The 115,343-nt window shown below is 65.7% G+C and carries 84 protein-coding genes and 1 tRNA gene (1 of these 85 running past the window's edge); 46 read left to right on the top strand and 39 right to left on the bottom strand.

The genetic code is table 11. The features are described 5' to 3' along the window. Positions 1-893: the 3' portion of an LLM class F420-dependent oxidoreductase gene (locus BH683_RS26840; protein ID WP_084839352.1), read on the top strand. Its footprint begins 91 nt before the window's first position; only the last 893 of its 984 coding nucleotides appear in the window; its start codon lies off the left edge, out of view; it ends in the stop codon at positions 891-893. A gap of 93 nt (positions 894-986) precedes the next feature. Here the strand turns inward: BH683_RS26840 and BH683_RS26835 are convergent, their stop codons facing one another. After that, positions 987-2,453, bottom strand: coding sequence for a DUF3068 domain-containing protein (locus BH683_RS26835; RefSeq protein WP_084839351.1), 1,467 nt, complete (start codon positions 2,451-2,453; stop codon positions 987-989). 147 nt (positions 2,454-2,600) lie between these two features. On the opposite strand from BH683_RS26835, the gene BH683_RS26830 reads away from it, so the two are divergent. After that, positions 2,601-3,830: an acyltransferase gene (locus BH683_RS26830; RefSeq protein ID WP_084839350.1), complete on the top strand. Its 1,230-nt coding sequence runs from the start codon at positions 2,601-2,603 to the stop codon at positions 3,828-3,830. Here BH683_RS26830 and BH683_RS26825 read toward each other — a convergent pair. Genes BH683_RS26825 through BH683_RS26815 form a run of 3 tightly spaced genes read right to left on the bottom strand, consistent with a single transcriptional unit; the run spans position 3,735 to position 8,739 of the window. Further along, positions 3,735-7,904, bottom strand: coding sequence for an alpha-(1->3)-arabinofuranosyltransferase (locus BH683_RS26825; RefSeq protein WP_246833618.1), 4,170 nt, complete (start codon positions 7,902-7,904; stop codon positions 3,735-3,737). The genes BH683_RS26830 and BH683_RS26825 overlap by 96 nt on opposite strands. Positions 7,905-7,942: 38 nt before the next feature. Next, positions 7,943-8,143 (bottom strand): DUF2613 domain-containing protein, encoded by a 201-nt coding sequence (locus tag BH683_RS26820; RefSeq protein ID WP_084839348.1) that lies wholly within the window; start codon positions 8,141-8,143, stop codon positions 7,943-7,945. Continuing rightward, positions 8,140-8,739 carry a universal stress protein gene (locus BH683_RS26815; protein ID WP_084839347.1) on the bottom strand — a complete coding sequence of 200 codons (600 nt, stop codon included), beginning with the start codon at positions 8,737-8,739 and terminating at the stop codon, positions 8,140-8,142. Before BH683_RS26815 ends, BH683_RS26820 begins: the two co-directional genes overlap by 4 nt. A gap of 89 nt (positions 8,740-8,828) precedes the next feature. Here BH683_RS26815 and BH683_RS26810 point away from each other — a divergent pair, with 89 nt between their 5' ends. Both BH683_RS26810 and BH683_RS26805 read left to right on the top strand, forming a co-directional pair. Then, complete coding sequence (locus tag BH683_RS26810) at positions 8,829-10,046, top strand: glycoside hydrolase family 3 N-terminal domain-containing protein (protein WP_084839346.1); 1,218 nt, start codon at positions 8,829-8,831, stop codon at positions 10,044-10,046. Between the two features lie 133 nt (positions 10,047-10,179). Next, positions 10,180-10,776, top strand: a complete 597-nt coding sequence (locus BH683_RS26805) for a TetR/AcrR family transcriptional regulator (RefSeq protein WP_084839608.1) — start codon at positions 10,180-10,182, stop codon at positions 10,774-10,776. 70 nt (positions 10,777-10,846) lie between these two features. Here BH683_RS26805 and BH683_RS26800 read toward each other — a convergent pair whose 3' ends face one another. Together BH683_RS26800 and BH683_RS26795 are read right to left on the bottom strand one after the other, a co-directional pair. Beyond that, positions 10,847-11,734 (bottom strand): MaoC/PaaZ C-terminal domain-containing protein, encoded by an 888-nt coding sequence (locus tag BH683_RS26800; RefSeq protein ID WP_084839345.1) that lies wholly within the window; start codon positions 11,732-11,734, stop codon positions 10,847-10,849. 1 nt (position 11,735) lies between these two features. Beyond that, on the bottom strand, positions 11,736-13,106 hold the full coding sequence (locus BH683_RS26795) for a 3-oxoacyl-ACP reductase (protein WP_084839344.1): 1,371 nt from the start codon (positions 13,104-13,106) through the stop codon (positions 11,736-11,738). Between the two features lie 139 nt (positions 13,107-13,245). Between BH683_RS26795 and BH683_RS26790 the strand changes: the two genes are divergently transcribed. Continuing rightward, positions 13,246-14,595, top strand: coding sequence for an acetyl-CoA C-acetyltransferase (locus tag BH683_RS26790; RefSeq protein WP_084839343.1), 1,350 nt, complete (start codon positions 13,246-13,248; stop codon positions 14,593-14,595). Between the two features lie 205 nt (positions 14,596-14,800). Here the strand turns inward: BH683_RS26790 and BH683_RS26785 are convergent, their stop codons facing one another. Beyond that, on the bottom strand, positions 14,801-16,234 hold the full coding sequence (locus BH683_RS26785; RefSeq protein WP_084839342.1) for a sugar porter family MFS transporter: 1,434 nt from the start codon (positions 16,232-16,234) through the stop codon (positions 14,801-14,803). 129 nt (positions 16,235-16,363) lie between these two features. Here BH683_RS26785 and BH683_RS26780 point away from each other — a divergent pair, with 129 nt between their 5' ends. The 13 genes from BH683_RS26780 to BH683_RS26720 all read left to right on the top strand — a co-directional run bounded on the left by BH683_RS26780 (position 16,364) and on the right by BH683_RS26720 (position 49,574). After that, the gene (locus tag BH683_RS26780; RefSeq protein ID WP_084839341.1) at positions 16,364-17,242 is read left to right on the top strand and encodes a siderophore-interacting protein; all 879 of its coding nucleotides are present in this window, start codon (positions 16,364-16,366) and stop codon (positions 17,240-17,242) included. Positions 17,243-17,295: 53 nt separating this feature from the next. Further along, positions 17,296-18,153, top strand: coding sequence for an SDR family NAD(P)-dependent oxidoreductase (locus tag BH683_RS26775; RefSeq protein ID WP_084839340.1), 858 nt, complete (start codon positions 17,296-17,298; stop codon positions 18,151-18,153). Positions 18,154-18,180: 27 nt separating this feature from the next. Continuing rightward, positions 18,181-18,648 carry a MerR family transcriptional regulator gene (locus BH683_RS26770; RefSeq protein ID WP_084839339.1) on the top strand — a complete coding sequence of 156 codons (468 nt, stop codon included), beginning with the start codon at positions 18,181-18,183 and terminating at the stop codon, positions 18,646-18,648. Between the two features lie 66 nt (positions 18,649-18,714). Further along, positions 18,715-20,559 carry an ABC transporter ATP-binding protein gene (locus tag BH683_RS26765; protein WP_246833617.1) on the top strand — a complete coding sequence of 615 codons (1,845 nt, stop codon included), beginning with the start codon at positions 18,715-18,717 and terminating at the stop codon, positions 20,557-20,559. After that, positions 20,556-22,358: an ABC transporter ATP-binding protein gene (locus BH683_RS26760; RefSeq protein WP_084839338.1), complete on the top strand. Its 1,803-nt coding sequence runs from the start codon at positions 20,556-20,558 to the stop codon at positions 22,356-22,358. Before BH683_RS26765 ends, BH683_RS26760 begins: the two co-directional genes overlap by 4 nt. Before the next feature lie 156 nt (positions 22,359-22,514). Then, the gene (locus BH683_RS26755) at positions 22,515-22,793 is read left to right on the top strand and encodes a phosphopantetheine-binding protein (protein ID WP_246833616.1); all 279 of its coding nucleotides are present in this window, start codon (positions 22,515-22,517) and stop codon (positions 22,791-22,793) included. After that, entirely contained in the window at positions 22,790-23,644 is an 855-nt protein-coding gene (locus tag BH683_RS26750) for a sugar phosphate isomerase/epimerase family protein (protein ID WP_084839337.1), read from the top strand. The genes BH683_RS26755 and BH683_RS26750 overlap by 4 nt, the downstream gene beginning before the upstream one ends. Beyond that, positions 23,641-25,287 carry an AMP-binding protein gene (locus BH683_RS26745; RefSeq protein WP_084839605.1) on the top strand — a complete coding sequence of 549 codons (1,647 nt, stop codon included), beginning with the start codon at positions 23,641-23,643 and terminating at the stop codon, positions 25,285-25,287. The genes BH683_RS26750 and BH683_RS26745 overlap by 4 nt, the downstream gene beginning before the upstream one ends. Positions 25,288-25,405: 118 nt before the next feature. Then, the gene (locus BH683_RS26740; protein ID WP_084839336.1) at positions 25,406-26,749 is read left to right on the top strand and encodes a SidA/IucD/PvdA family monooxygenase; all 1,344 of its coding nucleotides are present in this window, start codon (positions 25,406-25,408) and stop codon (positions 26,747-26,749) included. After that, positions 26,730-26,984, top strand: a complete 255-nt coding sequence (locus BH683_RS26735) for an MbtH family protein (protein ID WP_084839335.1) — start codon at positions 26,730-26,732, stop codon at positions 26,982-26,984. The genes BH683_RS26740 and BH683_RS26735 overlap by 20 nt, the downstream gene beginning before the upstream one ends. Before the next feature lie 44 nt (positions 26,985-27,028). Next, a complete protein-coding gene (panD, locus tag BH683_RS26730) occupies positions 27,029-27,436 on the top strand; it encodes an aspartate 1-decarboxylase (protein ID WP_084839334.1) in 408 nt (135 codons plus the stop codon). A 74-nt stretch (positions 27,437-27,510) separates the two neighbouring features. Next, on the top strand, positions 27,511-48,543 hold the full coding sequence (locus BH683_RS26725; RefSeq protein WP_084839333.1) for a non-ribosomal peptide synthetase: 21,033 nt from the start codon (positions 27,511-27,513) through the stop codon (positions 48,541-48,543). A 62-nt stretch (positions 48,544-48,605) separates the two neighbouring features. After that, positions 48,606-49,574 carry an ABC transporter substrate-binding protein gene (locus BH683_RS26720; RefSeq protein ID WP_084839332.1) on the top strand — a complete coding sequence of 323 codons (969 nt, stop codon included), beginning with the start codon at positions 48,606-48,608 and terminating at the stop codon, positions 49,572-49,574. Between the two features lie 59 nt (positions 49,575-49,633). On the opposite strand, the gene BH683_RS26715 is transcribed toward BH683_RS26720, so the two are convergent. Beyond that, on the bottom strand, positions 49,634-50,323 hold the full coding sequence (locus tag BH683_RS26715; RefSeq protein ID WP_168187139.1) for a formyltransferase family protein: 690 nt from the start codon (positions 50,321-50,323) through the stop codon (positions 49,634-49,636). 81 nt (positions 50,324-50,404) lie between these two features. Here BH683_RS26715 and BH683_RS26710 point away from each other — a divergent pair, with 81 nt between their 5' ends. From BH683_RS26710 to BH683_RS26700, 3 genes are all read left to right on the top strand, one after another. Next, positions 50,405-56,641, top strand: coding sequence for a non-ribosomal peptide synthetase (locus BH683_RS26710; RefSeq protein WP_084839330.1), 6,237 nt, complete (start codon positions 50,405-50,407; stop codon positions 56,639-56,641). A 14-nt stretch (positions 56,642-56,655) separates the two neighbouring features. Further along, the gene (locus BH683_RS26705; protein WP_084839329.1) at positions 56,656-58,488 is read left to right on the top strand and encodes a siderophore-interacting protein; all 1,833 of its coding nucleotides are present in this window, start codon (positions 56,656-56,658) and stop codon (positions 58,486-58,488) included. A 197-nt stretch (positions 58,489-58,685) separates the two neighbouring features. Further along, positions 58,686-59,609 (top strand): AMP-binding protein, encoded by a 924-nt coding sequence (locus BH683_RS26700; RefSeq protein WP_084839328.1) that lies wholly within the window; start codon positions 58,686-58,688, stop codon positions 59,607-59,609. Here the strand turns inward: BH683_RS26700 and BH683_RS26695 are convergent. Both BH683_RS26695 and BH683_RS26690 read right to left on the bottom strand, forming a co-directional pair. After that, positions 59,602-61,536, bottom strand: coding sequence for a sigma factor-like helix-turn-helix DNA-binding protein (locus BH683_RS26695; RefSeq protein WP_084839327.1), 1,935 nt, complete (start codon positions 61,534-61,536; stop codon positions 59,602-59,604). The two genes, BH683_RS26700 and BH683_RS26695, sit on opposite strands and share 8 nt — an antisense overlap. A gap of 72 nt (positions 61,537-61,608) precedes the next feature. Next, positions 61,609-62,655 (bottom strand): isochorismate synthase, encoded by a 1,047-nt coding sequence (locus BH683_RS26690; RefSeq protein WP_246833615.1) that lies wholly within the window; start codon positions 62,653-62,655, stop codon positions 61,609-61,611. A 170-nt stretch (positions 62,656-62,825) separates the two neighbouring features. Between BH683_RS26690 and BH683_RS26685 the strand changes: the two genes are divergently transcribed. Genes BH683_RS26685 through BH683_RS26665 form a run of 5 tightly spaced genes read left to right on the top strand, consistent with a single transcriptional unit; the run spans position 62,826 to position 67,629 of the window. After that, complete coding sequence (locus tag BH683_RS26685) at positions 62,826-63,992, top strand: iron chelate uptake ABC transporter family permease subunit (protein WP_084839325.1); 1,167 nt, start codon at positions 62,826-62,828, stop codon at positions 63,990-63,992. Beyond that, complete coding sequence (locus BH683_RS26680; protein ID WP_084839324.1) at positions 63,989-65,059, top strand: iron chelate uptake ABC transporter family permease subunit; 1,071 nt, start codon at positions 63,989-63,991, stop codon at positions 65,057-65,059. The genes BH683_RS26685 and BH683_RS26680 overlap by 4 nt, the downstream gene beginning before the upstream one ends. Positions 65,060-65,118: 59 nt before the next feature. Continuing rightward, complete coding sequence (locus BH683_RS26675) at positions 65,119-65,955, top strand: ABC transporter ATP-binding protein (protein WP_094647809.1); 837 nt, start codon at positions 65,119-65,121, stop codon at positions 65,953-65,955. Between the two features lie 12 nt (positions 65,956-65,967). Beyond that, complete coding sequence (locus BH683_RS26670) at positions 65,968-66,981, top strand: ABC transporter substrate-binding protein (RefSeq protein WP_084839322.1); 1,014 nt, start codon at positions 65,968-65,970, stop codon at positions 66,979-66,981. Then, positions 66,982-67,629 carry an MSMEG_1061 family FMN-dependent PPOX-type flavoprotein gene (locus BH683_RS26665; RefSeq protein WP_084839321.1) on the top strand — a complete coding sequence of 216 codons (648 nt, stop codon included), beginning with the start codon at positions 66,982-66,984 and terminating at the stop codon, positions 67,627-67,629. A 7-nt stretch (positions 67,630-67,636) separates the two neighbouring features. Here the strand turns inward: BH683_RS26665 and BH683_RS26660 are convergent, their stop codons facing one another. Continuing rightward, on the bottom strand, positions 67,637-68,617 hold the full coding sequence (locus BH683_RS26660) for an iron-siderophore ABC transporter substrate-binding protein (RefSeq protein ID WP_084839320.1): 981 nt from the start codon (positions 68,615-68,617) through the stop codon (positions 67,637-67,639). A 146-nt stretch (positions 68,618-68,763) separates the two neighbouring features. On the opposite strand from BH683_RS26660, the gene BH683_RS26655 reads away from it, so the two are divergent. After that, on the top strand, positions 68,764-69,540 hold the full coding sequence (locus BH683_RS26655; RefSeq protein ID WP_084839604.1) for an SDR family oxidoreductase: 777 nt from the start codon (positions 68,764-68,766) through the stop codon (positions 69,538-69,540). An 87-nt stretch (positions 69,541-69,627) separates the two neighbouring features. Here the strand turns inward: BH683_RS26655 and BH683_RS26650 are convergent, their stop codons facing one another. From BH683_RS26650 to BH683_RS26640, 3 genes are all read right to left on the bottom strand, one after another. Further along, positions 69,628-70,473 carry a CoA ester lyase gene (locus tag BH683_RS26650; RefSeq protein WP_084839319.1) on the bottom strand — a complete coding sequence of 282 codons (846 nt, stop codon included), beginning with the start codon at positions 70,471-70,473 and terminating at the stop codon, positions 69,628-69,630. Between the two features lie 115 nt (positions 70,474-70,588). Continuing rightward, on the bottom strand, positions 70,589-72,421 hold the full coding sequence (locus BH683_RS26645) for an acyl-CoA dehydrogenase (protein ID WP_084839318.1): 1,833 nt from the start codon (positions 72,419-72,421) through the stop codon (positions 70,589-70,591). Positions 72,422-72,610: 189 nt separating this feature from the next. After that, entirely contained in the window at positions 72,611-73,870 is a 1,260-nt protein-coding gene (locus tag BH683_RS26640; RefSeq protein ID WP_210405280.1) for an APC family permease, read from the bottom strand. A 99-nt stretch (positions 73,871-73,969) separates the two neighbouring features. Between BH683_RS26640 and BH683_RS26635 the strand changes: the two genes are divergently transcribed. After that, positions 73,970-74,701, top strand: coding sequence for a GTP pyrophosphokinase family protein (locus BH683_RS26635; protein ID WP_246833614.1), 732 nt, complete (start codon positions 73,970-73,972; stop codon positions 74,699-74,701). Between the two features lies 1 nt (position 74,702). Here the strand turns inward: BH683_RS26635 and BH683_RS26630 are convergent, their stop codons facing one another. After that, positions 74,703-75,476 carry a deoxyribonuclease IV gene (locus BH683_RS26630; protein WP_084839316.1) on the bottom strand — a complete coding sequence of 258 codons (774 nt, stop codon included), beginning with the start codon at positions 75,474-75,476 and terminating at the stop codon, positions 74,703-74,705. A gap of 154 nt (positions 75,477-75,630) precedes the next feature. Between BH683_RS26630 and BH683_RS26625 the strand changes: the two genes are divergently transcribed. Next, a complete protein-coding gene (locus tag BH683_RS26625; protein WP_084839315.1) occupies positions 75,631-77,031 on the top strand; it encodes a wax ester/triacylglycerol synthase family O-acyltransferase in 1,401 nt (466 codons plus the stop codon). Here BH683_RS26625 and BH683_RS26620 read toward each other — a convergent pair. Then, a complete protein-coding gene (locus BH683_RS26620; RefSeq protein ID WP_084839314.1) occupies positions 76,976-77,815 on the bottom strand; it encodes an alpha/beta hydrolase in 840 nt (279 codons plus the stop codon). The genes BH683_RS26625 and BH683_RS26620 overlap by 56 nt on opposite strands. A 198-nt stretch (positions 77,816-78,013) precedes the next feature. Here BH683_RS26620 and BH683_RS26615 point away from each other — a divergent pair, with 198 nt between their 5' ends. Next, on the top strand, positions 78,014-78,298 hold the full coding sequence (locus tag BH683_RS26615; protein ID WP_084839313.1) for a hypothetical protein: 285 nt from the start codon (positions 78,014-78,016) through the stop codon (positions 78,296-78,298). Here the strand turns inward: BH683_RS26615 and BH683_RS26610 are convergent. The 4 genes from BH683_RS26610 to BH683_RS26595 all read right to left on the bottom strand — a co-directional run bounded on the left by BH683_RS26610 (position 78,295) and on the right by BH683_RS26595 (position 81,421). Next, entirely contained in the window at positions 78,295-78,711 is a 417-nt protein-coding gene (locus BH683_RS26610; protein WP_084839312.1) for a PaaI family thioesterase, read from the bottom strand. The genes BH683_RS26615 and BH683_RS26610 overlap by 4 nt on opposite strands. A 56-nt stretch (positions 78,712-78,767) precedes the next feature. Beyond that, a complete protein-coding gene (locus tag BH683_RS26605; RefSeq protein ID WP_084839311.1) occupies positions 78,768-80,024 on the bottom strand; it encodes an oxygenase MpaB family protein in 1,257 nt (418 codons plus the stop codon). Further along, complete coding sequence (locus BH683_RS26600; protein WP_084839310.1) at positions 80,021-81,139, bottom strand: DNA adenine methylase; 1,119 nt, start codon at positions 81,137-81,139, stop codon at positions 80,021-80,023. Before BH683_RS26600 ends, BH683_RS26605 begins: the two co-directional genes overlap by 4 nt. A 66-nt stretch (positions 81,140-81,205) precedes the next feature. Then, positions 81,206-81,421 carry a hypothetical protein gene (locus BH683_RS26595; protein ID WP_023960130.1) on the bottom strand — a complete coding sequence of 72 codons (216 nt, stop codon included), beginning with the start codon at positions 81,419-81,421 and terminating at the stop codon, positions 81,206-81,208. A 169-nt stretch (positions 81,422-81,590) separates the two neighbouring features. Here BH683_RS26595 and BH683_RS26590 point away from each other — a divergent pair, with 169 nt between their 5' ends. Next, positions 81,591-82,688 (top strand): phosphatase PAP2 family protein, encoded by a 1,098-nt coding sequence (locus BH683_RS26590; protein ID WP_084839602.1) that lies wholly within the window; start codon positions 81,591-81,593, stop codon positions 82,686-82,688. Between the two features lie 24 nt (positions 82,689-82,712). Here the strand turns inward: BH683_RS26590 and BH683_RS26585 are convergent, their stop codons facing one another. Continuing rightward, positions 82,713-83,738, bottom strand: a complete 1,026-nt coding sequence (locus tag BH683_RS26585; protein WP_084839309.1) for a hypothetical protein — start codon at positions 83,736-83,738, stop codon at positions 82,713-82,715. A gap of 117 nt (positions 83,739-83,855) precedes the next feature. Between BH683_RS26585 and BH683_RS26580 the strand changes: the two genes are divergently transcribed. Continuing rightward, entirely contained in the window at positions 83,856-85,022 is a 1,167-nt protein-coding gene (locus tag BH683_RS26580) for an ATP-grasp domain-containing protein (protein ID WP_084839308.1), read from the top strand. A gap of 150 nt (positions 85,023-85,172) precedes the next feature. Here the strand turns inward: BH683_RS26580 and BH683_RS26575 are convergent, their stop codons facing one another. The 5 genes from BH683_RS26575 to BH683_RS26555 all read right to left on the bottom strand — a co-directional run bounded on the left by BH683_RS26575 (position 85,173) and on the right by BH683_RS26555 (position 89,353). Next, the gene (locus BH683_RS26575; protein WP_084839307.1) at positions 85,173-86,009 is read right to left on the bottom strand and encodes an alpha/beta fold hydrolase; all 837 of its coding nucleotides are present in this window, start codon (positions 86,007-86,009) and stop codon (positions 85,173-85,175) included. Between the two features lie 14 nt (positions 86,010-86,023). Further along, on the bottom strand, positions 86,024-86,842 hold the full coding sequence (locus BH683_RS26570) for an acyl-CoA thioesterase domain-containing protein (RefSeq protein WP_246833613.1): 819 nt from the start codon (positions 86,840-86,842) through the stop codon (positions 86,024-86,026). Between the two features lie 12 nt (positions 86,843-86,854). Continuing rightward, positions 86,855-88,162 (bottom strand): MFS transporter, encoded by a 1,308-nt coding sequence (locus BH683_RS26565; RefSeq protein WP_084839306.1) that lies wholly within the window; start codon positions 88,160-88,162, stop codon positions 86,855-86,857. Continuing rightward, on the bottom strand, positions 88,159-88,794 hold the full coding sequence (locus BH683_RS26560; protein ID WP_084839600.1) for a GntR family transcriptional regulator: 636 nt from the start codon (positions 88,792-88,794) through the stop codon (positions 88,159-88,161). The genes BH683_RS26565 and BH683_RS26560 overlap by 4 nt, the downstream gene beginning before the upstream one ends. Before the next feature lie 121 nt (positions 88,795-88,915). Continuing rightward, entirely contained in the window at positions 88,916-89,353 is a 438-nt protein-coding gene (locus BH683_RS26555) for a hypothetical protein (RefSeq protein WP_084839305.1), read from the bottom strand. A gap of 67 nt (positions 89,354-89,420) precedes the next feature. Between BH683_RS26555 and BH683_RS26550 the strand changes: the two genes are divergently transcribed. Further along, positions 89,421-90,857 carry a YibE/F family protein gene (locus BH683_RS26550; RefSeq protein ID WP_246833612.1) on the top strand — a complete coding sequence of 479 codons (1,437 nt, stop codon included), beginning with the start codon at positions 89,421-89,423 and terminating at the stop codon, positions 90,855-90,857. A gap of 7 nt (positions 90,858-90,864) precedes the next feature. Here BH683_RS26550 and BH683_RS26545 read toward each other — a convergent pair whose 3' ends face one another. The 3 genes from BH683_RS26545 to BH683_RS26535 form a co-directional block, all read right to left on the bottom strand. Then, a complete protein-coding gene (locus tag BH683_RS26545) occupies positions 90,865-91,857 on the bottom strand; it encodes a fumarylacetoacetate hydrolase family protein (RefSeq protein ID WP_084839304.1) in 993 nt (330 codons plus the stop codon). Then, entirely contained in the window at positions 91,854-92,798 is a 945-nt protein-coding gene (locus tag BH683_RS26540) for an MBL fold metallo-hydrolase (RefSeq protein ID WP_246833611.1), read from the bottom strand. Before BH683_RS26540 ends, BH683_RS26545 begins: the two co-directional genes overlap by 4 nt. A gap of 127 nt (positions 92,799-92,925) precedes the next feature. After that, positions 92,926-94,098 (bottom strand): DUF418 domain-containing protein, encoded by a 1,173-nt coding sequence (locus tag BH683_RS26535; protein ID WP_168187138.1) that lies wholly within the window; start codon positions 94,096-94,098, stop codon positions 92,926-92,928. Positions 94,099-94,171: 73 nt separating this feature from the next. Here BH683_RS26535 and BH683_RS26530 point away from each other — a divergent pair, with 73 nt between their 5' ends. After that, positions 94,172-94,435 carry a hypothetical protein gene (locus BH683_RS26530; RefSeq protein WP_143696142.1) on the top strand — a complete coding sequence of 88 codons (264 nt, stop codon included), beginning with the start codon at positions 94,172-94,174 and terminating at the stop codon, positions 94,433-94,435. On the opposite strand, the gene BH683_RS26525 is transcribed toward BH683_RS26530, so the two are convergent. Then, positions 94,436-95,416, bottom strand: a complete 981-nt coding sequence (locus BH683_RS26525; RefSeq protein ID WP_084839300.1) for a hypothetical protein — start codon at positions 95,414-95,416, stop codon at positions 94,436-94,438. Positions 95,417-95,529: 113 nt separating this feature from the next. Between BH683_RS26525 and BH683_RS26520 the strand changes: the two genes are divergently transcribed. Continuing rightward, positions 95,530-96,102, top strand: coding sequence for a TetR/AcrR family transcriptional regulator (locus tag BH683_RS26520; protein WP_168187137.1), 573 nt, complete (start codon positions 95,530-95,532; stop codon positions 96,100-96,102). 42 nt (positions 96,103-96,144) lie between these two features. Next, positions 96,145-96,711 (top strand): DUF308 domain-containing protein, encoded by a 567-nt coding sequence (locus BH683_RS26515; protein ID WP_084839298.1) that lies wholly within the window; start codon positions 96,145-96,147, stop codon positions 96,709-96,711. On the opposite strand, the gene BH683_RS26510 is transcribed toward BH683_RS26515, so the two are convergent. Next, a complete protein-coding gene (locus tag BH683_RS26510; protein WP_084839297.1) occupies positions 96,705-97,490 on the bottom strand; it encodes a lytic murein transglycosylase in 786 nt (261 codons plus the stop codon). The genes BH683_RS26515 and BH683_RS26510 overlap by 7 nt on opposite strands. A 209-nt stretch (positions 97,491-97,699) precedes the next feature. Here BH683_RS26510 and BH683_RS26505 point away from each other — a divergent pair, with 209 nt between their 5' ends. From BH683_RS26505 to BH683_RS26495, 3 genes are read left to right on the top strand one after another with little or no spacing between them, the layout of a single operon-like run. Then, complete coding sequence (locus BH683_RS26505) at positions 97,700-98,515, top strand: GNAT family N-acetyltransferase (protein WP_281492335.1); 816 nt, start codon at positions 97,700-97,702, stop codon at positions 98,513-98,515. Further along, positions 98,512-99,618 carry an o-succinylbenzoate synthase gene (gene menC / locus BH683_RS26500; RefSeq protein ID WP_084839295.1) on the top strand — a complete coding sequence of 369 codons (1,107 nt, stop codon included), beginning with the start codon at positions 98,512-98,514 and terminating at the stop codon, positions 99,616-99,618. The genes BH683_RS26505 and menC overlap by 4 nt, the downstream gene beginning before the upstream one ends. Before the next feature lie 49 nt (positions 99,619-99,667). Next, positions 99,668-100,582 (top strand): SMP-30/gluconolactonase/LRE family protein, encoded by a 915-nt coding sequence (locus tag BH683_RS26495; RefSeq protein ID WP_084839294.1) that lies wholly within the window; start codon positions 99,668-99,670, stop codon positions 100,580-100,582. Between the two features lies 1 nt (position 100,583). Here BH683_RS26495 and BH683_RS26490 read toward each other — a convergent pair whose 3' ends face one another. Then, positions 100,584-101,183, bottom strand: a complete 600-nt coding sequence (locus tag BH683_RS26490; RefSeq protein WP_246833610.1) for a TetR family transcriptional regulator — start codon at positions 101,181-101,183, stop codon at positions 100,584-100,586. A gap of 151 nt (positions 101,184-101,334) precedes the next feature. Here BH683_RS26490 and BH683_RS26485 point away from each other — a divergent pair, with 151 nt between their 5' ends. From BH683_RS26485 to BH683_RS26475, 3 genes are all read left to right on the top strand, one after another. Continuing rightward, on the top strand, positions 101,335-102,162 hold the full coding sequence (locus BH683_RS26485; protein WP_084839598.1) for a mycofactocin-coupled SDR family oxidoreductase: 828 nt from the start codon (positions 101,335-101,337) through the stop codon (positions 102,160-102,162). A gap of 3 nt (positions 102,163-102,165) precedes the next feature. Then, complete coding sequence (locus BH683_RS26480) at positions 102,166-103,119, top strand: MoxR family ATPase (RefSeq protein WP_246833609.1); 954 nt, start codon at positions 102,166-102,168, stop codon at positions 103,117-103,119. 69 nt (positions 103,120-103,188) lie between these two features. Further along, the gene (locus tag BH683_RS26475; RefSeq protein WP_084839292.1) at positions 103,189-104,112 is read left to right on the top strand and encodes a VWA domain-containing protein; all 924 of its coding nucleotides are present in this window, start codon (positions 103,189-103,191) and stop codon (positions 104,110-104,112) included. A 25-nt stretch (positions 104,113-104,137) separates the two neighbouring features. On the opposite strand, the gene BH683_RS26470 is transcribed toward BH683_RS26475, so the two are convergent. Then, entirely contained in the window at positions 104,138-104,995 is an 858-nt protein-coding gene (locus BH683_RS26470) for a hypothetical protein (RefSeq protein ID WP_084839291.1), read from the bottom strand. Between the two features lie 149 nt (positions 104,996-105,144). On the opposite strand from BH683_RS26470, the gene BH683_RS26465 reads away from it, so the two are divergent. After that, complete coding sequence (locus BH683_RS26465) at positions 105,145-105,711, top strand: DUF4334 domain-containing protein (protein ID WP_084839290.1); 567 nt, start codon at positions 105,145-105,147, stop codon at positions 105,709-105,711. On the opposite strand, the gene BH683_RS26460 is transcribed toward BH683_RS26465, so the two are convergent. Then, positions 105,708-106,979, bottom strand: coding sequence for a DUF4185 domain-containing protein (locus BH683_RS26460; RefSeq protein WP_084839289.1), 1,272 nt, complete (start codon positions 106,977-106,979; stop codon positions 105,708-105,710). The genes BH683_RS26465 and BH683_RS26460 overlap by 4 nt on opposite strands. 120 nt (positions 106,980-107,099) lie before the next feature. Beyond that, positions 107,100-107,957 carry a pentapeptide repeat-containing protein gene (locus BH683_RS26455; protein WP_143696141.1) on the bottom strand — a complete coding sequence of 286 codons (858 nt, stop codon included), beginning with the start codon at positions 107,955-107,957 and terminating at the stop codon, positions 107,100-107,102. 167 nt (positions 107,958-108,124) lie between these two features. Between BH683_RS26455 and BH683_RS26450 the strand changes: the two genes are divergently transcribed. Then, positions 108,125-108,769: a nucleoside/nucleotide kinase family protein gene (locus BH683_RS26450; RefSeq protein ID WP_084839287.1), complete on the top strand. Its 645-nt coding sequence runs from the start codon at positions 108,125-108,127 to the stop codon at positions 108,767-108,769. On the opposite strand, the gene BH683_RS26445 is transcribed toward BH683_RS26450, so the two are convergent. Both BH683_RS26445 and BH683_RS26440 read right to left on the bottom strand, forming a co-directional pair. Next, positions 108,770-109,387, bottom strand: a complete 618-nt coding sequence (locus BH683_RS26445; protein WP_168187136.1) for a TetR/AcrR family transcriptional regulator — start codon at positions 109,385-109,387, stop codon at positions 108,770-108,772. Further along, on the bottom strand, positions 109,368-110,846 hold the full coding sequence (locus BH683_RS26440; protein WP_084839286.1) for an NAD(P)/FAD-dependent oxidoreductase: 1,479 nt from the start codon (positions 110,844-110,846) through the stop codon (positions 109,368-109,370). The genes BH683_RS26445 and BH683_RS26440 overlap by 20 nt, the downstream gene beginning before the upstream one ends. A 140-nt stretch (positions 110,847-110,986) precedes the next feature. On the opposite strand from BH683_RS26440, the gene BH683_RS26435 reads away from it, so the two are divergent. Continuing rightward, entirely contained in the window at positions 110,987-112,858 is a 1,872-nt protein-coding gene (locus BH683_RS26435) for a prolyl oligopeptidase family serine peptidase (protein WP_084839285.1), read from the top strand. Between the two features lie 15 nt (positions 112,859-112,873). Here BH683_RS26435 and BH683_RS26430 read toward each other — a convergent pair whose 3' ends face one another. Both BH683_RS26430 and BH683_RS26425 read right to left on the bottom strand, forming a co-directional pair. Continuing rightward, positions 112,874-113,380, bottom strand: a complete 507-nt coding sequence (locus BH683_RS26430; RefSeq protein ID WP_084839284.1) for a hypothetical protein — start codon at positions 113,378-113,380, stop codon at positions 112,874-112,876. 404 nt (positions 113,381-113,784) lie between these two features. After that, a tRNA-Gly gene (locus tag BH683_RS26425) sits at positions 113,785-113,858 on the bottom strand. A gap of 123 nt (positions 113,859-113,981) precedes the next feature. Here BH683_RS26425 and BH683_RS28535 point away from each other — a divergent pair. Beyond that, the coding region (locus BH683_RS28535) for an HNH endonuclease signature motif containing protein (RefSeq protein WP_168187135.1) at positions 113,982-115,343 on the top strand (1,362 nt) is incomplete at its 3' end.

Genomic DNA, 115,343 nt, shown 5'->3' with positions numbered 1-115,343 from the left:
AAGAAGCCGAAAGTGCCGGGTTCGACACGGTTCTGGTGATGGACCATTTTTACCAATTGCCCGGTATCGGGTCCCCGGACGAGCCGATGCTCGAGGCGTACACGGCGCTCGGAGCGCTCGCGACCGCGACCGCGACCATCAACCTCTCGACCCTGGTCACCGGCAACACCTATCGCAACCCCGCGATGCTGGCCAAGACCATCACCACACTCGACGTGGTCAGTGGTGGCCGCGCGATCCTCGGCCTCGGCGCCGGCTGGTTCGAGCTCGAGCACGACGAGATGGGCTACGAGTTCGGCACCTTCACCGAGCGTTTCGAACGACTCGAAGAGGCCCTGCAGATCATCGAGCCGATGCTGCGCGGCAAGAAACCCGAACTCGCCGGCAAGTGGTACCAGGCGCACGGAACCCGCAACAATCCGCAGTTTCGGACCGACCTTCCGATCATGCTCGGTGGTGGCGGCGAGAAGAAGACCTTCGGTATGGCTGCGCGTTACGCCCAGCACCTCAACGTGATCGCGGCCCCCAGCGAACTGCCGCGCAAACTCGAGGCCCTCGCCAAGCGCTGCGAGGAGGCTGGCCGGGACCGGTCGACGATCAAGACCAGCTTCCTGGCGACGGTGTTCCTCGACGCCGACGGTGACAAGGCCCGCGCCGAGGTGGTCAGGCGGATGCGCGCGAACGGCGTCGATCGCGACGCGGTCAGTGCCGGCGACTGGGCAAAGGCCACCGAACGGTTCTTCGTCGGTTCGCCCGACGAGGTCGCCGCCGACATCAAGGCGCGTGTTCTGGACGTCGGTATCGACGGTCTCACCATCAACATGCTGCACAACGGGCACGAACCGGGAAACATCACGCTCGCGGGTAAAGCGTTGGCCCCGTTGGTGAACTAGCTCTTCAACGCACAAACCCACCCGTTCTGGTCACACCCAAGGGTCGGAGACCCCTGGATTTGACCGGAATGGGTGGGTTTGCGTGAGAGCTGGTCAGGGACGGCGCCAGGGCTCTTCGTTCGGGCCGTCGCGAGGCGGATCCTGTTCTGGCACAGTCCAACCCGGATCGCGGACCGGCGGCTGGTCCTGCTGTCCGATGCTCTGCTGATCGAGGTAGGGATACTGGTCGCCTACCTCGGCGAAGCCGTCGCCGCGGTTGTCTCGCACGGCCGGGATCTGACGCGTCTGATCCGGATCGTAGGGCGGCGCGGGAGGAGGGCTGTTGCCCTGGTCCCCACCCCGGTACTGCTTGATCAGATCGGTCCGCTGCTGCTCGTCAGGATCGGCCGGGGCGTAGGGCGAACCCGACGCCGGGGCAGGTGTGCCCGGGCCGCGGAGCAACAGCCACACGCCTGCGGCGAGCAGGACCACTCCGAGGATGCCGACCCCGATCGGGATCCAGCGACCCCACAGCTTGATCGGGCTGCCGAGATCCTTCGCGTCCGTGGCCAGTTGTTCCTGCGTGCTCTGGGTGTAGGAGAAGACGACGTCCAGGGCGGTCAGCCGGTAGTCGAGCATGGCCTGCGGCGAGTCCTCGCTGACGTTGAGCTTGAACTCCTGCTTGATGTGTTCGCGATCGTTGATGATGGTGCCGCTGACCGGATCGACGTAGAGGTCGCGGGTCGTGGTCTGGATCAGCGAGGCCGGCAACCGCTCGTTGTTGCGGTATCCCTCGAATCCGCCGTACCAGCCTGCGGGCTGATCGATCGAGGTGCCGGCGAGTTGTTGGTCGTTGGCGTCGGTCAGAGTGCTCAGGTCGGTCTCCGGGACCTCCTGGGTGAAGTGATAGGTGTTGATGCCGTTGATCTCGGTCTCGTCGACGAACTGCAACGGATTCGTGGTGCGGCTCGGCAGGTCGAAGTAGGTGTAGGTCTTGCCCTTGTCGACACCGAACGGGAAGCGGTACTGCAGTCCCTGGCGGTCGGGGAGGCTGACGCTGTTCTCGCCCGCGTCGACCTGGACCTCGGACTGTCCGCCGCCGCTGATCTGCGGCTCGGCGGTGGTGCGGTTGGTGGTGATCCGGTCGCGGGTCGCGGTGAGAAGTGCTGTCATGCAATCATTTGCGCCACCCTGCGCCGGTGGGGTCACGGTCTCGTCACCGTCGGTGTACGAGTCGATCCGGATGGAGTTACCCGCCTGGAAGGTGACCTTGTTGGCGTCGGCGGGGTCGACGACCAGTACCCGCTGCTGTTCGGTCAATTTCGCATCCGACACCTGCGGCCGCGGCTCGTCCAGCGAGCAGCGGTTGAAGATCTTCGCGGGCAGCGCATCACTGGCGGACACGCCCTGCTGACCTTGGCTGTCGGCGACGCTGGTGATGTCGAGATCCATGGGCGTCTTCTTCAGCGTCCCCACGTAATAGAGGGGAAGCGCGATGGCCACCACGATGAGCAGAACGCCGAAGAAGATGGCGACCGGTCCCGCGAGGTCCCTGGCAGACATCCGAGGCCCTGTTGCCATACGTCGGGTACTCCTTCAGATCTTGAGTCGGTGCAGCGGGCAGTTAAAGCGAGACTAACAGCCGAGGTCGTCGCAGCCGGGCACTCAGCTCTGCCCCCGGCACCGAGGTCCGACCGACGGCCATCGTGGCCGGTACATTGGCTGACCATGCGTCCCCAGCGGCAGGTCGGTGCCCCGGCTGCCTTCGTGCCCGCGCTCGAAGGCATGCGTGCGTTGGCGGCTGTCGGTGTCATGACCACCCATGTCGCCTTCCAGACGGGCGCGGTGGACGGCAGTGTCCTCGGGGCGATCTGGGGTCGCTTCGACATGGCGGTGGCACTCTTCTTCGCGCTGTCGGGGTTCCTGCTGTGGCGTCCGCATGCGGTCGCCGCGCACGATGTCGCGCACAAGCCCCCTGGAGTGGCCCGTTACCTGCGCCATCGCGTCGTTCGTATCTGGCCCGCGTACGTCGTGGTCGTGGTCGTCGTCCTGATGTTGCTGCCCGACGCCCGGCCCGCCGGCGCCACCGTGTGGCTGGCGAACCTGACCCTCACCCAAGTTTTCGTGCCGCTGTCGTTGACGGCAGGGCTGACCCAGATGTGGAGCCTGTCGGTCGAGGTCAGCTTCTACCTGGCGCTGCCGCTGTTCGCCTGGCTGCTCGTGCGGTTACGCGGGCGACAGGCGCGGTGGCGGATACCGGTGTTGTCCGCTGCGGCTGTGCTCAGCCTGGGGTGGGCCTGGGTCGCCGACGCACTGCCGCTGGCTGCAGGCGTCGAGGCCAAGAACTGGCTACCGGGTCATCTGCCGTGGTTCGTCAGCGGTCTGATCCTGGCCGAGCTGGTGGTGTCGAGGTCCGGGGGTGTCGTCGCGCGGACGGGGTCGCGACCCTGGTTGATGGCGGGCGTCGCAGCGGTGGCGTTCGCGTTGTCCTGCACCGAACTCGCCGGGCCCACCGGGCTGGCCCCGCTGGCGCCCTGGCAGTTCGCCGTCAAGATGGTGCTGGGTGCGATTCTCGGGTTCGCGTTGCTCGGACCACTGGTTCTGGGACCACCCCGGGCTCACCGGATATTGGACTCGGCGCCGATGCAGGCCCTGGGCCGGTGGTCGTATGCCATCTTCATCTGGCATCTCGCGGTCCTGGCCGCGGTTTTCCCGCTGGCCGGGGTCATCCCGTTCTCCGGTTCGATGATGGTGGTCTGGTGCCTGACGCTGTTGCTCACGATCGGGGTCTCGGCGGCGAGCTACTCGTGGATCGAGGATCCGGCGCGGCGGTGGCTGCGTCGCTCCGAACAACGCGCTGCGTCAGCGTCGGCGACGGCGCAGGTTCGCCCGGATCAACCATCGCGGCAGTCTGATCGCGTGCCAAGCGACGAGCACTACCGCCAACAGAGCCGGTAGCTGCACCCACCAGTCCCAGCCGTTGTATCCGAGCGATGACCGCCACGGCCCGGCCGCGAGACCGAATCCGGCAGCGGTCATCAACAACGCCACGAGCGCAGGAGTCCACTGCCTGCCGCGCAGTGATCGAAAGACAAGAGGTGCGGCGGTGACGGCGATGGCGACGACCGTTGCCACGGCCAGCGCGATCGGACCGGTGAGCAGGTAGACCACTGCGGCGAGCAGCACGGGCATCACTGCGCGGCCGTCGACCGGGCGGGCCACCGGCAGCGACACCGGCGCTCGACGGGCCGGGACGAACGTGCAGACCAGCAGGAGGGCCAGCAGGACGAGTCCGCCCCCGATGGCCCACCGGTAGGGCTGGTCGAGCGGGAAGGTCAGATCGATGGCACCGGCATAACCTGCGGGCACGATCCAGCCCTGCTGCCAGCCATTGACGACGATGGGCTGCAGTTCGTCGTCCCCCGCATGCGCTTTCCATCCGGGATTGGTGCTCTCCGGCACGATCAGGACGCGTTCGTCGCTTTCGTCGGCGACCGTGATGCTGCGATCGGTGGCATTCCATCTGTTCACCGTCACCGGTGCAGGTGGGGCACCCGCTACGGCGCTTGCGTTTCCGAGGTCTGTTGCCGTGAGCTCGACCCCGGCGACGGTGAAGGCCGGACCGGGATTGACCGCGAGTTCCTGCTCGCCGGCGGGAAGGTCGACGGGCCGTTGATCGCAGGCCTGTGCACGGACCGGTGCTCCCGAGGACAAGACTGCTGCTGTGGTCTGCAGTGAAAAGCGCTGCACGCTACCGGCGATGGTCAGACCCGGTCCGTCGAAACAGGAGACCTCGATCGGTCGGTCGGGGTCCGGCGGGGTCGCCGCGCCGCCCAGGACGGTGATCTCGGAGATCCCCGACGGCGCGATGGCAGCGAACCCGAGGCTGTTGACGTCGAGGACCTCCTCCTTCTCGAGGACGGTGATCGAGATCGTCGAGGTGAGATGGGGATCGAGTGTGATTCGGCCATCGGCGGGGATCTCCCGTACCTGACGTCCGTTGCCGAGATCGATCCCCACCACCACCGGTCGGGCCGGGAACTGTCCACTGGGAAGGGCGAACTGGAGTCCGTCGACCTCCCGTGGACTCGGCAGCGTGAGTTCGATCGTCGGCCGCTCTGCGCCGTCGCCGTTGTCGCGCGCGACCCAGGTGGTGCCGGGGTCACCGTCGACGGCCGCGCCCGCGTTGCCGCGAGGGTCGGTGCTCGCCGACGGCGCGGTTGCGACGATCTGATCAGGTCCGGTCAGTAGTCGATTGAGTTCCTCGGAAGGGTTGGCGGTCAGCGTGATCGAGGGCGTCACCGCCACCGGGCTCGGTACCGACAACACCCGGCCGAAGATCCCGGGTTCTTCGGGGGCGAGTCCCAGTGCGCCCGAACATCGGGTGACATCGCGGTCGGGAACACACGCGTCGCGGCCCGGTAGCTCGGGGGCCAGGGTCCACCCGGCGATTTGTTGACCGGCCACCAACTCCGGTAGTACGACCCGGTGGCGGATGGGCAGCGTGCGTGCCCGGGCGGCATCGCGGAGCTCGATCTCCGAGATCGCGAACTGGTTTCCGGCCGTACCGTTGTCGGTGCCGATGGCCCTGATCTGCACCCACCGGGTCGGACCGCTGGGTGGCACCACGGACGTGGGTTCACCCGCGGTCACACGGGTGGCCACGGTGCTCCCTGCCTCGGTGGTGATCAGCAGGGTGCTGACGCCGGCGCCGAGCGCCTTGCCGACGGTGACGTCGAGGGCCAGCCGCTCCCGTGGTCTGGTGAAGTCGAGCTGTAACCACTGTCCCACGGCGGAGTCGAGTCCGCGGCTGACCCACGCGGTGTTCGGGTTGCCGTCGAATGCAGCCGCCGGTGAGCTGCCGGGTGCGCTCTGACCCAATTGTGTTGCGTCTGAGGCCGACCCGGATGCGCTGACAGACAATTGGCCGGGCTCGCCGTCGAGCAGCCAGTCGCCCTGCACCAGAGGCTGGCCGTCGACCGGGTAGTCGGTCGCGGCGTTCTGGGTCAGTCGTGGATCGCCGGGCGCTCGGATTGCAGAACTGTGATCGTCGACCCGCCCGAAGTCGACTTCACGATCGGTGGGGGAGTCGGTGACGATCATCGGCACATCGGCAAGTCCGGCACGCCGGGCATCGGTCTGCAGCAGGACGGGCCCCATTGGTGGCTCGCCGCTCAGTGCCGCCGCATTCTGAAGAGATGCCAGGGATTCAGGTCCACCGGACACCCTGGGCATTTGGTTCAGGGCCACTGTGGAGGGTCGGGTGCCGGGGAACGCGACGTCCGATTCGACCTGAAAGATCTGTATCGCAGGCATTGTCGGGCGCAGCCCGTCGTCGGAGACGACGTCGTCGATCCGGGGTGGGCCGACCTCGGGTCCGAACTGCGCAACCGGAGTCATACCCGGCGAGCCAGCGATCGCATTGTGGGCCAGGATCGGTCGCGCGGATCTCGAGGTGGACGGATCGAGGTCGGCGCGTACGACCACGTACGAAATGCCTTGCTGAGCAAGCGTGGCGGCGAGGCCGGGGAGCGGTCGTCCGGCGGCGATCGCACGCTGCACCGAATCCAGGGCCCTGATGGCGCCGGGGGGCGTCAGCGGGATCGCGTCCCGTACCGCCCACGGTTCGTCGGCGAGGACCTGCAGCGGTTCGTCCCGGGTCAGACCCCAGGTCTGGTTGGCAAACGGCGAACCCGGAACCGCCAGCGCTCGTCGATTCTGGTCGGCACCGTTGTCCTTCAGCCACTGGGCCGTCTGGTTCCAATATGACGGAATCGAGCTGTAGGAGCCCGGCGCCGACAATGACGCCGTCCAGACCATCGAACCGGTTGCGAGCGCGGCCACGAGGACCACGATCGCGGCCGCCACCGGCCGCGAACGCTCCGGGTGGGCGAACGCGCGGCCGGTGGTGCGCCAGCCCGCGACGTCCGGTGTGGGGACGCGGGCCAGCAGGTGAGCGATGCCCAGTGCCAGCGGGATCCGGATCAGTGGGTCCCACTTGTGGACGTTGCGCAACGGTGCGCCCGCGTCGTCGAGGAATACGCGCACCGACTCCGAGAGAGGCGACCCGAGCTGGCCGGGATAGCCGAGGCAGATCATCAGCAGGCCGACGATCAGGATGGTGATCAGGCGGCCGCGTCCGGGCATCGCCCGCATGGCGAGCCCGGTCAGTCCCGCCGCCGCGAGCAACCCGGTGGCGAGCACCGCGACCGGCTGGGTGACCAGGCTCGCTCCCGCAACCCGCTCCGGGGAGACGAACGGCGTCCAGGCACTCGTGCCGCGCAGCACCTCGGTCAGCGACACCCATTCCGTTGTCACTCGAGAGGATTCGATGTAATCCAGGAACGGCGGGCTGACCCGGGACAGGATGAGCAGCGGGACGACCCACCACAGGCAGGCCGCCGCGGCCCCGAGCGCCCACCAGCCACCGAATCGCAGCCAGCGTGCGGCCGGTCCCTTGATCGGGGTGTGCAGCAGCCACCACAGCCCGGCGACCGACGCCGCGGCAAGTGTGGCGACCGCGTTCACCGCGCCCATCAGCGCCAGTGCGCAGGCGGATTGGAAAGCCAGCTGCCGCAGATTCTTTCGCGGATCCGTGTGGTTGAGGGCGACGACGACGGGAGCCAGCACCCACGGGGCCAGCATCACCGGCAGTGTCTCGGAGGAGATCGATCCGATGGTCGTCAGTACCCGTGGGCTCGCGACGAAGACCACCGCGGCGAAGATCCGCGACCACCGTGAGCCGACACCCACCGCGTCGGCGAGACGGACGAATCCCACGAAGCCGACCCACAGCAACAGAGCCCACCACAGGCGCTGCGTCACCCAGGGCGGGAGGGAGAGCAGATCACCGGCGGCGAAGAAGGCCCCATGCGGGAAGAAGTATCCGTAGGCCTGATTCTGCACCTGGCCGAGGGGAGCGACAGACGACCACAGATGCGCGGCGCGACCGAGAAAGCCGAGTGGGTCGGCGGTGAGGTCGAGTTTGGTGTCGGCGGCGATCAGGCCGGGCGATTGGGCGAATGACGCCAACAGCGCCCACAGAGCTGCACAAAGCAGTCCCCGTTTGGTCAGTTTGTGACTCCGGCGTTGTCCCTTGTTCCGTAGTCGACCGAGCCCTGAACGAATCCGCTGTCGGCGTTGAAGCTGTTCACATCGGTTGCTGGCTTGTCCTCAGAGGTCAAGACGCCACCGAGGAACACCGCTCCAATGGCCACGACCACGCCGAGGAGGCCGGCGACGGCGCCGGCGATCAGGCGGTTGTTCATCATGGCTGCGAAGTTACCACCCGGGCCTTGCTCTTCCGGTCAGCCGCCTTCTGGCCGGCGACCGCGCCCTCGCCGCGGCGGGCACACCCGGCGGGGACTACGAGCACCGGGCGGTGGCAGTGCTTCAGTACGTGCTCGGCGACACTGCTGTGCAGGAGCGCTCGCAAACCTGACGAACCGCGGGTTCCGGTGACGAGGATGTCGACGTCGAGAGAGTCCGCGGCGTCCACCAACGCACCCCACACCGTCGAATCGACCTCGGCGAGGCGGCCCTCGGCGGCCAGTCCCGCCGCTCGGGCCCGCGCGACGCCCCGGGAATTGCGGGTACGGGCGTCGACATGCAGTGCATCGTCGATGTCCTGGTCGACGACCGAATGGAGCACCGGCTGCATCCCGCCTGACAGGGCCGACAGCCGAGCACTCTGGTGGACCCCCGACTCCCACGCCGTCACGACGTAGGCGCGATGGGAGGCCAGAAAACGTCCCGCGTAGTCGATCGCACGATCGGCGTTCTCGCTGCCGTCGTAGGCGATCATGATCGTGTCTTGCTTGGTGTCCCTGATCGTGTCTTGCTTGGTGTCACCGTTCGGACCGGACATGGCTTTTCCTCCCGCAGGGGCCTAGGACTTCGAGAATACCCGGCAAATGTAACGTCCGTCACATCAGTGGCCCGTGCAAGACTCGACGCATGTTTTCCCCCGAGCAGTCCTCCCGTCGTCGGCCGTACTCCGGTCGTCGGCGGTCCAGAAGCCTGGTGGCGTTGACAGCAGCGGTGGCATCGGTCCTGGCAGCCTGCAGTAACGGTGACGGCGGTCCGGAGATCCCGCCGACCTCGGCCTACTCGAGCAGGACGGCCTCGAGTGCCCCGGTGTCCTCATCGCCTGCGGTGTCGCCGGTGTCGTGTGGTGACGACGAGCTCGAGTCGATGACACTGCGGCAGAAGCTGGCCCAGCTGCTGGTCGTCGGTGTCACCGGGACCGCTGATGCGCTCGACGTCGTGCAGACCGAACAGATCGGCGGCGTGTTCATCGGCAGCTGGACCGATCTGTCGATTCTGTCCGACGGCGGCATCGAGACGGTGCAGGATGCGGCGAAGACCCCGGTGATGGTCACCGTCGACCAGGAGGGCGGCAGGGTGTCCCGGCTGTCGTCGTTGGGGATCGACAGCCCGTCGGCCCGGGAACTCGCGCAGACCGATACGCCGGCGCAGGTTCGTGCGCTGGCAAAAGCCCAGGGTCAGAAGATGAAGGAGCTCGGCGTCACCGTCGACTACGCGCCGGTCGCCGACGTCAGCGACGAATCCGACGACGAGGTCATCGGCGACCGTTCGTTCAGCGACGACCCCGAGGTCGTGACCCAGTACGCGAATGCCTACGCTCACGGCCTCCAGGATGCAGGCATCATGCCGGTGTTCAAACACTTCCCGGGTCACGGTCACGGATCCGGCGATTCGCATACCGGCACTGTCGCGACCCCGCCGCTCGACGAGCTGCAAGACGACGATCTCGTCCCCTATCGCACGCTGATCCAGCCCGGGGTCGGGGTGATGGTGGGGCATCTCATCGTCCCGGGTCTGACCGGTCCGGACACCCCGGCGAGCATCAGTGAGCCGGCGATGTCGTTGCTCCGCGACGGCACCGGCTACGGCGGCAAGCCCTTCGACGGTCCGATCTTCACCGACGATCTGTCGGGCATGGCGGCGATCAGCGCCAAGTACGGCATCGAGAAGGCTGCGACCCTCGCGTTGTCCGCAGGCGCCGACATCGCGCTCTGGCTGTCCACCGACAAGGTGCCCGCGGTGCTCGATACGCTGACCACGGCCGTGAAGGCCGGAGAGTTGTCTGCCACGCAGGTGGACGAGTCGGTGGTGCGGGTGCTCCGCGCGAAGGGTGTGCTCGACTGCTGAGAATGCTCGACCGCCGACCTGCCCGACGGGCAGATGCGACGACGATTCCCCACTTCGGGAACCCGAAACTTACCGGCTGGTAAGGTAGTCCGGACGTCCGTGTGTCCAGAAACTGGCAGAAAGAGTGGTTGTTGTGGCCGGAGGAACGAAGCGCCTGCCGCGCGCCGTCCGCGAGCAGCAGATGCTCGATGCGGCCGTACAGGTGTTCGCCGCCAACGGCTTTCGAGAGACCTCGATGGATGCCATTGCGGCACAGGCCAGCATCAGCAAGCCGATGCTGTATCTCTACTACGGATCCAAGGACGAACTGTTCGGGGCCTGTATCAACCGCGAGGGTGGCCGTTTCATCGAAGCGATGAGCGCCGGCTTCGACCCTAATCTCCGCCAGCACGATCAGGCCCGCACCGTCATCTACGACTTCCTGCGGTACGTCCACGACAACAAGGAGTCGTGGCGGGTGCTCTATCGTCTCGCCACCGGCCAGGCCAACTTCGCAGGTCTCGTCGCCGCGAGTCGTGCGCGACTGATCGAGATGGTCGCCGACCTGCTGCGCCGCGGGACCACGGTTCCGCATCCGAGTGACACCGATTTCGAACTGATGGCCGTCGCGCTGGTCGGTGCCGGTGAGGCAGTGGCCGACCGTATCTCCGAAGGGGACATCGATCTCGACACCGCTGCCGACCTCATGGTGTCCATGGGCTGGCGCGGCCTCGCGGGCGACCGCCCCTAGAGCCCGAAAATGGGGCCTTTTGGCGAACAAAAGCCCAGGTGGGCGTCGCCAAAAGGCCCCATCATCGGGATTACCGGAGGGTTGCGGTGAGGTGCGGGTAACCCTTCTTCGGGTTGAGCACCGAGATGTCGAACGCGCCGGCCCCCGCGCCCTCGACCTGTGTGGTGTACACGTTCACCGTCGCGGGCAGGATGACCGGCTTGCCGAACCGCACGTTGTAGGTGACCGTGTCGTCCAGCCGCCCCTCGACGTTCGCGACCACGCGTGCGGCGGTCCACATACCGTGGGCGATGGCCCGTGGGAAGCCGAACGCCTTGGCGCCCAGATCGCTCATGTGGATCGGGTTGCGGTCACCGCTGGCTGCCGCGTACTGCCGGATCAGCCCCAGATCCGCCTTCAGTTTCGCATCCGGCGGCGGCGGGCGATGATCCTTCGGGGCCTCGGGTCGCGGCCCACCGGACAGGCTGGTGCGCTGCTGACTCAGGAACGTCGCGGTCTGCCTGGCGACCGGCTCGTGGCCGACGGCGAACTCTGAGATCGCGTCGACCAGCATGCCCTTGCGGTGTTCGCGCAGGTTCTCGGCGTGCGTGGTGATCGTCAGCGGCTCGGTGACCCCGATCGGCCGGAACCGCTCGATGGTGTTCTCGATGTGGACCGAGCCGATGGCCGTCAACGGGAAGTCGCCTGCGACAAGCAGTTTCATGACCAGCGGGAACTGGAGGACGAACGGGAACGTCAGCGGGAGCGTGTCGCCGAACCGCTGACCCGTCGCGGCGCAGTACTTGGCGAGCTGATCGAGGTCGACCTTCACGCCGGACAGCGTCAGCTCGGTGTCGGGGAGGGTGGCGTCGGGGGATACCTTCCCCGACTTGCCGACCACCGGCAGCATCCCGATGATGGCCCGCCGGTAGATATCGGCGGTCCCCGGGAACTCCTTCAGTGCAATGGTTTTGGCCATATCAGGCACCCAGCATGCTCTGGCCGCAGACCCGGACGACGTTGCCGGTGACCGCACTCGACGCCGGATTGGCGAAGTATGCGACGGTCTCTGCGACGTCGACGGTCTGACCGCCCTGCTGCAGCGAGCTGATGCGACGGCCCACCTCGCGGGTGGCCAGCGGAATCGCGGCGGTCATGGCGGTTTCGATGAAGCCCGGGGCGACCGCGTTGATGGTGATCTTCTTCTCGGCCAGGATCGGCGCGTAGGCGTCGACGAGGCCGATCACCCCGGCCTTCGAGGTGCCGTAGTTGGTCTGCCCGCGGTTGCCCGCGATACCCGCGATGGACGACACGTCGATGACCGAGCCACCCTCACGCAGTGCGCCCGCCTCGACCAGGTCGTCGACGAGCTGCTGCGGCGCAATGAGATTCACGCCGATGACCGAACTCCAGCGAGCGTCGTCCATGTTGGCGAGCAGCTTGTCGCGGGTGATGCCCGCGTTGTTCACGATGATGTCCACGCCGCCGTGACGTTCGAGGACGTGCTCGGCGAGCTTCTTGCCTGCGTCGGCGGCTGTGACGTCGAGGGGCAGCGCGGTGCCGCCGACCTTGTTCGCGGTCGCCGACAGGGCATCGCCCGCAGCGGGGATGTCCGCGGCGATGACGTGGGCGCCGTCACGGGCGAGCACCTCGGCGATGGTGGCGCCGATACCGCGGGCGGCTCCGGTGACCACGGCGACCTTGCCCTGCAGCGGCTTGTCCCAGCTGGCCGGCGCGACGGCATCTTTTTCGTCGACGCGGATGACCTGGGCGTCGACGAAGGCCGACTTGGCCGAGAGGATGAACCGCAGTGTCGACTCAAGGCCGGACAGGCCGGTCTTGGCGTCGGGGGAGACGTATACGAGCTGTGCCGTGGCACCCTTGCGCAGCTCCTTGCCGAGGGAGCGGGTGAAGCCTTCGAGGGCGCGCTGGGCGATGTGCTCGTTCGGGTTCTTGATCAGTTCGGGGGTGGTGCCGATGACCACGAAGCGCGCCGAGTTGCCGGTGGAACGCAGGGTCGGGGTGAAGAACTCGAAGAGCAGCGAGAGCTCCGAGGACTGGGTGATCCCGGTCGCGTCGAGCACGACGGCGCCGAGCTTGTCCGCACCCCGGCCCCCGGTGTTGTTCGTGATCAGTTCATATCCGCTGTCGGGATCGCCGAGGATCTCGCGCAGCGGTTCGATCAGCCGGCCGTTGCCGCCGAGCAGGACGGGCCCGGACAGAGCCGGTTCGCCTGCCTTGTAACGGCGCAGGACCGGCGGCTGGGGCAGGCCGACCTTGCCGGCGATGAACGATCCGGGTCCGGAGCTGACGAACGTCGAATACAGGTCGGTGGTTCCAGTGGCTGACACGAAGCACTCCTAGGTCGCTGACGGCATCTGAAGTTGTTTTCCGCCGCCCATCAGGGGTAGTCCCGGGCGGAGTCGACAACTAACTTACTCGCGAGTAAGAATACGCTATACGAGTCATCCACTACATGGGAGAGCCACAGTGTCGACGAGCAATGAGCCCACAAACAACGGGCCGACAGAAACCAGTGGGGCTGCGACCACATCGCGCAAGACCCGCAGCGTGCGGCCGGTCGCGATCGTCGGTGGCAACCGGATTCCGTTCGCGCGCCAGGATGGTGCGTACGCCCGCGCGAGCAATCAGGACATGTTCACTGCCACCCTCGACGGCCTGATCAGCCGGTTCAGCCTGCAGGGTGAACGCCTCGGCATGGTCGCCGGCGGCGCGGTGCTCAAGCACTCGCGCGACTTCAACCTGATCCGGGAATCGGTGCTGGGTTCGGCGCTGTCGCCGTACACGCCTGCCTTCGATCTGCAGCAGGCCTGCGGCACCGGCCTGCAGGCGATCTCCGCGGTCGCCGACGGCATCGCCACCGGCAAGTTCGAGGCCGGTATCGGCGGCGGCGTCGACACCACGTCGGACGCGCCCATCGGGGTTTCCGAGGACATGCGCCAGGTGATGTTGCAGGTGAACCGGGCGCGCAGCCTGGCTGACCGGCTCAAGGCCGTCGCCAAGCTCCCGACCTCGCTGGGCATCGAGATCCCCCGCAACGGCGAACCACGCACCGGGATGTCGATGGGCGACCACGCGGCCATCACCGCCAAGGAGTTCGGCATCAAGCGCGAGGACCAGGACGAGCTCGCCGCGGCCAGCCACCAGAAGATGGCGGCAGCGTACGACCGCGGGTTCTTCGACGATCTGATCACCCCGTTCCAGGGTCTGACCCGCGACCAGAACCTGCGTCCGGGCAGCAAGGTCGAGAAGCTGGCGACCCTCAAGCCGGTCTTCGGCGTCTCGCTCGGCGACGCGACCATGACCGCGGGCAACTCGACCCCGTTGACCGACGGTGCATCGGCGGTGTTGCTGTCGACCGACGAGTGGGCTGCGGAGAAGAAGCTGCCGGTGCTCGCGTACCTGGTGGACGTCGAGACCGCTGCAGTCGACTACGTCAACGGGCCCGACGGCCTGTTGATGGCCCCGACCTACGCCATCCCGCGGCTGCTCGAGCGCAATGGCCTGACCCTGCAGGACTTCGACTTCTACGAAATCCATGAGGCCTTCGCGTCGGTGGTGCTCTGCACCCTCGCGGCGTTTGAATCCGAGGATTACTGCAAAGAACGCCTCGGCCTCGACAAGGCACTCGGCTCGATCGATCGCGCCAAGCTCAACGTCAACGGCTCGTCGTTGGCTGCGGGACACCCGTTCGCCGCGACCGGTGGCCGGATCGTCGCCCAGGCAGCGAAGCAGATCAAGGAGAACGGTGGCGGCCGCGCGCTGATCTCGATCTGTGCCGCCGGCGGACAGGGCGTCACCGCCATCATCGAAGGCTGACCCTCCCGAAGATGGGGCCTTTTGGCGAATAAAACCCCTGGTGGGGTCCGCCAAAAGGCCCCATTTCGGGGAGGCGGGAAAAAAGTTTTGTCGAGTGTGTAACGCCCTGGCAGAACTCTGCGATGAACCAAGTAACTCCGGCTGAGCTGCACGACCCCCGACCCTGTAGCTCAGTCGGAGTTACCTAAATTCTGGCCCCGGTGAGCTAGGTCTGGAGATAACTCCGCGGCTTGCCGGTGCTCTCGTCGTCGCCGTACTTCTCGGTGAACTCGGTCTCGAGCGATTCCAGTGTCCGGCCCTTGGTCTCGGGCAGATACAACTTCACGAAGGTGAACGCGCAGCAGCCCAGGACGAAGAAGATGAAGAACGTCGTGGAGATGCTGAACCAGTCGACGAGTTGCAAGAAGAAGAAGCCGACCCCGAAGTTCACCATCCAGAGGACGAAGCCGGTGACGCCGAACGCGAAGCCGCGGATCTCGAGCGGGAAGATCTCGGAGAGCATCAGCCAGGTGACAGGCGACGTCGCCCCCTGCTGGAAGGCCAAGAACGTCACCGTCAGGGTCAGTACGACGAACGCGCGGCCCGTCCCAGACGGCAGGACCAGCGAAAAGATCCCGATCAGCAGCAGCGCCGTGGCAGTACCGGCGACGCCGACCATCAACATGGGCCGGCGACCCACCTTGCCCAGCAACCAGATCCCGACGAACGTGGCCGCCACCGAGATGACACCGTTCGCGATGTTGGCCGTGAGGGCGGCGTCCTTGTCGAAACCGGAGTCCTCCAGGATCTGCGTCCCGTAGTACATGATCGAGTTCACCCCGCTGATCTGCTGGACGACCGCGATGCCGCAGCCGATCACCAGCACCCGCCGGATCCACGGGACGTCGCGCAGGACGGTCCACTGCAACGTGACCGTCGACTTTTCTTCCTCGGCCATCCGGGTGATCTCGTCGGCCTCGGTCCGGGCCTGTTGCTCCTCGCGCACCTGATAGAGGACGCGCAGCATGTCGCCGGTCCGACCTTGCCTGCCGAGCCAGCGCGGACTCTCGGGCATCATCAGCATGCCGAACCACAGCACCAGGGCCGGCAGCGTGGCGATGACCAGCATGTAGCGCCAGACGTGGTTGTCCTCGGTGAGGTTCGCGAGAATCGCGTTGAACGTGAAGGCGAGAAGTTGCCCGCTGACGATCATCAGCTCGTTCTGGGTGACCATCCGCCCGCGTTTCTCGGCCGGTGACATCTCGGCGAGATAGGTGGGTACGGTGACCGACGCGCCGCCGACCGCGAGGCCGAGCACGAACCGGAAGGCGACCATCACCTCCATCGAGGGGGCGAAGACACAGCCGAGGGTCGCGAAGAAGAAGATGACCGCCAGGCCGATGATGTTGCGCCGACGTCCATACCGGTCGGCGAGACGGCCGCCCGCGATCGCGCCGACCGCGGCCCCGAAGATGAGCGAACTGGCCACCAAGGACTCGGTGAACGACGTCAGATTCAGCTGGTCCTTTTCGGCCATGTACGGCAGGGCGCCGTTGATGACGCCGGTGTCGTAGCCGAACAGCAGGCCGCCGAAAGTCGAGATGATCGTGGCAAGACGCAGGAATTTCGCTGGTGAACGGGTGGCGCCGCGCCGGCTCATACGCCTGCCTTCCGGTGTGATCTGGCTCGCTCTCGGCCAGCTGTGAAGTTAGCACTGGTCGGGGCGTGGAGAGGGCTGGAGCCGCAACTACGTGACCGCGCCGAAGGGGGTTAGGGTAGCCTTCACTGCATGGGATTTTCGTTTGGACGCGTTGTCGAGAAGACAGCGCTGAACCCCCGGCTGATCCGAATCGTCTTCGCAGTCGACGATCTCGTCCAGCTGCAGGTGCCGGATGTGGCCGACGCGGCCGTCGGGATCTATTTTCCTGAGCCCGGCGAGCGCAAGGCGCCTGCGATGGAGAACCGTGACGGTGTCTGGAGCTACTACGACATCGATCCGATGCCCGAAGGGCGGAACTACTCCGTCCGCCACCTGAACCGGTCGACGGGCGTGATGACCATCGACTTCGTGGTGCACGATCACGGCACTGCCACCCTGTGGGCTCAGCGCGCGGAGATCGGCGAGGAGGTCGCGATGTCCTACGCCCGGTCCTGGTATCGGCCGGAGCCCACCACCGAATGGCAGTTGCTGGTGGCCGATCTCGCCGGACTGCCCGCGCTCGCCCGCATCATCGAGGAGCTTCCCGCGAATCCCCGGGTGACGGCCATCGTCGAGGTGTGCGACGACGCGGATCTCGCGTACCTGCCGAAGCGTGCCGACGTCGAGGTGATCGCAAAAGTGGGCAGTGGCAACGGATTCGGCGAGAGCAGGCTCGGTGACGCCGTCGAGGAGTTCGTGCACACGGACGGCCGCGGCTACTGCTGGTTCGCTGCCGAGGCCAAGGCGTCGCGGACGGCTCGCAAGCACCTACGCAAGCAGTACGGATGGAAGGCCGATCAGTGCGACATCATCGGCTACTGGCGCTTCGACGGCGAGGCCTGGGCCCGCAAGTTCGAAGAGGTTGGTGCCGAACTGTTCTCGGTGTACTCGACGGCGATTGCCGAGGGCAAGAGTGAGAAGATCGCCAGCGAGGAGTTCGACGACGCCCTCGAGAGGGCAGGCCTGTAACCAGCCGCACCGGACTTGCGTTCGAGCGCGCTCGAAGCCATAGCTTCACTCCCATGACAAAGAACTGGCTCATCACCGGAGCATCATCGGGATTCGGACGTGCACTCACCGAGGCCTCACTCGCCGCAGGCGACACCGTTGTCGCCGCGATGCGGAGACCCGAGCGCCTGGACGACCTCGTCGCGCAGTACCCGGATTCGCTGTTGCCGATCGCTTTCGACGTCCGCGACACGACGTCCGCGGCGGGGCTCGTCGACCAGGCCATTGCCCGCTTCGGCCGAGTCGACGTGCTGGTCAACAACGCGGGTGTGGGTCAGATCGGCGCCGCGGAAGAGGTCGATGATGCCCGGCTGCGGGACATGATCGATCAGCACCTCCTGGGCCCTGCTGCGCTGACCAGGGCGGTGCTGCCAGGGATGCGGGAGAAGTCGGCCGGCGTCATCGTGCAGATCAGCAGTCAGGGTGGGCGGGTCTCGTTCCCCGGCGCCGGTTCCTATTCGGCCGGGAAGTTCGCCCTCGAAGGCTGGTCGCAGGCGTTGGCCGGGGAGGTCGCGCCGTTCGGTATCCGGGTCCTCATCGTGGAGCCGAGCCGTTTTCGTACCGGATTCAACGCTGCTGACGTCCTCGAGTTCGCACCGTCGTCGTCGACGTACGGTGACCTGCTCGGCGCCATCCGGGCCGACATGCTCGCGGTGGACGGCAAGCAGGAGGGTGATCCTGCTCGCGCTGCCGAGATCATCCGCACGCTGGTCGACGCGGAGACCGCTCCGCTGCGCATCGCACTGGGCCGCGAGGCCGTGCGCCGGATCGGTGATTCGTACCGCAGCGGGCTGGCTGAATTGGAGGCGTACGCCGAGGTCTCGGCGGGTGCCGACTTCCCGGGTGTGCCGGAATCGGTACGGCCGGTCTGATCGGGCGGCCGGGACTACCGTGATCAGATGGCAACCGACGATCTGATGAGCCGGGCGCTCGCCGCCCTCGGCGATGTCGATGATCCTAAGACCATCGAGGTGGTACACGACCTCATCGACGCGAGCACGGTGACCGAACCGCTGCCGATCGCCGACGTCGCAGACATGCTCGGGATCACCGCCCACACGCTGCGCTACTACGAACGCGCCGAATTGATCACCGTGGACCGAGACGCCAACGGGCACCGGCGGTATGACGCGGCCGCAGTGCGCAGGCTCGTCTTCCTCACCCGGATGCGACTGTCGGGTATGCCGATGCGCGATCTGCAGCACTACGTCGAACTCGTCGATCGCGGCGACGACACAGTTCCCGAACGGCTCGACATCCTGCTGGAGCACCGCGACACGATCCGCAGGCAGATCCGGGAACTGCAGTTCTCACTCGTCGCCACCGAGTACAAGATCGCGACGTACGGCGGTACGACGGGATCGTGAACCGGATCGGGTCCGGCGCGAGGCTCGGGAGACCCCAGCAAGTAAGGAGACCCTTAGCGTTCTAGGGTGGTGGTCACGCTCACAAACAACGGCTGGGGGAATGTAGTGGACACCGACGCGATGTTGCGTCAGGAGGAATCCGACTCATACAGATCCGGCACCCGATGGCCGGTCTGGTTCGTTCCGCCGGCTGATCCTGTCCGCGGCAAAGAGATCAGGGTCGACGCGGAGACCACACCGCGACAACTGGCCGTGCGGACCGTTTTCGGTGCCGGCAAGTACACCCTGCCCGCGATGGTCCTGATGATCGGCCACTTTGTCGGTGAGGCACTCGTCCCGGTGATCATGGGCATCGCCATCGACCGTGCGGTCGCGACCGGCGACGTCGGGTCCCTGGTGATCTGGGTGATCGCGCTCGCCGCGAACTTCGTGCTGCTGTCCCACACCTGGCGTTTCGGTGAACGGTTGGCGGTCTACGGCCAGACCATGGTCGAGCATCACTTCCGGATGCGCGTGACCGACCGCATTCTCGACCCGATGGGCATGGCCGGGCCGGCGCGACTGCCGGGGGTGTCGCTGAACATTGCGACCTCGGACGTCAATCGCCTCTCGTATGCGGTGTTCCTGGCCGTGTTCCCGGTCGGTGAGATGGCGGCGGTGCTGGTGGCAGGTGGTGTGCTGCTGTTCATCTCGTGGCCGCTGGGGCTCGCAATCCTGCTCGGCGCTCCGACGCTGCTGTGGATTCTGGACCTCAGCGGTGGCCCACTCCGCGCGCGCACCGAGCACGAGCAGGAGGCGGCCGGTGAGGCCGCCGGGACTGCCGCTGACCTGGTCGCGGGCTTCAGGATCGTGAAGGGCCTCGGCGCCGAAGGCGAAGCAGGCCGGCGCTATCGGGTTGCGAGCCGCCGAGCGAGGGACGGCGCCGTCCGGGCCGGACGATCCCAGGGGGCGTACATCGGTGTCATGCAGATGGTCTCGGCGCTCTTCGTGGTCGCAGTCGGCATCGCCGCCGGTCTGATGGCGCTGAACGGGGCGATGAGCCTGGGTGCGCTGATCACGGTGGTGGGCCTGACGCAGTTCATCATGGGACCGCTGAACAACCTGGGCACCAACTTCGGTGCGGTCTGGAACACCGCTGTGCCCTGTGCCAAGCGGGTGCTGTCGGTGCTGCAGGCCGAGCCGTCGGCGCAGACCGGCCGCGTGCGAGATGCGCGCGGCGCGGTCGCCTTCCGGAACTTCACACTCGGGCCCGTCCACGATCTCGATCTGGAGTTGCCGCCGTCGGGTCTGATCACCGTCATCTGCGAACCCGAGACCACCGACGCCCTGACGTCGGTGCTCGCCCGCAAAGTCGTTCCCGAGGCAGGACGGGTCACGGTGGGTGACGTCGACCTGTTCGACCTGGACAACGACATCTCGCAGCAGCTGGTTCGCGCCGTGCCGCACGCGCCCGATCTCTTCGAGGGAACAGTGCTCGACAACATCGGAGCCGGAGCGGGAGACCTGCCGGACCGTGACTCCCGGGTCACCAGGGCGATTTTCGCGGCCGCGTGTGATGACGTCGCCGAGGTGCTGCCGCTCGGTCTCGACACGCCGGTCGGGGAGGCAGGACGCATGCTCTCCGGTGGTCAGAGGCAGCGGGTGAGTCTTGCCAGGGCGCTTGCGGCCGACTCCGCGGTGCTCGTACTCGACGACCCGACCACCGCGGTCGATTCGGTCACCGAGGCCACCGTCGCGCAGCGACTCTCGCAGGCGCGGCAGGGGCGGACCACCGTCGTCTTCAGCAATTCACCTGCCTTGCTGGAGGCTTCCGATCAGGTGATCGTCTTCGACGGCGCGGTCCTGGTCTATCAGGGCGATCTCGCCGGCGCACAGGCGGCGTATGCGAACTCGAACGGAGGCTCGCGATGAGCGCCACTACAGTGCCGGCGGCACCCACGGGCAACAAACTCGCGATCGCCGACTTCAAGGTGACGATGGGTTACCTGGGGCGGGAAATGCGCAGGCACACCTGGCAACTGGTGCTGCTCGCCGTGATCATGACCGTCGCGGCGGCCCTGGGCCTGGTCACCCCACGCTCCCTCGGCACCATCATCGATATCGCGAATGACGACGGCGAGGCCTCGGAAATCTGGCGCCTGTCCGGGATCATGGCCGCCTCGGCGATCGGTGCCGCTGCGTTCGCCGGTCTCGGGGTGATGCTGTCCGCGAAGATCTTCGAATCGATTCTTGCCAATCTACGAGAAGCGATGATCGATGCTTCACTGCGACTGCAACTCAATCGCGTCGAGACGGCGGGCAGTGGCGACCTGGTGTCGCGCGCGACGGCCGACGTGAGCACCGTCAGCGAGGCCATCGGCTCGGCGGTCCCGACGTTGCTGACCGCGGCCTTCACCGTGGGCGTCACGTTCCTCGGTCTCGCCACGCTCGACTGGCGGTTCTTGATCGTGCTGGTCGTGATCCTGCCGGTGTACATCAACGGGATCCGCATGTATCTGCGGCGCGCGCCGGGGCTGTATGCCGCGGTCCGGGCTTCGACGGCCGATCGCGCCCACCACGTGCTCGGCGCGATCCGTGGGCTCGAATCGGTGCACGCCTTCCGGCTTTCGGAGTCGTTGAACCGACGGATCGACTCACATTCGTGGGAGGTCGTCCGGTGGGAGATGCGGGCGAGCGTTCTGCAGAGCCGCCTCGGGGCCAGGGTCAACCTCGGCGAATTCATCGGGATGACAACCATTCTGATCGTCGGATTCACCCTTGTGGATGCCGATGCCCTCACCATCGGTGCCGTCACCGCGGCCATGCTGTTCTTCTTGCTGCTGTTCGACCCCATCGGGCAACTGCTCTTCGTCGTCGACGACCTGCAGTCCGGCGCCGTCGCTCTCGGCCGCATCGTCGGGGTGATCGAGGAGTCCAAGACCATCGTCGCCCCCACCTCGGACGGGTCCACCAACGCTTCGGCGCCGCTGCTGGAATTGCAGGAGATCACCCACGGCTACTCGGCCGACCACACGGTGCTGCACGACATCTCGTTGACCTTGGCTGCAGGCGAGCACGTGGCGGTCGTGGGATCGTCGGGTGCGGGCAAGACCACGCTCGCGGCCATCGTGGCGGGTATCCATCAACCGTCCCGCGGGCGGACGCTCCTCGAAGGCGTCGACATCGCCACGGTCGATCCGACCCAATTGTCCCGGTCGATCGCGCTGGTCACCCAGGAAGTGCATGTGTTCGCGGGCACGCTCGGTGACGATCTACGGATGGCCGCGCCCGACGCCACCGACGACGAGCTGTGGTCGGCACTCGACGTGGTCGGTGCCGCGAAGTGGGTACGCCAGCTCTCGGACGGCGTGAAAACGACTGTTGGGCAAGAAGGCCACCAGCTCACCCCGATGCAGTCGCAACAGCTCGCCCTGGCGCGGCTGGTCTTGCTCGACCCGAAGGTGGCCATCCTCGACGAGGCGACGGCCGACGCGGGCAGTGTCGGGGCAGGGGTGCTCGAGGAGTCGGCGCAGGCAGCGCTACGCGGTCGCTCTGCCCTGATCATCGCGCATCGACTGAGTCAAGCCGCGCGCGCGGACCGAATCGCCTTCATGGAACGAGGCCGCATCGTCGAGGTGGGTACGCACGAAGAACTGGTGGCCCTCGGCGGACGCTATGGGGCGCTCTGGAAGGCATGGTCGCGCGGTCGCGGCGATGTCGGTGGGAGTTGAAGGTCGAGGTCGGTAACTAGCCTTTCGTTCACCGGTGTGAGGATGACGTCAGCACACTTCCCAATTACCCAGTATTTGTCTAGGCTATCCTTGTGAACGTCAGCGTGGTCCGGTGGTGCTCCGACCACCCACGAGGCGTAGACAAGGAGCTGAGAATTGAGTCAGCAGAATGTGTCGACAACTCTGTCGCAGCAGCAGGTCGTCGCCGACATAGCGGACGCACTCGGTGTTTCGCCGGCGAACCTGTCGATGGATGAGGACCTGTTCGATGCCGGTCTCGACTCCATCCGACTGATGTCTTTGATCGAGAAGTGGCGCACCGCAGGCTCTGCAGGCGCAGACTTTCCGACGCTCGCCGCCGAACCTGCGCTCGGTCCCTGGATCAAGGTCATCCTGGGTGCCGATGCGCCTGCGGCCCGCGCGGAGCAGGCATGAGGACCTGTATGGCGACGGTGTCGTTGGGTGGGAGCCTCGAAGAGAAGATCGATGCGATCGCGGCGGCAGGTTTCGACGGCATCGAACTGCTCGACGACGACTTGCGAAAGTCCGCGCTGTCGACGAGCGAATGTGCCCGCCGGTGCGCCGATCTCGGACTGAGCATCGATCTGTACCAACCTTTTCGGCGGGCCGAAGGTGTCTCCGGACGCGAGTTCAGGGACGTCCTCTCGCGCTTCGAACGCGAACTCGAGGTGATGCACGAGGTCGGCTGTGATTCGATCCTGGTGGTGTCCAACACCGATGACGACGCGGATGGCAGTAGGGACCGGTCGGTGGAACAGCTGGCGGCTCTGGGCGACAACGCGGTTGAGCACGGTATGACCGTGATGTTCGAGGCGCTGGCCTGGGGAACCCACATCAGCACCGTCGTCGATGCCTGGGAGGTGCTGCGCGAGGCAGACCATCCAGGACTGGAGCTGGTGGTGGACACCTTCCATCTGGTCTCTCGCGGGGAGGGTGCAGACACCGTCGACGCGCTTCCGCATGGGTCGGTGGGGTTCTTCCAACTGGCCGATGCGCCGTGGAAGTCCATGGAGCTCAAGCAATGGAGCCGAGGACATCGCTGCTTTCCCGGTGAAGGTGAGATGAACCTGCTCGCTCCCATCGCCTCGGTCCTCGCCGGGGGATACCGAGGACCGTTGTCGCTCGAGATCTTCAACCCGGGCTATCGCGAACGTCCGGCGCACGAGGTGGCCCGGGCCGGTGCCGAGGCACTGCACAGGATCGTCGCAGCCCTCGAAGATACGGCGACGCCCGCCGGCGATGTGTCCGCGTGGGTGTCACGATGAGCGCCGGCATCTCTGATCGTCCTGAACTCGCCCCACTTGTACTCGACGGCGTCGTCCCCTATCCCGAGGAGATCGCGGCCCGGTATCGCAGGGAAGGTATTTGGGCCGATCAGACCCTCGGTGAGATGTTGTTCGAGGTCGTCGATCGCGCTCCCGACCACATCGCGATCATCGCGGGTGAGCGCCGGATCACCTACGCGGAGTTGGGGCAACGAGTTCTCGGCTACGCCGCCGGATTCTCCCGGCTGGGCATCGGTCGTGGCGATCGGGTCGTGTTGCATCTGCCGAACGTCTCTGACTACGTGCCGATCTTGTTCGGGCTCTTCGAAGTCGGGGCGATTCCGGTGTTGGCGCTCGCCGCGCTGCGACGTCACGAGATCGAGTACTTCGTGGAGTTCACCGAGGCCCGGGCGTACATAACCATCGAATCGCACGCAGGCAACGACTTCGCGGCGTTGGCCCGGGACCTCGCGGCGTCGTCGCCCACGTTGGAGCACACTGTCGTGCTGTCCGCGGACGGCGGAGGCCGCGATGTGGAGGAACTGCTCTCCCATGGCATCGCGACCCGCCGGCGGCGGTCGTTGCCGTCAGACGTCGCCTTCCTGCAATTGTCCGGCGGCACAACGGGACAGCCGAAAGTGATACCGCACACCCACGAGGACTACCTGGCGTCGGTGCGGGCCAGCGTCGAGCTGTGCGCGATCACCGGGGACACGGTCCAGCTGGTAGTTCTGCCGCTCTGTCACAGCTTCGCCATGCGGTCGCCCGGATTCCTCGGTGTCCTGAGTGCGGGCGGCACGATCGTGCCGGTCCTCAGCGGTAGTCCCGATGTCGCCTTCCCGCTCATCGCCGAGCACGCCGTGACCGACGTATCGGTGGTTCCTCCTCTCGCCATGGTCTGGCTCAACTCCTCGCTGAAGGACGACTACGACCTGACGAGCCTTCGCGTTCTGCGGGTCGGGGGAGCGAGATTCAGCGCCGAAGCCGCGCGTCGGGTTCGCTCCGAACTGGGGGCGGTTCTCCAACAGAGTTTCGGTATGGCCGAGGGGCTCACGACATTCACCGGACTCGACGAAGACGAGGACACGATCACGACGCGGCAGGGCCGACCGACCCTGGCCGCCGACGAGGTGCGCGTCGTCGACGATGACGGGCACGAGGTCGCTCGGGGTGACGCGGGGCATCTGCTGACCCGGGGCCCCTCGACCATCCGCGGCTACTACCGAGCGCCCGAGCACAACGCGCAGAGTTTCACGGCGGACGGGTTCTATCGGACCGGGGACATCGTTCGCGAGGACGAACGCGGATACCTGACGGTTGTCGGCCGCTCGAAGGATCAGATCAACAGGGGCGGAGAGAAGGTCGCCCCTGAAGAAGTGGAGAACCTGATCCTCGCGTTCGACGCCGTGCACGACGTCTCCGTCGTGGGCATTCCTGACGAGATGCTCGGTGAGCGCACCAAAGCGTTTGTGATGCCGCGCAAGGGCGGTGACACGTCGACATTGACGTTGGCCGGAATCAGAAAGTTTCTGCGGGACAAAGGTCTTGCTGCGTACAAGCTGCCGGATGTGGTCGAACTGGTCGATGAGTTCGAGCGGACGCCCGTGGGCAAGGTCAGCAAACGCGGTCAGCGAGCGCGCTGAGCCGTAGGAGTTCTGGCCAATATAGCTTATACTTTCTTGAGAATAGGCTGATTGAGATAGGTCCGACAATGATCAATCGAGCGGGCTCAGGCGTGAGCCCGGCAGGAGGAGTCGATTCGTGAGCTTCGACAGCAGTGCTCCGGTCGACGTGGTGGGCGTGGGCTTCGGCCCATCGAACCTTGCGTTGGCGATCGCTATTTCCGAACACAATGAGCAGGCGGATCCTGCAGATCGGATCACGGCCAGCTTTGTGGAAAAGCAACTGCGATTCGGCTGGCATCGAGGAATGTTGTTGCCCGGCACGACGATGCAGATCTCGTTCCTGAAAGACCTCGCCACGCAACGGGACGTGTGTAGCGAGTTCTCGTTCCTGAAATACCTTTCTGATCGTGGCAGGTTGACCGACTTCATCAATCAGCAGAGCTTCTTCCCGACCCGGCTGGAGTTCCACGACTACCTGGAGTGGGCCGCGGGGAAGGTCGATCTGCCGGTCACCTATGGCGCGGAGGTGAACTCGGTGACGTGGTCGGGGGACACCTTCGAGGTCAAGGTCTCCGATTCCCGTTCCGTCAAGGGGCGCAACGTGGTGTTGGCCGGTGGTCTGCGCGCGAAGGTTCCTGACGGTGTGCGACTGGGACAACGCGTATTCCACAATCATCGGCTGCTGCAGCACCTGCAGGAGCTCCCGCCCTTGCAGCACCAGAGGCTCGTGGTCGTCGGAGCCGGCCAGAGTGCGGCGGAGGTGGCAGCGTACCTGCACGAGTCCTATCCTGACGCGGAGATCCACGCGGTGTTCGGGAAATACGGGTACACACCTGCCGACGACAGCCCGTACGCCAATCGAATCTTCGATCCGGACGGCGTCGTCGACTTCCACCAATCCTCCGAAGAGCTTCGCGCGCAATTGCTCAGCTACCACCGCGGCACCAACTACTCGGCTGTTGACCCTCCACTGATCGAGGAGCTGTACCGGCGTGAGTACGGCGAACGGGTTTCGGGTCGGCGCCGCTTGTTCGTACGCGGCGCGTCAGAGATGAGCAGCGTGCGCGAAACCGACACCGGTGTGGCGGTTCGGGTCACGCATCGACCCTCGCAGGGTGTCGACGATCTCGACTGCGACGCAGTCGTCTTCGCGACCGGGTTCGAGCCGACCGGTCTGGGTGACCTGCTCGGTCCGCTGGCAGACGCCTGCGACGTGGACGACAAGGGCCGACCCGTCGTCGACCGCGACTATCGGGTGGCGACCAGCGGGAAGATCGCCGGCGGCATCTACCTGCAGGGCAACACCGAGCACACCCACGGGCTGACCTCGACCCTGCTGTCCAATCTGGCCGTCCGCTCCGGTGAATTGGTCGAATCATTCGTCGCGACCAAGAGGTCGCAGGCGACGGCGGAGCGTGCCGTCCACACCGGCGACGCGCGCACAGAAGGAGAAAAGAATCTTGTCTACCAATCCCTTTGACGACGAGGACGGAAAGTTCTACGTCCTGATCAACGGCGAGGAACAGTATTCGTTGTGGCCGACGTTCGCGGCCGTGCCGGAGGGTTGGCACATCGTGCACGGCCAAGGCGGGCAGACGAGTCGTCAGTCATGCCTCGATTTCGTCGAGGAACACTGGACTGACCTGCGACCCAAGAGCCTGCGAGATGCCATGGAAAGCGATGCGGCCGAACCGGTTGCGCGTCAGGTCACCTGAGAACTCACCGTCACAGTTCACCCCCCAACCTCGAGGAAAGAACCATGCTCCGCACTCTGGTCAACGGCAAGATCCACCGTGCCACCGTCACCCAGGCCGACCTGCACTACGTCGGATCGATCACCATCGACGAGACGCTCATGAGGGCGGCAGATCTGGTGGAAGGCGAGAAGGTCCAGGTTGTCGACGTCACCAACGGTGCACGGTTGGAGACCTACGCGATCACCGGAGCGGCCGATTCGGGAGTCATCTGCATCAACGGCGCTGCGGCACACCTGGTCAATCCCGGAGACCTCGTGATCATCATGTCGTTTCTGCAACTCGAGCAGGCCGAGGTGATCGTCCACGAACCGAAGGTCGTCCACGTCGACGCCGACAACTCGATCGTCGCTCTCGGAAACGATCCGGCACAGCCGGTCCCCGGGTCCACCGACCAATTACCGAGTCGGTAGTCCACGATTCGCGGCACGTCACGGGTTCGGCGGATCGGCTCGTGGATTTCTCAGCGCAAAGGGTGTGATCGGCAATGGAACGTCGTCTGAGGTTGTCTCACGCCCAGTGGGGAATCTGGTTTGCTCAAGAGCTTGCGCCGCAGTCACCGGTGTTCTCCATCGGGCAGATCGCCTGGTTGCCCGAGGGGGCCGACGCCGACTTGCTCGCGCGTGCGGTCGGGGTGGCGGTGCACGACGCCGAGGTGTTGTGGACCGTGTTCGAGGTCGACGACAGCGGCCCGCGTCAGCTCGCCCAGCCACCGGAGAATCCACCCGCCATCGCCGTGTCGATGTTCGACGGCACCGCCGATGCCCTTCGCGCTCAGGCGAGAGTTCGGGTGTCAGAGCCGATCCCACTCGATGGTGATCAGCTCTTCGACACGAGCGTGTGGCGGTTGACCGACGGCCGGCTCGCGTGGGAGTTCAGGACGCACCACATACTTCTCGACGCCTACGCGATCTCGTTGCTGACCCGTCGAGTGGCGCAGGTGTACACCGCCTTGGCGAGGGGTGAGTCGGTGCCGGAGTCCACGTTCGGCACGGTCGCGGAGATGATCGCAGCCGAAGACGACTACGAAAGCAGTGACGTTGCCGAGCGTGACCGCACGTACTGGCGTGACCTCGTCGAATCGCGAGGTCACGAGGGACGAGTGCAGGTCCCGGCGGCGCCGGAACCGGAGATGCCGATCAGCGTCTCGGTGAAATTGGACCGCGACATCATCGATCGTGTCGACAGACTCGCCAAACCTCTGGGAGCGACCTGGGGCGACGCCATGATCGCCCTGTGGGGCTGGTACAACGCGGTGAGAAACGGCGATACCGCGACGACCATCGGTATCCCCGTGATGGCGCGTCGCGGAGCGGGACTGCTGACGCCGATGATGCAGGTGAACATCCTGCCGCTCGAACTCGAGTTCAACCCTCGCGACCGGGTCGCAGACGTGCTCACGCGGGCGACGGCCGGGCTGAAGGACATCCGTCGGCACCAGCGGTTCCGTGGTGAGCGGCTCGTCGAGGTGACCGACGGTGTCAAACCGGCACTGTCGCAGATCAATTTGCATGTCTTCGACTACAACGCGAACTTCGACGGCGTGCCGGCCGTCACCGAGGCCCTGGCCACCGGACCCGCCGAAGACCTGAATCTGTTCGTCTACAACGACCCGGTCAACGGGTTCGTGCTCGAGTTGAAGGCAGGCCCGTCGAGATACGACGAGGCGGCGATGCGAGTACACCTGCGCCGTGTCGTCAGTGCAGTCCGCGAGTTGTCGTCGCTGACAGGTGATGATCCGCTGCGGGCACTCTCACCCGCTGATCACACCGACCTCGCATCGCTCACCGAGTGGGCGTCGCAGCCGGCTGCGATCCCGCAGGCTCCGGTGCTCGGCGGGATCTCCCGGCCCGCCGCGACGATCGACGCTCGCCTGCAGTCGGCCGCGCACCACCACCCGACGCGTGTGGCCGTCATCGCCGGCGCCGATACCCGACTGACCTACACCGAGTTCGATGAGTTGGTGAATCAGGTTGCACGATATCTGATCTCGATCGGAACGCGCACCGGAGATCGTGTTGCGGTGATGGCAGGCCGCGACGAATGGTTGCCCGTCATGTTGGCAGCGGTCATGCGAGCCGGCGCCGTGTATGTTCCGATCGACCCGGACAATCCGGCCGATCGGATCCGGTTTCTACTCGGTGATGCCGCGCCGCGGGTCGTCGTCACGAACACCGGAAGAGCCCCGGAGATCGATGCGGTTCTCGCCGACGAAGGTATCCCGGTCGTCGATCTGGCCGATTCCGGAACGCGCCGCGCGGTCTCCGAGCTGTCGCCTGCGCCGGTCCTGGACGTCGACCGCTCCCGGCGCCTGGTGGCAGAAGACGCTGCATATCTGATCTACACCTCGGGCACCACCGGGGTCCCGAAGGGCGTTGTGGTCAGCCATGCCAACGTCATCGCTCTCTTCGACGCCACGCAGCACTTCGACTTCTCCGCCGACGATGTGTGGATCCTTTTGCATTCCTACGCATTCGACTTCTCCGTGTGGGAACAGTGGGCGCCCCTGACAACCGGTGCGACCCTGGTCGTCGTCGACCAGGAGGTCGTGCGCGACCCGATCCTGATCGGTGACGCGATCCGCCGGCACCAGGTGACCGTCCTGAATCAGACGCCGTCGGCGTTCTACGCGTTGTCCGACGTCGAGGACGCCCGCCCGGACACGGCGGAACTCGCCTTGCGGACGGTGGTATTCGGCGGTGAAGCACTGGATGTGACGAGGCTGTCGTCATGGCTGCAGCGACATCGTGGTGGGCCGACCCTCATCAACATGTATGGCATCACCGAGACCACCGTGCACGTGACCGAAGCGGTGGTGACCGGCGACCGGGCGGCCGGCGGCGGGTCGATGATCGGCACACCGCTGCCCGGTCTGCGCGCCGACGTACTCACCCCGCATCTGCAGTGCGCACCCGTGGGGGTGGTGGGTGAGCTCTACGTCGCGGGACCCCAGGTGACCCGCGGCTACCGCGGGCGTGCCGCGTTGACGGCAACCCGTTTCATCGCGAACCCGAATGGGTCGGGCGACCGGATGTACCGAACCGGCGACCTGGCGAGGTGGACTGAGAACGGCGAGCTCGAATACCTCGGCCGGATCGACGATCAGGTCGAGATACGCGGTTTCCGAATCGAACCCGGCGAGGTCACCGCTGCCGTTCAGTCACATCCGGCCGTGACGGCCGCGGCCGTCGTCCCGATCGAACAACCCGATTCAGGAAATCTGCTCGCTGCGTACTACTGCACGCGGGCCGGGACCGACGCCCATGGCGTGCCCCTCGAGGAAGCGTTGCACGAGTGGGTGGCGGCAGCCCTACCCGCCTATATGGTGCCGTCGGTGTTCGTCAGGGTCGAGGCGTTGCCGATGACGAAGAACGGCAAGCTGGACCGACGCGCTCTGCCGGCCATCGACCTCGCCGAGCACGCCGGACGCGGTCGAGAGCTGCTGAGTGAGGACGAGTTTGCGATCGCGTCGGTGTTCCGGGACGTACTCGGGCTCGGCCCGGACGCACCGATATCCGCCGACGATGACTTCTTCAAGCTGGGCGGCGACAGCATCGTCTCGATCCAGGCGGTGTCTCACGCCAGACGCGTCGGGTTGGTGACCACCGCAAAGCAGATGTTCGAACAGCGCACGGTTGCTCGGATCGCGGCTTCGGCCGTGCCCGTCGCCCAAGAACCAGAGGTGTTCGGACGAGACGCGGCCGAGGAGCACGGGTTCGGGGCAAGCGCCCCGCTCATGCCGATAGCGCACCGACTCTCCGCAGCAGCGGGTTTTGATTCGTTCGCTCAGACCTTCGTCTTCGCAGGCCCGGCCACGGTGACGGCGACGCAACTCCGCGGTGCGTTCGAGAGATTGATCGACAGGCACCCCGCGCTGCGAGCGCGGGTCGGTGAGCGTGGCGGCGAACTTCAGCTCGAGATCGGCTCGGCCGCGCACTCGGTCGCAGAGCAAATCGATCATCATGAGCTCGAAGACGCCGCCACGTCCCACTGGGGCTCGCAGCGATGGCAACATCAGCTCACCGAGATCACAGCGACGCTGGCACATTCACTGGATCCGGCCGACGGCACGATGTGGCGCGCGAGGTGGGCCACTGTCGAAGGCGAGGCGACGGGCCGCCTGATCGTGGTGATCCACCATCTGGTCGTCGACGGGGTGTCATGGCGCATCCTGGGTGACGATCTCGCTGCGGCGGTGTCACTCGAGGGAGGCGACGATGCTGCGGCTCTCTCGACGCCGGGCACAGGTCTGCTTGCCTGGTCGCACGCCCTGACAGCAGCTGCCTGTACTCCCGCGCTCGAAGAGCAACGGGCGCTGTGGCTGTCGATGGCGAATCCTTCGGAGCGACCACTGGGTGCCCGGCACCTCGATCCGCGCCGCGACAGCTACGAGCAGGTGCGGCATGTGACGGTGAACGCCTCCGGTGAGACGTCCGCGGCATTGTTGGCCGACATACCCCGGATCGTCTCGGGCACCGTCAACGACGCCCTGCTGGGTGCCTTGTCGGCGGCCTTCGGGATCTGGTCCAGCAGGCGCGACGCACCGACCGATCACGGGATCTTGCTCGGTCTCGAGGGGCACGGCCGCGAGGAGAGTGTGGTCTCCGGCAGCGACCTGTCGACGACGGTGGGATGGTTCACCTCGTGGTACCCGGTGCGTCTACCGGTATCGGCCGACGACCCGACGATGCCGTCCCCGCAGCGACTGGTGGCCGCAGTGCTCGCGGTGAAGGAGACCCTGGCGGCGATCCCCGACAAGGGAATCGGGTTCGGAGTGCTCCGTCACCTCTCGCCGGCCCCCGATGACGTATTGCGGTCGCTCGACCACCCGCAGGTGTCGTTCAACTATCTCGGGCAGTTCTCGATCGTCGATGACGACGTCGCGTCGTGGCGACCCGCACCAGAAGCCGGCGGGATCGCGCTTCACGTCGCCGATGAGGCCCCGGCGCCGGCGATCGTGGACATCACCGCGCGATCGATCGTCTCGGACAACGGGGTTCGGCTGGTCGCAGATGTCGCCTACGTGCACACCGTCATCGACGAGCATGCGGTACAGGAGCTCGCCGAGTTGTGGGTCGAGGCGCTGTCCGCACTCGCCGAGCATGCCACGGGCCCCGGGGCCGTCCTCTCGCACTCGCCGAGCGACTTTCCGCTCGTGAACATCTCGTCGGCCGCCATCCGGGAGTGGGAAGATGAGCTCGGAGAACTGGCTGACGTCCACCCCTTGACCCCGGCGCAGCGCGGGGTGCTGTTCCATTCGCAACTGGGTGTGGGTCACGGTGGTGTGGACCTGTATGTCGCGCAACACATCAGGGACGTGATCGGCCCGCTTTCTCAGGAGCGGTTGCAGGACGCGTGGCTGGCCGTGTCGGCAAAGCACCCGCAGTTGCGGGTGACCGTGCGGGCCGGCAACGACGGGACACCGGTTGCGGTGGTGCCCACGGCCATGCACCAACCGGTGACCGTTGTCGATCTGCGTGCCAGTGACGACCCGGATCGCGACCTGGAGCGATTCGCCGATGGGGACCGCGCCCGGGGATTCGATCTCGAACCCGGTGCGGGCGAGGGTGGTGGCCGCGAGACCGCCGCGCTGGTCCGGCTGGCCGTGGCACTGGTGGATGACACGACCAGCGTCCTCGTCCTCACCTCGCACCACGCGGTGCTGGACGGCTGGTCCACCCCATTGCTCGTGCACGAGTTGCTCCGCGCCTACCAGGACCCGGAATCGGTGGCCTCGCGTGACGACGACACGTTCCACCGCTTCGCGCGCCGGCTGGCCGCCGCGAATGACGAACAGGCAGCACAGACCTGGCGTGCGGCACTCGCCGCTGTCGACGAACCGACTCTCATCGCCGGCGGGTGGCAACCGGATGATCGAGGCTTTCCCGACACCACCGTCGCGGCCCTCACCACAGAAGAGACGGCGGCGCTGACGGCCCTCGCGGGGCGTCGGGGCGTCACCCTGAACACGGTGATCCAGGCTGCGTGGGCGGTCACCTTGCACGCCCACACAGGTTCGAGCACAGCAGTCTTCGGTTCTGTGGTGTCGGGCCGTTCGGAGGACGTGGACGATATCGAGACGGCGATCGGAATGTTCGTCAACACCATCCCCACGGTGGTGTCGTTGACGCCGGACATGACGATCGGGTCCGTGATCGAGTCGACGCACCGGTTCAACGTGTCGGTCTTGGATTACCATCACACCTCGCTCACCGAGATGCACCGGCTGAGCGGGCAATCGGTCCTGTTCGACACTCTTGTGGTGATGGAGAACTACGTCTCCGACGATGCCGTGCTCGCCGGACTCGAACGAGCAAGCGGACTTTCTGTCGGACTCAGGCAATGGCGTGACTCGACGAACTATCCTCTCACGCTGCGGATTCTACCCGCCGCGGAACTGTCGCTGGAATTGTCGTACTACCCGGACGGTGTCAGCGCTGCAGCGGCAGAGCGGGTTCTCGACACCGTGGTTCGCACGCTCCGCGCATTCGGCTCGGGTGTCGACGAGGCGGTGTCGCGACTCGACCTGGCCGGTGCCACAGAAGCTGCACTGCTGCAGCGGATCTCGCGAGGGCCGGCGATGCAGTTCCCGGACGTCACCGTCGACGCTCTGTTGTCGGCTGCGGCGCAGGAGCACGATGACCGGCCCGCCGTGACCTTCCGGGACGTCGAATTGACATACGCCCAGTTCGACAGCACGGTGAATCGCCTGGCACGGCTGCTGATCGCGACCGGCGTACGCGTCGGCGATCGGGTCGTGTCCATCGCGGGCCGCGACGAATGGCTGCCGATCTCGACGGCGGCCATCATCAGGGCCGGTGGGGTCTACGTCCCGGTAGATCCCGAGCTGCCCGCCCGGCGGCGCGATCAGATGATCGTCGATTGCACGCCCGCGGTGATCGTGATCAACTCCGACGGGCACACCCTTCGGGATCTGCCGGACGTCCACGGTGAGGTGAGCCTCGTCGACCTGCGAGCGCCGTCGACCCACGATGAGATGGCCGCTGTTTCGGATGCGCCCGTCACCGACTCCGAACGGAGCAGGCGACTGTATCCGGAGGACTCGGTCTACCTGATGTACACCTCGGGTACGACGGGGGCGCCCAAGGGTGTCGAGGTGAACCATCGCGCCCTGGTGAACCGCTTGTCCTGGGCAGCAGCACAATCGGGCGGTTCGCAATACCCTGTCGGGGTAGCCAAGTCGGGGGTCGGGTTCATCGATGCTCTGACCGAGATCCTGCAGGTGGTCACCGTCGGCGGCCGGTTGGTCGTGGCCGATGACGATGCGGCGAAGGACCCTGCCCTGCTGGCGCAGCTGTGCGACGCGTTCGGGGTGACCGACGCGGTGATGGTGCCGTCGCTGGCCCGCAGCCTCGCGTCGGCCGGTGCGACCCTCGACAGCCTGCGCCGATTGACCTTGTCGGGCGAGCAACTCGACTCCGCGGTGCGCGATCAGCTCGGGTCGGCGTTCCCGCACGCCGCGGTCTCGAACTACTACGGGTCCACAGAGGTCACCGGTGACGTGACCACTCATGCCGCCACCTCGGCGGACGCGGGACCCATCCCGATCGGGACCCCTGTCCCCAACAGCGGCGTGGCGATCCTGGACTCGTGGTTGCGCCCTTCGCCACGGGGTGTCGTGGGTGAGTTGTACGCATCGGGGGCGCAATTGGCACTTGGCTATCACGCCGGGTTCGCGCTGACCGCGTCCCGGTTCGTCGCAGACCCGGCAGGTTTCGGCAACCGCCTCTACCGCACGGGAGATCTCGCGCGGTGGAACGCGGAAGGCGTCGTGGAGTACGTGGGCCGCGCGGACGATCAGGTCAAGATCCGTGGCCGGCGAGTGGAACCAGGGGAGATCGCCGCCATCCTCGGAACCCACCCAGAGGTGGGGGAGGCCACGGTGGTCGCTGCGGCGGCGCCGGATTCGTCGATCATGTTGGTGGCGTACTACTCGGTGGCCCGCGACGCGCAGCCGTCGGTCGGGGATGGAGATGACCGGAGCGACGCAGGACTCGACCATCGGCTGCGTACCTGGGCCGGTGCCCGGTGTGCGCCGCACATGGTGCCGACGGTGTTCGTCAGACTCGACGCGCTGCCGTTGACCGTCAACGGCAAACTCGATCGAACAGCGCTGCCCGCGGTCGATCTGGGCGCGCTCAGCGGCAAGGGCCGGGCGTTGGCGGCCGGCACCGAGCGCGTCGTCGGCGACCTCGTCGTCGAGGTGCTCGGACTCGGCGACACCGAATTGTCGGCAGACGACGACTTCTTCGCGCTGGGCGGGCATTCCCTGGTGGCGACACGATTGGTGGCATTGCTCAACGAGCGGTGCGCGTGTGCGCTGACGTTGCGGTCGGTCTTCGATCATCGAACGGTCGCCGCGCTGGCCGCTGCAGTCCGGACAGCGGCCGACAACTCGGGGCCACAACACCTTCCACGGCCCGGCGACGTCGCACGACCCGAGCAGATCCCGGCCTCGTCCGGTCAGCAAGCACTCTGGGCGATCGAGGCGCTCTCCGATTCGGACGCCCGGTACGTGGTGCCGGTGAAGTGGCAGGTGACCGGCCGGTTCGACCCGCCGGCATGGGAACGGGCGATCGAGCTGGTGGTCCGCCGCCACGAGGCCCTGCGGACGAGACTGGTGGAGGCCGGCGCAGACGGTCTCGTGCAAGTCGTGGAGCCGGCCGATTCGGTCGGACGGTGGCTCACCACCGAGCGCCTCGACCTCGACGGCAGCAGCACCAGCGGCGGGAACACCCACAGCGTCTGGGACACCCACAGCTTCTGGGACGTCATCGAGGACTGGGCGCAGAGCCCGATCTCGCTCCGATCCGACATGCCGATCCGTTCGCTGATAGCGACCGCTCCCGACCGGACCCACATCATCGCGGTGGCGATACACCATGCGTTCGTCGACGAATGGTCCATGTCGACCATCGCGGGTGAACTCTGGATCGCCTACGACGCCTATGCCGAGGGACGGCAACCGTCGCTTCCGGAGATCACGGTGCAGTACGCGGATTTCGCGCTGTGGCAACACGAGCTGTCCAGGATCGGTGCGCTGGACAGCGATGTCGAGTACTGGACCGAGACGCTTGCCGATGCCCCGGAGCTCTCCACCCTGCCCCCGGATCGCCCGCGCCCGGTCACACCGACCTACGAGGGCGCCCATCGCGAATTTGTTGTCGACGACTCGACGACCGCTGCACTGCAGGAGATCTCCGCCGCCACCGATGCCTCGTTGTTCGTGATCGTGCATGCTGCCGTGGCGCTGACCCTGCACAGGATGGGCGCGGGCTCGGATCTGCTGATCAGTTCGCCCGCAGCGGGCCGAGAGAGTGCCGCAGTGATGTCGACCGTCGGCTATTTCATCAACACGGTCGTGTTCCGCCATCGCCTCGACCCGACCCTGACACCAGGTGCGTTCGTGCAGGCAACGCGGGAGATGGTGCTGCAGGCACTGGATCACCAGGCGGTCCCCTTCGATGAGGTCGTCGCGGCGTCGAGGGTCGGTCGCGTGGCCGGAGCGAATCCGCTCACCCAGGTGTTGCTCAATTTCATCACCGAAGACGAGCAGATCCGCGATGTGATCCCGACGCCCGCCGGGCTGTCGCAGCTCGAGAGGATCGGCGGCATCCTGAGGACGGTGAAGGCCGACCTGGAGATCGAGTTCCGGGTCGTCGATGGTCGTCTCACCGGTGGTGTGTCCTATGCGACCGAGTTGTACGAGGCCGCGACCATCGACCGGCTCGTCGACGTGTTCACCGCCGCCCTCGAGGTGATCGCGCACGATCGGGGTCGGACGCTGGGTGCGACGGAGTTCGGTGGACACGACGAGCACATCATGATCGAAGCCCGAATCCCAGACGGATCAATCCTCTCCGAGCTGACGGTGGACGGCATGGTCCGGTCGGCCCTGCGTGAGCGTCCGGCCGGCCCGGCATTGGTCTTCGGTGAACGCACCTACTCGGCCGGCGAGTTCGACGCGCAGGTCAATGCACTGGCACGCCATCTGATCTTCACCGGTGTACAGGTCGGTGATCGGGTCGCGGTGCTCATGCGCCGGCGACCCGAGCTGCCGCTGGCCATGGCCGCGGTGGTACGGGCAGGTGCGGCGTTTGTCCTGATCGATCCGGTTCATCCGCATGAGCGGATCCGCTACCTCATCGAAGACAGTGCGCCCGCAGCAATTGTCACCGCGGGTCCCGCGGGAGACGTTCCGGCGCAGGGCGGCGAAGTCGTGATCGACCTCACGGATCCCGGTGTTACCGCGCAACTGAAGGCGACGGACACGGACACCGTCGACGACAGCGAACGCTCCCGCATCCTCCACCCTGACGACTCGGCGTACGTCGTGTACACGTCCGGGACCACGGGGCGTCCCAAGGGCGTGGACATATCCCACCGTGCTTTCGGCGAGTTGCTCCGCCGCCGACAGGAGCTCTGCGAGCTCACTCCAGGCGATCGCGTCATGGCCAGGACTGCGATCGGGTTCGACCCCGCCGCGGCGGAGTTGTTCTGGCCTTTGATCTTCGGGGGCGTGGCGCACTACCTCGACGACGACGAGTTCGCGGATCCGGTCAGGATAGTGGATCTGTTGAACCGCAACGAGTTCGTCTGGATCGACTTCACCCCCTCGCTCATGGAGGAGTTGTTGCGCCAGGAGTCTCTGAGCCGGCTCTCGCCCCGGGTGCTGTCCCTGGGTGGGGAAACGGTTCCGTTGACGCTGGTTCGAGAGCTGTACGAGCGGTTCGGCATTCGTGCCTGGAACATCTATGGGCCGGCCGAGGCGACGATCGAGATCGTGGCCGGCCAGTTCGATCCCACGGCCGAGTATCGCCGGGGCCGGCTGCCGATCGGTCGTCCACTGGCCAACACCGATGCAGTGGTCCTCGATTCGTGGTTGCGGAGGGTGCCGGCTGGGACGATCGGCGAGTTGTACGTGTCGGGCGCGCAATTGGCACGTGGCTATCACCGCCGTCCGGGCCACAGCGCCGCGAGCTTTGTGGCCGATCCGTGGGGCAACGGACGCCGGCTGTACCGGACCGGTGATCTGGCCCGCTGGAATGCCGAAGGGTCATTGGAGTATTTGGGCCGCGACGACGATCAGGTGAAGATCCGTGGCCAGCGTGTCGAACCGGGCGAGGTCGCTGCAGTCGTCGCCGGCCACGAGTGGGTGGGCTCGGCGGCCGTCGTGGCGGTCGATCACCCGGTGTCGGGAAAGACACTGGTGGGGTACGTGACGGCGCGCGGTGAGGGTGCGCGGCTGTCGGACGTGCTCTTCGCGGAGCGGATGCGGGACTGGGTCGGGGAGAGGATCCCAGCGCACATGGTGCCCTCGGCATTCGCGCGACTCGATGTGTTGCCCGTGACGGCGAACGGCAAGGTCGACCGCAACGCTCTGCCCGCGGTTGAGGTGGGTGTGCCCACCGGACGAGGCACAGAATTGACGACCGACACCGAACGTGTTGTCGCCGAAGTCGTCGCCACCGTGCTCGGGGTGCGTGACGGGAGCGAGATGACGGCGGGCAGCGACTTCTTCGCGCTCGGAGGTCATTCGCTGCTGGCAACGAGAGTGATCGCCGAGCTCAACGAGCGGTGTGGTTCCGCATTGACGATGCGCGCGGTGTTCGAGCATCCGACGGTCGCAGGGCTGGGCGCCGCCCTGGAGGCGGCACTCACGGACACAGCGTCGTCGCCGGAGGGCCGGCAACTCGGTGTCGCGGATCGGCCGGATCGCATCCCTGCGTCCTACGGGCAGCAGGCGCTGTGGGCGATCGGTCAGGCAACAGGACCCAGCAGTCAGTACGTCATCGGTGACGCCCTTCGGGTCGACGACGACATCGACGCGAGCACACTGCGCGCGGCGGTCGTGTCCGTGGTACGGCGTCACGAAGCCCTTCGCACGCATTTCGCTTGGCAGGCAGACGACTTGCTGCAGATCATCCGTGATCCCGATCAGGCAGAGGCAATTCCGTACGAGGTACTCGAGGTCGCGGACGACGAGGTGGCTACGGTGGCAGGGCAGCAGCTCAGCCGACCACGGGACGGTTCGGAGGCGTGGCCGGTCGGCTTCGTGCATCTGCGCAGTGCCGGCGGCCAGTGGCTACTCGTGGCGGGTCATCACATCGTGTTCGACGAGACCTCGTTCGATGTCTTCCTGTCCGACCTCGATCTCGCACTGCGTGCCGAACGCGGTGACCGTGATGCCCGCGGCCGTCTCTCCGCCGGTGAGGGCGCACTTCGGCAGTTCGCCGATTGGGCGTTACGGGAACGGGCTGTACTCGACACCGCGCGGGGCGGACGAGAGGCGCTGCTGGACAGGGTCACCACGCGACTTGCGGACTATGTGGTCTATCCCTACCTGCCGTACGACCACCACGGGTCGGGGCGTCCGCCGGCGTCGGAATCGGCCGAAGCGGAATGCGTCCTTCCTCGATCGTTGGTCGAGCAGTTGCAGGAGTTCACTGCGCACAGCCGCACCACGCCCCTGATGCTCCTGAACGCGGCGTTGTCTGCCGCGCTGAGTTCAGCCGGGGCACCGGTGCGGTCGATCTACGGCACGCCGGCGACGTTGCGGGAAGGTCCAGACGAGCAACAGTCGATCGGGTACCACCTCAACACCGTGCCGGTTCCGGTGTCGACCGAACCCGCGTCGAGTTTTGGCGAGAACGTGTCGCAGGCGCGAAGACTGATGCTCGAGTCGCTCGACACCCGGGACATGCCTTTCGAGTTCGTGGCCTCGTCCCCGAGCTTGCGGGTGAGCGCCGACAGTTCCTCGCCGGTCTTCCAGGTTCTCACTGCATTCCGCGCCGCGGCGCCGGAAGAGACCCATCACCATCTGACCCGGGCCGTCGACGTCCTGGACGCCGGCCGCACGGCGTCGGTTGCCAAGTTCGACCTCACGGTCGCCATCATCGCCGAGGGTGGGGCCTGGCGGCTGTGGTTCAGTTACGCCTCGGCGTTGTTCGACGCCGCGACCATCGACCGCATGATGGAGGCCACCGCCTACCTCCTGGTGGCGGGAAGCCAGTCGCCGGAAAGCTCGGTGCGGCAACTGTATGACGAGTACCTGACCTCGGCGAGGTTCCGGGACAGCGGGTCCCGGGGCGCCGGCCGCAAGGCTACGAGTCACACCGTGGGATCGATCCACAGCGGGCAGGTAGGCCTGCCCGCAGATCGATTCAGCATCAGCCGAGTCCGCGCGGCGGCGCTGGCTGTCCTCGGTTGGAGCATTGTCGGGTCCGCCGAACTCGACCTGCCCTTCGAGGTGCTCCGCACCGGGGATGCGCAGATCGCGCGACCGTCGGCGACCGGGCCCTGGATCACCTGCCGTACCACCGACGGCATCCATGCCGACGACGTGCAGATCCAGGTCCCCGATGACGGCCGATACGATCTCGAATCCCTCGACGTCATCACCGGACTCGTGCTTGCGGTCCTCGACACACCGGACCCGGCCATGCTGCAGATCGACCTCCCGTCCCCCGGTCTCGTTGCCGAGCAGCGCGACGTCGCGGGCAGAAATGTCGACGACCTCACCGATCTCTGGCTGGATTACGCGGATACCGCGGACAGCGTCGATCCGGCAGTTCCGCTGGTCGGCACCGATGTCCGGTGGCGGGTGGGTCGGAGTGTTGCACATGCTGATTCCGCAGGGCACCCGGCTCGCGTCGCAGCCGTGACGGCGACGGTCGGTGCGCTGGCATCGGCGGGTGTTCTCGCGCCGGACGCTCTCATTACCGAGGGCGCCATCGTCGATGTCGAGGAACCTTCGCGTGAAGGCATGCGTCGCTTCGTCGTCGGGCGTGCGCGGCGCACTTTCCCGGTGCTGATCACGTGGCGCTCGGACGCAGGCGAACTCGACGACGTCAGCCGCACCGCCCTGTCGATGTCCGGCGACGAGGCCGAAGGTTTCCTGATCTTGCGAGACCACAGCCCGTCGACCATCGGGGTCTTCGACGAACTTCCCGATGCGCAGGTCGCGGTGCGTATTCACCACTCCGACAGCCACACCGCGCCCACCTGCGATTCGGACGACGACCACTGCGTGATCGTGGACGTCATCGTGACCAGGACGCAGGAGCGGGCTGTCCCCGTGACGGTCCGGGTGACGACCACCCTGGCCGTCGAGGTACAGGACCTGGCCGAACGGATTGCCCTCGACATCGCCGCGACGGGAATCTCCGCGGGTGACCCGGCCGTGCTCGATCCCCGGGCAGCAGGTGTCGTGTCGCAGCAGCGGGCTGGTACCGAGCTGGTTGCGGTGGACGCTCAGGTGACGGCGGAGTTGTCGGCGACGTTCGGAGCGATTGCGGAGATCCTCCCGGTCAGCCCGCTGCAGGAGGGTCTGCTCTTTCACCTCTTGTCCGCGTCTGCCGAAGAATCGACAGACGTCTATTCGTCGCAGTTCGTCATCGATTTCACCGGACCCGTCGACCCCGCCCGGTTCCATGCTGCGACAACCGCGCTGCTGTACCGGTACCCCAACCTGCGGGCCGGCTTCCATCTCGACGGTGACTCGACGTACCAGGTCATCGCGGGCCGGGTCGTGGCGCCGTGGACGTTCTATCGCGAGGAGGAGACGACGAGGGTCGGCCGCACCGCGATCCTGCACGATGAACGTCGCCGGCCCTTCGCTGCGGACGCGCCGCCGCTGATCCGATTCGCGCTGCTGCAGCACGATTCCGAGCACTGGACCCTGTCCGTGGTATTCGAACACCTGTTGATGGACGGCTGGTCCAGCGGACTGATGTTGCAGGCACTGTTCGCGCTGTACGACGACATCGACGTCGCGGCCGATGCCGTCCCCGAGCACACGGTCGCCGCCGAACCGGCGTTCCGGGATTACCTGCAATGGCTGGCATCCCGCGACATCGCGCAGGGATATTCGTTGTGGACACGCGAACTGGCGGGCATCGAGTCACCCACCCTCATTCGTCCGGGGGCGACCGAACCGGCCCGGGCCGTCCACGCCCGCGACCACGACATCGACATCGACGACTCGCTCGCGGCCGCGCTGCGGACGCTCGCCGCCGAAGCCGGTGTCACGCTGGCCTCGGTGCTCTACACGGCCTGGGGTGTTCTCCTCAGCAAACTGGTGGGCTCCGACGACGTGGTGTTCGGCACGGTGGCCTCCGGTCGAAGCGCAGACCTCGAGGACTCCGACCAGATCATCGGACTGCTGTTCAACACGGTGCCCGTCCGCACCACGGTGCAGCCGGGAGTCTCGATTCGCGAGCACCTGCGCGCACAGCAGCGCAGCCAACTCGAGACCATCGATCACCCCTATGTGCAGCTGTCGCAGTTGCACAGCGCGCTCGGGGTGGATCAGCTGTTCGATACGCTCTTCGTGCTGCAGAACCATCAGTGGACCGACACGGACTCGTCGCGAATCGGCCCCCATGGATCGATCACGATCGATGATGTCGCACTGGTGGATTCGACGCACTATCCGGTGTCGATCGCATGCCATCCCGGAGACACCATCCACCTTCGCTGCGCCTACCGGAGCGATCTCATCTCACCCGACGAGGTCGTCGCGCTGATGGCGAGATTCGTATCCGTGCTGCAGGGGTTCGTCGCCGACCCCGGTGCCCCGATGGCCCGGATATCCGTCTTGTCCGACGCCGAGGCAGCGGCCGGGGTGACGGCGGAACTGGTCGCGAGGCCGATTCCTCAGGAGACGATCGCGTCGTTGCTGGCCAGGCAGGTCGCAACTCATCCTCAGCGGATCGCACTGGTATCCGGCGACGTACGTCTCACGTTCAGCGAGATGTCGACGCAGGTCCGTGCGATGGCCGCCGAACTGATCCGATGTGGCATCGGTCCGGAGGATCGGGTCGCCCTGTTCCTGCGCCGCGATCACCGGATGGCGATCGCGATGTTTGCCGTCTTCGAGATCGGTGCGGCATATGTGCCCATCGACACCGAATTGCCCTCGGCACGAGTCGAGTACATCCTGGAAGACTCAGAGTCGTCTCTCGTGTGTACGTCCGGCGACCTGGTGCCATCGTTGCCGGACTCCGCGCCTGCGGTGCTGCGGGTCGATGACGAGATCACTCCGGTCGACACCGGTGACACGGTCCGCCGCGTTGATCCCGACTCTCTGGCGTACATCATCTACACCTCCGGGTCGACGGGGGAGCCGAAAGGTGTTGCGGTTCCCTACCGCGGTCTGATCAACATGTTCTTCAACCACGTCGAGCGGATCTTCCGGCCCGCGACCGAGGGACGCGGCGGAGAGTCGATGAAGATCGCACACACGACGTCGTTTTCGTTCGACGCGTCGTGGGAGCAGTTGTTCTGGTTGCTCGACGGGCACGCGGTGTACGTGATCGACGAGAGTATGAGAAAGGATCCGGCGGCGCTGCTCGCCTACTACGCGCAGAACCGGATCGACGGGTTCGACGTGACTCCTTCGTACGGGGAGCTGCTGGTGGAGTCGGGGCTGTTCACACCGCGTCCCGAATCCGAACACGGTGGTATCTCGCTGTTCTCGCTCGGTGGTGAAGCCGTGCCCGAGACGTTGTGGACAACACTGCGGGAACGCCCGGGCATGTGGTCGTACAACCTTTACGGCCCCACGGAATACACGATCAATGCACTAGGTGCCAATCTCGCGGAGAGCGACCGCCCGAACGTCGGGCAGCCCATCTTCAACACCATGGCGATGCTTCTCGACCGGTCGATGACCCCGGTCCTGCCCGGTGTCGCCGGTGAGCTGTATCTCAGCGGGGTGGGTATCGGGCGCGGGTACCAGGGACGGCCGGGTCAGACCGCCGCGGCGTTTGTGGCTCATCCGTGGCAGGCGGGCGAGCGGATGTATCGCACCGGCGATCTGATGCGGCGATTGCCCGACGGCTCCTTGGAGTATCTCGGCCGCTCCGACGATCAAGTGAAGATCCGCGGCTTCCGGATCGAACCCGCCGAGATCGCCAGCGTGCTCGTCGCCCGCGATGACGTTTCCAGGGCGACGGTGATCGTCCGCAAGGAAACGACCGGAAAAGCGTTGCATGCCTATGTGGTTCCGGCAGGTGAGGGTGTAGTCCTCGAGGTGTCCGACCTCCGCGACCATCTCGCGGCGCGGCTTCCCGATTACATGGTGCCGTCGGCGATCGGTGTGGTCGAAGACATTCCGTTGACCGTGAACGGCAAGGTGGACGCACGCCGGCTGCCCGAGATCGACGTGGCCCACCACGTCGTCGTCGAGCCCCGGACAGAGACGGAGCGAGCCATCGCCGATGCCGTCGCCGACACGCTCGGGTTGTCGCAGGTGTCGGTCGACGCGGACTTCTTCGGCCTGGGCGGGCATTCGCTCCTTGCGATGCGCCTCGCGGGACGATTGAGCAACACGCTCGGCCGGCAGGTCTCTGTGCGGGCGATCTTCGACCACCCGACGGTGATCGGCCTGGCAGCAGTCCTCGATCGCGACGTCCGGTCCGACGCTGCGGCCGAGGGATCGGGGCTGCCGAGGGTCGGCGAGATCGAGCGACCGGCCCAGATCCCGGCGTCCTATGGACAACAGTCTCTCTGGGTGATCGACGAACTCGCCGGCGCGAGCCCGACGTACACGGTGACCGTCCTGTGGCACATCTCGGGGGAGCTGGCGGTCGACGCCTGGACCCTCGCGCTGCGCGATGTCGTCGCCCGTCATGAGCCGCTGCGCACCAGGCTGGCCGAAGCTGCTGACGGCGCGATCACACAGATCATCGGGCCACCCGAGTCGGTGGACCGGTGGCTGCAGATCGATCGGATCGAGGCGCGCGGGCGCAGCGACGCCGACACGATCACACTCATCGAACAATGGGGACGCAAGCCGATCTCGGTCGGCGCAGACTCGACTGTGCGCGGTGTGATCGTCGACCGTGGTGGCAATCGTCACGTCGTGGGGATGGCGCTGCACCACGCGTTCGTGGACGAGGGGTCCATCGGCGCGGTGTCCGGCGATCTGTGGGGTGCGTATGCCGAGCGCCGTCGCGGCCTGGCGCCTTCGTTCGAGCCCCTGCCCGTGCAATTCGCCGACTTCGCCGTCTGGCAGCGCTCGATGTTCGACAGTGGCAGGTTCTCTGAGTCCGCGCGGTACTGGACCGACCAATTGTCGGATGCACCCGAGTTGTCGACGCTCCCTCCAGACTTCACCCGACCGGACCGGCAGAGTTTCCGGGGTGTCGACGTGACGATCCCGTTGGAGCGCAGCCTGATGGCACGTCTGCGACTGGTCACGGGACAGCTCGAGGTGTCCATGTTCATGGCCCTGCACGCGGCGACTGCGGTGACGATGAACCGTCTCGGGGCCGGCTCCGATGTGGTGCTGGGATCACCCGCGGGCGGGCGTGAGGACGAGGCCGTGGCCGACACTGTCGGCTATCTCGTCAACACCCTGCCCATACGCCACCGCATGTCCCCCCAGGACACCTACCGGGCTGTTCTCACACGCGCCCGGAACACGGTGCTGGAGGCCTTCGAACATCAGCGGGTGCCGTTCGATCAGATCGTCGCCGCGATGCACGGCGCGCACGTCGCCGGCGCCAACCCCTTGGTCCAGGTGCTGGTGAGCTACGTCGCGCAGTCCGCCGACCCACACGAGCGGGACCTCCTCGCTCGCTCCGGCCTGGACCTGCTCGAGCCGCTCGGCGGCAGCCTCGGGGTGGTCAAGGCAGATCTCGACCTCTTCTTCGTCGACGACGGCGAAGGCGTGGACGCGAACCTGTCCTACGCCGTCGATCTCTACGAGGAATCCACGATCAGGCGGTTCATCGCCACCTTCGTCAAGGTCCTCGAAGGGATCGTCGACGAACTGGATGTCTCACTCGCAGTTGCCGAGCCACTCGGCCGGGAATACATGACCTACATCGATCCTGTCGAGAGCACCGGTCCTGTCGAGAGCGCTGGGCGTGTCGAGGGCCGGGGGGATGCGATCGGCACAGTCGACGCATTGCTCTCGTCGGCTGCTGCCGTACACGGGTCACGGACGGCCGTGGTGCACGGGGCCGCCGAATGGTCGTTTGCCGAGTTCGACAGCCGGGTCAATCAGGTTGCGCGGCAACTGTTCGCCGCAGGAGTCCGGGTCGGTGATCACGTTGCGGTGGTCGGCCGCCGCGATGAATGGCTACCGGTGATGGTCGCCGCGGTGCTCCGCGCCGGCGGCGCCTACCTTCCCGTGGATCCGGACCAACCGGAAGACCGGATCGCCTACCTGCTCAGCGATTCGTCGCCGGCCGTGATCGTGACGAACTCGGCGGGGTGGCGACCCCCGGCGGACATCGAGACGACTGTGGTGGATGCAGTGGCCACCATCGACGTGCACGACAGCAGCATTGCCCACCAGTCTGATTCGCCGATCGACGACTCGCATCGCAGTCGTGAACTGCTCATCGATGATGCGGCGTATCTGATCTACACCTCGGGGACGACGGGTCGCCCGAAGGGCGTGGTGGTGTCGCATCGAGCGTTGGCGAACCGCTTGCTCTGGGGTCGTGAGACCTATCCGCTGGCAGGTGGGGTGCTCGCCAAGACACCGATCGGGTTCGACGTGTCGCTACCCGAATTGCTGTCACCGTTGGTCGAGGGGCATCCGGTCGTGGTGCTCGCCGCCGGAGACCATCGTGATCCGTGGAAGATCGCAGACACCCTCACGCGTCGGGGCGTCGAACGGGTGAACTTCGTGCCGTCGATGGCCGACGTCCTGGTGGAGAACGTTCGAGCGGACGCGGGGGCCCGGGTGGGCGAGGTGATGCTCGCCGGCGAGGCATTGCGCTGGAGTCTGGCAGAGTCGGTCGAATCGACGCTCGGCGCGAAGGTCCTCAACATCTACGGACCGACAGAGGCCGGCGAAGTGATGTACTTCGACTGCGCGGCCGATTCCGGTGCTGCGCGCGAAGGTCACGTCCCGATCGGTCGACCGGTGTCGAACTCCGCAGTGGCGGTGCTCGACTCGTGGCTACGACCGGTCCCGGCCGGAGTGGTCGGTGAGTTGTACCTGTCGGGTGCGCAGGTGGCGCGGGGATATCACGACCGGTTCGGTCTGACCGCGTCCCGGTTCGTCGCCGACCCGCAACGGTGTGGTGAAAGGCTCTACCGGACCGGCGATCTGGTCCGATCGAATATCCATGGACAGCTGGAATACGTGGGGCGTGCCGACGACCAGATCAAGATTCGCGGGCAGCGGGTGGAACCCGGTGAAGTCGCGGCGATCCTGGACACGCATCCGCGGGTGTCGGCGGCGGCGGTGATCGCCGTGGATCACCCGGTGGCAGGCAAGACCCTGGTCGCCTACGTCACCTCCTACGAACCCGACCTCGACCCGGTGACGTTCGCCGCGCACCTGCGTGACTGGACGGGAACCAGGTTGCCGGCCCACATGGTGCCGACCGCGTTCACCACGCTCGAGATGCTGCCGGTGACGGCCAACGGAAAGCTGGACCGAAGAGCTTTGCCCGCAGTTGATCTGGGCGGAATCGGCGGCGGCGGCCGACAGCTGTCGCCCGGCACCGAGCGAGCGGTCGGCGAACTCGTCGCGGCAGTACTCGGCCTCGAGGATGTGGAACTGTCTGCCGATGACGACTTCTTCGCGCTGGGCGGACACTCGTTCACCGCGGTGCGGTTGGCTTCTCGGATAGCGGCAGAGTTCGGGGTGGTGGTCGGGGTACGGCACATCTTCGAAAACCCTGTGCTGTCGGCGGTGGCGGACCTGGTCGACCGCTCCACAGCCCACACGGACGCCGATCAACTCCGTGAGTCGGTAGTGCTGGAACTGTCTCCGGCGCAGGAGACGGGCAACCGGCAGCACTTGTTCTGCGTGTACCCGGCGTCGGGATCGGCGGTCATGTACGAGCGTCTGGTGGCCCATGTACCGGAAGGAATGGCTGTCCACGGCCTGCAGAATGTGGCGCTCTTCGATCCGGATATCGATATGGGTGACCTGGAATCCACGGCGCGTTGGTATTACGACATCGTCGACGATGTGGCTGCCGGTGAGGACATCCATCTGCTCGGATGGTCGTACGGCGCCCATCTGGCGTTCGCACTCGCAAAACTCATCGAGAAACACAGCGATTCCCGCGTGCTCACCCTCACGCTCCTCGATTCCGGGCCCACCCCGGAACCAGGGTTCTGGGACCGGATGTCGATCGAGGAGTCGATCATCGACTTCTGCTACGCATTCGATATCGCTGATTCCAAAGAAATTACTTCGATTGACGAACTTGTTGCCCACGCTGTTCACGTCGCGCCCTTGTGGCCGGGTGTCAGCGAATCCGATGTGCGGGGAATGCTGAAGTCCGGAGCCACCGCCACCGAGCACCTTTCGAGGCCGACTCAGGGACAGGTTCACGCGGATGCTTTGCTGTTACAGGCTTCCGAGCGCGGCAATCTCGACACATATAACTGGCGCGAGCACATCGTCGGAAAGGTGGAATATTCTACGACCATCAAGGGGCATAGAGAGATGCTCGATGACGATGTCGTCGCGCAGTGGGGAGGCCGGTTGCGCCGGTTCATCTCTGGTACCCGACAGTGAATGAAGTACGAACCGTGTTGCTGGACACCCTGGAACGGTTTCCGGGTGAGGAAAGAGGATAAATGAATACGTGGAAGAAATTGAGACCGTGGTCATTGCTGGCTGCGCTGTCGATGTTCCTGGTGGTGCTGATGACGGGATGTTCTGACAGCTCGGACGACAATGCAGAGTCCGGCGAGACCGTCACCGTCGAATCGGTGGATGGTCCGGTGGAGATCCCGGCGAACCCTCAGCGCATCGTCGCGTTGCGTGGGTCGGCCGAGGCCTTGTTGAGCCTGGGCAGCGACAACGTCGTCGGTGTGCCGGACAAGTACACCGAGGACTACTTCGGCGAGGACACGGCAGCCTGGGAGAAATACCAGAGCTTGCCGAAGGTCGGCACCATCTCCCAGCCGGACTATGAAGCAATTCTCGCCCTCGAGCCGGATCTCATCGTCGGTAACGTGCTCGAGAAGCACTGGGAGGCCATCGACAAAGAGAAGCTGAAGGCCATTGCGCCGGTGGTGAATCTCGAAGGTGGGTCGTTGCTGGTCACCGACTGGTACGAGACCTTCGACGAGGCGGCAGGTATCGCGGGGATGTCCGAGCAGGCACAGGAGCAGAAGGATCAGTTCCACGCGCGGGCCGACGAGATCCACCAGAAGTACGCCGACAAGATCGACGGAAAGAAGTTCGTGGCCGTCGCGTCCTGGGCGCCGGGTACCTTCTGGGACCAGAACTCAGGAACCTATGTGCCACACAAGCTCGAGGCCGCGGGCCTGACCTTCCCCACGGCGGAGGGGCAGGAGCGCTCGTACGAGCAGCTCGGGATGCTCGCTGACTACGATGTGATCGTGTACCCGGTCAAGCCGGACGGGTCGGCGTCGCCGGAGGTGCAGGCGATGCTCGACTCGGAGTTGTTCAAGAGCCTCCCCGCCGTTCAGGCCGGTCGTGTTCTCGCCGTGGCATACACCGATCCGTTCACCTACTCGTCGGGAATGGCGAGCTTGAACAGTCTGGACGAACAGCTGGCCAAGCTTCCGCAGCAGTAGCATTCGGAACGAGAGGGTGGCGCCGACGTCGATGTCGGCGCCACCTTTCTCTTGTCAGCTCAGCGGCGCGCGGCGTCGAACAGCTCGCGGTACGACGGGTAGAACTCCGCGAGTACGCCCAGGTCGGTCGCGCGGTCGAAGTTGGGATGATCGCGGTGATCACCGATGGTCCTGAGCTTCTTCATGCCGAAATACTCACCTGAGGAACCGGTCTCGAGCGCACCTGTTGATCGAGGCTCCCGGTCGAGAGTGTCGAGATTGTCGGTGAACATCTCGTGGCAGGCCTCGGTCACCTGTAGCGAGAGGGTCTCCAGGGTCACCGAATCCGATATCGGGAACATACGTCGATCGATGATGGCGCCGGTGTCGATCCCCGCGTCGACGCGGTGCAATGTCACGCCGAACTCCTTTTCCGACTGCATGATTGCGAACACGGCGGCCGCGATGGGCAAACCTCGATACTGCGGAAGGGGTCCGCCGTGGATGTTCACGATGGTCAGGTCGAGTTCGAGGATCGGCCGGCGAAAGATGAACGGATTGCCCACTGAGCACACGAGTTGGTCAGAGGTGACCTCGTCGATACCGTCGGCCAGTTCGTTGACGTCCGTAGTGGCCACACATTCCAGATCGCGGGCCCAGGCCGGAACGACTTCGCCCTCGGGGTGGATGACTGCGTCGAGGGTCTTGCCTGCTGAGGCGGCATGGGCCGCGGCGCGCCAGAACAGGGCTCCCGAACCGACCAGGATCACGGCAGGAACCCTTCTGTGCAGCACTTTCGTCGGGCCAGACCAGCAGTAGAACTCATATAAGTCTAGGGTAGCCTAAACCACATGACGACATTCGGGCATCCCGGAGACTCGCACACGGCCGGCCGGGAGATGGCGCTGCTGCACGAGCAGTGGAACGACCGATCGTCGCCGACGGTGACAACGAACGTCCCGGATCTCTTCGCTGCGGCTGTCGCTGCCACGCCGGATGCGCTTGCGCTCGTCGACGGAACAACGCGGCTGACCTATCGCGAACTGTCCATCAGGGTGGGGGAGTTGGCTGATCGTCTGCGGCGGTCCGGGGTGACCGGCGAAAGCCGCGTCGCGATCGGAATGCCCCGATCGGCCGAGATGGTCGTCGCCGTACTCGCCTCGATGGCCGCTGGTGGTGCATTCGTCCCGGTGGATCCGCAGTGGCCGATGCCGCGACGCCGGCAGGTGATCGCCGACGCCGCGGTGGCAATCGCGCTCGTGGACCCCGATGATCGATCGGACTGGCCGGTCGACACCGTCGGCGTGAGTCTCGGGGACTGGCACTTCGAACGCGCCGCGCCACCGCTGCCGCCGGTCGACATCCGCGGTGCCCAGCTGGCCTACGTGATCTTCACGTCGGGATCGACCGGCACCCCGAAGGGTGCGATGATCCGCCACGAGGCCATCTGTGAGCGGCTGGTGTGGCAGCGAGACCACATACTCATGTTCGGCCGCGACGATGCGTCGCTGTTCAAAGCGCCGCTGGCGTTCGACATCTCGATCAACGAGATCCTGCTGCCGCTGGTCTCCGGCGGGTATGTGGTGGTCGCGGCGCCGGGTGGTGAGAAGGACCCCGAGTACCTCCTGGACCTCATCGCCGCCGAACGGGTCACATATCTGTACCTGGTGTCATCGATGCTCGATGCCCTGCTGGCCCTCGATCGCGAGAGATCGATCGAGGCAGATTCCGCATTGGCCCCCGTCCGGCACGTCTGGTGCGGAGGCGAGGTCCTGACCCCTGATCTGTTCAGTAGGTTCCGAGAGCAGTTGTCCACCACCCTGTATCACGGGTATGGACCGGCCGAGGCGACCATCGGGGTATCCCACGTCATCTACCGTGACCAGGCGGAGAGGATCGCGACCTCGATTGGCCGTCCGAACCCGCATACCCAGTTGTACGTCCTCGACGACGATCTGGCACCGGTTCCGATCGGCGTCGGTGGCGAACTGTACGCCGCCGGATTCCTGCTGGGCCGTGGATATGTCGGTAACCCCACCTTGACCGCCGCCAAGTTCGTGTCGAATCCCTTCGACCCAGACGGGTCGCGGATGTATCGCACCGGGGACCTCGCCAGGTGGCGCGAAGACGGAACGCTGGAGTTTCTGGGCCGGGCGGACAACCAGGTCAAGATCCGCGGGCGACGAGTCGAACTCGAAGAGATCGAAGTGATCATCTCCGGGCACCCGAAGGTTCGCCAGGCCGTCGTGTCCTTGGCCGGCAACAGTGCGGGAGCCGACAATCTCGTCGGCTATGTGACCCAGAATCTCGGCACCACAGTTGATCTCGAGGAGCTCGAGATGTGGTGCCGGGACCGGTTGCCGGACTACATGGTGCCCACGAGCCTGACGGTGCTCGACGCCTTCGCGGTCACCGCGAACGGCAAGGTGGATCGCAGCGCGTTGCCTGCGCCGAGCGAACCTCGACGCGGCAGCTCGATCGCCCCCCGTACCCCGGGTGAGCAGCTCCTGTGCGATGTCTTCGCCGCCACCCTCGGAGTCGAGAAGGTCAGCGTCGACGATGACTTCTTCGCACTGGGCGGAGACAGCATCGTCGCGGTGAAGGTGGCACTGGCGCTACGGCCAGAGGGACTGCGGCTCCGGTCACAGGACATCGTCGCCCATCGGACCCCCGAACGGTTGGCCACGGTCTTGACCGAATCCGCGTCGGTGACACAGCCGCAGAACTCCGAGTCCGGATCGCCTCTGGTCCAGCTCGATGCCCAGGAGATCGCCGAGATCTCCGCGACGGCAGGCGAAGTGCGTGAGGTACTGCCGGTGACCTCGGTACAGTCCGGGATCTACTTTCACTCTGTCGCTTCACGCGGGCCCGATCCGTACGCGGTCCAGCAGATCGTCGAGCTGTCCGGACCTGTCGACGTGGCCAGACTCGAGCAGGCCGCCCGTTCGGTGATCATGCGGCATGGTGCCCTGGCGACCGGCTTTCACACGACCCGGTCCGGTGGGGTCGTCGGGGTGATCGGCTCTGCACACGCCCCGGAATTCCGCACGCTGACCTTCCCGGGTGGAAATGATGACGAGGCAGCGGAGTTCGTCGATCAGACCGCTGCCCGGGAGCGTGAGCGACGGTTCGACCTCACCAGGCCCCCGCTCATGCGCTACACCCTGATCACCCTGGGGGAAGGGCGACATCGACTCGTCCAGACCGTGCACCACCTCATCGCCGACGGCTGGTCGGTGGCCCTGATCTGGAACGACATCGTGACCGCCTATGGCGGTGGGAGTTTGGACTCCGCGGCCCCCCAACACCGCGACTTCCTGCGCTGGTGGTCGCGCGAGCGCACCCCCGAGCGTGAGGTGGCGGCCTGGCAGCACTATCTCGAAGGTATCGACGGCCCGACACTGATCTCCGCGGCGCTGCCGGACGGTGCGGCAGGGACCGGGTTCGGCCGCCGGCGCCGCGAGCTGAGCCGCGACCATCGGCAGGCACTGACCGCCTACGCCCGGTCGCGATCGGTCAGCGAGGGCACCGTCATGACCACGGCCTGGGGCATTCTCGTCGGTGCTCTGATGAGCCGCAGCGATGTGGTCTTCGGTTCGACCACCGCGGGGCGTGGTGAGGACGTCGACGGAATCGACCGAATCGTGGGCATGCTGATCAACACCGTGCCCACTCGCGTCCGCTGGTCGCCGGGCGACACCATCGACGATGTCGTGCAACGCTTTGTCGCCGCGGAGCTCACCGTTGGAGATCATCAGCACGTGCCGCTGCTGGATCTGCACACGGCGCTGGGCGTTCGGGAGTTGTTCGAAACGCTGTTCTCGATCGAGAACCTGCAGCGCCCGAACGACGGCGGTGACCTTCATCTGGGACCTATCGAATACATCCAGGCACCGCACTATCGGTTGACTGCGCTGGTCACCTTGCATGAGTCGGTGTCGGTGGCGCTGACCAACGACCGCGCCGCGATCGACGACGCACTGGCCGATCGGATCGCGGATCTGTATCTCGCGGTCGTCGAGATGATCGTCGACGGAGGACACCGCGACGTCGCCGGCGTCCGGGCGATCACGATGGCAGGCCCCGACGATCGCGGACTCGTCGTCGACAGCTGGAACCAGACGGCGGTGGACACCGAGCTGCCCGGTTCGGTCGCAGAGCTCCTGGTGCGGCGGTTCACGGAATCGCCGACCGCGCTCGCCCTGGTGCAGGCGGACACCCGCTGGACGTATGAACAGCTCGGTGTCCGGGTCAACAGCCTGGCCCGGTTGCTGATCGAGGCCGGTGTCGGTCCGGAGACCCGGGTCGCGTTGCTGCTCCCGCGGTCGCCGGATCTGGTGGTCGCGCTGCTGGCAGTCATTGCTTCCGGCGGTGTCTACGTGCCCATCGACACACGCCACCCGGCCGATCGGATCGAGCACTATCTGGCTGATTCATCGCCTGCGGTGATGGTCGCGGCCGACGCGACCGCAACAACCCTGCGAGAGGCCGGAGTTCGGCTCCCGGGCCGGGTGATCCTGGTCGACGACGACGCAACCGTCCGTGCGCTCGCCGCGCAGTCCGGTGATCCGCTCGACGACGTAGACCGGCGTGCTCCGGTCCGGGCGAACAACGGCGCCTACGTCGTCTACACCTCTGGCTCCACGGGTGAAGCCAAGGGCGTACTGGGTTCTCAGGCCGCGCTGGTCAACCGGCTCGCGTGGGCACGCGACCAGTGGGCCGACGACGGGGCCGGGATGAGGCTCGCCAAGAGTTCGATCGGCTTCATCGACGGGTCCACCGAAGTCCTCGGGGCCGTGCTGGCAGGCCATGGCCTGGTCATCGCCGATGAGTCGGAGATGTCCGACGCCGAGCTTCTCGCCGACCTTGTTGCGGCGCAGGGGATCACCCAGTTGACCGGTGTCCCGACCCTGTTGCGCGCAGTTGCCGAGGTGGGAGGGCAGCGGGTCGCGGGCGTCGAGTTGTGGATCTGTAGCGGTGAACCGCTGGCACCGGCCGCGGTCAACGCGATTGCTGCTGTTGCACCCGGGGCGGGCATCGTGAACTCGTACGGCTCTTCCGAGGTTGCCGGTGACGTCGCGTATACCGCGATGCCCGCGGAGTGTGACGCCGGCGTGGTCCCCATCGGCGGTCCGGTGCCCGGCTCGACAACGTATCTGCTCGATGCCTGGCTGCGGCCGGTGCCGCCGGGAGCAGTGGGAGAACTCTACGTCGGCGGGACCCAGGTGGGACGGGGTTATCAAGGGCGGCAAACACTCACCGCTGCCCGCTTCGTCGCAGATCCTTTCGGCCCCGCGGGTTCGCGGCTCTACCGCACCGGTGATCTCGCGCGGTGGTCGGCCGACGGTCGCCTCCACTACCTGGGGCGAAGCGATTTCCAGGTCCAGGTCAACGGCGTCCGCATCGAGCTCGAAGAGGTCGAATCCGCGTTGACGGGCGTTGCCGGGGTCGGGGCCGCAGCCGCATTCGTCCACGAGTCCGCCGGCTCGAACCGGCTGGTGGGATACGTGACCGCTGCGGCCGGTGGCAGGCTCGACGAGCGCACGGTGCGGGATGCGGTGTCCGCCGTGTTGCCCGTGCACGTCGTGCCGACTGTGCTGGTGGTCGACTCGCTACCCATGACATCGACGGGGAAACTCGATCGTAGTGCCCTGCCCGCACCGGACTTCAGCTCGCGGACCAGAACAGCGAGGGAGCCTTCCGGTGAGGCGGAACGTATCCTCGTATCGGCATTCGCCGAGGCGCTGGGGGTACCGACTGTCGGTGTCGACGACGACTTCTTCGACCTCGGTGGCGACAGCATTTCCTCGATCGCGGTGGTGCGCCGCGCGACCCGAGAGGGTCTGTCGGAAGAGGGGTCGGCACTGACGATCCACGACGTCTTCGCGCTCCGCACGCCCGCGCGGCTGGCGGAGGGAAGAACGGTTGCGACCGCCGAAAATACAGCGCCCCAGCCGGACCCGCAGACGTCGGCGCTCACACCCACCGTCACCCAGCACCGGTTGCGGCTCGCCGACCTGGCGATCGAGGACCATGTCCTGACCGAGGTTCTCGACCTCCCGCAGCGGGCGGGCTCCGCGGAGCTGCGGTCGGCGGTCGGCCGGCTGCTGCGCGAGTTCGATTGTCTTCTATACCGGGTGACGCCACGTCACCGATTGCTGTGGACGACGGAGGCCGAACCGTACGCGGAAGGTTTCGAGGTCGGTGCGGTCACAGAACACGATCGATCCGATGTGCCGGCGGCGCAGGCCATCCGTGCCGTACGGGCCGATGTGCTCGAACGCGTCGACATCACGACAGGCCGCGGTCTGCATGTCGCTCAGGTGACGTCGGCCGATGGTGCCCACCTGGTGGTCGCAGTGCACGGTGTGGTCGCGGACCGCTGCACCCTCCATCGCGTGACCGCCGCGTTGGCGGCTCATCTCGACGGTGCCGACGCGGGGAATCGGGCTCCTCGCCGGTCGACGTCCGATGCGGCGGAGGAACTGGCAGACCTGGCGCAATCGGCCGAGGCCGACACCGTGCTCGCCGATTCGGTCGCGAGCCTGCTCGCGTTGCCGGTGGCCGAGGTCGAGGAGCCGGATGCCGGCCGTCATCTCGCCACGCGCGAGGTGACCGTGCAGTGGACATCGGAATCCGCTCAGGCTCAGCGAGAATCGGTCGAGCGTGCGTTCCTCGCCGCCGTCGCGGACTGGTCGTACCCCGACCGCCCCGTCGATCTGGAATGGGATCTGCGGACGCATCTGGCAGCGGAGAACGAGGTGCCGGGTGCCTTCACCGCGGCCTACCCGCGGCTCGCGGGCGCAGAGCAGTCCGCAACTCCGACCTACGCACCCTGGTACGACCTGCTGCGCTTCCAGAACAAGACCGGACGCAAGAAGCTGCGCCGGGTACCCCCGCCGGCGGTGCTGCTCACGCAGTTGCACGGCAGGATGACCGATCCTGCGTGTTCGGAGGGTTTCGAGGGGCTGTACCGCGTGGTCGCCCGGTATGAGTTCACCGCGGACGGTCTCGACCTGCATGTGCTCGGCCCGGAATCGGCCGGCGATCTGCTCGACACATGGATCGCACGACTAGGGATAGGCTAGATGATGGAGGATCGATGACCGGCACCGTGCGCGAGTTGTCCGTGAGCCCCATCTGTCTGCGTGAGTTCGACGTGCTGCGGGTGTGGGACGTGACGCCGGGGATGCGGCGGGTCGTGCTGGGTGGGCCCGCGATCGGAGAGCACGTACGCGACGGCGTTCGGATTCCCGCGGTGCAGACGACCGGCTTCGACGATGACGTGAAGATCATGCCGCCCGACCCCGTCACCGGCGGGTTCCCGTTCGAGGTTCCACGAAACACCACAACGGGTCTGGTGGAGTGGACCCCGGGAAGCTTCGAATACACCCGCACGTACACAGTGCGCTCGTTCGATGCCGAAACAGGAGAACTGGCCATCGATTTCGCGCTTCACGAGTCGGGTCTGGCCTCCACGTGGGCGCGCCGGACCACGCCGGGCGAGAAGATCCTGGTTGCCGGACCGAAGCATTCGGCCGGCCTGCCGACCGCCGCGGACTGGATGTTGATCGGCGGGGACGAGACCGCCCTGCCTGCCATCGGACACTGTCTCGAGAAGTTGCCGCAGACGCTGCCCGCGACCGTCGTGATCGAGGTGGCCGACCCGTCGCATCGTCAGGAACTGAGCAGTGCGGCACCGGTCGACATCATCTGGCTCTATCGCAGCGAGACAGGCGGCCGATCGCGCCTCGCCGAAACGATCCAATCCGTCCGCTGGCGCGACGGTCAGGTCTATCTGTGGGTCGCCGGCGAGACGCTGACCGTCAAACCCCTGCGTCGATGGGCCAAGCGGGACAAAGGCATTCCCAAAGAGTTCACCGACATCTCGGGCTACTGGCGGGAGCGCAGGGTCACCACCGTGGAGGGTGATCCGCAGTTGGTCGATGTGTCGGCCGCGGGTCCGGATCCCTTCGAGGCGATCCACGAGTACTCGGAGGTGTTGCCGCCGTTCGCCTTACGCGCCGCGGTGACCCTGGGGGTCTTCACCGAGATCGACGCGGGGGCGACAACAGCGCAGGACATCGCGGCCGCCTGCGGAGTTCGGGCCGAACCCTTGCTCAAGCTCGTGCGACATCTCGCAGCGATGGGATTACTGCTCCGCGACGGTGAGACCTTCTCATTGACCGAGGAAGGCGTTGTGCTCGCCGATCCCGACGCCCCCTGGGTCGAGGAACTCAGAGTGGATTCGGTGCAGTCCCAGATGCAGTTGTCGTTTGTCGATCTGGTCGATGTCATCCGCACGGGACGACCGGTGGGGATCGGCGGGATGCCGATTCCCGCCTGGCAAGAAGATCCGGTGCGGGCGGGTCAGTTGCACGGCGAGATGGTCGAGTGGCCGGTCTACCTGGCACCGGCGCTGTCCGGTGCGATCTCGTTCGACGGCGTCCGCACCGTGGCCGTGGCCGGAGAAGGCGGCGGCCCGTACGCCGATGCGATCCTGCGAACGTTTCCGTCGCTCGACGTCGGCGTCGTGGGTCTTCCGTCTCTCACGGAGCGCATGCTCGGTGACGTCGTGGCCGAGCGCCGACCGTCGGTCAGGCGCATCGCAGGCAGTCACCTTGCGCCGCTGCCGGACAAGGTGGATCTGTTGCTGGCGGCGGGCATCGTCGAGAATCTGCCGGACGATGACGCGGTCGTCGCGCTGGCCGCGTATGCGCGGTCGGCGGACCGGGTGGTGATCCCGACCCGACTGCTGGACCCGGCGACCACCAACGACCACGAGACCGAAGACGATCTCCTGCGGCTGTGCGTGTTCGGATCGGGGTTCCGTACCGAGGCCGAGTTGCGGAAGCTCATCACTGCGGCCGGTGCTGAGGTGGCGTACGTCGACTCGCTCGGATGGGGAGCGAAGGTCGTCGAGTACCGGAGCTGATGCGCCCGATCGCGGGCGGAAGGGGGCTCGGCGGTGCCGGCGGCGGCGCGTTGCACGTGACGGTCATGTGGTCGCTGGCCGTCTGTCGTTCTGAGTGTTAGGTTTGTCTTGCCTAACCCGCAAGGTGTGACTGCGGGGTGCAGCAATCTCTACTCAGATGAGCACGTGGGGAAGCTTTTTACGAGAAGGGCCTGGCAATGGGTGCAGCACAGCTGAACACCATTTTGGACGACGCCGTCGACCGTCACTACCACCGTCCGGCAGTCGTCAGTGGTGATCACGAAACCGATTTCGAACGCTTCGACGAGTCCGTGCAATGGTTGAGCGACGACCTGGCCGCCCGGGGTGTTGCGCCCCGTCAGCGCGTCGGTATCTGTATCCACGGCGGGTGGGAGTTCCTTCTCGCCTTCCATGCGCTGGTGCGCCTGGACACCGTCGTCGTACCCATCGACCCGTTCGACGAGACCGCTGCCACCGCTGCCGGGGATCTGGACCTGCATTTCCTTGTCTCCCACCGCGGTGAGGACTGCTTCCTGGAAGAGACCGTCGAGGTCCTCTGCGGCGACGACGGGTGCCCGATGTACGACGTCGCCGAGGAGTTCACGCTGATCGTGGTGGCGGCGCAGTCGCAGCTGCACGTCGAATCCGGACTCTTCCTCAATGATCTCGGTTTCCGTTTCTGGCCGGTCGCCGAGGTGGCCGATCACATCGGCGGCCTGCAGGAAAACCTCGACCTCCATTCGGGTGCGCGCGCAGCGATCTGTGGGCCGTGGAGCTCTCCGTCGGCGGTGCTTCTCGTATTGGCATGTGCCGCATCCGCTTCTTGCGTGCATGTCGTGCCGCCGTTCGATGACTCCGGAACGGTGTGGGGAGAGATGGCCGCGGGAGATGTCTCGGTGCTGTTCGCCCCGCCTCTGCTCATGCACGATCTCGTGCGGGTCGCAGACTCTGCCACGTGGGCTTCGAGTCGTCCACGCATGGTTCTTCCCGACGGTGAGGTGTTACCCGAGGTGGTCCTGCGGCGCCGCGGGCTGACGCGGCAGACCCCGGCGGACCCGCCTGTCTACGAGTTCGTGTGGGACGACGCCTACGCGCCCGCACAGCTGCGTCCGGTCAGCTGAGAGCGGCACTCACGAGCGCTTCCAGCTCCGATTCCTTCCGGTGGCGCAGAGCAGCGATGACCGTGGCGGAGTCAGAGTCCGGCGGCAGGAACAGCGAGCCGGCCAGCACCTCGACGAGTTCGGCGCGGCCAAGCGTGCCTTCCGGCGCTCGACCGAGCCGCGTGAAGATTGCCTCCACCGGATCGGTGGAGGGACCCTGGCGTTGACGTTTCACGTCGAACCCACCTGGGGTGAACTCCAAGAAGATCGGATCGCCCAGCGCAAGACCGAGGTCGACCGCGAATCGCTTGATGGTGCCCACCCGCGCCTGTACCGATACCCACATCAGGGACTGCGGTCCGAGACGCGACTGCAGCTTCACCGGGTTGCCCGGGCCGACACCCACGAGTCCTGCGAGTGCCGAGGGGATGTTGAACGCCGACCCCTTCAGGTGTGCCGCACCGACGGTGGTCGCCCAGCGGATGGTGTCGCCGTCGCGATACAGCGACCGGGTCTTCGCGGGAGATTTGCGGTGGACGTAGCGCTCGCTGCGGCGGCTGACGACGTCGTCGCGCATCACGAACTCGCCCGCCCCTGCGTAGGCGCGAATGCTCGATTCGGTCACGTCGTACTTCGCGCTGATCTGCGCCACCAGGTCGGCGATCTCGATCTTGCCGCCCGCGTCGTCGAGGATGCGACCGATCTGACGATGGACCGGCAGGTACTTCTCGCCGCCCCACCGCCGCAGCCCGTAGGTCGTGCGGTCGGTCTTGACGATGCGATCGTCGGTGACCAGCGCGTTGCGCACACTCGATCGTGACCGCGGTTCGCCGGCCAACCCCGACAGGATCTCATCGAAAGTCCGGGGTTTGCCTGCGATCGAGAGAACGCCGCAGACCAGATCACCCGTCGAGGTGGGGCCGTTGACCACGTGGTCGTCCAGCACCGTGTAGCCGCTGTTCGTCAGCCACCGCACGGCCTCGGAATCGGAGAGGTTCAATCCTGTGGCGACTGCCCGGATGGGTACCAGTCTCTCGTCGCCGGTGTGCGAATCGAGGATCTCGCCGACCAGGTCAGCGATCTGTGAGGGCGGCCGGCTCATGATCCAACCATTGACGCCGGCGAGGTCGTTGGACCCGGCGATGAGCAACTGGCCGACCGAAACCCCCAGTGCGGGAATCTCTGTGGCGAACAACGGGAGTGCTTCGGCGACCTGCGCGGCGTCGGCCAGCGGATCGGCGAGCGCCACCGTTTCGGCGAGCAACCGGCGCAGGTCGACGGACGCGCCGACGGTCTCCGACAACTGCAGTCGCAGGGTGCGGTCGATCTGGTTGACCCGTTCGCGCGAGAGTCCCATCTGTTTGGCCAGATCGGACTGGGTGCGCGGCTTGGCGGCGAAGATCCGCTCGTGCAATATGATTCGGTCCCGGTCATCGACCGACTCGATGAACGCGGCGAGGGATGGGTCGGTGAGAATCCTTCCGCCGCTGCGGTCGTCGGCACCCTGCGGGGTTCGGGTCGCCTGGGCGACCAGCGCCGCGACCACGTCGACAACTGTGGCCCTGCCGACCTGCGGCAACCCCAGCAGGTGGTTCGCGGATACGGGGAGAATGTCGCCGACGGTGAAGATCTTGTTGTCCTGTAACGCTTTTTCGCTGTGTCTACCCAGCGCGAGAGCAGACAGCGCAGTAGCGGCCCCGACGGTCGGGAAGTCGTCGGCGAGGATGGCGTCGCCGCGATCCTGCAGGTGGCGCAGCGCGACCAATTCGCAGAATCGGCTGAAGTTCTCGGTGTTCAATGCGTCCGCGGGGCTACCGTCGAGCCACGCGTTGGGGATCAACTCGTTGCTGGCCAAGATCGAAGGGCCCGATCGGTATTCGTCGAGCCAGGGCAGCAGCATGGTCCACGCGGTCTTCGACATCGGTGCCGCCGTCTTCGAATCAGACATGCACCGAGCCTTTCGTGAACGTCGACATCCGAGAGTTCAGCCTATCCGCAATCGAGTTCGACTGCCCCACGTTCATCGTCCCAGCGCGGAGAGGATCGTCCGGAGTTTGGCCGACGTCTCGGCGAGTTCGAGTTGTGGGTCCGAGCCGGAGACGATGCCACCGCCCGCCGACGCCCGGATCGTCAGGCCGTCCGCAGACAGTTCTGCGCAGCGGATGCCGACCATCCACTCCCCGTCGCCTGCGCCGGTGCACCAGCCGACAGCGCCCGCGTAAAACCCGCGGTCACCCTCGTTGGCCAGGATGAACTCTCGCGCGGCGGCGGTCGGCGTGCCGCAGACGGCGGGGGTGGGGTGTAGGGCGACGGCGAGGTCGAGGGCCGTGGTCTCCGGATCGCGAACGGTCCCGACGATGCGGGTGCCCAGATGCCACATGTTCGGGGTCTGGGTCAGGGTGGGTGTCGCCGGCACATCGAGGTCGCTGCACAACGGCGCGAGCGCCGTCGCCATCGCGTCGACGACAAACGCGTGTTCACGCTGGTCTTTGGCCGACGCTGCCAGCATCTGTCCGTTCGCCCGGTCCTCGGCAGCGTCTGCGGCTCGCGGCGCGGACCCGGCGAGCGGGTGGCAGATGACTGCCGAACCGGACTTGCGCACAAGCAGTTCCGGGCTGGACCCGATCAGGTGCGCGCCGGTGTACGGCGGGCCCGCGGGCGAGAGATCGACGAGTAGGCCGTTGCTGCCCGGGTCGGCCGCCACCAGACGCGTGAGCAGATCGAGGGGGTCGATGCATTCGCTTGCCCGCAGGATCACGGTGCGCGCCAGGACCACTTTCGCGAGCGTGGCGTGCGGGTCGGAGAGCACCCGGATCGCAGTGGCGACCCGGCGTACGTGTTCATCGGGTTCGGGGTCGAAGCCGTCGATCGTCACAGCGGGCAGCGTCGGGGCATCTGGTTGCCACCGGACATCTCTCCGTACGACACGGGCGGGTGCGGTGAGCGCGGCGGGACCGGCGGGATCGAACGGGAGAGCTCCGACGATGTGTTCGTGCGTGCGGTTGTACAACGCGGCTCTGGCGGCGTCGACGGTGTCGAACCTGACGTCCGCTCCGAAGGCCGACACGTGGTCGGTGGGACGCGACAGTACGAAGTTCGGTACGTCGGCCCGGGTGTGGGAAGAGGACGGGGGGATAGTCGTCTCCCTTCTCCGCGGACGCCCAGTTGCCTGACGAGGTTAGCAACGCGGGCACGCGTGCCTGACGAGGTTAGCAACGCGGGCACACGCAAGCCGCGATGGCTGGTTTGACTAAGGTGAGCTATACCTACAATGGATGGGGCGAGGATGCGGGACTACATTCGCCGGGTTCGGCCGTGAGTGTCAGCGCCGACCGCCGGACCCGGGTGAGCCTGGTCAAAGGTAGCGGCGCCGCCGCTGCCCAGCCGAGTTCGCAGGGGCTGGCCCGGACCAACGCCCGACGCGCACTCGGCTGGCTGGTCGGCGTTGCGCTGCTGGCCCTGGTCTGCCTGCTCAGCATCGCCATCGGAGCCAAGGACATCCCGTTCGGGACGGTGTGGGATGCACTGTGGTCCTACAACAACTCGGGCGACCACATCATCATCCGTGACCTGCGGATACCGCGGACCGTGCTCGGACTGCTCGTCGGGATGGCCTTGGGGGTGGGTGGCGCGCTGATCCAGGCGATGACCCGCAACCCGTTGGCCGACCCGGGAATCCTCGGCGTGAACGCCGGCGCGGCCTTCGCGGTGGCGCTCGCGGTGGGCGTCCTCGGATTCACCGGCATCTGGGCATACATCTGGTTCGCCTTCGCCGGGGCGGTGGTGGTGACCGTCGTCGTCTACGCGCTCGGCTCGGTGGGTCGAGGCGGCGCCACCCCGATTCGTCTGACGCTGGCCGGGGTGGCCATCGGCGCCGTGCTCACCGGTGTCACCACCGGACTGATCCTGCTCGATCCGCAGGCCTTCGATCAGATGCGATTCTGGAATGCGGGCTCGATCGCCGGTCGCGGACTGGACGTCTCGGGTGCGGTGGCGCCCTTCATCGTCGTCGGGTTGGTGCTCGCGTTTGTCATCGCCCGCCCGCTCAACGCAGTGGCCATGGGGGATGACCTCGCGCGATCACTCGGGGCGAACGTCACCCGCACCCGGGTCATCGGCGTGATCGCCGTGACGCTGCTCTGCGGTGCCGCCACCGCAGCAGCCGGCCCCATCGGATTCGTCGGTCTGATGATCCCGCACATCGCCCGCTGGATCGTCGGTCCCGATCAGCGCTGGATTCTGGCATACACGCTGGTCGGCGCCCCGATCCTGGTGCTGCTGTCCGATGTGATCGGTCGGGTCATCATCCGGCCCGGCGAGATGCAGGTCGGTATCGTGACGGCCTTCGTAGGGGCGCCGGTCCTGATCTTCCTGGTCCGCCGCGGGAAGGCGAGCGGCCTGTGAGCATCGGGACTCCCTCATCCATCGACTTCGGTCGCCGGATCACGATTCTTCGCAGCCCCGGCGGTACCCCCTCCGGGAGAGTCGACCTGCGCGCCGTCACGGTGGTCGCCGCACTGGTTGCCCTCGCGCTGGTGGTGGCGGTACTCGCCTTGGGCACCGGCGACTATCCCGTGTCCCCGGACCGGGTGGTGCAGGCGATCTTCGGCGAGGGCACCCGGATCGAGGAACTGGTGGTGACCGAGTGGCGGATGCCCAGGGTGCTGTTGGCCCTGGTCCTCGGCGGCGCGCTCGGTGTCAGCGGTGCGATCTTCCAGTCGATCACGCGGAACCCGCTCGGCAGCCCGGACATCATCGGCTTCAACACCGGCGCCTATTCGGGTGCGTTGGTGGTCATCTTGGTCATCGGGGGCGGCGGCTACTACGGCACCGCGATCGGGGCTCTCGTCGGCGGCATCGTGACCGCTCTGCTGGTGTACCTGCTGGCCTTCAAGCGGGGAGTCCAGGGTTTTCGCCTGATCATCGTCGGTATCGCGGTCAGTGCCGTGCTGGCGTCGGTGAACACCTGGCTGATCCTCAAGGCCGACCTGGAGGACGCGATGTCGGCGGCGGTGTGGGGGGCGGGATCGCTCAACGGGCTCGGGTGGTCGCAGGCCCGTCCGGTGCTGATCATCGTGGCGGTGCTGGTACCACTACTCGTCCTCGCGTCCTACCGGATGCCGATGCTGGATCTGGGGGATGACGCCGCGAAGGCACTCGGGATCCGGGCCGAGCCGACCCGACTGGCCCTGATCATCCTGGGCGTCGCGCTGACCGCCGTCGCCACGGCAGCTGCGGGACCGATTGCCTTCGTGTCATTGGCCGCGCCACAGTTGGCCCGCAGACTGACCAGGACTCCGGGGGTGGCGTTCGCGCCCGCGGCCGCGATGGGAGCACTGCTGCTCGTCGCGAGCGACTTCATCGCCCAGCGTGCCTTCCAGCCGACGCAGCTGCCCGTCGGCGTCGTCACGGTGTCGATCGGCGGTCTGTATCTCGTCTGGCTGCTCGCCAGAGAGGCGCGCAGACAGTGAGCCCGGCGAGCACCACGGAACATCCGCACCCCCTCCTAGACAAGGCTTGATGCATGGACATGAACAAGGTCGCCGACAATCCGGTGGACGCTACGTCACAGGTCGCTGCGCGCGGCTCACGGTTGCAGGCCAAAGACGTGACCATCGGATACGACAAGCGGGTCATCAGTGAATCGCTCAGTGTCGACATCCCGGACGGCGCGTTCACCGTCATCGTCGGACCGAACGCGTGTGGCAAATCGACTCTGCTCCGTGCGCTGTCGCGCCTGCTGGCGCCGAGTTCCGGATCCGTGTTGCTCGACGGCAAGGCGATCAGCTCCTACCCGGCGAAAGAGGTTGCTCGCCGGCTCGGTCTGCTGCCGCAGTCGTCGATCGCCCCCGATGGCATCAGGGTCGCCGATCTCGTTGCGCGCGGCCGCTATCCGCACCAGAAACTGATCAGGCAGTGGTCCAAGGACGACGAGGCAGCGGTGGTCGAGGCGATGGTCTCGACGGGCGTGACCGAGCTGTCCGGCCGACTGGTGGACGAATTGTCCGGCGGCCAGCGCCAACGTGTCTGGGTGGCGATGGTGCTGGCCCAGCAGACCCCGCTGATGCTGCTGGACGAGCCGACGACCTTCCTCGACATCGCCTACCAGATCGACCTGCTCGAGTTGTGCTCCGAACTCAACAAGACCAAGGGCCGCACGCTCGTCGCCGTACTCCACGACCTCAACCACGCCTGCCGGTACGCCGATCACATCATCGCCATGAAGGACGGTGCGATCGTCGCGGAGGGCAGGCCCGCCGACATCATCACCGCCGATCTCGTCCATGACGTGTTCGGGCTGCCCTGCCGGATCATCGACGATCCGGAATCGCATACGCCACTTGTGATCCCGCTGGTGCGGCATTAGACAGGAGTACCCATGAAGTCCCAGAACCGAACCTTCTCGACCGTCGCGCGGCTGGCGGTACTGGCCACCGCGCTACTGCTACCCGTCGCGTGTTCGAGCGATGACGGAGAGTCATCGTCGGGAGGCGACGCAGCGATCACCGTGACCGGGGCGTTCGGTGACGCGGTCGTCGAGCAGACGCCCGAGCGGGTGGTGGCACTGTCGACGACGGACGCCGACTTCTTGCTGTCCGTCGACGTCACCCCGGTGGCAATCCCCAAGGCCACAGCCACCGATCCGACGACCGGTGGGACGGGCATCTACCCATGGGAAGAGGGTCGCTACCCGGCCGACACCCCGACGCTCGCCACCCCGACGAAGGACATCAGTCTCGAGTCGGTGGCAGCTCTTGATCCCGATCTGATCGTCGCGACCGGTTTCTACGGACTCGATCAGCAGACCTACGATTCGCTGAGTTCGATTGCGCCCGTCGTGCACTTCGACAGCAAACCGAATGCCGACGCCTGGCAGGACAGTGTGCGCAAGGTCGGGCAGGTGCTCGATCGTACGGACGAGGCGGAGACGAGCATCAAGACCGCGGATGGTGTGATCGCGTCCGCGCGCACCGACAATCCGGCGCTCGCAGGCAAGTCGTACAACGCGATCATCTCGCCCTCGGCCGAGGGGATGTTCGTGCTGTGCTCGCAAGATGACAACATGGCCCGGGTGATGAAGGATCTGGGACTCGAGTTGAGTGCGTACGCGCAGACCGTGGACTGCGACAACGGCAAGGGAAAAGTCGCCTGGGAGAACGTGTCCGCGCTCGAAGCGGACCTGCTCTGGGTGGTCCCTGACAACGCCGAGCAGGTCCAGGTCCTCGACTCCCAGGCTCTGTGGAACCAACTGCCTGCGGTCGAGCGCGGCGCAGTCGCGACGGTCCCCAAGACCGATGGCGTCCCGTTCGCACTGGCCTTCCCGTCACCGATCAGCCTCGAATGGGGCGTCGGTCAGTTGGTGCCCCAACTGGCTGCAGCTGCAGGCAAGTAGATGGTCGAGCAGGACTCAGCAGAGCCGCAGGGCCCCGACCCGCACGCGATCACCACACTCGCCGATCTCGAAGGTGTCCTCGGGGCCGCGCATCCGACCGTGCTGAGCAAACACACCACGTTCCTGACGCCGCTGATCGTCGACTTCATCTCGCACGCACGGTTCTTCGTACTGGCGACTGCAGACGCCGACGGCAATTGCGATTCGTCGCCGCGCGGCGACCTCGACTCGGTGGTGCTCGTCCGAGACGATCGCACCCTCGTGCTGCCCGATCGCCCGGGAAACAAGCGGGTCGATTCTTATCGGAACATCCTTGCCAATCCGCATGTGGGCGTGCTGTTCCTGGTCCCGGGAATCGACGAGGTCGTGCGGGTGAACGGCCGCGCGAGCCTGAGCACAGATCCTGATCTGTGCAGCGCCATGGCGATCAAGGGCAAGCCGGCGACGCTGGCGGTGGTGGTCGACGTCGATGAGGTCTACGTCCATTGCGCCAGGGCGGTGCTGCGATCAGATCTCTGGAACCCCGAACGGTTCGCCGATCCCGACGAGGTCCCCACGGTTCGCGACATGATCGCCGAGCAACATGCGCTTCCGGTCGATCCGGGTCGGCCACGCAGGCAAGAGGAGTACCGCTCGCACCTGTACTAGTGCGGCCCTACCCGACGCGCTCGGCGACCAGTGGGGGCACGGTATCGAGTGCGTATCGGACCGACAGCACCGAGTTGGTGGAGTAGGCACGCGAGATCGTCGTGTCGTCGAACACGAGGTAGCGGCCGGCCGCCACTGCCGGGACCGCCCGGAAGACGGGTTCTGCCTCGACCTCGGCGGCGCTACGTCCGATGGGGAAGACGACCACCATGTCGGCGTCGAGCAGCTGCAGGTTCTCTTCGGCGATGGGGATCGAGAAGCCCTCGGCGTCGGCGGGATCGATCGCCGGGTTGGCGACGAATCCGAGTTTGCGCATGAAGGCCACCCGCTCGGTGTCGGGTGCGTAGGCACCCCACCCGTTCCCGGATCGCGCCGCGACGGTCACCGTCTTGCCCTGGAAGTCGGGGTTCTGCGCCGCGACGTCCGCGAAGCGGGTGTCCAGCTGAGCAACGAGTTCGTTGCCCTTCTCCGGAACGCCGAGTGCCTGCGAGACCAGCGTCACCTGCTGCTCCAGCGTTGTCTTGTAATTGTCCGCTCCCGCGGGCAGCGCGACGGTCGGCGCGATCTCCTTCAGGGTGTCGTATCGCTTCTGATCGCCGGAACTCTTGGTGTCGAGGATGAGATCGGGTTCGAGGGCCAGGATCTGCTCGAACGAGGGCTCCCGGGTGGCGATGATCTCCGGGGCGGTGTCGTACAGGCCGGCTGCCCAGGGGCCGACCCCGTCGCCGCCGAAGTCGAGCCAGTCGCTGGCTCCGACGGGCTGTACCCCGAGTGCCAGTGCCGTTTCCGCGTCGCCCCATCCGAGCGCGACGACTCGAGTCGGTGGCTCCTCGATGGTCACCGGCCCGAACTTGGTCTCGACGGTGACCGGATACGAGCCGGATGCCGCGCCGGACGGCGACGTCTCGTCGCTGTTCGAGTTGCTGGAGCACCCGGCGACGACGAGGAGTCCGAGGGCGATGAGACAGAGGGTTACGCGACGGAACATGTATGAAGGTTAGCCTTCCCAACAGTCTCTGACATCGGTGGGTGATACCCCGGAACGAGGATGGCCTGGCCCAGATTGGAACCACTATCGGTACGTGCGACACCGGGCACTTGAACCGAACAAGCGCTCGGCCATATGGTGCGATGGTGGAAATCAATGGAGCAAGTGCAATCGTTACGGGTGGGGCATCGGGAATCGGTGCCGCGGTGGCGCGTCAACTCGCCGCTCTGGGTGCCAAGGTCGTCATCGCCGACCTGCAGGCTGACAAGGGCGAGGCGCTCGCCAAGGAGATCGGCGGGGCATTCGTCAGCGTCGACGTGACCAAGACCGAGCAGATCGAGGCGGCCGTCAACAAGGCGCTCGAACTCGGACCGGTTCGGGCACTGGTGAACTCGGCAGGTATCGGGTCTGCGCAGCGAACCATCGGACGCGACGGCGAGTTCTCGTCGGCGCACGACATCGAGGCCTTCAAGAAGGTCATCAACATCAACCTGATCGGCAGCTTCGACGCGACCCGGCTGGCGGCGACCGCGATGAGCCGCGGCGAAGCCACCGAGACCGGTGAGAAGGGTGCCATCGTGTCGATGGCCAGTGTCGCCGCCTTCGACGGACAGATCGGACAGGCCGCCTACTCGGCGTCCAAGGGCGGCATCGTCAGCCTGACCCTGACCGTCGCTCGCGATCTCGCAGCCGCAGGGATCCGGAACAACACCGTGGCCCCCGGCCTGATCGAGACCCCGATCTACGGCACCGGCCCCGAATCCGAGGCTTTCAAGGCCAAGCTGGGCGAGAGCGTGCTCTACCCGCGCCGTCTCGGTACCCCCGATGAGCTGGCCTCGATGGTCGTCGAGTTGATCACGAACTCGTACATGAACGGTGAAGTCGTACGCGTCGACGGCGGTGTGCGCCTCCCACCGAAGTAGTCCCTCTTAAACAAACCCACCCGTTCCGGTCAAATCCACGAGGCACAAGCCCCTGGGTTTGACCGGAACGGGTGGGTTTGTTGCGGGCTAACCGGCAGTAACCCCGAACTCGCCGGCGAGCTCGGTGATTCGCTCCGCGCGCTTGAGGCGGGGGAGGTCGCTGCCGTCACGGACGACGCGCCCGCGGGCTTCGAACTCCGCGAGGAAGCCGGTTGCCCAGGCGGTGTCTTCCGGGCTCGGGCTGATGACGGTGTTGATCACGCCTGTGTGGGCCGGATTGAGACACAGCTTGCCGGTGAGGCCGAATGACACACTGGTAGCGGTCTTTTGGCGCAGGACTGCCTCGTCGTCGGTGACCGCGGGCCCGTCGATGGGTCCGGTCAGGCCGGCCACCCGGCTGGCGACCACCAGACGTGAGCGGGGATAGGCCATCACCAGATCGTCTGCGTCGGTGGCGGTGTCGCGCCGGTAGTCGCCGCTGCCGAAGGCCAGTCGCAGAACCCCGCGCCGGCGAGCGATGTCGACGGCGTTCTCGATCCCCATCGCCGACTCGATGAGTGGGATCACCGGCACCCGCCCGCCGAGTCGGTCGTAGGTCTCGTCGACCTGATCGGGGTATTCGGTCTTGGCCAGCATGACGCCGCCGAGTCCCGATGCGCCGCGAAGGTGGTCGACGTCCTCGGACCAGAAGGGCGTGGTCCGGTCGTTGATACGAACCCAGGCCCCGGCGCCGCGAAGCCAGTCGGTGACGCTGTCGCGGGCACTGCATTTTGCACTCGGGTCGACGGCGTCCTCGATGTCGAGGATGACCTGGTCGGCCTCCGATCGGGCGGCCGCCATGTATGCGGCACGTACCGAGGCGTTCACCAACAACCAGGAACGAGCGATGGTTGCGTCGATGCGGGGGCGGGGCTGCACATCTTCCGGTGACATGAGGACAGTCTGACGATGCGGGTGAGGGTCGGTCATCCTTGCGTGCATTTCGTTCATATACAACGAAAAAGTGGGCCGTCCCCCGACCGGGCCGACCCACTTCTTCGTCAGATTGCTAGAACGATGCTTCGTCCAGCTCCATGACGTCGTTGTCGATCTTCTCGACGATGCCCCGGGTTGCGGTGAGTTCGGGAAGTACGTTCTTCGCAAAGAAGGTCGCGACACCGATCTTGCCGTTGTAGAACGCGGTGTCGGCGTCAGAGGTGCCCGCATCGAGTGCGTTCAGCGCGACCTCGGCCTGCCGCAGCAGGAGCCAACCGATCATCAGGTCGCCCACGGCCATCAAGAACCGCACGCTGCCGAGACCGACCTTGTACAGCTCGCTCGGCTGTTCCTGGGCTCCCATGAGGAAGCCGGTCAGCGTCGCCGCCATGCCTTGGACGTCGTCGAGAGCGGTCTTGAGCAGCGCCCGCTCGGTCTTGAGCCGGCCGTTGCCCGCCTCGGACTCGATGAACGTGCTGATCTGGCCGGCGACGTGTGCGAGCGCCTGGCCCTTGTCGCGGATGATCTTGCGGAAGAAGAAGTCCTGCGCCTGGATCGCGGTGGTGCCCTCGTACAGCGAGTCGATCTTGGCGTCGCGGATGTACTGCTCGATCGGGTAGTCCTGCAAGAAGCCGGAGCCGCCCAGGGTCTGCAGCGATCCGATCAGCTGCTCGGACGCCCGCTCGGAACCGACGCCCTTGACGATCGGGAGCAGCAGGTCGTTGACCCGGAAGGCCATCTCCTTGTCGGCTCCTGATACGAGCTTGGCGGCAGCGAGATCCTGGTGCGATGCGGTGTAGAGGTAGACCGCGCGCAGACCCTCGGAGTACGCCTTCTGCATCATCAGCGAACGACGCACATCGGGGTGGTGGGTGATGGAGACGCGCGGTGCGGCCTTGTCGGTCATCTGGGTCATGTCGGCACCCTGGATGCGCTCTTTTGCGTACTCGAGAGCGTTCAGGTAGCCGGTGGACAGGGTGGCGATGGCCTTGGTGCCCACCATCATCCGAGCGTGCTCGATGACGTCGAACATCTGCGCGATGCCGTCGTGGACCTCGCCGACGAGCCAGCCCTGGGCCGGGACGCCGTGCTGGCCGAAGGTCAGCTCACAGGTGGCCGAGACCTTGAGGCCCATCTTGTGCTCGACATTGGTGACGAAGACGCCGTTGCGCTCGCCGAGTTCACCGGTCTCGTGATCGAAGTGGAACTTGGGGACGAAGAACAGCGACAAACCCTTGGTGCCGGGGCGCGCGCCCTCGGGGCGGGCCAGCACCAGGTGGATGATGTTCTCGGTCATGTCCTGGTCGGCGGAGGTGATGAACCGCTTCACGCCGTCGATGTGCCACGTGCCGTCGTCCTGCTTGACGGCTTTGGTGCGGGCGGCGCCGACATCGGATCCCGCGTCGGGCTCGGTGAGGACCATCGTGGCGCCCCAGCCGCGCTCGGCGCTGATGGTGGCCCACTTCTTCTGCTCGTCGGTGCCGTTGTTGTAGAAGATGTTGGAGAAGCCGGCGCCTGCGGCGTACATGAACGCGGCCGGGTTGGCGCCGAGCAGCAGCTCGCCGATCGCCCAGTAGAGCGACCTCGGGGCGGGCAGGCCGCCGAGTTCCTCGTCGATACCCAGCTTGTCCCAGCCGCCGTCGACCATGGTCTTGTACGACTTCTTGAACGATTCAGGAACCGTGACGCTGTGGTCTTCGGGGTTGAACACCGGAGGATTGCGGTCGGCGTCGGCGAAGGATTCCGCCAAGGGGCCCTCGGCCAGGTTCTTCACCTCGCGCAGCATGTCGATGGCGGTCTCCTTGTCGAGATCGCCGAAGTCGCCGCTGGCCAGGACCTCTTCGAGCTGGAACAACTCGAAGAGGTTGAAGTGGAGGTCGCGGAGATTGCTCTTGTAATGCCCCATTGCAGAATCCTTTGCAATCGTTGAACTGCTGTCGAAGTCGGGTGGCGAGTCGGACGCGGTCAGGCGTCCGGGCGCTATGTTACTCGCCAGTAACAACCCAAATATACATCCGGATATTCCGCCGCACAAACGCAATGTCGATAACTGAAGATGACGTGCACCACATGAAAGACCGCTCACTGCGGTGGGTCACCGTCGGCTCTGCACCGCGAAAGCGCAGGCCCCGACCGCGAGCACCACCACTCCCGCCAGGACGGTGCCGAGGCTCAGGCTGAAACTCAGTGCCAGGCATCCGATGACACCGAGCGCGGGTAGCACCCGGGCCGCCGCGACGCCGCGACGCGATGGCTCGCGACCTGCCAGCGACCAGGCGCTCGCATTGGCGACGGCGTAGTAGATGAGCACGGAGAACGCGGAGAACCCGATCGCGCCCCGCACGTCGACGGTGGCGACGAGGACGGCGACGATGCTCCCGACGGCGATCTCGGCGTACTGCGGCACGGCGTACCGCGGGTGGACCGTGGCGAGGACGCCGGGCAGATGGCGATCCCGGGCCATGGCCAGCGTCGTCCGGGACACCCCGAGGATGAGGGTCAGGAGCGCTCCCAGTGCGGCCACCGCGGCACCGATCCGCACCACCGGCGCGAGCCCACCATGACCGGACAGGTGGACCACGTCGACGAGTGGCGCCGACGAACCGCTCAGTGCGGGGTACCCGACGACCAGCAACGCGGTGACGGCCACCAGCGCATACAGCGTCAGGACGATGATGAATGCGATGGTGATGGCGCGCGAGATCGTGCGCTCGGGGTCGCGGACCTCCTCGCCGAGGGTGGCGATGCGGGCGTACCCGGCGAACGCGAAGAACCAGAGGGCAGCGCCGCCCAGGACACCGGTGACGGTCGAGCCGCCGAGGTCCAGTCGATCGGTCGCGACGGCAGGGGACGTGAGGCCGACGACGACCACCAGTGCGAGAACGACGATCACCACGGCGACGATGAGCCGGAGTGCCCAGGCAGACTTGCTGATCCCGAAGCAGTTCAGGGCGGTGAAGGCGAGTACTGCGGCCACGGCGACGGCATGGGCCTGATCGGGCCAGAGGTAGTACCCGGCCGTGAGCGCCATGGCGGCACAGGAGGCGGTCTTGCCGACCACAAAGCTCCAGCCGGCCAGATGTCCCCAGAATCGGCCCAGCTCCTCTCGGCCATAGACGTAGGTACCGCCCGCGGCCGGGTATGCCGTTGCGAGCCGCGCAGACGAGCGGGCATTGCAGTAGGCGACGGCGGCCGCGAGGCCGAGGGCAAGGAGCATCCCGGAACCGGCGGACGCGGCGACCGGTGCCAACGTCACGAAGATGCCTGCGCCCAGCATTGCGCCCAGGCCGGTGAGCACCGCGTCGGTGACACCGAGGCGGCGGTGCAGGGCCGGTTGTCCGGCAGTGTCCGTCACGGCCACTCTGTCGATCGCATGCGTTCATCGTTCCCACACCGCCACCAACCACCAAATGAACTTCTGGGGTCCTGCCCGCGGTCGGGCACGATGGAGGTCATGAGTGACGTGGTCGACGACGCAATCGAAGAACGATCTCCGGACGGGCCGCTCGTCCGCTGGATGGCCGCCGAAGGTGGCGATCGGGACCTTGCGCCCGCCGACCTGATCGAGATCGGCCACGGACTGCGAAAGTTCATGCTGCCGTTCCAGTTCGCGATCAACGAGATCGTCACCAAGATCGAGATCCTCCGCGACGAGTTCGCCTACCTGAACGACTACAACCCGATCGAGCACATCAGCTCTCGGGTCAAGAGCCCGGAGAGCCTGCTCGCGAAGGCGCACCGGCGTGGCATCCCGGTCGATCCGGCGTCCCTGCAGGATCAGCTCGACGACATCGCCGGCGTCCGGGTGACCTGCAGTTTCATCACCGACGCCTACCGGCTGACCGAACTGCTGTGCGCCCAGCCCGACGTCATGACTCTGCAGACCAAGGACTACATCGCCAATCCGAAGCCCAACGGCTACCGCGGACTGCACACGATCGTCGAGACGCCGGTCAACCTCAGTACCGGCCAGATCCCGGTGAAGGTCGAGCTCCAGGTGCGGACCATCGCGATGGACTTCTGGGCCAGCCTGGAGCACAAGATCTACTACAAGTACGACAAGGCCGTCCCGGCCCATCTACTCGACGAACTGACCGTTGCCGCCGACACGGCGAACACTCTCGATGAGCGGATGCAGGCCATCCGGAACGAGATCCACGGCACCCGCAGCGACGGTTCGTCCTAGCTCAGGCGAGCGCCTTCTTCAGGTAGGCGATGTCGTCGGCGAGGCCCTCTTCAGGCGTCTCGAGGATGACCGGGGCCCCCGCGGCCTTGATCACGGCGACCAGGATCTCCGGGTCGATGGTGCCCTTCTCGAGGTTGTCGTGCCGGTCGCGTCCCGAATCGAACTCGTCGCGCGAGTTGTTCAGGTGGACCAGGTCGATGCGGCCGGTGATGGCCTTGACGCGCTCGGCGATGTCGACGAGATCTTCGCCGCCGGCCCAGGCGTGACAGGTGTCGAGGCAGAACCCGGCGTTCTCGTATTCACCGACCGCATCCCAGAGGCGAGCGATGTTGTCGAGGCTGCGGGCCATGGCGTGATCGCCACCGGCGGTGTTCTCGATCAGGATGGGGACGGGGAAGCCGCCCTTCTCGTTGGCACGCTCGAAGAGCTTGCGCCAGTTCTCATATCCGTCTTTGGCATCCTCGTCGTCGCGGAGGTGGCCGCCGTGGACGACGAGTCCGAACGCGCCCAGTTCCTTGGCTGCCAGGGCCTGGTTGATGACGGCCTGCCGGGACGGCATCCGCAACCGGTTGTTGAGGCTCGCGACGTTGATGCGGTACGAACTGTGGACCACCACGTCGATCGGCGAATCGCGGATTTCCGCGGCCTTGGGATGAGGTTTCGGCTTGCCCCACTCCTGTGGATCTGTGACGAACATCTGTAACAACTCGGCGCCGAGTTCCTCGGCCCTGCCGATCGGATCACTGTCTTGTCGTACGTGGGCACCAATGCGCATGTCACCAGCTTAGGACGTGCTCACCCCTCCATTTGCCACACGGTGTTGTCAATTTGCTTGACGGCCGTATTTTTATCCAGGTTCCTCAGGTAATTCTGGGCCGGTGGGCGCACAGTGGACTTCGATGATTGTCCCGGTGGAGAAGGTGGCCTGAATGGAACGCTTGAGTGGGCTCGACGCATCGTTTCTCTATCTGGAGACGCGTTCGCAGCTGATGCACATCGTAGGTTTGATCGAACTCGACCCGACCACCGTCGAAGGCGGCTATTCGTTCGAGAGGATGCGCGACGAGCTCTCGCGCCGGATCGGCGCACTGCCGACCTTCCGGCGCAAGGTACGCGACTCGATCGTCAACCTCGATCATCCGGTCTGGGTGGAGGACCGGAACTTCGACATCGAGCGGCATGTGCACCGGGTGGCCGTGCCGGCTCCGGGTGGGCAGCACGAACTGGCCGAGTTCTGTGCTCATATCGCGGGGGTCCCGCTCGACCGCAGCAAGCCGCTCTGGGAGATGTGGGTGATCGAGGGACTTGCCGACGGCAAGATCGCCGTATTGCTTCGCATGCATCACGCCGGGGTGGACGGCGTGACGGCCTCGGATCTGCTGGCCCAGCTGTGCACGCTCACACCTGAGCCGCCGGAGCTGGACAGAGAGGTCCTGTCTCATACGGCGGGCGATGCGTCTTTCGCCGGGCTCGCGCTGGACGGCGCCTGGCAGGTGGCCCGCCGCCCGCTGAGTTTTGCCCGGCTGCTGCCGAAGACCGCGCAGCTCCCGTTCGACTGGATCTCGCGAGCGCTGCGGGGCGAGGCGATGCCTGCACCGTTCCGGGCACCGCGGACCTCGTGGAACAAATCGATCACGGCGCATCGCAGTATCGCCTACACACAGGTTTCGCTGAGCGACCTCAAGCGCATCAAAGACCACTTCGACGTCAAGCTCAACGACGTGGTGCTCAGTGTGTGCTCGGGTGCGCTGCGCGATTACCTCGACAACAACGACGAACTGCCGGACCAGCCGCTGGTCGCGATGGTCCCGGTCTCGGTGCACGGTGACAACGACGACGACCTCGTCACGCAGGGCACCAACAAGGTCACGGGGATGTTCACCAAACTGCCGGTCGAGATCGCCGACCCGGTGGAGCGGATCAAGGCGATCGGCTCACAGGTCCGTACCGCCAAGGAGCATCACGGGTCGATGGACTCGAACCTGCTGCGCGGCTGGGCCCAATTCGTACCGCCCGCGACGCTGGGCATGGCGATGAAGCTGTACTCGTCGCAGGAACTGGCTGAACGGCATCCGGTGATCTACAACCTGGTGATCTCGAACGTGCCCGGACCGGACTTCCCGCTCTACTACCTCGGCGCCAAGATCGAGGCGATGTATCCCCTCGGGCCGGTGTTCCACGGGGCGGGCATGAACATCACCGTGTTCTCCCAGAACGGTGTGCTCAACATCGGGGTGATCGCGTGCAAAGAGTTGGTACCCGACCCGTGGCCGATCATGAGGGCGTTCGAGGAAGAGGTGAAGTCGCTGCTAGAGGCGTGCGATCCCTGACCTGATCAGCGGTGTACCGCGCCGCGTCGAGGAATTTCGGGATGAACTGATCTGCCTCGAGCACGCAGCAGGCGTGGCCACCATTCACCTCGTAGGTGGCCACGCCCGGGATGTTGTCGGTGAGGATGCGCTGGCGCCAGAGGGGGATGACGCGGTCCTTGAGTGAGACCAGCACTGCTGTGGGGATGTCGATCTCGGCGAGCCACGGTTGAGAGTCGAAGTGGCTCATGCCATCTCCGAGGATTCCCAGGCGTGAGACCGGAGTCGACAGGAATTGCCGCAGCGCCCAGACGGTGTCGGGCACGGAGGTGTCGTCGAGTTTGGCGGCATTCGGCTGGACGTGCGGCGGGTGGATGAGCTTCATGATGCGGCCGACGTTCGACATGTTCGCCTGCCGGGTCGGATCGTTGCTGCCGAAAAACGGCCCGGTGGAACACAGGATCATCGCGTCGACGCGGTCCGGATGGCGCCGCCAGGCGATCTGGGAGATGCCCCCTCCCATCGAGAAGCCTGCGGCGGTGAAGGTGTCGATGCCCAGGACGTCGGCCAGTGCGACGACATCGTCGGCGCAATCCTCGAGATCGAACGGAGCACTGCGGATCCCGCGCCCGTGCCACCTCTGATCGAGGGTGATCACCCGGAACTCCTTGTTGAGAGCGGGGATCAGCGGATACCAACACAGCAGTCCGTTGGTCAGAACCGAGTGCAACAAGAAGATGGCCGGTTTGTCTCGGGGGCCGGAATCGGTGACGTACGTGGAGCCGCGACCGGGGAGGTAGACCATATGGCCTCGGGGCAGGTCGCGGACCGGATACGGCTCGATGAGACGGTCTACCCGGTGAAGGATCTGATCGCGGGCGGTGGTGAGGACACTGTGCACCGAACCGAGGCTACTGATGATGCGAAATGAGCGCTCGGGGCTTGCCCATCCGGAGTAAAATCAGGGTTTCGTCCGGTATTCCTGACGAACCTAGGAGTCATCATGCATTCAGGAACTGCACTGCACCTACGGAGAAGTCTCGTCTGGCCGGCCGGTTGGCTCGCCTTCCTCACCACATTGGCCGGAGCCGCCGCCACGGCCCTGACGATCATCACCCTTGCCAGCGAACATTTCGTGGAGGCCGCCGTGGCCGGTGGGTGTGCGATCGGATTGTTCGCCATCGCCATCACGTCCTTCAAGTCGATGTCGCACATCGCGGACGCGCACACCCGCGAGATCGAGGCCAGACGCGATCACGCGGTCTACCGAGCGCGTTATCCGCTCTAGCTCGGCAGCGGGATGTTCTGCAGGCGTAGCTGCCCGCGGGCGAGTTCTTTGCCGCGCGACTCATCGGTGATGGTGACGAGCCACAGTTGCTGCGTGCGTCCTTGCTGGATGGGTTCGGCGAGTACTCGTGCCCGGCCGCCGCCGGTGCTCGACCGCAGGAAGTCGGTGCTGTTGTGCAGCCCTACGGCTAACTGGCCCCGGTCCAGGACTGCCGCGCTGGCGCCGATGCTGCCTGCCGACTCGACGATCGTGGTGTAGACGCCGCCGTGCACTACTCCCCAGGGAGTCAGGTGATCCGCGCCGAGGTCGACGTAGCCGGACACCCGGGTGCCGGATTGCTCCTCGATGACGAATCCGGTGACCTGGAGGAATGCGCTCATGTCGGTCAGTGCGGTGCTCGGCGACTCGGTCATGATCTGACTTTAGGTACAAGAAGTCAGGTGCGCAAGTGTCTGGGCCCGTAAGCGATCTAGCGCCGTAACGCCGCGGTGGCGTCGAACTGCTCGGCCCGCCGACCGGACTGCCACCGATGCCATCGCTGCCAACGGCGCACCGACCCTTGCTGCAGACGTGCATCGATCGTGGGCGAGAAACGGCGGGCGATCTCGCCGATCGCGGTCACGGGTGCCCGCAGCAGCAGGATGGCCAAACCTGGCCAGGGGGAGGGTAATCGGTACATGCGCCGGTTCCAGGGCAGCATGAACAACTGCGTGTAGCCGGCCTGCAGTGCCAAGTGGTAGCGGGCGCGCACCCGTCCCGCCAGGCTCATCGATGGCCGCGGCGCGAACGCCGGCACGAAGGACTCGACGAGTTCAGCGCCCACGGAACCTGAGTCATGCGCGCGGGTGGCGTCGAACAGGTACAGCAGCCGAATGCCCTCGGACGTGGTTCGCGGATAGATGTCGTCGACGCGCACCCCGACGAGGTGGCCGAGGTACCGATTGAAGTGCAACAGGGCCTCGATCTCGCGGGGCGAGGTGAGATAACCGATGCTGTAGAGGCCCAGCCCGGGCCCGACACTGCCGCCGAGCAACGTGAGCATCATCTCGGCCTGGCTGATGGGCAAACCCCAACGTGCGCTGTCCCATTCGTCATGCCGGGCGACGCGGGCCCGCACCGACACGTGCATCACGCGGACCTTGAGTGAGATGTCTCTGGCAGCAGAACCCGGGGTCAGGATGGCCCCGGGCCTGCACACCTCGAGCCACCAGCGGCTCGTCTCGAGATACCTGTTCAACGCGCTGGCCCCGGCATAACCACCGGCCAACGACAGCGGAACGGCCAGTGACCCTTCGGTATACGTATCCATCGTGCCTGCGTTGCCGACCGAACCCAGTGCATAGCCCCACCGTCGCCAACACGCTGCGCCTTGCTCGATCAGATCGGGGTCTACCCAGTCGGGGATCGCCTCGAACTCGTCGAACAGCGCTCGCATCTCCGGTGGTGCATCGTCGATGGTGTCGATCCCGTCGCGCAGTGCGGTGTCGAGCAATTCGCGCGCCGCGGCCGCACCCATCGGACCGTGGTAGGTCGCCGCGACGAACTCCTCGGCGACCGGATCGCCCGCAGTCAGCAAGGCACCGTAGCGGGCGATGATGGAATCGCTTGGCAGCAGGTCGAACCCGGTGACCTGTTTGATGCGTCTGCGGATGCGTGCGTGCGGACCGTTGCCGCTCAGGGCCTCGACCCGATAACAACTGGGCCGCACGGCCGGTTCGGGCGTCATGGGCGCCGGTCCACCAGGTACAGGTGTTCGGTCACGTGGGCGCTTCGCCCCTGCAGGTTACGGCTGCCACGGAAAGTGTTGTGACGCTGCGTGAACTCGCTGACCGTACCGACCGCACCGAGCATGTCCCGCATCTGCGACGGTGGTATGAAACCCTCGTCGTTGAACGAGATCAGCAGGAAGCGCGCATCGAGATCGTTGATCAGTCGTCGCAGCAACGTCGCGGCACTCGACCGCACGTTGTATCCCGAACGGTTCCAGTCCTTGGGTATGCCGGAGATGGTGCTCATCGCCGTAGGCTTCCGGTTCTCGGCGATCAGGTTGAGCATGAAGTAGTTGGACCCGTACGGATGCTGGTTGTAGGGCGGATCGAGGTAGGCGACGTCGACCGGGCCGACGACGTCAGGGAGCATCGCCGCATCCACCTGGAGTACCCGGCGCTCGCAGTGGTGATCGCTCAACACAGGTGCGGCGAGGGTGATGGCCCCGGTGATGCGTCCGAGCGCGTCGGCGCCGCTGCCCCCGAATCGGCCGAGGCCCGTGGCGCGATCCTTGTGGAACCCCTTGAACACCCCGGACGTGTTGGCGTGCACCGAGGCCTCGGACAACAGCGGTCCGAGCAACAGGGTTCGCATCGGCTCCGGCTCGGCGTGGATCGCCTCCAGGTACGCGTCGAGTCGGCGGGCGTTCTCGCTCGTGTAGAAAACCCGTTCACCGGGCCTGATGCAGCTGTCGTCGGCCGGCGCGTAGTGTTCGGCGATGAAACCGTGTGTCACGTAACCTGATTCGACCGTACGGTTGATGGCGGCCACCTTTCCCGCCAGCTCGCCGGCAGGCACCTCATCGGCATTGGTCAGGAAGCACTCACTGATGACCCGGGCGTAGCTCTCGAGATCGTTGGAGATCACCCGGCGCGAGCGGGCCTTCGCGAGCCTCGACACCACCCCGCTGCCGGAGAAGGCGTCGAGAAAGACCAGCGGCCGTTGCAGCTGTTCGTGGACGTGGGCGAGCGCATCGTCGATCAGCCCCAGCAGCTGACGTTTGTTGCCGATGTAGGTGATCAACTGGCCGCTGCGATAGGCGACGTCATCACTGCGGGCAATGGCCTGGGGCACAGATGTGACCCTATAACTCAGCTCCACCGGGGTCCTCGGTCAGTGACACCGGAGACCTTGACGCGGTCAGTCATCCAGACATAGTTCGGTCTCGATGGAGATCGGCACGCCCGTCGCGATCAGCAGCCGACAGGGTGCCTCGGAGTCCCGGTAGAGGTTGAGCCACTGATGGCCCCGGCTACCGTCTGCGTACACCGCTTCGAGCGTCCGGTTCAGCCGCGCTTCGGCTTCGTTGTTGATGATGTATCGCTGATCGCCGTATCGCAGGTACTTGTTGGGCACGGGCGCCTCCGGAGTTCGTATGGACTGCTTACCACCAGTGTGACTCAGACCACTGGGGACGTTTGTGGCTTTCATCCGACGCGATCGTCGGTCGAACGCATAAGTTATGGACGGGAACACTGAACGAACACGAGACGAACAGCGGGTGGCGGATGAGTGCGGGGGTGGCATGAGCACACAGGAGGCTGATCGCCCCGCTGTGTCGCCACCCGAGGTCACCACCGGTTGGCGCGAACGGTCGTGGCGCGGCCGGCTCACCGATCTCACGCTCTGGCGGTGGGTCGCGATCTCGGTCTGGCTGGGCGTGGTGATCTGGCATCTGGCGGTCCTCGGCCTGGCGTTCGACCGCACCCGCCTGTTGCTGCTGCTGTGCACGGGACTGGCCGCGGCGTGCATCGGCAAGCGGAACGTGCTGACCGTCGTCGTCGACTGGCTGCCGTTCGCCGCGATCCTCCTGTTGTACGACTTCACCCGCAACATCGCGCAGTGGATGGACATGCCGACCCAGTGGGCGCTGGCCATCGACTTCGATCAGGCGCTGTTCGGGGTGAATCCGACCGCGTGGCTGCAGAGTCAGCTCAAGCAAGAGCAGCCGCCCTGGTGGGAGGTGATCACCAGCGTCGTCTACATGTCGTACTTCATCGTGCCCTACGCGGCTGCTGCGGTCCTGTGGCTCCGGAACCGGCACGTGTGGCGTCGCTATGCGGCCGGGTTCCTGCTCCTGACGTTTCTCGCCCTGGTCGGATACACCCTTGTCCCGGCGGCACCGCCCTGGGCCGCGGCACAGTGCAACGCGGTGGAGGTGCAGGACCATCCGCGGCACCCGTCGTGCATGGACCGGGCACCGTATGAGGGTGGCGGGATGCTGGGCGAGGTCAATCCGCACCACGAGGGTGCCGAGCCCTACGTGCAGCGGATCTCCGCGCGCGGATGGGAGGTCCTCGACATCCACGCGGCCTCGAGTCTGCTGAAGCTCGGCCAGGCGAAGGCGAATCTGGTCGCCGCCGTCCCCTCTTTGCACGCCGGACTGACGATGTTCCTCGCACTCTTCATGTGGCCGCGGGTGCGCGCTCTGGGCCGCACCCTGTTCCTGGGGTACGCGCTGGCGATGGCGTTCACGCTCGTCTACACGGCCGAGCACTACGTGTTCGACATCGTGCTGGGCTGGGGTCTGGCCGCGTTGGTGATCGTGATCGTCAATGTGGTGGACCGCCGCATGCTCGCCCGCCGGATCCGACCGCAGGCACCCGAGACGGTGTCGCTCTGAACCGCAGGGTGGTCCCCGGGCCGGTCAGCTGCCCTTGCTGCGTTGGCTCTCCGCGTCGCGCTGCGGGGGTAGGTCACCTACGACCAGGCTGTCGGGTTCCACATCGGAGGGCGTGGTCCGGCGTGTGCGTCCGAGCCGCCAGCCACCGACAGACGGCTCGGCCTCGCCGAAGTGGTCGGCGTCGACCGAGCTGTACAGCGCGACCAGCACTGCACCGACGACTGCGCCGATGAACCCGATGACCGCCAACCAGGCGAGTCCGGGCTTGGCGCTGTCATCGAGGAATACGACGCCGATGATTCCTGGGCCTGCGGTCTCGCCGACGACCAGCACCGCGGTGATCCCGTTCACCTGGCCCAGCTGCAGCGCGACGGTTTGAACGTAGAAACCGACGGCGCCCGCGATGGCGATCGTCCAGGCGGCCGGATCGGTGAGCAATGTGACGATGTCGAACGGATCGACACCGCGCAGGATCCGGACCGAGATGGCTATGACGCCGAACAGCAGACCGGCTGCCGCACCTCCCACGATGGCGCCGCGCTCGCCGAGTTTGTACACCGCCAGCAGGGCCAGCGTCGCGAGCACGCAGGTGGCACCGAGCAACCCCCAGTGGAAGCTGATCTGTTCGCCTCCACCACTCAGATGCGAGGACGACATCCCGAGTGCGCACAAAGAGAAGACGACTGTGCACATCGCGACCCAGTCGCGACCGTGCAGGCGGATTCCCAGGACCGCGGTGCCGATGAGTGCGGTGACGATCAGATTCGCCGAGACGATGGTCTGTGAGAGGAAGAGGGGCAGGAACCGGGCGGCAACTGCGCCTGCACCGAAACCGATCACGACCAGGGAGGTGCCGATGATGAAGTCTGGTGTCTTGAAGGTGTCGATCGTCGACGACACCGATGGTCCACCGGCGGCCGTGAGTTGTCCGTCCTTGTGCGCATTGCGGGCCTCGACAGCAGCTTTGCGCGCGCCGAGGGCACGCAGCACTGTCGATACGCCGTAGGCGACCGCCGCCGCGCTGGCGAACAAGACCCCGATCAGAAACACCCGGACACCTCCGTCGCCGTCATACGACGGCAGCCCACCCCGCGCCCGTCCGTGGGGCGGATATTAAGCTACCATGCTGCAGGTGTTAGCCATTCTTCTGCTCAGTGGTGGGGCCTGATGTCGACTCGTTCGGGCAAGAACGTGCTCATCACATTCGGCAGATCGTTTCTGACCCTGGAACTCGCGCGCTTGATGAATGCCGGTGGACACAATGTGTTCATCGCGGATTCGATGCGATTTCCCATCTCTCGATTCTCCAATTCGGTGCAAAAAGTGTTTCGAGTTCCGCGGCCGAAGTTCGAGCCGCGTGAATATGTTGATGCAATAGCCGAATTGGTCCGGGAGCAGTCGATCGATCTGCTGATCCCGATCCACGAAGAGACCGACATTCTTGCGATGGCACAGGATCAGTTCCCACCCGAATGCGAGTTGCTGCTCTCGGATTTTCTGACCGAGAATCGCCTGCACAACAAGTTCGAGTATCAGGTGCTGCTCGACAGTCTAAAAATCCCGACGCTGAAGTATGCCCAGGTACGTTCTGCGGATGAGCTGGCGGCACTTGATTTCGATCGGCCATTCGCGCTCAAGCAGGTTTATTCGCGAGGTTCGCAGCAGGTGTACAAAGTCGATCCGGGGGAAGTTCCTGCCGACCTCGAGTTCGATCCGCTCAATCCCTGGCTGGCGCAAGAATGGCTGAAAGGCGATAAGTATTGCACGTATTCGGTGTGTCATCGCGGCAAGGTGTTCGCGCACACCGTTTATCCGGTGAGGTATGCCATCAATGGGCAGTCGTGTCTGAGCTTTGAGCCTGTGGTTCATCCGGGTATCAACGAGTGGGTTGAGCGGCGAGTGAAAGAAATCAATTTCACCGGGCAGATCGGGTTCGATTTCATCGAACATCCCGATCGCGGGCTCTACACCATCGAATGCAATCCACGCTCGACGAGTGGCATCTTGATGTTCGAACCCCACAATCGAGTCGACCGCGCGTTCTTCGGAGAGAACGACGAGGTGATCACTCCAGACCCCGATGCGCGAAAGATGCTCGGTCCCGGAATGTTGCTCTACGGCTGGCGTAAGTCAGCTCTCGAGGGCAACACACTGCGAGGATTCGCGCGCGACTACCGACGGACCGATGAGGTGATCAGTCAGCGTGACGACATCGGCCCACTCGCCGGGATCCCGCTGGCCATGGGAAACATCTTGCTGAACTCCATGCGCTACAAGGTCGGGCTCGCCGAGGGGTTCATGCACGACCACGAGTGGGACGGCCAGCAGATCTGAGGGTGGGCCTGAACCGTTGAATCTGCCTGGTGCGCAGTAGTTTAAACACCACGAAGGTGCCCTGAAATCGTCCACCTCAGAGGGCTCGAAGGGCATAGTGCCCTTGGGCACCACTGACGTGGACGATCTCAGTGCGAATGGTCTGATGGGTCAGGGCCGGTGCTGACTGCAAAAGGCCGTGATCCGCTCGACGCTGTCGCCGGGACCGGTGAACAGGCCGCCGTGGCCCGCGCCGTCGATCTGGACAAATGCGGAGCCGGGGATCAGATCCGCAGTTTCGCGCGACTGCGCGGGCGGGAAGAACAGATCGTGCTCGAAAGCCAGTACCAGGGTGGGGATGTCGATCTGCGTGAGGTGTTCGGGCAGGGGTTCGCCGGCGCTGATCCAGGCGTAGGAGGCCATGAGCTGACCCTTGAAGCCATCGGGGCTTGCCCAACCGCCGTCAGACGCACTCAGGATGTCGCGCCAGCCGGCCACCGTGGCGGGGTCTTGCAGCAGGGTGGTGTGCAAAGTCGTCATCAACTGTTCGAAAACCAGTACCGCCTGAGGTATCTCGCCGATCTGCTCGATCAGCCCGATCTCCATCTCGCCTACCAGGGCTCCGATGGGCGATGGCTGTAGTCCGGCGAAAAGAACTGCTGCCGTGACCAACTCAGGTCGAGTGCGCAGCATGGACTGGGTCACGTAGCAACCCATCGAGTAACCGATCACGATGGCCTCGGTGACATCGAAGTGGTCGAGTAGCGCCTCCGCGTCGCCCGCCAGATCCGCGATCGAATAGGGCGCCGGCGGGGCCGACGACGGCGCCAGCCCCCGTGCGTTGTAGGAGATCACGGTAAAACCCGCGTCGACCAGCGACGCAGTCAGGCCACACAGCTCCCAGACCATTGCCGGCATCCCGAGGCCACCGTTGAGCAGGACAACAGGCCCGTCGCCGACGCGGCTGGCGCCCAACGTGATTCCGGTCGCAAGCTCTATGTTTTCCATCGGCCCCTCGGTGTCTAGACCAGACCTGTTCTGTTGGTGAAGTCGATCTGTGCTGCTGCATTGCTGACAGCGGTGACCATACCGGTTCCGTAGGGCCCTTTGAGGTCGTACAGGGTGGCCGTCCCCACCGAGATTCCGTCCGCGGTGAAGTGGGTATCGGCTTCGATCCCGAGCTGCGGGCCCTCCGGGAGACGGCTGAGCGCCATCGTGAGGTCGCAGTTGATGTAACCGATGCCGTCGGTGCCGAGATTGGTGACCAGACTTGTCGACTCGGCAGACTGGACCGCGTGCACGAACGGCGACGCGGGTTCGTCGGGTACGACGGCCATGGCGGTACTCCAGGCGCGCTTGCGGGCGACGTTCTGGTGGGTCCCGATGCCTCGCGTCCAGTCGGTGTCGTCGGTCTGCATCCAGGGGTGGCGCGACCGGGAATCGTCGTCGGCTGCTTCCTCGGGCGGCGTGAACGTCGGCGACGGATGCCATTCGCTGCCCGGAGGGGGACCCGACCTGCGTAGGAAGACGCCGGTCGCGCGAGCGACCACAACGTCGCCTTGCATGACCTCGACATCGGCGACCTTGATCCTTCGACCGGAACGGACCAAGCGGGTGTGCAATGTCATCGGCTGGTTCTTCGCGGACTTGAACAGGTCGAACGTCAGCCGTGCGGGGACGAAGTCGGGATCCGAGAACTCCTGCTCGAGAACCCGCGCCGCCGCGGAGCACACAGCCGGCCCGTTGAGCGAATCCGCACCCCACGCGCTCATCGCCCACCTGGTGGGGATCAGCGCATTGTCACCGGGCCGGATGCTGAAGAAGCTGAATGGGTCAGACACCAATCGATAGTGTCAGAGCCGCGCAGAAGTCGCCGGATCGGGTGTGGCCAGTGCTCCCGACGGGTGACGCTGGGCGCTTCGGGTGACGAAGAGCAGGGTTGCCGCAGCAGCGACAGCACCGAACCCGAACATCCACGGATAGGTCACGGCGGGAATGTACTCGTGTAGATAGGCCAGGGTCGCGGGCACCGCGAACCCGAGGTAGGTGAGTGCGTAATAGACGGCCGTGAGTCCGGCGAGGTCGCCTGGACCGGCAATACGCTGGACCTCCGACAATCCTGCCACCAGTGCGATTCCATACCCGGCGCCCAGCACCACGGCGGCAAGCAGGACGGCCCAGATCGTCAACAGCGCCGAAGCCGCTGCAGCGGCTCCCATTCCGAGAATCAGCAATGTCAGCGCCACCTGACTGGCCCGGGCGGAGTCTGGCCGGTCGATCCGCCGCGCCACCGTCTGAATTGCGAAACCACAACTCAGTGTCACGACGGAGACGAGCGCCGCGAACGCCATCGGCGCCGCGTCGACCTCCGGTGCGATCAGCGACGGCAGAATCGCCTGGCATCCGATTGCGGCCCCGAACACCCAGGGCGCCAACGGTACGACCACCAGCAGGAATCGAGCGTGACCCGCGGACGGGATCGTGAGGTCGGACAGCAGGCCCGACCGCGCGCCCGGCGTTCTCGGCTTCGTCTCCGGCATATGGTCGAGCTCCGCCTTCGGCTTCGTCTCCGGCACATGGTCGAGCTCCGCCTTCGGCTTCGTCTCCGGCACATTCCACACCCACGCCGCACCGATCAGGCAGATGGCAGCGTTCAGGACGTACGAGAAGGCGTGCGGCCAGGGTCCCCACTCCGCGAGCAGGCCCGCGACTCCGGCACCGATGCCGAAACCGGCAGTCAGGCTCATGGCAGCGCGCTTCGCGCCGCTGCCCACCCCGGCGTACGAGTAAGGGGGACTGGACAACTCCTTGAGCCAACTGGTGCCCACCGCCATCGCCAGCCCGATGGCGATGCCCCCGAGGATCCGGCCGACGCCGAGTAAGAAGACGCCGTCGGTGGCAACGGCCAGCACCAGCGATCCGGCGGCAGCGATGAACGCTGCGGGACGCATGAGCGGACGACGACCGTAACGGTCGGACAGCGGACCGCCGATGAGCAGTGCCGGGATCATGCCGAGTACGTAGGCGAACAGGAGCACGTCGACCGTGGGGCCGGACATCTCGTACTCGTGCTTGTAGAACACCAGCAGTGGAGTGAATTCGTTGCCGCCCCAGGCAATTGCGAACATCGCCGCGCAGACGCCGAACCAGTTGCTTCTCATGACGGCGGCCTCCGCAGGTCGTGCACCGCCGTCAGGTGTGCAGACAGTGTCTCGGAGAAGCCCTCGACATCGCCGGTCTCGATCAGATCGGTCAGTTCGGTGTGGTGTTTGATGATCCGCTGCATCTGGGCGTGGTCGCGCTGCACCGATGCGCTGGTCATCCGGAGCTGACGGTCACGGAGCGTGTCGTAGAACGCCGAGAGCAGAGGGTTGCCCGCCGCCTGCACGAAGATCCGGTGGAACGTGGCGTCTTCCTTGGTGAAGGCATCGACATCGCCGGCGTCGGCATGTGTGATGTGCCGCTCGATGCCGGCACGCAGTTCCCGCACGAGGCCGGTGCGGTCGGTGCCGGCCACGATGCGGACCGCGCCTGTCTCCACCAGGAAGCGCGCGCCGATCACGTGTTCTGCTTCGTCGGGTGGAACCGGCACGATCAGTGCCCCCCGTTTCGGGTACAGCTTCATCCAGCCCTCGGCCTCGAGGCGCAGAAAAGCCTCGCGTACCGGGGTGCGTGACATCTCGAGCGAGGCGGCGACCTCGCCTTCGCTGATCAGCTCACCACCGGCAAGGGACCCGGACAGAATCCGGTCCTTGACGCGGCGATACGCGCGTTCGGCGGCAGACAATGCGATAGACACAACTTGTATCTAAGCACAATCGAGCAGCGTGAGAATTCGCGCCACCTGCGTGCGTACGCGACAGGTGCAACTGGCGCGTATGCGCGCAGGTTGCGCGAATTCTGAGAAGGAGCGTTCAGCGCCCAGTGGGTTCGGGGGATTGTTGCAGGTGACGGGTGGCCGCATCGCGGAAGACCACGGCTTTGCGGCGTTGTCCGGCGGCGACGAGAGCGTCGGCGGTCCGGTTGCAGAGTTCCGCGGCCTCGCCGCGGCGGCCGAGTCCCTCGAGCGTGGCGATCATGTGCTCGGTGACATCGAGGGTGTCGGGATCCGTCGGACCGTGGGTGAAGGTGTACTTGGCGAGCAGATCGCGGCACATCGGCTCGCAGTCGGCCCACAACTTCAAGCGGACCTGGCAGCGGATCACGTCGTGCAAATTGGACAGGCACATCAACGAGTACGGGCCCTCGCGGCGGCAGCGGATCTCGCGGAGCACCGAGAACTCGGCGAGCGCGTGAGTGTACTCACCGGCTGCAAACAGCTCGGTGGCCTCGCGCTGCATCTCGTCGAGCACGTCACCATCATCGCGTACCGGCGCGCTGCGCTGTGGGGATTCTCCGATATCTGCCTAAGGTGACCGGGTGAGCCGAGCATCTGGACCTGACGAGACCCATCAGCACGGCCACAGCCACGGACTGGTTGATGTGGATTTGCATCCGGTGGTTGCCAAAACGGTGGTCGGGCTCCTGGTGGCCAGTGCGCTCGCGGTGATCGCGGGACTGATCATGCTGTGGCCCGGTGACCGCGACCATGATGTTCCCGTCATCTTCCAGTCGTCGGGCGGTGGTTCGGTGCAGATCGAAACCGGGCAGGTGGTGGCGCAGGCGACTGCGGACTGTCTGAATCCGCAGTCCGGGAAGGTGTTCTCCGGCGACCCGCAGGTGCTGACCGTGAAGGACGGCCAGTGCATCCAGAACACGGTGGCGTTGTCGTCAGGCCCTAACGAGGGTGCCAACACCCTCCTCGAGGTTCCGACGAACCGGGTCCAGGCAGGCGTTCAGCAGGACGCCGGTAGCGATGAGCTCACCCCCGAGCAGTTGGCCAAACCGCAAGCCGGACAACCGGATCTGAGTATCGGTGACGAGATCAAGCTGTCGCGGTCGGCCGGGGTGGACGGTGCCGACACCTACGCGTATTTCGACCACGAACGGTCGACGTCTGTCCTCGTCTGGGCACTGGTGTTCGTCGCGGCCATCGTGCTGGTGGCCTCGTGGCGCGGATTGCGGTCGGTGATCGGTCTGGTCTTCGCGTTCGTGGTGCTGTTCGGATTCACTCTGCCGGCGATGCTCGACGGGAAGTCGCCGGTGGCCGTGGCGATCGTGTCGTCCGCAGCGATCCTGTTCGTCGTGATCTATCTGGCGCACGGGGTGAGCCTGCGAACCAGCGCGGCGTTGCTCGGAACGTTGGTGTCGCTGTTGTTGGCCGGCTTCCTGTCGTGGCTCTCGATCGAGACGATGAACATCACGGGCTTGGGGCAAGACCAGACGACCAATTTGCAGATCTACAATAATGCGATATCGGTCGATGGGATCCTGTTGGCCGGTTTCATCATCGGTGCTCTCGGGGTGCTCAACGATGTGACGATCACGCAGGCGTCGGCCGTCTTCGAGCTTTCCGCCGCCGACGGCGGCGACCGCCTGCAGACTTTCACCGCGGCGATGAGGGTGGGGCGTGATCACATCGCGAGCACCGTCTACACCCTCGTGTTCGCGTATGCGGGCAGTACGTTGCCGCTACTGCTCCTGTTCTCGGTGTCGGGACAGTCCTTCTCGACCTTGATCACCACAGATCTGGTGGCTGTCGAATTGGCTCGGTCGTTTGTCGGTGGCATCGCGATCGCGCTGTCGGTGCCGCTGACCACAGCGGTGGCCGTGATGTTGACCAGTACGGGGAAGACCGCGGCGCCGGCGCAACACGAGCCCACCCCGCAGGTTGCCCCGCGACCCCGGCCCCCCGAGATCCCAAAAACCCGGGCTCCGCAGCCACGAGCAGGCGGTAGGCACTCGCTCCCGGAGTGACCCCGGTTCAGCTGGGGTCTGCGACCGTGTTCGTGACCGAGCCGATCGAATCGATGGACAGGGTCACCTCGTCGCCGGGTGAGATCCACCTGTTCAACTCGAGGCCGCAACCGTTCGGCAGAGTACCCGAGGTGATCAGTTCGCCGGAGTGCAGGTTTTCGGACTGACTGGCGTAGGCGACCACTTCGCCGGGGCTGTACCGCAATCCGCGGGTACTGGTGGACGACCAGCGCTCTCCGTTCACCTGAACGGTCGCGCCGAGCTGGTCGATCTTGGACAACACCTCGTCGGCGGTGACGACCACCGAACCGATGGAACTGCCGAACGTCTTGGCCTTGACCACGGGTCCGAAGACCCCGCGGCGCTGCTCATCCCATTGCACATCTCGGGCACTGAAGTCGTTGAACACCACGAAACCGCCGATGGCCGCAGCGGCCTTCTCGGGCGTCGCGTCGCGGACCGGATGCGCGAGGATCATGCCGAATTCCAGTTCGAAGTCGAGTTCCCTGGTGTAGGCGGGCCAGGGCATCGGCTCGCCGTCGCCGATGACCGTCAGGTGATTTCCCGTGTAGTAGACGGGGTGGTCGTAGAACGCCGGTTTGGGACGCAGCGGTGGAAACACCTTGCGGGTCAAACGTTCATAGCCCCGGGAGACCGGCCGGGCCGCCGGGAGGTTGCGATCGAGAAGGCTGTGCGCTGCCCTGACCCAGTGTTCCTCCCAGCCGAGGGAGCAGCGTAGTGAACTCGGGTAGTAAGGGATTGCAGGGGCGGGATCAGGGGCCACGCCGATACCTTCGGCGGCTGCCCAGTCGACCAGTTCGATGATCCGGGCCCTGGAATGATCGCCGGTTGCCAGCAGCGCCAACAGATTTGCGGGCAGATGAGACAGTTCGTCGAGCCCGGTGCGGGCATCGAGTGCGGCACGCAGGCTGACCCATCTCTGGGTCGGCTCGTGCAGGATCGCCAGTGACGCGGGTTCGCTCAGCCTCCGGATCTTCACCGTGCGAGCTCACGTTGCAGGGTTCCCGCGTCGGCGAAGGCGCGGGCCCTCCGGGCAAAGGTCGGCGGCGCGGGTTGCCCGCCGTCCCACAGGCGGTACAGGGTGCTGAGGTTGACCACGATGCGCTCCGACGATCCCCATTGGGAGAACGGCGTGAACTCCGAACTCCGCACCATCTCCCGAGCCGCACGCAGCGGCGGGGTCCCGTCGACAAAGTGTTCTCGTCCGGCCTCTGCGACCCATTGCCAGTAGTCGCGGAGCAGCTCGATTTCCCGACGCCCGCAGATCGGTCCGTGTCCGGGCACGTAGGTGTCGGCGTCGAGCCCGATCATGTGGTCGAGTGCGTCGATCCAATTCCCCAGGGGCCCATGCCAGATGATCGGGGTGGACCCGATGAACAGGAGGTCTCCACTGAAGACGACGCCGGCATCGGGTAGGTGGATGATGAGGTCGCCGGGCGTGTGCGCTGGGCCGAGGGTGCGTAGATGGGCGTCGCGGCCACCGACGGTGATCGTTTCGGTGATCTCGAAGGTGTGGTCGGGCAGGCGGGGGAGCCGCCGGGGCAGGTCTGCCCCGCCGGTGACCTGTCTCATGTACCGCCCGAGCGCCCCGGGCGGTCCGGGAAGGACACCTGCGACGGCGCCGAGTGCGGAGAACCGGGCCACCGCACCGGGCGGGGTCTCGTCGGTCATCGCTTCGCGGGAGGCGACCGAGGTGGTGATGCGCGCAGCCGGCGGCAGGGTGTCGTTGCCCCACCAGTGGTCACCGTCGGAGTGGGTGTTGACAGCTTCGGTGACGGGAACTCCGGCGGTCAGTTCGGCGGCGGCCTCGGCGAGGGCACGCGCTCGCGGCCGGTCCCACGCGGTGTCGATGACCATCGCTGCGTCGTCGCCGACCACCAACCCAGTGTTGGTCTGTCCCCAGCCTCCGGGGAGATCCATGAAAGCATATGTACCACTGCCAATTTGGGTGACAGTGTCGTGCCGAACTGGCATCGGTCGTCCTAGCGTGAGTCCTACTCGACCCGCCGATCGCATGCAGTGCAAAGGGTGGCCGCGGCAACTGTTCTCACTCTACCGATTGAGGGGCGCCCGTAGGCGAGTGTCGGCGACTACCGGAGCTCCGCTCCGCGATCGTGGTGATCAGGCGTTCGAGCGGGCCGCGACCGAACCTGCGGATCCAGAAGGAGGAGATGGCGATCGCGACCGCGGCGAACACCAGCCAGGTCCAGACGTTCTGCCACGGGTAGTCGCCGGAGGTGCCCCGTTCGGTGACCGAACACAGCGCGAAGATGGCCACGACATGGACGCTGTACACGGTCAGTGCCATCGAGCCGGTGGCCCGTAGTGGGTAGTTCCAGGGCGAGGGCCGCGGGCAGAGCAGCAGACAGCCACCGATGACGACCATGCTGATGCCCGCCGAACCGTACACGTCGAACGGCGTGCCCGAGTGGGCATCCGCTCCGAGGAGTCCGATGAGGTCTGACCACGCCCAGCGAAAGCCCTCACCCGGATTGTCGTAGGGCGCGAAGAACTTCGACGGGGGTTCGAATCGACGATTCGGGTCCACGGCGTCCTGGAGCGGAACCAACGCGGCAGAGAGCAGATACGCCGCAGCAGCGATACCTGCGCCGAATCCGACCATCCGTCGTGCGACCGCGGGGGAGCGTAGGTCGAGTCGCCCCAGACCGAGGCCGAGCAGCAGGTACGCCGACCAGATGAGCGCCGGATAACCGCCGTTGATCAAGATGTCGGACAGTGCGTTGTACGGAGACCCCCATGCGCCGATGGCGGCATGCAGGGGAGGGACGATGACCGGCATCACCACGGCCAGCACGCCGGCCACGGTGAACAGGGTCCGCGGCGGCACCCGCAGGAGCGGCAGGGCCAGGACGAACAGGAAGCTGTACATCACCAGGATGACCAGGATCGGGGTGCCGAGCATCTGCAGCAGTCCGCCGAGAAAGAAGATGCAGCACGCGCGCACCAGGAGCTGGTGCCGGGCGATCACCAGTTGTTCCGGTGTTCGTGGACGGGTACCGCCTGTGACGAGCGCGATCGAGACACCGGCCAGCACTGCAAACGTGACCGCGGAATGCCCTTGGACCAGCGAGGCGTAGGTGGCCGGATCGGTCCAGCGTAGATCGTCGAGGTCGAGGATGTGTGCGGCGAACATGCCGAGGACCGCCAGCGCCCTGGCGATGTCGACGCCAGGGATCCGTGTCGTTCGATCGACCTTCATCAGTTCATCTTCGCTCAGAGCGCTGTTAACGTCCGAACCACAGCGAACAGCGACAACAAGGGAACGAGACCCGATGAGTACCAGCGACGCCCAAGACATCGCAGACCTCAAACGCGAGGTGCGGCGACAGGGTGAATTGATCGACGATCTCTACCGCAGGCTGGGTGCGCCTGCCCCGGCGCCCGGACCGTCGGCAACTGTGCCCGCCGAGATCACCGAGGCGCTGCGCGCGGGAAAGCTGCCGATCGCGATGAAGCTGTGGCATGAGCGCAACGGTGGGAGTATGTCGGACGCCAAGAAGCAGGTCGAGGAGTACGCCCGGTCGCTGGGTCTCTAGTCACGCCGCGACCGGTGCGGATTCGGCTGCCTCGTGACGGCCCGCGTTGGCGGAACGGCGCCGGGCCACCAGCACCAGACCCGCGCCCACCGCGACCCAGGCGATGAGGACGACAACTGCGGTTCCACCGCCGTGACCGTCGAAGAATGCGAGCGACCGTAGGAGCGTGGCCGAGGCGCCCGGTGGAAGCAGCTGTCCGAGCTCGGACCAGCCGGATGGCAACCAGTAGGCGCTCGAGGCGATTCCCGACAGGGGGTTGCCGACGATCATCATCGTGACCGCGCCGAGTCCGAAACCGGCCATCCCGATATTGGCCGTCAGCCCGATCAGGGTCAGGCTGATCGCTGACATCCCGAGTGCGATGCCGAGACCGACCGGGATGACGCTGCCGTCGAAGGTGCCGATCACGAACCGCAGGATCAGACTCAGGCCGAGGCCGGTGAGGAGCGCGAAGCCCACCGCGGCGGTTGCCTGCTGTACCGGTTTGCGCGGCAACAGCTGCAGGAAGACGATCGCGGGGATGATTCCGCCGAGTACCAGGGGTAGGGCCAGTCCGGCGATGCCGGCGCCCTGCGGATCGTCGGCGGTGGTGGGGACCACGTCCTCGACGGTCACGGTGGTGCCCGCCTGCGTCGACAGCGCGGCTGCGACACCGCGTAGAGATTGCGCGATCTGCGCCCCGCCCGCCGATGCCACGAGCATCGTCGGCCCGGTCGGGGTGACGACGATGCCGCCCACCACGTCTCGTTCGGCGATCGCGGTGCGGACCTCATTGGCAGAGCCGTACTCGTGGAACTCGAAGTTCTCCGGAGCGGACGTCGTGAGGGCGTCCTCGATCTGAGAGGTCGCGGCTACGGGGCCGGCCACCCCGATGGGTAGGTCGTGAGGACCGGAGTGCTTCATCGGCAGCACGAAGGCCAAGGAGATCAGGATCACCACCCCGGCGAGTCCGATCATCGCGCCCACAGCTTTGCGGTTCATGCCTTCTCCTCGTCGCCTGTGGTGGAGGAATATCCTCCACTTGTATACCGGAGGATATTCCTCCGTATAAGGTGGGCTGTCAAGTGCCGAGAGTGATCGAGGGGAGACCTGGAGTGAGGGCTGATGCCGAGGCGCGCCGCGACCGGCTGGTGGAGGCCGGTCGGATTCTGTTCGCCGATCGAGGCTACGACGTCCCGCTCGAGGCGGTCGCCGAAGCGGCAGGGGTCGGCATCGCGACGCTGTACCGCAATTTTCCGACCCGGCTCGACCTCAAGCTGGCGATCCTGGCCGACGGACTCCATCGCAGCCGGCGGACCCTCGATGAACTGCTGGCGCAGGTCGATGAGGATCCTGACGGCGCGATGACCCGGTTGACCCAGATGTTCGTATCCCTGCAACTCGGTGCCCTGATCCCGATCATCGTCCGGGATCAGGACCTCATCCCGTCCGAGCTGATCGATGCCCGCAAGGGCAACCTCGCCAGCGTCGGTGAGATCTTGGAGCGGGCGAAGTCACACGGCGTGGTCCGTGAGTCGGTGACCGCGCGCGACTTCTTCGCCGGGGTTGCTCTGATCACCCGTCCCCTACCTGCCCTGATCGCCGACCCGATGATGGACGGCACGATCACGGCATCCGAACTCACCGACCGGGTGCTGGCCATTTTCGTGGCCGGCCTGCGGCCATGACTTTCGTAAGATCGAGAGGCGCGATGGTTGTAAGTTCATCCCATGACGAACATTGTTGTCCCTCAGTCTTTCCCCGATCAGCTGCGCAACGCCGTGCGCGCCGGGCTCATCGCCAGCGCTGTCATCGGCATCATCATCGGAATCGTGGCGCTCATCTGGCCGGAGCCGACGCTCGTTGTGGTCGCGGTTCTCTTCGGAATCACTCTGATCTTCACCGGTATCTACCGTCTGACCATGGCGTTCTCGGCGAAGCTCCTGCCCACCGGGATACGGGTATTTCTGGGTGTCATGGGTGCGATCATCCTGATCGCCGGCATCGTGTGCCTGTTCAATCCGGGTGAATCACTCGTCCTGCTGGCGATCCTGATCGGCGTCGGCTGGATTTTCCAGGGCATCCAGGAGGTCGCTGCCGGGCTCGCAGGTGCTCATTACGCGCCGAAGTGGTTCCTGATCGGATCGGGTGCGTTCTCGATCATCGCCGGCATCATCGTGCTGTTCCTGCCGGGTGCCGCGATCGCAACCTTCCTGATCGTCGGTGCGATCCTGCTGGTGGTCGTCAGCGTGATCACGCTGTTCACCCTGCCGCGAGCGGCGGCAGTCCCTCAGTAACCCTGGGCCCAGCCGCGGACGTTCGAGACGTAGTCCATCGAGTTGTTGTAGCGCAGCACCGCGGTGACCTGCTGGGCTGGGTCGCGGAGGTCGAGGTTGCCGTCGCAGAGATAGCGACCGGTGGTCAGGGCTGCATCGAAGAGGTTCTGTGGGTCGGCGACGCCGTCTCCGTTGCCGTCCTCGGCGTAGTGCTTCCAGGTCTCGGGCAGGAACTGCATCGGCCCCACCGCGCGGTCGAAAACGGGGTCGCCGTCGAGGGCGCCGCCGTCGGTGTCGTGGATGACGTTGTTACCGGCGAGGCTGCCGTCGAGAATCGGTCCGAGGATCGGGATCTCGAGTTTGCCCGTGGCGTCGGCCTTACCGTTGTTGGCGTGGGTGGACTCGACCCGGCCGATGCCGGCGATCAGTTGCCACGAGATGCCGCAGCCGGGGAGTTCCTGGGCGAGCTTGGAGCCCGCCGCGTGGTACGCCTCCCAGTTGATCTTGGGGATCGCACCGGTGGTGACGCTCGCGGGCACGGCTTCCGGGGCCTGCGAGGGCGCCGGTGCGGGCGGTTCGGGGGTCGAGACGACGGGCTGCGCTGTCACCGGTGCGGCGGCGGGCGCTGGGGAGGCTTCGGTGGCGGCAGGCGGGCTGTCGGCGACCTGACTGGTGGGGCTCTCTGTCAACTGATGACCGGCTTCCGCGGTCGCTGCCGCGGCTACGAGTCCGATGGGGACGAGCGCGACCAATGCGAACGGCGAGCGCGACTTCCTCTTAGGGGCTGAGTGCTTACCCAAGGCGGATACCTCCTGTTTCGGGCCTCAGGCCCCTGTGGTCCGCGCCGACGCTACCCGAAACATGCCGTTAACCCGTTATCGATCCGTGACCAACCGGCGGCTCGCCGGCAAGGGCTGATCCCGGGGGTGCAGGTCAGTGGTTCGCGGCGCTAAGAATGTGATGTCAGCCATACCGGCACGCGTGTCGAGTTCTGCGTAGATTCAGGACGGTGAAGAATTCCCCGATACCGGCGTCGTCCGGGCTGGCACTGCGCATGCTGGAGTCGAATGACGACATCGTGTCGCTCGTAAGTCTGTTCGACGAGATCTGGCGGCCCGATCCAGGCAACCGTCCGGTCAGCACCGACATGCTGCGGGCGCTGATCCATGCAGGCAATTACGTCAGCGGCGCCTATCTCGATGATGTGCTGGTGGGTGGCAGCGTCGGATTCTTCGCCGCTCCCGCCGGGCGGGTGCTGCACAGTCACATCACGGGGGTGGGAGATCGCGGCCGCGGGCGGAGCGTCGGTTACGCGCTGAAATTCCACCAACGTGATTGGGCGCTGGCGCAAGGTATTTCAGAGATCACGTGGACGTTCGATCCGTTGGTGGCCCGCAACGCGCACTTCAACTTGGCGAAACTGGGCGCGGCGCCGTTGGCCTACCACGTCGACTTCTACGGGGATGTCGGCGACGAGATCGGTGGGGGCGACGACAGTGACCGGTTGCTGGTGACGTGGCCACTCGACGATCCCCGGCCCCCGATGCCCCTCGACGCAGACTCGCTGAGCGGTGCGGTGACCGCGATCGACACCTCTGATCCGGCAGCCCCGCGAGCGACCATCCATCTCCTCTCCGAGGCCGACGTGGTGCTCGTTCCTGTGCCCCGCGACATCGAGGCCATGCGCCGCGACGATCCCGCGGCTGCCTCCCGGTGGCGAATTGCCCTGCGCGAGGTCATGTCCGAGCTCGTCGGACAGCACGGCAGAGATGTCACCTTCCACCGCTCGGGCTGCTACGTGTTCTCGACATCGGAGCGATCATGAACATCACCGGAATCGAACTGCGGCTCGTCGACCTGCCGCTGGTTGCACCGTTCCAGACCTCGTTCGGCGTCGAACTGTCCCGCCATGCCCTGCTGGTGCGGGTGGCGACCGCCGACGCGGAGGGCTGGGGTGAGTGCGTCGCCATCGACGACCCGATCTACTCGTCCGAATATGCCGGTGGCGCAATCGATGTGCTCAAGCGATTCCTGATTCCCGCGGTGCTGGCACCCGGGCGGGTGACGGCTACCGGGGTGGCACCGCTGGTGGACAAGTTCAAAGGGCACCGAATGGCCAAGGCTGCCTTGGAAACCGCGGTTCTCGACGCCGAACTCAGGATCGCAGGTCTACCGTTGTCCGGATACCTCGGTGGGGTGCGACCGGCGGTGCCGGTCGGCGTGTCGGTGGGTATCACCGACAGCATCGAGAAGCTCCTCGACAACGTGCAGGGGTACCTCGACGAGGGCTACGGGCGCATCAAACTCAAGATCCAGCCGGGTTGGGACCTCGAACCGACGCGGGCGGTCCGTGAGCACTTCGGCGACGATCTGATGTTGCAGGTCGATGCGAACACCGCCTACGGCCCTGCGGATCTGCCGCACCTAATCAAGCTCGACCCCTTCGATCTGCTTCTCATCGAGCAACCGTTCGACGAGGAGGACCTGCGTACGCATGCCCGCTTGCGGGAGATGTCGACGACGCCGGTGTGCCTCGACGAGTCGATCCTGTCCGCGCGATCGACGGTGGACGCGCTGGCGATCGGGGCCTGCGACATCGTCAACATCAAACCCGGGAGAGTCGGCGGCTTTCTCGAAGCCCGCCGGATCCACGATGTCTGCGTGGCCCATGGCGTCCCCGTGTGGTGCGGCGGAATGCTCGAGACCGGACTCGGCCGGGCGGCCAATCTCGCCCTCGCCGCCCTGCCCGGATTCACACTGCCCGGGGACATCTCGTCGTCAGCGCGGTACTTCGACCGTGACCTCACAGAGCCATTCGTGGCCGAAGGCGGAATGATGGCCGTGCCCACCGGTCCCGGGATCGGGATCGACCCGGACCCGCAGGCCCTGTCCGAACTGACCACCTGGAGTGAGTGGGTGACCGCCTAGCAGGCGTGAACCGATCACAGGAGGCGTTCGGATCGGCAATGATGCTCTGATGACATCAAAGCTGATCTCCGGATGTGTGGCAGTTGCGGTGACGTTCGGGGGCCTCATCGCAGCGACCTCGCCTGCGGTCGCCGGCAGTGCCTGCGTCCCGTGGACCACGACAGCGGTCGCGTCCGGGTACGGCACGCTCGAGAACCTCGACTTCGACGACCGTGGGGGGTTGCTGCTCTCCGAACTGAGCTTCACCGGTCCAGGGGCGGTGCGCAAGCTGACCGCGAGCGGGCAACGTTCGACGGCGGTCCCCGATGTCGAGGGACCGGGTGGAATCGTCGTCGTCGGCGATACCGCATTCTTCAACACCGGCAACTCGACGGCGTCGGGATTGCTCGACGCCGCCGACGGCACCATCGAGCTTCTTGATCTCGGTACAGGGAAGACCAGAACCGTGGCAACGGGTCTCACCATGCCCAATGGTCTGGCCCTGCTGCCCGACGGGTCTCTGGTGGTCAGTCGCGACCTGGGTGCGTACACGGGTCTCACCCGTGTCGATCCGGTCACCGGTACGAGTCGGCCGTTTGCGCCATCGGTGAGCTCCACGAACGGGATGATCTGGGATACTGTTCGCGAAATTCTCTGGGTGGCAACGACCTTCAACGCCACCACCGAGATCGTCGGAGTCGATGCGGACACCGGGCAGCGGATCACGACACTGACCATCCCGGGTGCCGGAGTACTCAACGTCGCCGACGACCTCACCATGGGCCCCGACGGGAACCTCTATGTCGCACTCAACGTCGGGGGCAAGATCGTCCGGCTCGATCCCGATGGCGGTGGCTCGTGCGTGATCGCAGAGGGATTGCCGCTGACCTCCGCCGTGGAGTTCGGCAGCGGTCCGGGGTGGGACGAGAAGTCGCTCTACGCAACCAGTTTCCTCGGAACCGTGACGAAGGTGTCACCGCAGTAGGTCAGGGTGACGGTGGTCCCATGGGTACGAGTAGCTGGATAGACGACCGAAGGCATTGCGGCAGCGACGTTTCCGGGTGTGATACCCAGTACTCGTGACCGGCCATGATGGCGGCGGTGGTGGAGTGGGCGAAAGCGACTGTGAACAGGTCGTCGCCCCGCCAGAGACCACGACGGCGGATGAAGTCGGCGACTGCCTCGCGCCACTGCCGGTACAACTCCGACGCATGGGACTGCACCGCGGGAACGGTCAGCACCAGCTGGGTGCGGTGCCGGGCCCACTGCTCGTCGCCGGGGCCGAACGCGAGCGCCGAGACTATCGCGGCCTCGACGACGTCGCGGGGCGAAGCGGTGCCGTCATCGGCGGCCAGAAAGGCCGTGAGCCTGCCGAACTCGGCGTCCGACTGCACCCACAGCACGTCGGCCTTCGTCGCGAAGTAGCGAAAGAACGTGCGGCGACTGACCCCTACCGCTGTCGCGATGTCCTCGACGCTGGTCTGTTCGAAGCCGTGCTCGATGAACAACTTCTGGGCTGCGGCTGCCAGTTCGTGAGCGCTGGTGGCGGCGGGTCGACCCCCTCGATCAACTGTGTCTGTAACCACGGCGTGGACCTCCCCGTCTTGCCATCTCGCTATCGTCTCACCTCCGTCCTCCGTTGTGCAGTGTCGTCGGAAATCTCCCCCTAGCGTTCTGGCACTAGGTGACATAACCTCGAAGTGAGAGCTGGGTCACAAGGAGAGGGAAGTGGTCGACATGGGCAAACTCGAGGGCAAGGTCGCCTTCATCACCGGCGCTGCACGAGGCCAGGGGCGCAGTCACGCGATCCGCCTCGCGCAGGAAGGGGCGGACATCATCGCGGTCGACACCGCGAAGCAGGTCGCCACCGTTCCGTACGACACCGCCACTGCTGCGGATCTGGAGCAGACGGTGAAGGAGGTCGAGGCCCTCGATCGCCGGATCATTGCGACCGAAGCCGACGTCCGCGACCTCGCGGGCCTGAAGAAGGTTGCCGACGACGGGGTGGCGGCCCTCGGTCGTCTCGACATCGTGATCGCGAACGCCGGGATCAACAGCATGTCGCCCGCGCTCGAGATGGACGAAGAGATGTGGCAGACAATGATCGACATCAACCTCACCGGGGTGTGGAAGTCGATCCGTGCGGCAGCGCCTCACATCGTTGCGGGCGGCCGTGGTGGTTCCATCGTCATCACCAGTTCCCTGGCCTCGATCAGCGTCAACGAGAACATCGCCCACTACTCCGCGGCGAAGTCCGGACTGGTCGGGCTCATGAGCGTGTTGGCGAAAGAACTCGGGCCGCAGAGCATCCGGGTCAACAGCATCCACCCGACCACAGTCGCCACGCCGATGATCCTCAACGAGCCGACCTACAAGCTGTTCCGGCCCGACCTGGAGAATCCGACCCGTGCGGACTTCGACGAGGCCGCTGCCCAGATGAACCGGCTTCCGGTGACGATGGTGGAACCCGTGGACATCTCCGAGGCGGTCCTCTATCTGGTGTCCGATTCCGGCCGTTACGTGACCGGGACCACACACGTTGTCGACGCAGGTGGAAGACTCTAGGGCGTGCACAACAACGGCTCGGTGGTCGAAGCGGCGTCATTGTCGGAGGTGCGGTCGCGGATCGCGCACAAGGTGGTCGGCCGCGAGCGGGAGACCGACCTCCTGCTCGCCGCGGTCGCTGCCGGCCGTGACCTGATGCTCGAGGGTCCGCCGGGTACGTCCAAGTCGACGCTGCTGGGCGCCATCACTTCCGAATGGGACATCCCGTTGGTGTTTGTCGAGGGCAACGCGGATCTGACACCGAGCCGTCTTGTGGGCCATCACAATCCGGCCCGGGTACTTCGAGAGGACTACACGGCGGACAACTTTGTCGAGGGTCCACTGATCGAGGCGATGCGCACCGGTGGCTTCCTTTACATCGAGGAGTTCAACCGGGCACCCGAGGACACGTTGAACACCCTCCTCACGGCGATGGCCGAGCGGGTGATCACCGTGCCGCGGGTCGGTAGCGTCACCGCGCTACCGACGTTCCGCATCGTGGCGTCGATGAACCCGTACGACAACATCGGCACCACGAGGCTGTCGACGTCCGTCCACGACCGGATGTGCCGGCTTGTCATCACCTACCAGGATGCGGCGGCCGAACGTGAGATCGTCCTCCGCCGAACCAAGGTCGAGTCGTCCCGCGTCGTGGCCGATGCCGTCGCGGTGACCAGGGCGACGCGCGAGCGCGACGACATCCGTCAGGGAAGTAGCGTCCGAGGTGCCATCGACCTCGCGCTGATGGTGGCGCAGCTCGCACAGATGCGAGGTGTGGAGTTGCCTGCAGTCGATTCTGTGGATCCGCCGCGCGGGTTGCCCGAGGACTACACGGCTGTGGTGCTGGACGCCATGATGGTGGCGCTGTCCGGTCGAATACACCTCGACGACACCGCATTCGAGACACCAGAAGCGGTATTGCACCAGATCTGGCAGGACCACTTCATCCTCCTGCCTGCTGCTGCCGAACCCGGTTGAAGAGCCGTTCCGGCCGACAGTCCGCTGTCGCGTCCGGGGAAGAAGGGTGCCGGACACGACCGCGCCCACATGAGGCCGTTGCGGCGAAAACCGAAGCAGCTCGATGAAGAACCTGAGCTGCTGCAGCCTGCGGCCGGTGGTCGCGGTGGGTTCTCGCTGACCCCCAAGGGAGGCCCATCGGGTAAACCGATGCAGCTCCCCGGGTCGTCGGCGCCGGGAGAAACGAACGACGAAGGTGAGCTCTCGGCGACCGGCGGGGCCCTGGTCATCGACGAGGCCGGTCGCCGGCGTGCGAGGCAGATCGCGCGCAGACTCGCTCTCGCGCAACCGATGAGACAGCGTCGTGCCCGGCGCGCCAGTGCGGGCACCCTCACGACCATGCGCTGGCGAGGTGGGACGGACGAGCTCGATCTCGACGCGACCCTGGAAGCGATTGCCGGTAACCCGCTGCCGACCGACGACGACATTCTCGTGAGGGAGCGTGTCCGCAACCGGCGGTCCATCGTTCTCGTCGTCGACATATCAGGCTCGACCAAAGGTGAGCAGGTGCGGACAGCGGCGGCCACGGTCGGTGCGATGGTCGGGGAACTGGCGCGCGATGACGTTGCAGTGGTGGCCTTTTGGTCAGACGCCGCGCTTCTGGTCCGGCTGGGGGAGAGGGTGGGTCCCGAGACCGTGCTCGATCAGCTGCTGACCCTGCCGACGCAAGGGCTGACCAATGTCGCGTTCGCACTCGAGGTCGCGGCGCGTGAACTGGCCGGGGTGCCACCCGCCGACGCGAGGGTCCTGCTGCTCAGTGACTGCGTACACAACGCGGGGCCGGATCCTCGTGGTGTGGCGGCGCGGTTGCCGCGACTCGATGTATTGCTCGACACCTCGGGCGAGAACGACCTGGATCTCGGCCGCGATCTGGGGGTCGTCGGCCGCGGACGGTGCCGGGTGATCCGGGATCACCACGACGTCGCGCCTGCGCTGACCTCCATCTTCGGGTGACCGCAGGCTGCCTTCGGTGACCGGGTCAGAACCCGCCAAAATCTCCGCCGCCGAAGTCGCCACCACCGAAGTCGCCGCCACCGCCGAAGTCCCCACCACCGAAGTCGCCACCACCGAAGTCCCCACCACCGACATCGCCACCGCCGGAATCGCCACCGACGTCGCCGCCCTGGTCTCCACCGACATCGCCACCCTGGTCGCCGCCCGTGTCCAGACCGTCCTGGTAGCCGTCGCCGTAGCCGCTCTCGAAGGCCGTGCTGTCATAGCCGACGCCTGCCATCCCGCCGAACATGGCGCTGAACAGTAAGACCGAGCCCACGCCCCAGGCGCCGGCAACCAATGCCGGCTTCCACCACGGCTCCGAGTACCAGCCGGCCGGCACCGGACGTCCTGCGACGCGGCCACCGGGATAGTAGTTCGGGGTCTTGTCGGACGGGTTCGGTGATGCCGAGACCTTGCGGCCTTCGAACTCGATGTCGCGGCTCTCGGTGACCTCGCCGGAGGACTTCTGTCCGTCAAGTGTGGCGATCTCGGGACCCGGATCCATGTCCATCGCGAGTCTGGCTGCGCGGATGTAGTAAAGGCCTTCCAGCGCAGTCTGTTTGGCCAGCTGGGCCTGCTTGGGCGTGGATGCCTGCTCGATCTGCGAACCGGCGGCGTTGAACCTCTCCGAGGCGTCGGACAGAGCGGACTTGGCGGGTTCGTTGGAGCCGATGAGGGCGTAGACCTGCCCGCCGAGCCGTTCGATCGCTTGGCGGGCATCAGCTTTCGCGTCCGCCAGGATCGACTCCGCGCTCCGGCGCCGGCTCGTGCCCTGACCCCGGGCCAGGACGACGATTCCGACGACAACAGCGATCACGGCGAAGATCAGCAACAGCTCCACGGTGGTACCTTTCGATTCTCACCCCCGGTGAAATCGGACATCTTCCACCCTACCTGGGACTCTGCTGCTCCCACTCGCGTCGGAGCTCGGCGGGTGCTCGGCATGCGACCTTCTCGGCATCCGAGGCCTGGTGGTCTAGATTGGCGTCCATGTCGACAGCCGAGAGAATCATCGTTCAGCAGCAGGCCACCGTCGCGCAGGCGCAAGACGTGTTCGACAATGCTCCCGCGGTGGAACCCGATTTCATGATCGGCACCTGGAAGGGCGCGGAACTGCGTACCGGCCACCGGATGGACGGGATGCTCGCTGCGAGTGGCTGGTGGGGGAAGGCGTTCATCGACACCGAGACTGTGCATCCGTTGCTGTTTCCGACTGCCGACGGGCGCGCGTTGTGGGCGCTCGATCCGCGCCGGCTGCCGTTCGGGTTGTTGATGAAGGCGCCGTTGCCATCGCTCGAGGGCCGTTCGCTGGCCGGTCTGGTCACCGCTTCGCGACCCGTGATGGGCACCAAGAAGCCCAAGGCCCGCTTACGGACCACCGAGTACGGCGGCGTGGGATCGGCGACGATGGTCTACGACGCGCACCCGATCAACGACGTGTTCCGCAAGATCGACGACGAAACCGTGATCGGTTTGATGGATCTGCGCGGCGCGGATCCGTACTTCTTCTCGCTGCGGCGCAACGACTCGCTACATGTGCTGGCGCAAGGGCGCTAGCCTGTCCGGACCTTGGTGAGGTCGGTGCGCAGCAACATCACGTTGTAGCTGCCCCAACTCGATGCGGTGAAGTAGAGGTCCTTCCCCGACGACGACGGATGGATGAAGGGTGCGTAGACCCCTGGTAGCTGCAGCGAGTTGTACAGGGTCGTAGGTGGACCGAACGGGCCCTCGGGCTTGTCCGCTGTCCGGATCACCGTGCCGCCGCCCAGATCGCTGGTGCCGTACAGCACGATGTACTTCTGCAGGTACTCGTTCCACGAGGCCGACATCTCGCTGACCGGTGCTGTGAGAACGGGTTTGAGGTTGCCGAGTTCCTGCTTCCACGGATCTGCCGAATCGTTGGTGTAGTACTCGTAGGCGGCGAGATCCAAGAAGTCGGCCGGCTTCACCCGGGCGAGGTATGCGCTGCCGAAGCGGCCGTTCGGGGTTCCGTACTGGTAGATGTAGTCGTCGCCGGGCTTGCCCTTCGCGTAGGCATTCATCTGGAACTTGTCGTTGTCTGCTTGCACCTGCCGGACGGTCGGAACGGTGACGGGTGCGTTGACGCGGATCGTGTCGAGCTTGGTCTCCCACGTCTGGCCGTTGTCTCCCGACTCGGCGATCGCGGAATAGTTGGTGTCCCAGCGCCCGGCGTCGCCCCATTTACGGACAGACATGAAGTTGATGTACTGCTTGTTCCCGATCGAGATCGCGGCGGTCGGGATCTTGGTGACCTCGACGTAATCGACCCCGACGGCTTCGATCAGTTGCCGGGCGAAGTTCGGCCGGTCGGCCGAGACGACCGATCCGGACGTGACGTTCCCGGGTTGCGCGTTGGGGACCGTGATGCCATTTGCCAGGTCGTTGTCATTTGATCGCAGCAGCACGTTGAAGCGCCACTCCTGGCCGGGTGCGTTGCAGTTTCCGAAGGTGTCGCCGTACGCCATCAGGGTCTGACCCTGCGCGTTCTTCCAGCTGATGCCGAGGTCGGTGCCAGAGATCCCGAACCTGTTGAGGGTGTCGTTCTCGCTGCGGGGGCCGGTCACCCAGGAAACGGTCTTGGTGGTGGCGCCGTTGAACCGAGGCAGCGCTCCCTGAGGTCCACGGCCGCTTTGACCGCCGGGTCCACCGCTGCTTCCGGTGCCCAACCCGGGGATGCCGCTGGAACCGCTGGTTCCCGGATTCCCGCAGGGTGCGGCTGCGGCGGGTGCTGCCAGTGCGACGGTTCCTGCCGCAGCCAGGGCGAGCACGGTTGATCCGATCGTTGCTGCCCGCAAAGCGCGCATGGGTCCCCTCATCCGACTGGACTTTGTTACCCCTGGTGCTGATGTGACTGGTGGGGCTCAATGCGTCAGTGTTCCAGAGGTGCGGGGGTTTGCGAGTCTCGCTTCCGCAACGATTCGTGGTTACCCGAGGATGCCGCCGAACAGCCCACCTACGGACGATCCTGATGAACCGGAGGATCCCCCCGAAGGTACTTCTCGACCGATCGTGACGGTGAAGGTGCCGAAGCCCTGGCCGTTGGTGCCCGCAACAACGCATCGCACCGTGGTGGTTCCCGTGGGAAACGCGCTGCCTGACGGTGGCGTGCATTCCGTCACGGCCGCACCCGACAGTCCAGGTGGCACGGTCCACTCCACGATCGTGCCCGCGCTGGCATCGGGGAGTTGCTGGTCAGACGGGAGTAGAAGGGTCCTGGTGAAGTTCGCGCCGGTGACCGTGCTTTCTCCGAAGTTCGCTCGGGTGAGATTCGCTCCGGTCAGATCGGCGTTGGTGAAGTCGACGTACCCCAAGATGCTGTCGGTCAGCGTGGCGTTCACCAGAACGATTCGTTGCGCGGAGGTCTCGGCCCAGAAAGTCCTGGTGAGATCGGCTCCCGTGAGGTCGACATCGTTGAAGGCCGACCGATAGGTGGTTGTGTCGGAGAAGTTCGCTCCGGTCAGATCAGCTCCGTCGAATTTGGTGAAATTCCAGTCGGAAAGTGACAGGTTGGCATTCGAGAGGTCAGAGCCGGTGAAGTCGGCATACTGCATTTGGCGCTGCGACAGATTGATCCCGGACAGATCCATGTTTCGACAGATCGTGTATTCGGCCACATAAGGGTCTTCGACAATCGTGCAGCCCTGAATTACTTCATCGGCGGAGGCGACGTTCGGCGTGCTCAGAGCCGCAAGCGCCAAGGCTGAAGGGACGACGACGAGTAAGGTGCGAAGGCGGCCGGTCCACCCGCGCGGTGCAGACGTGGCTGTTCTCGTAGGGGTCATCGCAGATCCTCCGTTGGACGGTATGCCCACCTCGGACGAAATGGGTTCAGGCAACACGTCGGTGGCTTCAACCTGTTGCAATGCACGACCCCTCGAAACGGATCAACCATAACGAATAATCGGCGTTAGAACTGTGGAAACGATGAGCTTTCACGAGAGGCGGCAGGGTGATCACACGGCCTACGGAGCTGGTCGACCGGATCGAACGGCTACGCCAGAAGCGTGAACGGGTGCTGATCGGGATCGTCGGTGAGCCGGGGTCGGGGAAGAGCACGGTCTCCGCTGCCGTGTCCGATGTCCTCGGCGGCGACGCGATGGTGGTCCCGATGGACGGCTTTCACCTCTCGAATGAGCAACTCGCGCACCTCGGCAGAGCCGGCCGAAAAGGAGCGATCGATACCTTTGATGCGTTCGGATATCTGCAGTTGATCAGGCGGCTTCGCGACCGGGACGAGCCAGTGGTCTACGCCCCCGACTATGTGCGCGGGGTCGAGGAGGCGATCGCCGGTTCGATCGCGGTACCCGCCGCCGTGCCGGTTGTGATCACGGAAGGCAACTACCTGCTCGACGACGACAAGCCGTGGTCAGGGCTGCGCTCTCTGCTCGATGAGGTCTGGTATATCGAAGCGCCGCATGACCTTCGGCTCGAACGGCTCGTGCAGCGGCACATCAGGTTCGGAATGTCTGAATCCGCGGCGTGGCGTTGGGCCGAAGGTCCGGACGAGAGCAATGCGCAGCGGACCAGGGCAAGGCGTCAGCATGCCGATCTGGTCATCGATGTGACCGCGTTCGCTGCCGACGACCGGGACTGATCACGGGCGCAAGCCGATGCCCCGTGTCAAGGTGGTCGCGGCGAACTGTGCGGCGGCGTCCCAGTCATGGGTATGCAGGTGCTGCCGCACGCCGGTGAACTGATCGGCGAGGCCGGTGATGGTGGCCCAGAGCAGCATCAGAGCGCTTGTGATGTCCACTCTTTCGGCCTCGGGCCCTGCCGAACACATGCGATCGAGAGAAGTGTGGAGCACGGCCAACACCTTGAGAGCGGCCGAGGTCAAAGCTTCCGTATGGGCAGACGATGCGGTGACATCTGTGCCGGCGAGCAACGACCAGATGTTCAGCTCACGGCCGTAGATCCGGTACACGTCGAGATACTCGGTGGCCACCAGGACGAACAGGGCAACGGGATCGTCCGCGGTCGCGCATTCGGGCTCGATCACGTTGTGCAGCAGATTGAGACGCTCGGCATAGAGCTCGGCGAAGAGAGCCTCTTTGGTGGAGAAGTACGTGTAGATCGTGCCGGGACTGATACCCGCGCCTTTCGCGACATCGCGCATCTGCAGGGCGGAATATCCCTGGTTTGCGAGCAGCGCGGCGCCCGCGGTGAGGATGTCGCGGCGCCGTGCCTCGCGGTCACCCCACTTGGTCGTCAAGGACACCTCCCTCGGGGTACGTGATCATGTAGTCCGACGACAGTGGCTGTCCGAGAAACTGTTTCAGCGTCGCGAGATCGAAAGGCCACAGGTCGACGGTGCCGTCGTCCTTGAAATACCAGCTCTCACAGCCGGTGTTCCAGACCGTCGGCTGCAAGGCTTCCACCACATCGGAGTTGAAGCGCCGCGTTGCATTCTCGGACACCTCGACACTCGTCAGCTCCCCGTTCGCGAACGCCGAGATCCACCGGATGATGTGGTCGCAGGTCAGCTCGGCCGCGGTCTGCAGGTGAATGCTGCCGACGGGGCTGTTGGGGCCGAGGATGGTGAAGAAGTTGGGGAAGCCCGGGATGCTCGTCATCGCGAACGCGTGCGGCCCGCTCTTCCAGGCCTCGTCGATCGTGATGCCATCGCGTCCGGTCAGGTCCATCGGCCGCATGTAGTTGTGGGCTTCGAATCCGGTGGCGAGGACGACGATGTCGAGGTCGTGATGGTTGCCGTCGGCGGTGACGATGCCGGTCGCATCGACATGGTCGACGCGGTCGGTCACCACCTCGACGTTCGCCTGCTGAATGGCTCGGAAGTAATTGCCGGACAGCACCTGTCGTTTGCACAGTGGTTGGTAGTCGGGGCGCAGTCGCTCGCGGAGGTCGCGGTCGCGGATCAGGTGTAAGCAGAGTCGGGCGTAGCTCTGCACTGCTCGCCGCTTGATGCCGGGATGGATGGTCAGGTCCGTGAACAGGGCGCTGGCGCGGACCCACGCCCGAAACGATGCTTGAGCCAGTGCGGGTTTCCGCCGGAACACCGCGGTGACGAACTTCGGTTGGGAAAGCGTGGTCGGTGCCCAGAGCACCCATTGCGGAGTGCGCTGGAAGAGTGTCAGGGTGCGCGCGGTGGCCTGCAGTGCGCCGGTGATCTGCACGCCCGTCGAACCTCCACCCACGATGGCGATGCGCTTGTCCGTGGTGTCGAGGCCGCGATCCCATCGTGCGGTGTGGACGACGGGGCCTGCGAAGTCGTCGAGACCGGGGATGTCGGGGCGGTTCGGGTGATGCAGCACGCCCGTCGCGGCAACCAGGAAGTCTGTGGTCAGCTCGTCGCCGGCCGCGGTCTCGACATGCCAGGCGTTGTCGGCGAACCGGGCGGAAACGACCTCGGAGTCGAGCCGGATGTGAGGCCACAGGTCATGATCGTCGGCGACGCCGCGGTGATAGGCCAGGATGTCGTCGCGTGAAGAGAAGATGTTGGGCCAGTCGGTCTTGTTCTGGAACGAGTACCGGTAGAGCAGCGATGGGACGTCGCACGCGAGCCCCGGATACCGGTTCCAGAACCACACGCCGCCGACGTCGGATCCCTTTTCGAGGATGGTGAAATCGTCGAACCCGGCGGCCTTGAGTTTGACGCCCATCGCCAGTCCGGACATACCCGCGCCGATGACCAGCACCCGTGGGCTGGTCATGAGAAAGCCTGGTCTCGGGGCCCGAACCTCATTGTGAACATTGTTCAAAAGTAAGGCGTCGACGAGTTTGAGTCAACGGTCGATGTCACGATCGCGATTCCTGCGGACGAGAGGGACCCGACTTTCGATACTGTCGTGCCGTGACTGTTGCGCCCTACGGATCGTGGACCTCGCCCATTACCGCTGCCGACCTCGCCGCCAGCGGGCACCCCGTATCCGGAGCTTGTTTCGTCGGGTCTGATGTCTGGTGGGCAGAGGGCCGACCGACCGAGCGGGGACGTACGGCCATTCGGCGGGCCGGGGTCGACGGCGAGCCTGTCGACATCTTGGAGGCACCGTTCGACGCGCGCACACGTGTCCACGAGTACGGCGGCGGGGCATGGGCGGTCACCGAGGACGCGCGACTCGTCTACGCCGAATACTCGGATCAGCGTCTCTACGTGGTCGAAGGCGGGCACCGCACCGCGTTGACCCCCGACACCAACTCGCAGGTGCGCTACGGGGACCTGTCGGTGCGCGACCATGAGGTCTGGTGTGTGCGTGAGAGTCACGACGACGAGGGGACGATCGTCCGGGACATCGTTGCGATCGGATTGGACGATGCCTCGGTACGTTCGGTCGTGTCGGGCTCTGATTTTCTCGCCTATCCGCGGGTCTCGCCGGACGGTACGCGGCTGGCGTGGATCGCCTGGAACCATCCGCAGATGCCCTGGGACGGAACGGAACTGCGCGTGGCGTCGTTGGGTGCCGACGGGGTGGCCGGTGAGTGGGTCGTCCTCGCCGGTGGCGCCGATGAGTCAGTGCTGCAACCCGAGTGGGCGGGACCGGGTCAGGTTCTGGCGACCAGTGACCGGAGCGGTTGGTGGAACCTCTACACGTTCGATGTCGACGGTGGTGAGCCGCAGTCGGTCGGCGCCGTGGCGGCGGATATCGGGGCGCCGTTGTGGCAGCTGGGCGCTGGCTGGTACCTGCGGACGGGCGATGCAACGTGGTTGACCGTTCGGACGAGCGGGACCGACACCCTGGCCCGGCTCGACACGACCACAGGCGTATTCGATGACGTCGACCTCGGTGATCACACGAGCATCGGGTTGCTCGACATCGACGGAACACGGGTGTTGCTGCGGACCGCAGGTGCTCAGACGCCGGGCGGCATCCGGATCCTCGATCTCGGGTCCGGTGAACTCGAGGATGTGCGGTTGTCCCTCGATGACGTGCCGCCAGAGCAATATCTGCCTGTTGCGCAGCAGATCACGTTCGACGGACCGAAGCGCGAGGTCCACGCAGTTGTCTATCCACCTCGCAACCCGGACCAGACCGGCCCGGACGGTGAGCTGCCTCCGTACATCGCGTTCGTCCACGGTGGCCCGACCGCGCACGTGGCCCCTCGTCTCGACCCGGTCTACGCGTTCTTCACCTCACGCGGCTACGGAGTCGTGGACGTCAATTACGGCGGATCGAGCGGATACGGCCGCGAGTACCGCAATCGCCTGCGTGGGCAGTGGGGAATCGTCGATGTCGAGGACACGGTCGCCGCAGTGGAGGGTCTCGCCGACCTCGGCCTGGCCGACCGTGCCCGGCTCGCCATCGAGGGAGGATCCGCCGGCGGGTGGACCGTCCTTGCCGCATTGACCTCCTCCGACGTGTTCGCCTGCGGTGCGTCGTATTACGGCGTGGCCGAACTGGAGAAATTCGTGGCCGAAACACACGATTTCGAATCGCGGTACATCGACGGGCTCATCGGCCCCCTCCCCGAGGCGGCCGAGCTCTATCGCAGCCGTGCCCCCTTGAACAACGTGGACGGACTCAATTGCCCGGTCCTGCTCCTGCAGGGTCTCGACGACCCGATCGTTCCGCCTGCCCAGGCCGAACGTTTTCGTGACGCGTTGGTGGCGAAGGGGATTCCCCACCGGTACATCGCTTACGAAGGCGAATCCCACGGCTTCCGCAAGGTCGAAACCATCATCGACGCGCGCGAGTCGGAGTTGACGTTCTATCGGGAGTACCTATGACGGAAGGGGCGCCCTCTAGCCGCCCTCGACCGTGAACCCGACGCGCTGGAAGTACTTCTCGAAGCCTTCGACGTGGTCGCCCAGGTGATGGATCAGTTTTGCAGTGTCGTGTTCGTGCTGAGTCGTCGCCAAGCCGCGTATCTCCAGCGCCCACGGCAGGACCGCGCGACCGCCGTCGGCCACGACGTAATTGAAGCGGTCGACGAGTGCGCCGCACCAGAAGAAATCGGCAAAGCAGAGTCTGACCGACTTGTCGTTGAACGTCTTCGACCATTCGAAGATCCGGGCGTGGCTCTGGTCGCCCTCGTGCTCGAAATCCAGGCCCATTCCCCAGGCGATCGTGATGTTGAGGTCGGGCTTGTAGGACGCGGTCGCGTAGTGGCTGTTCACCTCGAGGCGATAGCCGTTCGCACCCGGAGAACCATCGAACCAGTTGTGGTAACTCGGGCCCTGGTGTTTGATCACGTGCCAGTCGTCCGGCCCCGAGCTCTGGATGATGCGACGGAATTCTTCGAGATTCAATGCGCGTCCCTTCGTTTGTCGAAGGATAGCGCGGCGGAGGGGCGCCAAGCGGCCGACACCTGAGTTCGGCTGTCGCACAGACATGGTGACTTCGAATGCTGCATTAGCTGGACCAAATATGCTTCGTTTTGCTGACAAATCGGCCGTTGGATGACATTGTCAACGCTGGTTGTCGAATGGAACGTTCTCGACTGCCGATCCAGTGAAACCGTTGCTGAAAGGAACCTCTGTGTCTTCTGAAATCGCCCTCACGGTCGTGTTTGCTTTTCTCGGTCCGCTGCTCGCGCTGTACGCGAACGGGAGCTAACTGCGGGACCTGTCAGGCTCTGATGGGGTTGAGCGTCAGTGCGCGCCCGGGTGCTGCAGACCCCGGGCGTATGGCCTGGCATGAGGCATGTCGAACGTGGAGCCGATGACGGGAATCGAACCCGCGTGTGCAGCTTGGGAAGCTGCCGTTCTGCCATTGAACTACATCGGCGTGCGGCCCGAAGGCCGCGAGAGCGATATTAACAGGCTGCAGGCGAACGGCTCTTGTCGACACCGCCCTGGCTGGTGAGATTGGTGGCGAGCTGTTGTCAGACCTCGAATGTATGTTCTAACCATGGCTTGGGTGGGGACCGCAACGTTAGACGCTGAGGCGTCGGAGTTGTTGTCGCGGGTGCAGTCTGGGACTCGTGAGGTGAATCAGGCGTGGGCGGCGCGTCTTGATGATGGTTTGGCGTATTACCGGTATGTCTCGTCGGTCGAGGATGAGCATGGGACGCGGGCCGCGGCGTGTGAGATCGCGGTGGCGTGGCGGTGCACGACTGGTCAGGCTGATCATCTGTTGCGGTGTCGGCGGTTGTTGGATCATCTGCCGGAGCTGGCGGAGGCTTTCTCAGCGGGTGACCTGTCTATCGAGAAACTCAAAGCGCTCTATCATCGTGCCAGTCGTGGGTATCGGGATGCGTTGATGGATCTCGATGGCGTTCTGGCGGAGGATGCGATGTTGTTGGGTGACAACATCTTCGCGGAGGAGCTGGATCGTCATTTGATGCCGTTCGAACCGGACCGCCCTGATGATGATGGTGCGGCGGATCCGTTGCGTCGGGTGACCGTACGTCGTCGGGCGGGTGGGATGGCGAGTCTGACCACGGGGTGCACGGCGGAGGAGGCGATCAGGGCGAAAGCTCAGCTGGAGGAGATGGCGCTCGATGACCCGGCGGGTGAGGTCGATGCGGTGCTCGAGGCGATCGCGAACGCCAACGCTGCGGCTACTGAAGATGCCGAACCCGAACCCGAGCCAGAAGTAGAGCCCGAGCCTGCGGCTCGCCCGTCTGCTGCTGCGCCTTCGCGCGCTGCCCGGCGTGCGTGGACAGAGTTGGTGCTTGATCTGCCGACCCTGCTCGGGTTGTCGAAGGATCCCGGGTACTTGCTGGGGTATGGGTCGCTCGATGGTGATCAGTCGCGGTCGCTGGCAGGCCGTTCCCGGTGGAAGGCGTTGGTGACGATCGGGCAGGACGCGATCGCTGCGTTGGTGGAGTTGATCAACTCGGCCGATGGTCGACCGGTCACGGCCGAGGACGTCGCCGCCGCATTGATGAAAGCCGTCGACAACGGCAACCGGCTGGTTCTAGGGGAGAAGGATGTCGGTCCGGCTCCGCCGGTGAAAGCGCCACCTTCCAAGGATGGTCATGGCGGGTGGAAGCATCCGCCGCGGGGTGCATTGAAGTACAAACCCGGGCGCAAGCTTGCCCGGATCATCCGAATGCTGGATGGAACCTGCCGCTTCACCGGCTGCAAGAAACCCGCGAAGGACTGCGAGATCGACCACATCGTGCCGTTCAACCATGCCAACCCCATGGCCGGTGGCTGGACGATCGAATCGAATCTGGCGTGCTTGTGCAAGGAGCATCACGACCTCAAGACCCGCGGCATCATCCGGGTGGAGATGCGCGGCAACCGGGAGTACTGGATCGACACC

Origin of the sequence: Williamsia sp. 1138 (assembly GCF_002095435.2) — a bacterium.
Taxonomy (GTDB): Bacteria; Actinomycetota; Actinomycetes; order Mycobacteriales; family Mycobacteriaceae; genus Williamsia.
This window is presented reverse-complemented; position numbering and strand designations above follow the sequence as displayed.

Bases quoted from the DNA above. Each gene is read 5' to 3' on its own strand.
- BH683_RS26670 (WP_084839322.1), top strand. From the start codon at position 65,968: ATGAAGTCCCAGAACCGAACCTTCTCGACCGTCGCGCGGCTGGCGGTA.
- BH683_RS26475 (WP_084839292.1), top strand. From the start codon at position 103,189: ATGAGGCCGTTGCGGCGAAAACCGAAGCAGCTCGATGAAGAACCTGAG.
- BH683_RS26820 (WP_084839348.1), bottom strand. From the start codon at position 8,143: ATGATGAACAACCGCCTGATCGCCGGCGCCGTCGCCGGCCTCCTCGGC.
- BH683_RS26660 (WP_084839320.1), bottom strand. From the start codon at position 68,617: ATGTTCCGTCGCGTAACCCTCTGTCTCATCGCCCTCGGACTCCTCGTC.
- BH683_RS26750 (WP_084839337.1), top strand. From the start codon at position 22,790: ATGAGGACCTGTATGGCGACGGTGTCGTTGGGTGGGAGCCTCGAAGAG.
- BH683_RS26440 (WP_084839286.1), bottom strand. From the start codon at position 110,846: ATGACCAGCCCACGGGTGCTGGTCATCGGCGCGGGTATGTCCGGACTG.
- BH683_RS26685 (WP_084839325.1), top strand. From the start codon at position 62,826: ATGGCTGGTTTGACTAAGGTGAGCTATACCTACAATGGATGGGGCGAG.
- BH683_RS26800 (WP_084839345.1), bottom strand. From the start codon at position 11,734: ATGGCCAAAACCATTGCACTGAAGGAGTTCCCGGGGACCGCCGATATC.
- BH683_RS26785 (WP_084839342.1), bottom strand. From the start codon at position 16,234: ATGAGCCGGCGCGGCGCCACCCGTTCACCAGCGAAATTCCTGCGTCTT.
- BH683_RS26605 (WP_084839311.1), bottom strand. From the start codon at position 80,024: ATGACGCCCGAACCGGCCGTGCGGCCCAGTTGTTATCGGGTCGAGGCC.
- BH683_RS26745 (WP_084839605.1), top strand. From the start codon at position 23,641: ATGAGCGCCGGCATCTCTGATCGTCCTGAACTCGCCCCACTTGTACTC.
- BH683_RS26645 (WP_084839318.1), bottom strand. From the start codon at position 72,421: ATGGGGCATTACAAGAGCAATCTCCGCGACCTCCACTTCAACCTCTTC.
- BH683_RS26615 (WP_084839313.1), top strand. From the start codon at position 78,014: ATGCATTCAGGAACTGCACTGCACCTACGGAGAAGTCTCGTCTGGCCG.
- BH683_RS26590 (WP_084839602.1), top strand. From the start codon at position 81,591: ATGAGCACACAGGAGGCTGATCGCCCCGCTGTGTCGCCACCCGAGGTC.
- BH683_RS26630 (WP_084839316.1), bottom strand. From the start codon at position 75,476: ATGCGCATTGGTGCCCACGTACGACAAGACAGTGATCCGATCGGCAGG.
- BH683_RS26700 (WP_084839328.1), top strand. From the start codon at position 58,686: ATGGGTGCAGCACAGCTGAACACCATTTTGGACGACGCCGTCGACCGT.
- BH683_RS26565 (WP_084839306.1), bottom strand. From the start codon at position 88,162: ATGAGAAGCAACTGGTTCGGCGTCTGCGCGGCGATGTTCGCAATTGCC.
- BH683_RS26675 (WP_094647809.1), top strand. From the start codon at position 65,119: ATGAACAAGGTCGCCGACAATCCGGTGGACGCTACGTCACAGGTCGCT.
- BH683_RS26770 (WP_084839339.1), top strand. From the start codon at position 18,181: ATGGCAACCGACGATCTGATGAGCCGGGCGCTCGCCGCCCTCGGCGAT.
- BH683_RS26725 (WP_084839333.1), top strand. From the start codon at position 27,511: ATGGAACGTCGTCTGAGGTTGTCTCACGCCCAGTGGGGAATCTGGTTT.
- BH683_RS26485 (WP_084839598.1), top strand. From the start codon at position 101,335: ATGGGCAAACTCGAGGGCAAGGTCGCCTTCATCACCGGCGCTGCACGA.
- BH683_RS26575 (WP_084839307.1), bottom strand. From the start codon at position 86,009: ATGGAAAACATAGAGCTTGCGACCGGAATCACGTTGGGCGCCAGCCGC.
- panD (WP_084839334.1), top strand. From the start codon at position 27,029: ATGCTCCGCACTCTGGTCAACGGCAAGATCCACCGTGCCACCGTCACC.
- BH683_RS26580 (WP_084839308.1), top strand. From the start codon at position 83,856: ATGTCGACTCGTTCGGGCAAGAACGTGCTCATCACATTCGGCAGATCG.
- BH683_RS26815 (WP_084839347.1), bottom strand. From the start codon at position 8,739: ATGTCCGGTCCGAACGGTGACACCAAGCAAGACACGATCAGGGACACC.
- BH683_RS26835 (WP_084839351.1), bottom strand. From the start codon at position 2,453: ATGGCAACAGGGCCTCGGATGTCTGCCAGGGACCTCGCGGGACCGGTC.
- BH683_RS26635 (WP_246833614.1), top strand. From the start codon at position 73,970: ATGAGTGACGTGGTCGACGACGCAATCGAAGAACGATCTCCGGACGGG.
- BH683_RS26455 (WP_143696141.1), bottom strand. From the start codon at position 107,957: ATGACCCCTACGAGAACAGCCACGTCTGCACCGCGCGGGTGGACCGGC.
- BH683_RS26775 (WP_084839340.1), top strand. From the start codon at position 17,296: ATGACAAAGAACTGGCTCATCACCGGAGCATCATCGGGATTCGGACGT.
- BH683_RS26620 (WP_084839314.1), bottom strand. From the start codon at position 77,815: ATGGTCTACCTCCCCGGTCGCGGCTCCACGTACGTCACCGATTCCGGC.
- BH683_RS26540 (WP_246833611.1), bottom strand. From the start codon at position 92,798: ATGGATCTCCCCGGAGGCTGGGGACAGACCAACACTGGGTTGGTGGTC.
- BH683_RS26780 (WP_084839341.1), top strand. From the start codon at position 16,364: ATGGGATTTTCGTTTGGACGCGTTGTCGAGAAGACAGCGCTGAACCCC.
- BH683_RS26525 (WP_084839300.1), bottom strand. From the start codon at position 95,416: ATGAACCGCAAAGCTGTGGGCGCGATGATCGGACTCGCCGGGGTGGTG.
- BH683_RS26495 (WP_084839294.1), top strand. From the start codon at position 99,668: ATGACATCAAAGCTGATCTCCGGATGTGTGGCAGTTGCGGTGACGTTC.
- BH683_RS26625 (WP_084839315.1), top strand. From the start codon at position 75,631: ATGGAACGCTTGAGTGGGCTCGACGCATCGTTTCTCTATCTGGAGACG.
- BH683_RS26810 (WP_084839346.1), top strand. From the start codon at position 8,829: ATGTTTTCCCCCGAGCAGTCCTCCCGTCGTCGGCCGTACTCCGGTCGT.
- BH683_RS26665 (WP_084839321.1), top strand. From the start codon at position 66,982: ATGGTCGAGCAGGACTCAGCAGAGCCGCAGGGCCCCGACCCGCACGCG.
- BH683_RS26760 (WP_084839338.1), top strand. From the start codon at position 20,556: ATGAGCGCCACTACAGTGCCGGCGGCACCCACGGGCAACAAACTCGCG.
- BH683_RS26710 (WP_084839330.1), top strand. From the start codon at position 50,405: ATGACGACATTCGGGCATCCCGGAGACTCGCACACGGCCGGCCGGGAG.
- BH683_RS26460 (WP_084839289.1), bottom strand. From the start codon at position 106,979: ATGCGCGCTTTGCGGGCAGCAACGATCGGATCAACCGTGCTCGCCCTG.
- BH683_RS26530 (WP_143696142.1), top strand. From the start codon at position 94,172: ATGAGTACCAGCGACGCCCAAGACATCGCAGACCTCAAACGCGAGGTG.
- BH683_RS26535 (WP_168187138.1), bottom strand. From the start codon at position 94,098: ATGAAGGTCGATCGAACGACACGGATCCCTGGCGTCGACATCGCCAGG.
- BH683_RS26705 (WP_084839329.1), top strand. From the start codon at position 56,656: ATGACCGGCACCGTGCGCGAGTTGTCCGTGAGCCCCATCTGTCTGCGT.
- BH683_RS26720 (WP_084839332.1), top strand. From the start codon at position 48,606: ATGAATACGTGGAAGAAATTGAGACCGTGGTCATTGCTGGCTGCGCTG.
- BH683_RS26695 (WP_084839327.1), bottom strand. From the start codon at position 61,536: ATGTCTGATTCGAAGACGGCGGCACCGATGTCGAAGACCGCGTGGACC.
- BH683_RS26515 (WP_084839298.1), top strand. From the start codon at position 96,145: ATGACGAACATTGTTGTCCCTCAGTCTTTCCCCGATCAGCTGCGCAAC.
- BH683_RS26830 (WP_084839350.1), top strand. From the start codon at position 2,601: ATGCGTCCCCAGCGGCAGGTCGGTGCCCCGGCTGCCTTCGTGCCCGCG.
- BH683_RS26610 (WP_084839312.1), bottom strand. From the start codon at position 78,711: ATGACCGAGTCGCCGAGCACCGCACTGACCGACATGAGCGCATTCCTC.
- BH683_RS26465 (WP_084839290.1), top strand. From the start codon at position 105,145: ATGTCGACAGCCGAGAGAATCATCGTTCAGCAGCAGGCCACCGTCGCG.
- menC (WP_084839295.1), top strand. From the start codon at position 98,512: ATGAACATCACCGGAATCGAACTGCGGCTCGTCGACCTGCCGCTGGTT.
- BH683_RS26650 (WP_084839319.1), bottom strand. From the start codon at position 70,473: ATGTCACCGGAAGATGTGCAGCCCCGCCCCCGCATCGACGCAACCATC.